Below are 109,265 nucleotides of genomic sequence, written 5' to 3' on the forward strand. Positions count from 1 at the left end.
CCTCGGCCTCCAGGCGCTCCCCGAGGGCATCACCACAGTCCTCGTCCACGACGCCGCCCGCCCGCTCGTCCCCGTCGACACCGTCGACGCGGTCATCGAGGCGGTCCGGGACGGGGCCGTCGCCGTCGTCCCCGCGCTGCCCGTCGCCGACACGGTCAAGGAGGTCGAGCCGGCCGAGAAGCCGGGCGACCCCGAGCAGGTCGTCGCCACCCCGGTCCGGGCCCGTCTCCGGGCCGTCCAGACCCCGCAGGGCTTCGACCACGACACCCTGGTCAACGCCCACGCCACCGTCGCCCTCACCGGTGAGGGCGCCACCGACTGCGCCGGCATGGTCGAGCGGCTCGGCGCGCCCGTCGTCGTCGTGCCCGGCCACGAAGAGGCGTTCAAGGTGACCCGTCCCCTCGACCTCGTCCTCGCCGAGGCCGTACTCGCCCGCAGGAGGGCCAACGATGGCTTCTGATCTCCCCCTCGTCCCGCTCGTCGGCATCGGTACCGACGTCCACGCCTTCGAGAAGGGCCGCGAACTCTGGTGCGCCGGTCTTCTCTGGGACGCCGACGAGAACGGCGGGTACGGCCTCGCCGGGCACTCCGACGGTGACGTCGCCGCCCACGCCGCCTGCGACGCGCTCTTCTCCGCCGCCGGCATCGGCGACCTCGGCGCCCACTTCGGCACCTCGCGTCCCGAGTACTCCGGTGCCTCCGGCGTCACCCTCCTCGCGGAGGCCGCCCGGATCGTCCGCGCCGAGGGCTTCGAGATCGGCAACATCGCGGTCCAGGTCGTCGGTGTCCGCCCCAAGGTCGGCAAGCGGCGCGACGAGGCCCAGAAGGCACTGGGCGAGGCGGCCGGCGCACCGGTCTCGGTCTCCGGCACGACCACGGACGGCCTCGGTCTGACAGGGCGCGCGGAGGGCCTCGCGGCGCTCGCGACGGCGCTCGTGTACCGGGTGGCACGCCCGTAACCGCGTTCCGGAGCGGCGGTCGTCATGTTCACCGGTACCGGCATCCACCGGTACCGGTGAAAAACGTCATCGGAGACGGGGAACAGGTATCGGGGCACTACCACACGCCCACTACCCTGGAGTGGTGACTATTCGCCTGTACGACACCAGCGCCCGGCAGATCCGTGACTTCACCCCGCTCACGCCGGGCTGCGTCTCGATCTACCTCTGTGGCGCCACCGTCCAGGCGGCCCCGCACATCGGACACATCCGGTCGGGGCTGAACTTCGACATCATGCGCCGCTGGTTCGCCTACCGCGGCTACGACGTCACGTTCATCCGCAACGTCACCGACATCGACGACAAGATCATCGCCAAGGGCGCGGACCAGGGCCGCCCCTGGTGGTCCATCGGCTACGAGAACGAGCGCGCGTTCAACGCGGGCTACGACGCCCTCGGTTGCCTGCCGCCGACGTACGAGCCCCGCGCCACCGGGCACGTCCCCGAGATGATCGAGATGATGCGCGGCCTCATCGAGCGCGGTCACGCGTACGAGGCCGACGGCAGCGTCTACTTCGACGTGCGGTCCTTCCCGGGCTACCTGCAGCTGTCCAACCAGGACATCGACGACCTGCGCCAGCCCACCGAGGACGGCATCACCGGCAAGCGCGACCCGCGCGACTTCGCCATGTGGAAGGCCACCAAGCCGGGCGAGCCCGACTGGGAGACCCCCTGGGGCCGCGGCCGTCCCGGCTGGCACCTGGAGTGCTCGGCGATGGCCCACAAGTACCTGGGCTCCGCCTTCGACATCCACGGCGGCGGTCTCGACCTGATCTTCCCGCACCACGAGAACGAGATCGCCCAGGCCAAGGCCTTCGGCGACGACTTCGCCTCGTACTGGGTGCACAACGCCTGGGTCACCATGGCCGGCGAGAAGATGTCGAAGTCGCTCGGCAACAGCGTGCTGGTGTCCGAGATGGTGAAGAACTGGCGCCCCATCGTCCTGCGCTACTACCTGGGCACCCCGCACTACCGCTCGATGATCGAGTACAGCGAGGAGTCCCTGCGCGAGGCCGAGTCGGCGTTCGCCCGCATCGAGGGCTTCGTCCAGCGCGCCACCGAGAAGGCCGGGAAGGACGTCGCCCCCGCCGCCGAGGTGCCGCCGGCCTTCGCCGAGGCCATGGACGACGATCTGGGCGTGCCGCACGCGCTCGCGATCATCCACACCACCGTCCGCCAGGGAAACAGCGCCCTCGCCGCGGACGACAAGGACGAGGCCATCGCCCGCCTCGCCGAGGTCCGTGCCATGCTCGGCGTCCTCGGCCTGGACCCGCTCGACCCGCACTGGGCCGAGGAGACCGGTGGCGGCGAAGAGCTTCACGGCGCCGTCGACACCCTCGTACGGCTCGTGCTGGAGCAGCGCGAATCGGCGCGTGAGCGCAAGGACTGGGCGACCGCGGACGCGATCCGCGACCAGCTCAACCAGTCCGGCCTCGCCATCGAGGACAGCCCCGACGGCCCCCGCTGGACGCTGGGCAACCGTTAGAAGACGTGCCGCTCGGGCCTCCGGGCGGCACACTTCAGTTACAGACCTTGTACGAGGGCCAGTGTGCCTCCGTACGCAACACCGAGGATTAGGTAGTCATGGCCGGGAACAGCCAGCGCAGGAACCGTCGTACGTCCAACAAGAAGGGTGCGACGGTCGGCAGCGGTGGCCAGCGGCGCAAGGGCCTCGAAGGCAAGGGCCCGACACCCAAGGCCGAGAACCGCAAGGGCCACAAGGCGTTCCGCGTCACCAACGCGATGACCCGGAACGCGGCCAAGCGCAAGCCGGTCGTCCGCCGCGGCGGCAAGGGCCAGTCCGAGATGGTCGTCGGCCGCAACCCGGTCTTCGAGGCCCTGCGCGACGGCGTGCCCGCCACGACCCTCTACGTGCAGCAGTTCATCGACAACGACGAGCGCGTGCGCGAGGCCCTGAACCTCGCCACCGGCCGCGGCAACATCAACATCATGGAGGCGCCGCGCCCCGAGCTCGACCGCATGACGAACGGCCTGAACCACCAGGGCCTCGTCCTCCAGGTGCCGCCGTACGAGTACGCGCACCCCGAGGACCTCGTCACGGCCGCGTTCGACGACCACGACGACCCGCTGATCGTGGCCCTCGACGGCATCACCGACCCGCGCAACCTCGGCGCCGTCGTCCGCTCCGTCTCCGCCTTCGGCGGCCACGGCGTCGTCGTCCCCGAGCGCCGCGCCGCCGGTATGACCGCCGGTGCCTGGAAGACCTCGGCCGGCACCGCCGCCCGTACCCCGGTCGCCCGCGCCACCAACCTGACGCGCTGCCTGGAGCAGTACCAGAAGGCCGGTGTCACGGTCGTCGGCCTCGCCGCCGACGGTGACCGCGACGTGCACGAGCTGGCGGAGCTGGGCGGTCCGGTCGTCATCGTCGTCGGCTCCGAGGGCAAGGGCCTGTCCCGCCTGGTCGGCGAGACCTGCGACTTCCTCGTCCGCATCCCGATGCCGGGCGGCGCCGAGTCGCTCAACGCCGGTGTCGCCGCCGGTGTCGTGCTCTACGAGGCGGCCCGCCGCCGGATGGCCCGCTGACACCGGCTCGGTAGCCCACCGGCCCGGAAAACTCACCGGCCCGGAAAGCCACCGCCCGGTGGCTCACCGGCAGGACACCCCTCGCCGTACCCGCGCCCGCCTCAGGCCGTCAGGCCCGCCAGGCGGGCGCGGGTCATCGTGGCGATGGTGAAGGCGTCCGTGATGCGGCCGTCGGCGATCATCCCCTCCGCCTCCGCGAAGGGGATCGTCAGCGATCTCCGGATGGCCTCCGCCTCCGCCAGTCGGCCGATCGCGTCGATCCGGGCCGCGAAGAGCAGGACGCGATCGCCCGTCATCCCGCTGTCCGGATGCAGCTCGCCCAGCGGGATCAGCTCCTCCACCCGCGCCCCGATCTCCTCGTCCACCTCCTTCGCCGCGTTCTCCGCGCTCGACAGGCCCCGGGTGCCGAAGCCCCGGGGCAGCTCCCACTGCCAGGACCGGGTGGCGTGCCGGTAGTGCTCGATGAGCACCATCCGGTCGCCGAGCAGCGGCAGCACGACACAGCCGGGCTCGGCCGCCGCGCTCAGGGCGCGGATGTACGTGCCCTCCCGGCCGTCCGGGAAGCGCACCGGGTCCCGGACGAGCAGGACGTACGGATCCTGGTAGAGCACCCCTCCGGCGGCCGCGACCGCGTCCGGGTCGGTGAGGATCTCGATGCCGCCCGGCTCGTTGCGGAACAGCTCCGGCCGCTCGGCGCGCAGCTGCTCGTAGCGGCGCGCGGGTTCCATGCTCATGCGCGGACCCTGTCTCTCCCGGCTCCTGGCCGTCTGGTCACTGGTCGGGCTGGCACTGCTGGTCGGCCTGGCGGGGTACGCCGGGCAGTCGTCCCGTCTCGACGATCGGCCCTCCGTACGCCCCCCGGATCGCCTCCCAGTCACGCTTCAGATTGCCCAGCCGCAGCGTCGGCAATGTCAGCGAGTGCCCGAGGCCTCCGCGCCGGCCCTTCGCGCCCTTGTCGCGGAACTCCAGCCGGATCGTCAGCGCCCCCGCGGCCGCGGTCAGCAGCTGGATCGACCCCGCGAGCAGCGACACCTCCTCGCCGCTCGTCACCTGGAGGGCGACCCCGCCCGCCTCGATGACCAGGACCGAGACGATGTCCCGGGCGAACCCGCTGCCGCTGCCGCTCGTCGCGCGCGCGGTCCGCAGCATCCGCGCGTGCCGACGCGCCACCTCGGAGGTGCCGGCCGAGAACTCCTCCGGAGAGGGGATCCGTCCGTCCTGGAAGCCGCCGCGGACGAAGGAGTCGAGCGAGTCCACGTACGCCCGCCACTCCTCCTCCCGCCGCAGCCGGTTGACGTCGGCCAGCGAGAGACCGGCGTACGAGTTCGGCCCGTCCACCGCCCGGTGCAGCGCGTCCGCGAACAGATCGCGCAGCAGTCGGCCGATCGCCTCCGGGTCGTCGTCGCGGGGCCGCAGGTCGCTGCGCAGCTCCTGGAGCGTCGAGCGGGGCGGGGAGTCCGGCGGGGTGACCGGGATCAGCCCGCCGGCCCGGGGCACGCCCAGGCTGTAGAGCAGGTCGACCAGCTGCTTGGTGGGCACGACGTGATCGCCGTCGCGCAGCAGGTTCTGGTACGGATCGGTGCCGGGCCGGGTGATGAACCGCTGGTAGAGCGCGTTACGGGTGATGTCCCGGTCGTTGTCCTGCTCGCCGGCCCAGAAGTAGATGTCCTTGAGGACGCCCTCGCGCATCGACCGGGCCAGCTCCTCCGGGATGCCGAGGTCCTGGGCGAGCTGGGGCGCCCGGAGCCGGCGGAGCGCGGAGACGTTGGTGGAGAAGAAGTTGCCGACCTGGCCGGCCTTCTCGCCGTTGGCCTCGTCGTCCCAGTCGAAGCGGACCAGCGCGGGTTCGGCCTCCTCCGTCACGAGCCGGCGCCAGGCGTGTCCGACGGCCCGGTCGTGGGCCCAGGTGAAGTCGGCGGCGGGTTCCCGCTCCGTGTACAGGTACGGCACCAGCACCCGGTCGTTGAGGAGCCGGATGAACGCGTCCCGCTCCCCGGGGTCGGCGGACGGCAGGTAGTTCGCGTACAGCGCCTCGTTGTTGAGGAGGAACGCGCGGTTGACCACCAGGGTGCCGCTGTTCACGAGCGAGCGGCGCAGCTCGGCGGAGGCGGCTTCGACCGCTTCCACGGGCGGGCGGGCCGGCGCGGAGGCGTGCTGGCGGGCGCCCGCGAGTCCGGCGGGCAGCCACTGGTTGTCGAGGGCCTGTGCCATCACGGGGTAGTCGTGAAGATCGCCGAAGACGAGCTGGTGGGACTCCCGTTCGGGACTGGCGGGAGCCGGGGACTCCTGTACGGGACGGCCCGGAGTCCTGGCCGCGGAGGGTGCGGAATCCCCGGGAGAGCGGGGCTCGGGCACCCTGTTCCGCGCGGTGTCCGGGCTCTGCTCGGTCCCCGGCTGCGGGACGGGATCGGTCATGACGGCGCTCCCCTGCATCGTCCGGGTCAACTAATGTGATTCTAGGGAAGATTGACGATCAATAACCGAACGCCGGTTCCTTCGGCACCGTTGATCTTGACGGGTCTCGGACATTTGCGAGCCGTCAAGGCAGTGTCCTAAACCCAGATCACTCGGTTAGATGAGTGTGGACACCAGAACGCCCCGGCCGGGGTTCGACGATCAGCCCGCGTTGAGCATGGTCAAGGTGGATTCCGATCCCGCCCAGGTGATCGTGAACCACGCCAGCTTCCGTGTGCGGCTCGCGCCCGCCCCGCAGCCGAAGATCGGCGCCGGCGCCCGCGCCGCGGCCCTGTCCGGGGCCGCGGCAGGAGCGGGCGGACCGCGCCGTCGTCCCGTCGTATGGAGCGGAAAGTCCTCACCGGGCGCGACGGGCCTCCTCCAGGCCGTCCGCGAGTCCTCCGTCTCCACGCTCGACCCGGCCGTCGGCCACGGTGGTCACCGGGGTCGGGACGCGGGCGCCACCCAGGCCATCCCGCGCTTCGACGAGACGATGCCCAACCCCGTGGTGACGGCCGACTCCGGCCCCCTGCTGCCGCCGATGCGCCGCGCCGAGGGTGCGTACGACGAGCTGTACGACCTCCGGACCGAGACCGGCGGCGGACCGGGAGCGTACGAGGACGAGACGGCCGACGGCCGGCCCGCGCAGCGCCACGGCCAGGACGCCGTCCGGCACGCCTACTACCCCGGCCGCCGGATGAACCTCGGCGTCGTCCTCCTCCCGCTCCGCGTCTTCCTCGGCTTCATCTCCATCTACGCGGGCATGGGCAAGCTCTGCGACCCCGTCTACTTCGACGGCGGCGAGCGCGGCTCCATGGTGAAGTGGCTCAACTCACTGCACCCCTGGGCCCTCGCCGAACCCCTCCGGGACTTCGCCCTCCAGCACCCGGTCGGCGCCGGACTCACCGTCGCCTTCCTCCAGGTCGTCGTCGGCGTCCTCACCGTCCTCGGACTCTGGCAGCGCGCCGCCGCCGTCGTCGGCGCCCTGCTCTCCGCCGCGCTGATCCTCACGGTCAGCTGGAAGACCGTCCCGGTCTACGACTCCGCCGACATCATCTACCTGGCCGCCTGGTCCCCGCTGATCATCGCCGGCGCCCCCGTCTACTCGCTCGACGGCCGCATCGCCGGAGAGGCCTGGCGCACCCTCGGCCCCCGCGCCGACCTCTGGGACCTGCGCCGGCGCGTCACGCGCCGCAGCACCCTCCTCGCCTCGGTGGTCGTCGGCCTCACCCTCCTCATCGGCTCCGTCCTCGGCGGCGCCGTCCGCTCCACCGAGATGGTCACCGTCCCCGGCCCCAACGACGACCCGATCAACCACCTCCCCGGGCAGCCGCTCCCCACCGAGCCGACGCGTCGCGCCCCCTCCAAGGCGGCGTCCACGGCGCCCGCCCCGGCCGCGACCAGCGAGGCCCCGGCGGAGCGCGAGGAGACGCAGGAGGCGAGCCGGCCCACCGAGACCACCCGCGAGGCCACCCGGACGCAGGAGCAGCGCCCGACGGCCACGCAGGGCACGGGCACCGGCACGGGCGGCGGCAGCAGCAGCCGTACGCCGACGCAGTCCAACCCGGAGCCCCCGCCGTCCACCAGTGACACCCCGAGCAGCACGGGCGGCAGCACGTCGAGCGGCGGCACCAGCGGCGGCTCGACCGGCTCCACGGGCACGCCGACCGAGAGCGGCTCGACGACGGGCGGCGCGAGGAACCCGATCGGCGGCCTGCTGGGCTGAACCGGCCGACGGGACAGCGAGAAGGGCGGCACCACGAGAACGTGGTGCCGCCCTGCTGCGTGCCTTCTCCGGTTCAGCCCCGCTGGGCGGCAAGCTCCTTGGCGGCCTCGGTGAGGTCCTTGGCGGTGTCGATGGCCCGCCAGTAGGCGCCCTGGGGCAGCGGGAAGCCCGCCAGGCGCCGCTCACGGGCGAGCCGGGGGAACGTGGTGCGCTCGTGGTCGCCCAGGTCCGGGAGGAGCTCCGTGAAGGCCGCGGAGAACACGTACACGCCCGCGTTGATGAGGAACGGCGACGGCGGCGACTCGATGAAGTCGGTGATGTGCCCGAAGGTGTCGGTCTCGACGGCGCCCCACGGGATCCGGGGACGGGCCAGGGCGAGGGTGGCGAGGGCGTCGCGCTCGGCGTGGAAGGCGGCCATCTCGCGCAGCGAGAACCGGGTCCAGATGTCGCCGTTGGTGGCGTACCAGGGCTGGTCCGGCGCGGGCAGGTGCGCGGCGGCGTACTTCAGGCCTCCGCCGCGGCCCAGGGGCTCGGTCTCGACGACCGTCGTCACCTTGAGGGGGAGGTCGGCGCCCTCCAGCCACTCCTGGAGGACCTCGGCGAGATGGCCGCAGGAGACGACGGCGTCGGTCACGCCCTCGGCGGCGAGCCAGGAAAGCTGATGGCCGATGATCGGGGTCCCGGTGCCCGGGATCTCGACCATCGGCTTGGGGCGGTCGTCGGTGTACGGGCGCAGCCGTGAGCCCTGGCCGCCCGCCAGGACCACGGCCTGCGTCGGAGAGGTGTGCATACGGGGAACGATAGGCGCCCCGCAGGCGAGAGGTCCGGACGCGCGGCGTCGCTCGGTGTGCGGCTGTTCAGCTCGCGCGCATCACGCCGGTCGCGTACGAGGTGTCGCAGACGGGCCGCGAGAAGCCCTGGGCGCGGGCGGGACCGTACTGCTCGACGGCGGCGCGGCCGAGGGAGCGGGCGATGGACATGCAGTGCTTGGCGAGCGAGGGCCGGTTCTCCACCTCGCGCTGGAGGTGGGTGAGGGCCGTGCCGGGGTCCTTCTCCTGGAGCTCGGCGAGGAGCTGGTCGCGCAGAATGTCCTGCGGTGCACGGGACTTGGCCCGGACGGAGACCTCGGAGGAGGACGCCGTGAGCTGGGTCCCGGAGTCCTGACCGGCCCACGGAACGGCGGACACCGCGAGCGTTCCCGAGAGCACCAGGACGATGGGCAGGACGAGGGCGAGAGAGCGGCCGATTCGGCGGGCAGTGTGCGTCACGCAGGCGAGCGTAGCGGCCGGTAGTGATATGGCGACATTTAGTCACTCTCGCGGGGGATGGTTCGAAGCGGCTTTTCGAATTCCGTGTTGACGCGGGGGGTGGGGGTGGGCCCGGAATGCCGGGGTTTTCGGCGGTAAACCCCCACTGGGTCCTCCACCAAGACGAACGACCCCGTATCTGCAAGAGATACGGGGCCGTTCGGCCAAGGGGTCAGTCGATCGAGAGTCAGTCGCTGAGGCGGGCGCCGGTGGACGTCGAGAAGACGTGCAGCTCGGCGGCGCGCGGCACGACGTGCAGCGTGGTGCCCTTGGCGGGGACGTCACGGCCGCCGACGCGGACGACCAGGTCCTTGTCCTCGCCGCCGACGCGGGTGGAGCCGTACACGAAGCCGTCGGAGCCGAGCTCCTCGACGACGTTGACGGTGACGGCCAGGCCGTCCTTGCCGGTGGGGCCCTGCACGTCGAAGTGCTCGGGGCGGACGCCGACGGTGACGGTGGTGTCGCCGTTGGCGGAGGCGGCGGCGATGGCGTCACGGGAGACCGGGACGACGCTGTTGCCGAACTTCACGCCGCCGTCGGTGATCGGGACCTCGACCAGGTTCATGGCGGGGGAGCCGATGAAGCCGGCGACGAAGAGGTTCGCGGGCTTGTCGTACATGTTGCGCGGCGAGTCGACCTGCTGGAGCAGACCGTCCTTGAGGACCGCGACGCGGTCACCCATGGTGAGGGCCTCGGTCTGGTCGTGGGTGACGTAGACCGTGGTGATGCCCAGACGGCGCTGGAGGCCGGCGATCTGCGTACGGGTCGAGACGCGGAGCTTGGCGTCGAGGTTCGACAGCGGCTCGTCCATGAGGAAGACCTGCGGCTCACGCACGATGGCACGACCCATGGCGACACGCTGACGCTGACCGCCGGAGAGCGCCTTCGGCTTGCGGTCGAGGTACTCGGTGAGGTCCAGGATCTTCGCGGCCTCTTCGACCTTGGCGCGGATCTCGGACTTGTTGACACCGGCGATCTTGAGCGCGAAGCCCATGTTGTCGGCGACGCTCATGTGCGGGTACAGCGCGTAGTTCTGGAACACCATCGCGATGTCCCGGTCCTTGGGCGGCAGGTGCGTGACGTCGCGGTCACCGATGCGGATGGAGCCGGCGTTGACGTCCTCGAGACCCGCGAGCATGCGCAGGGAGGTCGACTTGCCACAGCCGGAGGGCCCGACGAGGACGAGGAACTCGCCGTCGGCGATCTCGATGTCGAGCTGGTCGACGGAGGGCTTGGTGGCACCGGGGTACACCCGGGTCGCCTTGTCGAAAGTGACGGAAGCCATGGTGATGTGTCCCTTCACCGGCAGGAACGTGCCGGACGATCCGAGTAAAGGAAGGATTGAGGTCTAGTCCACCTGGATGAACTGCACGTGACGCTACCTGCCGCCGCGGGATCTGTCAGCACCCCGAGACCCGTGATATTTCCGACCGCCGGCAGGACGTCGTTGGTTACACTGCACTCGCTGCCTCCTTAGCTCAGCTGGCCAGAGCACCGCTCTTGTAAAGCGGGGGTCGTCGGTTCGAACCCGACAGGGGGCTCCAGGTAGGAACGTCGAAGACCCCCAACCGATCATGGTCGGGGGTCTTCGACATTCACGGGTGACATCAGCTGCGGCAGTCTGAAGCACCGGAGCGCGCGGGGTGGACGCCCCTCGGCAGGCACCTGCCGGCCGGGTTCAGGGCGGGCTCAATCGATACCGGCCCGAGCTGGACGGCCTTTAGCGTGGAGAGCCTGTTCTCGGCTTTCCGCCGCGGCGAGTCGGCCGGGTCAGAGCCAGGACCAGGCTGTTGGTCACCACGAAGTACCCCGGATGCACCCAGCCGTCCTCCTTCGACAGGAGGCCCGGCCCCTCTTCGCGGTGCAGGTGGCGCATGAAGCGTTCGTACGCCGGGCCGCCGGCTACGAGGAGCAAGGGGGCGGTGAGCACGGCACCGACCCAGATGCCGCACCGAAGGGCGAGTTGAGAGCGTCCGTCTATGCGCACGGGGTGAAGTATGGGCCCACGGCGCTCATCCGAGTCTGTTGGTGCTGACATCCACGGCTGGCATCGACGACGTCGGACCAACGTCGTCCCCGCCACCCTCTGCGAGATCGTCTACGAGGTCCCGATCGGCCCGCCGGGCGGACTGGAGCCCGACCAAGGACTGCCCGTACTCGCCCACGGGCCGGCTGGCATCGTCCTCGGACGACGGCTGGTCCCGGATCGTCGCCCCAGCAGCCGACCCCGTCATGCGGAACGTGGGCGCCTGCTCACCCGTGTGGGCTTCGAGGAGCCGTACCGCCATCGATGGCCCTGAGCAACGGGGTCCAGCCGCTGTGGCTGTCGTACTGATCAGGGTCATGGCCGACGTGCAGGAGCCGGGTCAGCTCTCCCAAGTCGTCCTGCTCCACCGCGAGATGGACGGGCGACATCTCGTACTGATCCGTGCCATCGGTCATGGCCCGATCCAACCAGGCCGCATACGTGCCCCTCGCGTGCCCGAACGGCCGGGGCTTCGGCATCTACGGGTGACATCAGCGGCGGCGGTCAGCCGCGGTCGGGGGTGGCGCTCTGGGTGTATTCGTTTGAGGGGTCGGTTCGGGTTTCAGGGTTTCGTGACCGCAGCAGGGCGGCGACGGCTGCTTCGATGGGGTCGATGTCCGGGGCGCCATCGCTTGAGGTGTCGACTTCGACGACGGCGTCGGCTTCCCCTGGCGGAGCGAAGATCGACGGCTTCATCTCGCCTCGCTGGAACTGAGCGGCGAGCTGCTGGTCGACCGCCCCGCCTTTGGCCGCACGGACGCGGAGGCGCTCGGCGATGACCGAGTCGCGGGCTACGACGTGAACCGCGAGCACCTGGGCGTCACTTGCGCGGAGTGTGTCCAGCAGCTTGCTCGACAGGACGGAGGACTCCACGACGAAGCTCATCCCCGAGGAGGCGAGGAGCCGGGCTGTGTCGACCATGACGGACTCGGCGCGGCGGCTCAGAGGGCCGCCGGCGATGTGGAAGTCCGGGGTGAGCTGAACGCCGCCGTCCTCGGCTACGGAAGCGGAGGACAGCCCGAGGCCGGTCTTGATCTCGTCCCGGGTCAGGAACGGCACACCGAGGTGGCGCGCCGTCGCTCCGGCAACGGTGGTCTTTCCGGCCCCCGGGGACCCGCATACGGCGACCACCAACGGCCGTTCACATCTCGACATCCACTGATCGTGTCGGGTCTTGACGCCGGTGTCCACTAGTCGATCATGGGCGGCCGGGCGGCCCTCGGCGTCCTCGATCAGCTCGGCTCGCTTGTAAGGGGGGCGTCGGTTCGCCACCCACAGGGAGCGAGGCCCCCTGTGGTGTCATCGGCCGCGGTACCAGCGCCAAGCCGCTCCCCGGCCGGGCTACGTCAGCCAGGCCAGCAAGGCTTGCTGCTCTTCTTCTTCGAGGGCCACGACGCTCTCGATCCGCTTGACGATGAATGTGGAGTAGATGCCCTTGATCTGATCCATCGTAAGTGGGCCGCGTAGATTCTTGGAGAAGAGAAGGGCCTTTGCGATGTAATCCAGATGGGGCCTCGAAACGGAAAGGAGCGTGGAGTCGAGCTGACGTGCTCGACGAGTCAGGTCGTTGACCCGGGAGAGTTCCGTCAGCGGCTCGTTCCAGTCGGCTTCCTCGGATGCGCGAGCCAGCCTCTCGTAGGCGGCGGCGAGCTGCTCTTGGCTGACGAGCGGGAAGTTCTTGTCGATCCCTTTGAGGGTGCGAGCCGCCCGTGGAATGTTCGAGGGTGCGATCGAACCCGCCGCCGCTGATGCCACGAAATCGGCGGGCATGACGTAGGCCGGCGGTCGATCCGTGATCGTGACTCCGCGCGACGATGCCCGGACGAGTGATTTGAACGAATGGAATCCGAACCAGCCCTGGCTGACCTCCTGTCCGAATTCGCGTTGGAGCTCCCAGGCCAAGCTCGCGAGATCGATCGGGCGATTCAGGTTGTCCAGGCGTTCCCGCAGGTACCGCATGGCGGCCTCTTGCGATCCCGCCTCGCTTCTGGCTGCTGAGGGGATTTCTTCCGGGACCAGCTGCAATGCTATGGATGCGGCTTCCGTGGGCTCGTCGATGGCTGCGACGGAAAGTCGATCCAGCTCTTCTCGCAAGTCCTGCGCAATGTCGTCCACCGCGGCGAGCAGGTCGGCCATCCGCCTGCTGAGCGTGCGCACCAGTACGGGCGGCTCGCTGCCCGGCTTGTAGGTGTCCTCGTGCGTCAGTTCTCCCCAGCCGTCCTGCAGGAGGGTTCTGACCTGCAATTCGCACGTCACGAGGTGCCAATCGACGCTCAGGGGGATCGCGGTCAGCAGGTTGACGTGGACCGCGCGATAGCCGCTGGGCTTGGGGGCGTCGGAGTAGTTCTTCCAGGAGTCGGCCTCTTGGGTGAGGACGGATTCGAAGGTGCCGTCGGCGATGGGAAGGGCCTCGACCAGCCTCATCACCCGGATGACGTCCGATTGGTTGTTGCACGTGATGCGGAGCCCGACGAGATCGTCGATGATCTGTGGAATCTCGTCCAGACGGTTGATTGAATCACGGTACTTCGACAGGTTGAGCTTTCGCCATGTCCGAGCCTTGCTCTTGACTCGCCTGCCGGTGATCCTGACGCGAGCGCCCTCCATCTCGCTGAGTTTGTCTTCCAGGTATTCGGACAACGCTCGTGCGGCAGCGTCCTTGGCGGTGTCGAGGTACTTCTTCTTGTGTGCGTCGTACCAGTCGCTGAATTCTTGATAGGAAAAAGGAAGCTCATTCGGCAATTTACGCCTCCTGGGTGGGGACATGGTCGGAATGGGGCGATCGCTCAGAACGATCGCGGACGTGAGGCCAGGGGTGATGCTTCGCCTCCAGGTCGCCGTGGAGGCGCTTCGCCGCGTGGCGGCCACGGCGTGCGGCACAGACCGCACCGCCGCCCTGGCGGTCGTCGTCGCTCCCGCCGGCGGTGAGCAGTTCAGCCGCTCCTTGCTCCATCGGGGCCCCCAGCTCGGTTGTCGTCTGCCGTCTGCCGTCTGCCGTCTGCCGTCTGCCGTCTGCTGCCTCTGACCTCGCGTGAGCTCAGGTGGACAGCGTCTTACACGCGCCGTGCGGCATCAACAGGGCCTTGGTCCGGCGTTCTTGTGTTCCGGGGCTTGTCGGTCCGCGACACTTGTTCGTCACGGGGGCTTGTCGGTTGCGTGGGGTGTTGTTGGGGAGGGGTGTGGCGGATGAGTCGGCGGGCCGGGGGGCCTATCGGGGTGTGGGCCGAGCAGCAGCGGGTGGCTCAGCGGCAGCGGGAGGGGCAGCATCAGGCCGTGCTGCGGCAGCAGCGGGATGCCGAGCGGGTGCAGCGGGCTCACGAGCGGGATGTCGCCCGGATGCAGCGGGAGCAGCGGGCCGCCTATCGGCAGCAGCGGGACGCCGATGCTCTGCGGCGTACCCAGGAGTTGGACGCTCGGGTGCGGGTGCTGGAGGGTTTGTTGGCCGCCGGGTGTCGGGCCCCTGCCTTCAGCGTCGAGGCCTTGCGGCGCGGGGAGGACGTCGAGCCGTTCTCGCCCGGGCCCTTGGGTGAGCCCGTACCCATGCCGGATCAGCGGTTCTATCAGCCCGAGGCCGCCTGGACGGCTTCCGGGCGTGCCCAGGCCGAGCGGGACGCGCGCGCCCGGTTCGAGCGGGACTGGTACACGGCTCAGGCCGCCGAGGCCCGGCGGGTCGAGCAGCTGGCCGCCTACCGGAGGGCGTACGACGAGTGGGCCGCGGGCCGGCTTGCCGAGATTCGTGCGCACAACAGTGGGGTTGCCGGAACCGAGGCCGCCCTCACCGGTGGGGATCCCGAGACCGTCGTCGAGTTCTTCTCCGCCGTGCTCTTCTCCTCCGCCGGGTGGCCCGAGGGCTTTCCCCGCGAGGTGTCCGCCGCCTACGACCGGGGCGGGCGCGGCTTCGTTCTCGACTGGGACCTGCCCGGGTACGACATCGTGCCCGAGGCCAAGGGCGCCAAATACCTGCCCAGTACCGATCAGGAGAAGGAAGTCCCTCGGCCCGTCACCCAGCGGCGGGCCCTCTACCGGGACGTGCTCGCGCAGAGCGTGCTTCTCGTCGTACGGGAGCTTTTCGCCGCCGATCGGTTCGGTGCCCTGGGGAGGGTCGCGCTCAACGGGTACGTGGGGGGTGTCGATCCCGCCACCGGGCTGGCCTCGCGGGTGTGCGTCGCCTCCGTGGTCGTGGAGCGGGGCGTCTTCGAGCGGCTGAACCTGGAGTTCGTCGGCGCTGTGGAGTGCCTGACCGGCGCGCTTTCCGGGAAGCTGTCCGCCAAGCCCGACGAGCGGGTCGCCGTCGCGCCCCTGCTGACCCCCGAGCAGGTGGGGGTCGACGTCGTCGTGCAGGGGGACGGGGAGGAGCCCGATCTGCTCGCCATGGATCCCATCGCTTTCGAGGGGCTCGTCGCCGAGCTCTTCCGTGCGCGTGGGCTTCAGGCCGTCACCACCCGTCGGTCCAACGACGGTGGTGTGGACGTCGAGGCCCTCGACCCCGATCCCATCAGCGGCGGATCCATCCTCGTCCAGGTCAAGCGGTACCGGAACACCGTCCCTCCCTCCGCCGTACGCGACCTCTTCGGGACCGTGCAGGGCGCCGGTGCCAACAAGGGTGTTCTCGTCACCACTTCAGGGTTCGGGCCTGGCTCCTACACCTTCGCCAACGGCAAGCCGCTGACCCTCATCTCCGGGACCGAGCTCGTCGATCTGCTGCATCAGCACGGGCTCCGGGGGCGGTTGGGGCCCGGGACGACATCCGCGCCCGCTCCCGTCGGACCCACTGCCGAGGCCGACGACGACTTCAACCTGCTCGGGATGGACTGGGCCGGGTCCGCCTCGCTCGACGTCTGCGCGCTCGTCTGCTCCGGTCAGCGGGTTCTCGGCGACGAATGGTTCGTCTTCTTCAACAACCCCTCCACGCCCGACGGTTCCGTCGCCATGGTCGCCACCCCGCCCGGCGACCGGGCCGCCGTCCGCGTCGGCTTCGACGCGCTGCCGGCGGCCGCCGACCGGCTCGTGCTCGTCGCCGCCGTCGACCCCGAGGTGAATCCGGACGCCGATCTCGGCGGGTTCACCGACGCCGGCATCCGGCTGCGCGACGACTCCGGCACCGAGCTCGACCGGCTCGTCGTCTCCGACGGGCGGCCCGGTGAGACCGCGCTCGTCCTCGGGTCCTTCCGGCGGCGCACCGGCGGCGACTGGGACTTCGTCCTGGGCGGGAAGGGGTACGAGGGCGGGCTGGAGGAGCTCGTCGGGGACTTCGGTATCGAAGTGGAGTGAGCCGGCAGGGGGAGGGGAGCGCCCTGTGCTCTGCTCCCCTCCCTCCCGTCAGCGGCCGTCGAAGTCCCTGCCGTGAGCGGCCGCCCCGGCCCTGCCGTCAGTGGCCCGTCCCGGCCCTGCCGTCAGCGGCCGCTGAGGCGGTTCGCGAGGACCGCCACCCTGTCCGTCGTCGCCGCGTGGCCCGTCGCCTCGCGGCGGTCCGCGCCCCGGAAGGCCGCGTACATCGTCTGGACTCCCAGCCAGCGCAGCGGCTCCGGTTCCCACTTGCGGACCTTGTGGTTCACCCAGGGGAGGGCCGTGAGGTCGGTCGGGCCCGACTGGCCCGAGTCCTGCTGGATGAGGTCGCGGAGCGTGCGGGCCGCGAGGTTGGCCGTGGCGACGCCCGAGCCCACGTAGCCGCCTGCCCAGCCCAGGCCCGTCGAGCGGTCCAGGGTGACCGTGGCGCACCAGTCGCGCGGGACGCCGAGGACGCCGGACCAGGCGTGGTCCACCCGTACCCCTGCCAGCTGGGGGAAGAAGCGGACCAGGATGTCGCGGAGCGCCTCGATCGTCTGCGGCTGGGTGCGGTCCGCGTCCATGGCGGTGGCGGCCTTCGAGCCGAAGCGGTACGGGACTCCCCGGCCGCCGAGCGCGATGCGGCCGTCGGCGGTGCGCTGGGCGTACATGTAGGCGTGCGCCATGTCGCCGAGGGTCTCGCGGCCGTCCCAGCCGATCGACTCCCACTGGGCGTCGGTGAGCGGCTCGGTGGCGATCATCGAGGAGTTCATCGGCAGCCAGGTGCGGCGCTGGCCCGCGAGGGAGGCGGTGAAGCCCTCCGTGCAGCGCAGGACGTACGGGGCGCGGACGATGCCGTACGGGGTGACCGCGTGCTTCGGTCTGATCTCGGTGACCGGGGTCGACTCGTGGATCGTGACGCCGAGTGCCTCGACGGCCGCCGCGAGGCCCTTCACCAGTTTCACCGGGTGGAGGCGGGCGCCGTGCGGGGTCCAGGAGGAGCCGACGGCGCCGGTGACGCGGATGCGGTCGGCGGTCTCGCGCGCGCCGTACAGGGCCCGGTCGGTCTCGCCGAAGGCGATCTCGGCGGCGTGGAACTCCTTGAGGCGGGCGAGCTGGGCGGGGGAGAGGGCGACTTCAAGGACGCCGCCGCGGTGCTGGTCGGCCTCGATCTTCTCGGTCTCGCAGACGTCGAGGACCTCGCCGACGGTGGCGTTCATCGCCTGCTGGAGGCGGACGGCGGCCTCGTGGCCGTGGAGCTTGGCGTAGCGGTCGCGGCCGGCGATGCCGTTGTAGAGCCAGCCGCCGTTGCGGCCGGAGGCGCCGTACCCGCAGAACTTCGCTTCGAGGACGGTGATGTTGAGGAAGGGGACGGCCTTCTTGAGGTAGTAGGCGGTCCACAGGCCCGTGTAGCCGCCGCCGACGATGCAGACGTCGGCGGTGGTGTCGCCGGGGAGCGGTTCGCGGGGATCGGGGGCGCCGTCCTGCGCGTACCAGAACGAGATGCCGCCGTTGACCGTACTCATGTGTATCCCTCTTCCGGGTGCGTGGGCGGGAGGTTACCGGGGGCCCCGGCCCTGTGGATACGGCTGCTCGGTGGCCGGGCGGGGACGCCCTGTACGACGCGGCTCCTATCTCGAAGGCGCCGCGCGCCGCCGCTGTCTAGGGTCGTGGGGTGATTCACGTACCCGAGGAACTCGCGGCGTCGCAGGCGAAGTACAACGGTGAGGCGGGGCGGGCGTTCATCGCCGCGCTGCCGGAGCGGGCCGAGGAGTTCCTCGACTGGTGGGGGCTGCGGGTCACGGGGCCCTCCATGTACGGGGTGGCCTCCCTGGTCCTGCCCGTCGAGCGGGTCGCGGACGGTACGCGGGCCGCGCTCAAGATGCAGATCGTCGACGACGAGACCGAGGGGGAGCCTGTCGGCCTGCGCACGTGGGGCGGGGACGGTGTGGTGCGGCTCCTCGACCACGATGCCGGTACGGGCACGATGCTCCTGGAGCGGCTCGACGAGGCCCGGCCGCTGACCTCCCACGCCGACACGCGGGAGGCGCTCGGCGTCGTGGCCGGACTGCTCGGCCGGCTGACGGCGGTCCCCGCGCCGGAGGGGCTGCGCCGGCTCGGCGACATCGCGGCCGGGATGCTCGCGGACGTGCCGGACGCGGTCGCACGCGTCGGCGCGGACGACGCGGCGGTGCTGCGGGACTGCGCGGCGGCCGTACGGGAGGTGGCGGGCGAACCGGGCGACCGGCTCCTCCACTGGGACCTGCACCTGGGCAACGTCCTCGCGGCCGGGCGCGAACCGTGGCTGGCGATCGACCCCAAGCCGCTCGCCGGCGACCCGGGCTTCGACCTGCTGCCGGCCCTGATGGACCGCTTCGATCCCGACGACTTCCTGTGGCGGTTCGACCTCCTTGCCGAGGTCGTCGGCGACCGGGGGAGGGCCGTGGCGTGGACGCTGGGGCGGGTGCTGCAGAACGGGCTGTGGGACGTGGAGGACGGGGAACCGGGGCTGGACGCGGAGCAGGTGGAGGTGGCGCGGATCCTGCGGGCGGCGCGGGGGTGAGGGGGCCGGCCCGGTGAAACCTCCTGGCCAGGACCGGTCCGCCCGGGGCAGGCTGGTCCCATGATCCGTACAGCCACGCCTGCCGACGTCCCCGTCATCCACTCCCTCGTCCGTGACCTCGCGGAGTACGAGAAGGCCCTAGACGAGGTCCGTACGACTCCCGAGCAGCTCCACGAGGCCCTCTTCGGCGCCCGCCCCGCCGCCTTCGCGCACGTCGCCGAGACCGAGACGGGCGAGGTCGTCGGCTTCGCGATCTGGTTCCTCAACTTCTCGACCTGGCGCGGAGTCCACGGCATCTACCTGGAGGACCTGTACGTCCGTCCGGAGGTGCGCGGCGGCGGCCACGGCAAGGCGCTGCTCACCGAGTTGGCCCGGATCTGCGTCGAGCGCGGGTACGAGCGCCTGGAGTGGTCCGTACTGAACTGGAACAAGCCGTCGATCGACTTCTACGAGTCCCTCGGCGCCCGCCCGCAGGACGAGTGGACCGTGTACCGGCTGACGGACGGGGCGCTGGCGGAGCTGGGTGGGGCGGGGGTGTAGGAAAGGGGTCATGGATACGGTTACGGACATCGAGCAGCGGTTTCAGCGGATCACGGCCTTCATCGAGGCGCGGTTGACGCCGCTCTTCGACCCGGCGAACGGCAGCGACCACGGCTTCGGCATGGACGACACCTCCCGGGCCCTGCGCGCCGCGCGCTACACCGTGCAGGCCGCCTCCGCCGTCAACGGGCTCGTGGAGAAGCGGGAGTCGGCGCCGGAGCTTCGGCAGGTGGTGGACCAGGCGCTGGAGCACAACTGGGACGTGCTGCGCTCCGTCGCCCGGATGTGGGAGGACCACCCCGACTTCCTGAAGGAGTTCAAGGCGCACTCCTGGGATGTGGTCGGGGCCGTCTGAGGTCCGCGTATTCCTGGGCCGTGTCCGGAGAGTCCCGCCTGGCCCGCGGGCAGACGGCGCTGCTTTCCGGACGCGACCCAGGGGGTGTTGTGCCGATCAGGTCGGCAAGACGCCCCCTAGGGGATCAGGACCACCTTGCCCGTCGTGCCCCTGGTCTCCAGGGCGCGGTGGGCGCCCGCCGCGTTCGCGAGCGGGAAGCGGTGGACCGCCGGGCGGAGGGTGCCGGTGGTCACCGCGTCGAGGGCGGCGAGTTCGAGGTTGCGGACGTCACCGCCCGCCTTCCGGATCATGACGGGGCCCAGGACGGACTCCGAGGTGATGCCGCGCGCGGCCAGTTCCTCCGGTGTGAAGGTGAGCGCCTCGCCGTCGTGCAGTCCGGCGCCCGACCAGCCGAACACGACGTGCTGTCCGCCCTTGCCGAGGAGGTCGACGGCGGCGCGGCCGGTGTCGCCGCCGACCGAGTCGAAGACGACGGTGGCGGTGTGCCCGCCGAGGAAGGCGCGGACCTTCTCCGGCCAGTCGGGCCGCTTGTAGTCGACGGCCAGGTCGGCGCCGTTCTCCTCGACGAGGGCGACCTTCGCGGAGCCGCCGGCGAGGCCGATGACGGTGGCGCCGGCGTTCTTGGCGTACTGGACGAGCAGGGTGCCGATGCCGCCGGCCGCCGCGGGGACGACGGCCACCGAGTCGGGGCCGAGGGCCGTGAACTGCAGGATGCCCAGTGTGGTGCGGCCGGTGCCGATCATGGCGACGGCCTCCGCCTCGCCGAGGTGGTCGGCCAGGGCGTGGAGGCGGGTCGCGTCGGTGACGGCGAGTTCGGCGTACCCGCCGGGCACCATGCCGAGGTGGGCGACGACCCGCTTGCCGAGCCAGGCCGGGTCGGTGCCCTCGCCGAGGGCGTCGACGGTGCCGGCGACCTCGCGGCCGGGGACGGTGGGCAGCTCGGCGGGCGCCGGGAACGGGCCCGTCATCCCCTCCCTGAGCGCGGTGTCGAGGAGGTGCACGCCGGCCGCCGCGACCTTGATGCGGACCTGGCCGGGGCCCGGTACGGGGTCGGGGGTCTCCTCGTACGCGAGGTTCTCGGCGGGGCCGAAGGCGTGGAGGCGGATGGCGTGCATGGTGTTCCCCGTTCGTCGCGTGGGTGGGCGTTGTCCGACGAGGAACAGCCTCCGACCTCAAGCGTGCTTGAGGTCAAGGCCCTTCCTCAGGACGCCCCGTTCCGAGCGCATGGCCAGCGACACCGCTTCCACCGCGCTGGTGAACGACACCTCCGCCAGCACCCCCGGCGCCGCCACCTGGTCGCCCACCAGGTAGACGCCGTCGCCCCGGTCGACGGCCGGCCGGTCGCGCCAGGTCGTGCCGGGCAGGTCGACCGCTCCCGTACGTCCCTGGGACACGGACTCCCGCCGCCACACCGTGCGCTCGCGCCAGCCGGCGAAGCCGAGGTCGAGGAGCCGTTCCGCGTGGGCGACGCCGTCCGCCTTCGACTCGCCCGGGCCGATCGGCAGCTGGGCCTGGATCAGCTGCTGTCCGGCCGGGGCCAGCGACGGGTCCTGGGCCGTGAACCGCTCGATCCAGCCCGGCGCGTCCAGGTCCGAGACCACGAACGGGTCGCCCTTGCGGGTGCTCAGCGCCAGGTCGAACAGGACCGTACGGCCGCTCTCCCAGGTCAGCGACGGGTCACCGAGGAGCCGGGAGGCGGCGGGCAGGGACGTGGCGACGACCACCGGGCCTTCGTCGAGCGGCAGGCTGTCGACGCGGGACGAGGTCTCGATCCGTACGCCCATCTCCCACGCGCGCGCGACCATCCGCTCGATCAGCTGACCCCAGCCGCCCCGGATGAAGTGCGCCTCGGGCGGCACGGAGGCGGCCCGGTGCAGCCGCTCCTGCACGAAGCGGGCGGAGAGCGAGCCGGGGTCGTGGTGGAAGGTCGCGACCGCCGCGTACGTGGCGGCGTCGTGTGCGGTCCGCTCGCCCGCGACGCCGGTGGCCCAGGTGCGGAAGTCGACGTCCACGGGGGCCTGTTCGGCGTGCCGGAGGGACTGGCGCAGCATGCCGAGCGGCGGGGTGCGGCGCAGGACGCCGGCGCGGTGGAAGCGGAAGCGGAAGGACTCGGCGGCCGGCAGCGGGGCCAGCGGGCCGAGGAGGTCACGTTGCTTGAGCCAGGTCCAGTGCGGGCCGCCGGAGTAGATCGCGTGCGGGCCTTCGTTGGTGCCGTACGGGCCCTCGGCGGTACGGGCACGGCCACCCGGGGTGCGGTGCGCCTCGTGCACGGTCACCTTGGCGCCGGCCTCGGCGGCGGTGATGGCCGCGGTGAGTCCGGCGAAGCCGCCGCCGATGATCGTGAGCTTGCGCATGTCCGTCTCCCTCGTGTCGACCGCGAACGGGTCTCGGAGGGGGGACGGTGGAGGGCTCCGCGTTTGTGACATCGGGGCGTTGTCAGTGGCGTACATCACCATGGGGTCATGGCGACGACTCGGAAGAAGAAGGCGGCCGTGGCGGGGGCGCGGCGGCCGGAGCTGCGGCTTCCTCCCCTGGAGGCGTACGAGGGAGGGCTCGAACCGGACGGGGACTACGACGGCCTCGAACTGACCGGGCTCGACCTCACGGGTCAGTCGGGGGAGGGCGCGCGGTTCCTGGACTGCGCGCTGCGGGAGTGCGGGCTCGACGAGGCGCGGCTGACGGGGGCCCGGTTCCTCGACTCGGTGCTGACCGGCGTACGGGGGGTGGGGACGGTCCTCGCCGGGGCGCAGCTGCGGGACGTGGAGGTCGTGGACGCGCGGCTCGGCGGGGTGCAGTTGCACGGGGCGGTGCTGGAGAGAGTGGTGGTGCGGGGAGGCAAGAGCGACTACCTGAACCTGCGGGCGGCGAAGCTGAAGGACGTCGTCTTCGAGGGGTGCGTGCTGAGCGAGACCGACTTCGGGGGCGCGGTGCTCGAACGGGTGGAGTTCGTGGACTGCGTCCTGACGGGGGCGGACTTCAGCGGGGCACGGCTCAAGGACGTGGACCTGAGGGGGGTCCAGCGCCTTGAGATCGCGCGCGGGGTGGAGTCCCTCGCGGGGGCCGTGATCTCGACGGCCCAGCTCTTCGACCTGGCGCCGGTGCTCGCGGCGCAGCTGGGGGTGCGGGTGGAGGGGTAGCGGGCCTGAAGCCCGTGGGCCATGAGCCGGAGGCCTGAGCCCGGGGGGTCAGGGCACGCGGGGGAAGCGGGCCTGGAGGGACCAGATGGCCGGGTTGTCGGCGAGGCCCTCGTGCATGTCCGTGAGGTCGGCGATCAGGTCGTGCAGGAAGTCACGGGCCTCGCGGCGGAGCACCTTGTGGTTGAAGGTGACCGGCGGTTCGTCGCCCGGCATCCAGTCGGCCTCGACGTCCACCCAGCCGAAGCGGCGCTCGAAGAGCATGCGGTCCGAGGACTCGGTGAAGTCGAGCTCGGCGTACTGCGGCTGGGAGGCGCGGTTGCCGCGCGGGTCCTGGTCGAGCTGCTCGACGATGTCGCACAGGGCCCAGGCGAAGTCGAGGACCGGCACCCATCCCCAGGCTGTGGACACCTCGCGGTCCGTCTTGGTGTCGGCGAGGTACACGTCCCCGCAGAACAGGTCGTGACGCAGGGCGTGGACGTCCGCGTGGCGGTAGTCGGTCTGCGGCGGGTCGGGGAAGCGACGCGAGAGGGAGTAGCCGATGTCGAGCACGTCACCGATGGTGTCACGGCGCCAGGCCCGCCTCGTACGCGAGGATCACCAGCTGCACCCGGTCGCGGGCGTCCAGCTTGGCGAAGAGGCGTGCCACGTGCGCCTTGGCGGTGGCCGCGCTGATGTGGAGCCGTTCCGCGATCTCGCCGTTGGACAGCCCCCGGCCGACGAGGGCGAGCACCTCGCGCTCCCGCGCGGTGACCCCGGCGAGGGGGGTACGGGGATCACGGTCGGGTGTCCGTCCCGGACCGGGCGCGTGAGCGGTACCGGACCCGGTACCGGACCCGGCAGCGGCGGCGGGCTCGGGGCGGGCCGCGAACTCCTCGATCAGACGGCGTGTGACGCCCGGCGCGATCAGGGCGTCCCCGGCGGCGACGACCCGGATCGCCGCGAGGATGTCGTCCAGGGCCATGTCCTTGACCAGGAAGCCGCTGGCCCCGGAGCGGAGCGCGCCGTACACGTACTCGTCGTCGTCGAAGGTGGTGAGGACGAGGACCCGGGGCGCGCCGGGGCCGGCCGTGACGATCCGGGTCGCCTCGATGCCGTCCATGCCGGGCATCCGGACGTCCATCACGATCACGTCGGGCCGCAGGTCGCGCGCGAGCCGGACGGCCTCGTCGCCCGTGCCCGCCTCGCCGACCACGAGCAGGTCGGGGCTGTCCGCCATCAGCACGCGCAGGCCGGCCCGTACCAGCGGCTGGTCGTCGACGAGGAGGACCTGGATCGGGGCGGCGGCGCTCATGGGGTGGGGGTTCCTTCTCGGGCCGGGAGGTGCGGGGGCGTGGGACGCGATTGCGGCAGGGGCAGCGGCAGGGGCAGGGGCAGCGCGGCCGTCACGTGGAAGCCGCCGTTGGGGCGCGGGCTCGCGGAGAAGCGGCCGCCGAGGAGCGCGGCCCGCTCGCTCATGCCGACGATGCCGTACCCGGGCCCGGCGGGTACGGCGGATGCGGCAGTCCCGGCGCGTGCTGCGGGGCGGGGCTTTCCCAGGCCGTCGCCGGCGCGGTCGCCGCCCCCGTCGCCGCCCCCGACCCCGTCGCCGGAGCCGTCCGCGCGGTCACCGTCGTCCGTGATCTCGATCAGCAGGGTGTCCTCGCCCCGGTCCACGGTCACCCGGCAGGTGGGCGTGCCCGCGTGGCGAACGACGTTGGTGAGCGACTCCTGGACGATCCGGTACGCGGCGAGGTCGACCTCCGGGGGGAGTGACCGTCCCGGGTCCCCGAGGTGCCGCACCTCGACCCGCACGCCCGCGTCCGCCGTCGACGCGACGAGCCGGTCCAGGTCGGCGAGGCCCGGCGCCGGATCGCGCGGCGCGGGCGCGGCCCCCGATCCGGGCCCTTCGGTGTCCTTCGCGGAGGCCCGCAGCGCGCCCAGGGTGCGGCGGAGACCGGCGAGGGTCTCCCGGCTGGTGGTCTCGATGGTGGCGAGCGCGTTACGGGCCTCGGCGGGCTGGGTGTCGATGACCCGGCGGCCGACCCCCGCCTGGATGGCGATGACGCCGATGCTGTGCGCGATCACGTCGTGCAGTTCTCGGGCGATGCGGAGCCGTTCGGCGGTGACGGCCTCGGCGGCCGTCCGGGCGCGCAGCTCGGCCGCGTGCGCGCGCCGCTCGCGGAACGAGTGACCGAGCAGGCCGGCGGTGAGCAGCGCGAGTGCCAGCGCGACGACGGTGGTGACGAAGACGTCCTGGCCGGAGGTCGTGTAGAGCGCCGAGAAGATCTGCACGGTGAGCGTCACCGCCGCGGCGGACAGTGCGGACCGGAGCGGACGGCGGGCCGCCAGCCGGCCGACGCAGGCGTCGGCGGCGAGGACCGGGAGGTACGTCAGCTCGGCGGACGGCCGGGTCGTCGACGCGGCGCACAGCCCGACGAGCAGCAGCCCGAGCGCCGCCTCGGGCCTGCGCCGTACGAGGGGCAGCAGGAGGCCCACGGCGACGGCGCTGAGGAAGAGCCGCAGTTCGGTCGAACGGAACGGCCCCGCTTGCACGCCGGAGAACAGGACGAAGGGGTGCGCGAGGGCGGCGCACCAGGCCAGGACCGTGACGGCGCGCCCGCCGGGCACGGGGGTGGCCGTGGGGGTGTTGGTGGAGCGGGTGGTGGCGGGCATGGGCCGATCGTAGGTGCGGCGGGGTGGCCGGGCATCGGCCCCCGGGCGTACGCCCACGGGTCACCGTCCCGGCCGGTTGTGGCCGGCGGGCCGATGCCGGCGGGGGCGTCGTGGCGGCAGCGTGGGCCGGGTGATCGAAGCCCACGAACTGACCAAACGTTACGGCCGCCGTCCGAGCGGCCGCGCCGCCGACGGGAACACTCCCTCCTCCGCCTCATCCCCTGCCGCCACTTCCTCCGGCCGCGGTCGCCTCGCCGTCGACCGGCTCGGTTTCACCGTGCGGTCCGGGCGGGTGACCGGGTTCCTCGGGCCCAACGGGGCCGGGAAGTCCACGACCCTGCGACTGATCCTCGGGCTCGACGAGCCGACGTTCGGGACCGCGACCGTCGGAGGCCGGCGGTTCAGGGAGCTGCCTCGGGGGCTGCGGCACGTCGGGGCGCTGCTCGACGCGCACGACGTGCACGGCGGCCGGACCGCCGACGGGCATCTCGCCGCGCTCGCCCGGACCAACGGCATCCCGCGCCGCCGGGTCGGCGAGGTCCTCGACGAGGTGGGTCTCGCCGAGGCGGCCCGGCGCCGGATCGGCGGCTACTCCCTCGGCATGAAGCAGCGGCTCGGGATCGCCGCCGCCCTCCTCGGCGACCCGCCCGTGCTGCTCTTCGACGAGCCGGTCAACGGCCTCGACCCGGAGGGCGTGCTGTGGGCGCGGGGGCTGTTCCGGCGGCTCGCCGCCGAGGGCCGCACGGTGTTCGTCTCCAGTCATCTGATGAGCGAGATGGAGCACACCGCCGACGACCTCGTCGTCATCGGCCGCGGCAGGCTGATCGCCGCCGAGAGCCTGGCGGCCTTCGCCGCGCGCGGCACCCGCCACCGTGTGACCGTGCGGACCGCCGACCCGGCCGCCGGACCGGACCTCGCCGGCGCGCTGGCTCGGGCCGGGGCGACCGTACTGCTCCCCGAGGAGGGGGAAGGGCCGTTCACCGTGTCCGGGATGGAGGCGGAGCGGATCGGGGTGCTCGCCTTCCGGCACGGCACCCCGCTCGCCGAACTGGCGGCGCGCGGCTCGTCGTTGGAGGACGCGTTCATGGAACTGACCGCCGACAGCGTCGAGTACCAGCAGCGGGGAGGAGCCCGGTGACGAACGTCCGCTTCCGTGATCTGCTCGCCGGCGAGTGGATGAAGCTGTGGTCCCTGCGCTCCACGCCCTGGGCGTTCGGCGTCGGCGCGCTCGCCGTCCTCGCCGTCAACCTCAACGCCACCTTCGCCGACTACCGGAACTACCCGCGCTACCCCCAGGGCATCCGTGAACTCTTCGTGCCCATCTGGGCGATGCGGGATGCCTTCACGCTCGGCGGGGCCATGGTGTTCATGCTCGCCACCGGCGCCATCGGCGCGCTGGTGATCGTCGGCGAGTACGGCACCGGGCAGATCCGTACGACGTTCGCGGCCGTTCCCGACCGGAGGGCCGTGGTGGCGGCGAAGTCGCTCGTCCTGGCGGGCGTCATGCTCGTGTACGGGGCTCTCGTCGCCGGGGTGTCCTTCGCCGCGACCCAGGCCGTGCTGTCCGGCCGGGACGTCGGCATGTCGATCGGCTACCCGGGGGCCGCGTCCGCCGTCACCGCGTCCGCGCTGCTCGCCCCCGTGTGCGCGCTCGTCGGCTTCGGCCTCGGGGCGCTGCTGCGGCACACGGCGGCCACGATCGTCACCCTGACCGGTGTCCTGCTCCTGCTGCCCGCGCTCGTCGGTGAGCAGAGCCGCTGGTCGGCGACGTTCCTGCACGCCCTGCCGCAAGGTGCGTGGAAGCGGCTGACGGAGGTGGGGGACTCGCCGGTGCCGGTGGAGTTCCCGTGGACGACGGGCGGGGCGTGGACGGTGTACGCGGTGTGGACGCTCGCCTCGGTGGCGGTGGCCCTGGTCGCGGTCCACCGCCGGGACGTGTGAGGCAGGCGCCCGGCCGGAGGGCTCAGCGGCGGCCGTGCACCGCGCGCGCCACCCTCGGGCCCAGCCAGCGTTTGAAGCGGCGCAGCGGCTCCAGCTGCTCGGCTGCCCGGTCGATCCGGTAGTAGAGCTGCGGCGGGATGTGGGGGAGCAGCGGCGAGTGACGCTGGCCGAGGAGCGCGAACATCTGGGCCGGCTCCAGGCGCATGTACCGCGGGAGGTTCTCGTACCACTGGGCGCTGTAGCGGGCCGCGCTCTGCGCGGAGACGAGTTCGGCGCGGCGCCGCTTCCCGTAGGTGGTGAGGGCCGTGTCCAGGTCGGCGTTCGAACGCAGGGCGTCCGCGAGGGCGAGCGCGTCCTCCAGGGCCAGGGTGGTGCCCGCGCCGATCGAGTAGTGCGTGGTGTGGGCGGCGTCGCCGAGGAGGACGAGGTTGCCGCGGTGCCAGACCCGGTTGGTGAGGGTGCGGAAGGTGAGCCACTGGGCGGGCTCGTCGGCCCGGTCGCGGCCGATCAGCTCGTGCCCGTCGAGGAGGTCGTGGAACAGCTTCTCCAGGAGGTGCAGGCTGTCCGCCTCGCCGAGCGTGTCGAGGCCGAGGCCCGTCCAGGTCTCCGCGGAGCACTCGACGACACAGGTGGAACGCTCGCCGCTGAAGCCGTAGGCGTAGCACCAGATCCAGCCGTGGTCGGTCTCCTTGAAGGCGAAGCTGAAGGAGTCGAAGACCTTGGTGGTGCCGAGCCAGACGTACTGGTTGCGGCCGCTGGTGACCGTGCTGCCGAAGTGCTCGGGGTGGGCCTCGCGGAGCACGCTGTTGACGCCGTCGGCGGCGACGACCAGATCCGCGTCGGCGAGTTCCGGCGCGTCCGGGCCGGTGATGTCGTGCTCGAACTCGACCCGTACGCCCAGCTCTTCGGCCCGGTCGGCGAGCAGCGCGAGCATCCGCCGCCGCCCGATGCCGAAGCCCGCGTCGCCCCGGTGGACGGTCCGCTCGTCGCGCACGATCGCGACCCCGTCGGTCCAGGTCACCGACGCCTCGGCGACGGCGGCCGCGGACTCGGGGTCGCCCGCGCGCAGCTTGTCGAGGAGCCCGGCCCAGTACGTCACGCCCCAGCCGTACGTGGAGCCCTCGGGATTCCGCTCGTAGACGGCGATCTCGTGGGCGGGGTCCTGCCGCTTCAGCAGGATCGAGAGGTAGAGGCCGGCGGGACCGCCGCCGACGATCGCGAGCTTCACGTGCGCTCCCACTGGACTGACCGGGCCTGAGGCATGACACCGTGCTGTCGAACGGCAACGCACAGTAGCAGTGGTGGGCCCCCGGGTGTGCACGAAGCGCGGCCTACGGCAGCAGGCGCCGTTCCTTCGCCACCGCGACCGCGCCCGCGCGGGTGTCGACGCCGAGCTTGGCGTAGATGCGGCCCAGGTGGGTCTTCACCGTCGCCTCGCTGATGAACAGGGCCCGCGCGATCTCGCGGTTGCCGAGGCCCCGGCCGAGCTGGCCCAGGATGTCCCGTTCCCGGTCCGTGAGGCTCGGGCCCGCCGCGCCCCGCATCCGGTCCATGACCCGGCTGGCGACCGGCGGGGAGAGGGCGGTGCGGCCCTGGGCCGCCGAGTGGATCGCGGCGAACAGTTCCTCGGGCCGCTCGGCCTTCAGGAGGTAGCCCGTCGCGCCCGCCTCGATCGCCCGTGTGATGTCGGCGTCCGTGTCGTACGTGGTGAGGACGAGGACGTGGACGCCCGTGGGGGCGATCAGACGGGTCGCCTCCACACCGTCGATGCCCGCGCCGAGCTGCAGGTCCATCAGGACGACGTCCGGCTTCAGCTTCGCCGCCATCGCGACGGCCTCCTCGCCGCTGCCGGCCTCGCCGACGACCTCGATGTCGGGGGTGCTGCCGAGCAGGGCCAGCAGGCCGGCGCGGACGACGACATGGTCGTCGCAGAGGAGGATCCGTACGGACATCAGGACTCCTGGGAGAACGGGTTCACGGGCGGGTTCGGGGCGAGTGCGGGTGCTGGTCCGGGTTCGAGTGCGGGCTCGGGAGCGGGATCGCGGCCGAGAGCACCGTGCCCTCGCCCGGGGTGGACTCGACTGTCAGGGTGCCGCCCAGCTGCCGCGCCCGCACGTGCATCGCGGGCAGCCCGTGCCCCCGTACCCCGCCCGGCTTCTCGACCGGGTCGAAGCCGCGGCCGTCGTCGGCGATGTCCAGGACCACCTGGTCGTCGAGGTACGTGAGGGTCAGGGCGGCGGAGTCGGCGCCGGCGTGCTCGCGGATGTTGGCGAGGGCGCCCTGCGCGATGCGGAGCAGCGCCGACTGCACCCGTTCGGGGAGCGGAACGGCCGTCCCGTCGACTCGGAACGCCGCCGACTCGCGGGCGGCCAGGCCGCGCAGGGCCTCTTCGAGGCCGCCGCCCTCGGCGAGATCGGCCGGAGCCAGGTCGTGCACGAAGCGGCGGGCCTCGGCGAGGTTGCGTTCGGCGATGGACTCGGCCGTACGGACATGGCGGCGGGCGGTCGCCGGGTCGCTGTCCCAGGTGCGGTCGGCCGCCTGGAGCAGCATCTGCTGGCTGGACAGGCCCTGCGCCAGGGTGTCGTGGATCTCCATCGACAACCGCTGGCGCTCGGCGAGGGTGCCCTCGCGGCGCTCGATCGCGGCGAGCTCGCGCCGGGTGCGGATCAGGTCGTCGATGAGCGCCCGCTGCCGGGCCGCCTGCCGGTCCGAGTACACGAACACTCCGGTGGCGATGGCGGCGACGGCCGGCGGGGCGACGATCAGGTTCGGGTCCCAGCCGCCGTGCGCGAGCTGCACCTGTGCGAACACCACGAACGCGGTGAGCAGCGTGACCAGGCCGAGCGCGGCCCGCGCCGGGAGGGTGCGCAGGCCCGTGTAGAAGAGCGGCACCGCGCACCACGCGAAGCTCGGCGCGAGGACGACGAGGAGGATCCAGACGGCGACGACCGTGCTCAGCCAGGCGATCCGGCGGGGCGCCGCGCGGGTGCCGACGACGGGGCCGAGGAGGTAGAGGGAGGCGAGGGCGCCGGAGAGGGCCACGATCCAGGGGCTGCGGTCCTCCCAGGGGTGCCGCAGCAGGAAGCGGGCGAGCGAGGCGCCGAGGAGGAGGAAGAAGGCGATGTGCATGACCCGCGCCAGCCAGGGGGCGTCCGGGTCTTGGTCCGTCTCCGTCGGCCGTGTCACGTTCTCACCTCCTTGACCTGGGGATATCTGTCCATCCTGGCCCGGAGGGACCACGAGGGCATCAGCCGATCGGCTGACCCGGTCGTCCTCCAGTGTGCGTGAGGAGGGCAGCCGGACCGTGGACCGTACGGCCCGGGTTCCGGCCACAGGATGGATTGCAGAGCGAAGGAACGGACCACTCACACGGTTCGCCTCGGCTCGGCTCACTTCGCCTCGCAGTTCCTCCCCTCCTCACCCTCACGGAGTTCCTCATGAAGAAGATCCTCTTCGGTGCCACCGCCGCCGCTGTCGTCGCCGCCGGTACCTTCGGCGCGGTCTCCGCGAACGCCTCCGCCCCGGCCGCCGCTCCCGCCGCCGTGGTCCGCGCCGACGCCGGGGACGACAACCTCCAGCAGTCGACGCACCTGACGATCGAGGCCGCCACCAAGGCCGCGCAGGCGACCCTCGACGCCGCCGAGAAGGAGAACCAGCGCGTCTCCGTCGCCGTCGTCGACCGCAACGGCAACACCATCGTCACCCTCCGCGGCGACGGTGCGGGCCCGCAGTCCTACGAGTCGGCCGAGAAGAAGGCGTACACCGCCGTCTCCTGGAACGCCCCGACCTCCGTCCTCGCCGGCCGCCTCGCCCAGGCCCCGAACCTGAAGGACATCCCCGGCACCCTCTTTCTCGCCGGTGGCGCCCCGGTGACCGCCAAGGGCGCGCCCATCGCGGGCATCGGTGTCGCCGGCGCCCCCTCGGGCGACCTCGACGAGAAGTTCGCCCAGGCCGGCGTCGCCGCCCTCGGCAAGTAACGCCACGGCTGTACCCCACAGCTGTCCCCAGCTGGTGATGGCGCCCGGATCCCCCGCCGGGCGCCATCACCTTTTCCGTATCCGCCCTGCTTAGGATCGATACGTGACACAGCGCAACCGGACTGACCGGCGCCACCGGACCGGAGCCGCCGCGGGCGGTCTCGCCGCCGCCCTCACCGCCCTCGCACTCCTCGCGGGCGGCTGTACCGAGGCGACCGGAGGCGTCCGTGGCACCCCCGGGGCCGCCGGGCTGCGTGACCCGTACTTCCCCAAGCTCGGCAACGGCGGCTACGACGTGAGCCACTACGCCCTCACCCTCGCCTACGACCCCCGGACCGGGCGGCTCGACGGCACCGCCGAGATCACCGCCCGCGCCACCCAGGACCTCAGCGCCTTCAACCTCGACCTCGCCGGACTCACCGTCGACCGGGCGTCCGTCGACGACGCCCCCGCCGCCGTCAACCGGGCCGGGAACGAGCTGACGCTCCGGCCGCTGGAGGAGATCCGCGAGGGCGCGGAGTTCCGGGCCGGTGTCACGTACGGGGGCGTGCCCGAGCCGATCACGGACGCGGACGGCTCCGAGGAGGGCTGGCTGCGCACCGACGACGGAGCCGTCGCGGTCGGCGAACCGGCCGGTTCAATGACCTGGTTCCCGGGCAACCACCACCCCTCCGACAAGGCCGCGTACACGCTCACGCTCACCGTCCCCGCCGGGCTCGAAGGCATCTCCAACGGCGTCAGGACCGCCCGCCGGACGACGGCCGACGGCCGCGTCACCACCGAGTGGCGCACGACCGAGCCGATGGCGAGCTATCTGGCGACGGTCGCGATCGGCCGGTACGAGACGGATGGGACGGGGTCGGCGACCGCCCCCGGTTCCCTGCCCGTCCTGACCGCCGCCGAGCGGTCGGTCGCGGCGGGAAGCGCCGCGCTCCGGGACGAGATCCCCGAGATCATCGACCGGCAGGCCCGACGCTTCGGCCCGTACCCCTTCTCCACCGCCGGTGCGATCGTCACCGAGGACGGGACGCTCGGGTACGCCCTGGAGACCCAGACGCGGCCCGTCTTCCCCGCCGCCGCCTTCGACCGGACGACGCTGGTCCACGAGCTGGCCCACCAGTGGTTCGGGAACTCGGTCACGCCCGCGACCTGGCGGGACCTGTGGCTGAACGAGGGCTTCGCGACATACGCCGAGTGGCTGTACACGGAGGAGTACGAGCACGTTCCCGCGCGGACGCACTTCGAGCGGGCCTTCGCCCAGGACGCGAACTGGGCCTTCCCGCCGGCCGCCCCGCCGACCGCCGAGAACCTCTTCGACCCGCCCGTGTACCAGCGGGGCGCGATGGTCCTGCACAAGCTGCGCGAGACCGTCGGGGACAGGACCTTCGACGAGATCCTGCGTGGCTGGCCCGTGAAGTACCGTCACGCCAACGCCTCCACGGCCGACTTCACCGCCTACGCCGAATCCGTCGCCGGACGCGATCTCGCCGGGCTGTGGGACGTCTGGCTCTTCGGCGACGGCAAGCCGGCGAGTCCCTAGGACACGACCTGGGTCGTGTCCGAAAGAGACACCCCCTAGGGGCCCAGCACGTCTTTGGCGGCCAGATGTGCTCGCGGGGCTCGGCGCCGGGCTCTCCAACGCGGAGATCGGTGCCCGGCTCCATCTGGTCGAGGGCACCGTGAAGGCGCACGTCAGCGCGGTCCTCGCCAAGCTCGGGGCCCGCAACCGGGTGGAGGCCGCCATCACCGCGCACGAGGCGGGACTGGTCCCGGCGATGAACCCGGAAGGGAACCGATGAACCCGGAGGGGAACCGATGAACACCCAGGTGCGGAATCGCGTCTCGGCCTACGGGATCGTCGTCGAGCACGAGCAGCTGCTCCTGACCCGTCTGTCGGAGGCCTCGCCGGTCTTCGAGCCCGGTCTCTGGCACCTCCCGGGCGGCGGGATCGACCCCGGCGAGCAGCCGGTGGAGGCGTTGGCGCGCGAGCTGTACGAGGAGACAGGCCGTGTGCTCGCCGGGGCCCGGCTGGTCGACGCCCGTACGTACACGGCCACTCGGAACGGAGTGACCTGGCACCTGGTGGCGGTCTTCTACGCGGTGGAGCTCCGGCCCGGTGGTCCCCTGGCCGTCACGGAGACGGACGGCAGTACGGAGGCCGTCGCGTGGCGGCCGCTGACCGGGCCGGTGGACGAGCTCTCCCCGGCGGCGGCCGACGGGCTCTCCCTGGTCGGGGTCAGGCCAGGGCCTTGCGCATGACCACGCACGGGCGGCCGTGGGCGAGGTCCGGGCGGCGCGCGGTCTCCTGGTAACCGAGGGAGGTCCAGAAGGCGAGGGCCTTCGGGTTGTTCTCCAGGACGGCGAGACGCAGGCCGGTGCGGCCCTCGGCGCGGAAGCGGTCCTCGACGTACGCGGCGAGGCGGCGGCCGTGGCCCGCGCGCCGCTCGTCCCCGTGGACCATCAGGAGCCCGAGCCACGGTTCCGGTTCCGCCGGGTCGGGGTGGCGGCCGAGGGTGATCGCGACGGCGACGAGCCGGCCCTCGGAGCGGGCCAGGAGGACCTCGGCGGTGGGCTGGGCGAACTCGTCGGCGAGGGCGGCCGCGACCTGTTCGGGGAGGATGTCGGACGGGTCCGGGAAGTCGCCGCTCAGCTGCTGGAACTCCTCGTTCGAGGCGTACAGCGCGGTGAGTTCGGTGAGCAGCGGGCCCGGGAGGGCCGCACCGTCCTCCAGGGCCTTGGGCGCGAGGGCTTCGACGATCACGCGGCAAGGGTAGAGCCCCGGCGGGGAAACCCGGCCGGGGCTCAAGGGTGCTGCGGGGCGTCGGTCAGAGGTTGACGCCGAAGTCGCGGGCGATGCCCTCAAGGCCCGAGGCGTAGCCCTGGCCGACCGCGCGGAACTTCCACTCGGCGCCGTTGCGGTACAGCTCGCCGAAGACCATGGCGGTCTCGACGGCGGCGTCCTCGGAGAGGTCGTAGCGGGCGAGCTCGGCGCCGCCGGCCTGGTTGACGATGCGGATGTACGCGTTGCGCACCTGGCCGAAGTTCTGCGAGCGGTTGACCGCGTCGTAGATGGAGACCGGGAAGACGATCTTGTCGACGTTCGGCGGGAGGGCCGCGAGGTTGACGTTGATCTGCTCGTCGTCGCCGCCGCCCTCGCCGGTGCGGTTGTCACCGGTGTGGACGATGGTCTGGTCCGGCGTCGACTTGTTGTTGAAGAAGACGAAGTGCGCGTCGGAGGCGACCTTGCCCGCCGGGTCCACGCCGATCGCCGAGGCGTCGAGGTCGAAGTCGGTGCCGGTGGTCGTACGGACGTCCCAGCCGAGGCCCACGGTGACAGCGGTGAGGCCCGGGGCCTCCTTGGTCAGAGAGACGTTGCCGCCCTTGGACAGGCTCACAGCCATGGAAAGTCCCTTTCATCGTGATGTCTTCGCCTGGAGAAACGCGTGTCGCCCTCCCACGGTTCCCGGCGCCTTCCCGGCGAAAACAGGATGACTCCGATGGCCCCCTGCGGGGAACATGGGGGGCATGTCCGGTCCGTATCCCATCCGCGGCTCCGTCTCGCTCCCCGAGGCCGAGCTCCAGTGGCGTTTCTCGCGTTCGTCGGGCCCGGGCGGACAGCATGTGAACACCAGCGACTCCCAGGTCGAGCTCCGCTTCGACCTCGCGGCCACCGAGTCCCTGCCCGAGGTGTGGAAGGCCCGCGCCCTTGAGCGTCTCGCCAGTCGTCTGGTGAACGGTGTCGTGACGGTCCGCGCCTCGGAGCACCGCTCCCAGTGGCGCAACCGTGAGACGGCCGCGGTCCGCCTCGCCGCGCTTCTCGCCGAGGCGACCGCTCCGCCGCCGAAGCCCCGCAGACCGACGAAGATCCCCCGCGGCATCAACGAGCGCCGACTGCGGGAGAAGAAGCAGCGCTCGGAGACCAAGCGGACGCGTCAGTCCCGCGGCGACTGGGGCTGAGCCTTTCGTAGCGGGCTCAGGACAGCTGCCGGTACTTCCCCTGGTAGTAGGTCAGCGGCCCGCCCGCGGGTGCGACGGCGCCGACCGTCAGGACCCGGCCCACCACGAGCGTGTGGTCGCCGGCCACGACGCGGCTCTCCGTGCGGCACTCCAGGGTCGCCAGCGCGCCGCCCATGAGCGGGGCGCCGCTCTCCTCACCTCGGGTGTACGGCAGGTCGGCGAAGAGCAGCCGGTCGCTGACCCGGTTCTTCATGGCGAAGCGCCCGGCGATGTGGCGCTGGTTCTCGCCGAGGATCGACACCGCCCAGACGGGTACGTCGGTGAGCAGGTCGTCCATGCGGGAGCCGTTGCGCAGGCTGACCAGGACCAGGGGCGGGTCGAGGGAGACCGACACGAAGGCCGTGGCGGTCATGCCGACGTCCTCGCCGCGCGGGCCGTCGTCGGGGTCGTGCGCGGTCACCAGGACCACGCCGGCCGCGAGGCGGGACATCGCCGCCCGGAACTCGTCGTTGCTCACCCCCTCAGCATGAGGGATGGCCAGATCGGACACGGGGGGCGAGGCGGGGGTCTGCTGCAGCACACCCGCACGCTAGCCCCGGCCCTCCGGGCGCCGCATCGGGCCGGGGGACCAGTCCGTGCCCCTCGCCGGTCCTAGGACCCGGGGGCGGCAGGGCGCCCCCGGGTCTCGTACGGCACCCCCCGGGGCGTCGCGTACGGCGACCTCGCGGGGCCTCGTCCAGCGTCCTCGCGGGGTCTCGTACGGCATCCCCCGGGCCTCGTCAGACAGCTCCCGGACGGCCGGAACCCGTGGGTGGCCGGATTCCTACGCGACCCGCCATGACCTGCTGTGACTTGAGTCACAGAGGCGAGTATTTGCTGACCCTGTGTACCGGGTGCGCAGCTCGCTGTGATTCAGTGGCGGTGACAGTGCAACACGAAGCCGATGAGAACCCTGGAGTTGCTGTCGAGGTCTCGGGGAGAGCGAGCGATGGAGACCGAGTCGGAGCCGTACGTCCGTCTCTCGACCCTGCGGCAGCTGCATCAGGTCGTGGCGGACCTCAACACTGCGCGCAGCCTGGCGGACACCCTGCAGACCGTCGCCGACGGTGTGGTCGCCGGTCTCAACTACGAGCTGGCCTGTGTCAACCTCGTACGCCCCGACGGTGACCTCGTCGTCGCCGCCTTCGCCGGAAGCTCCGCCGCCGAGGCCCTGATCACCGGCCGGGTCGGCTCCCGCGCCTCCTGGGAGCGGCGCCTGTCCATGGCGACCGCCTGGGGCGACCTGCGGTTCATCCCGCACACCGAGGGCTGGGTGCTGATGGAGGACGACGTCCCCCAGTGGCACACGGACGGCCCCGCGCCTCGTTTCGAGGACGAGTGGCACCCGCACGACCGCCTCTACGCCCCCATGTACGCGTCCGGATCCGGCCGTGAGCTGCTCGGCGTCATATCCGTCGACCGCCCGCGCAACGGCCGGCACCCCGGCCCCTGGGGCCAGGAGGCGCTCCAGATGTACGCCTCCCAGTCGGCGATCGCCATCAGCAACGCCCGGCTCCGTTCCAACATGCAGCGCGCCCTCGTCCGGCTGGAGCGGGAGCAGCAGGCGCTGCGCGCCAGCGAGGAGTCCTTCCGGCAGGCCTTCGAGTACGCGCCCTCCGGCATGGCCATCGCCGAGATGGGCGGCGACCAGCACGGCCGCCTCCTGCGCACCAACGACGCCCTGTGCCGTCTCCTGGGCCGTCCGGCCGCCGCCATGCGGCGCTACTCCTTCGCCGACCTCGTCCACCCCGAGGACATCGGGACCCTGCTGCGGACCTCCGCCGAGGGCGGCCGGGCCGAGCTGCGGCTCGGGCGGCGCGACGGCACGTATGTGTGGGTGTCCCTCCGCAACTCCGTCGTCGCCGACGCGGCCGACGGCCCCCGCTTCCTCCTCACCCACGTCGAGGACATCGAGGAGCGCAAGCGGCACGAGCTGCAGCTCGCCCACCGTGCCTCGCACGACGCGCTCACCGGTCTCCCCAACAGTGCCGAGCTGCGCTCCCGGCTCTCCGCCCGGCTGTGCGAGCGCCCGGCGGCGCACGCGGCGGCGGAGCAGGCCGCGGGGTACGGCGGGGGCTACGAGTCGGGGCGGGACGGCGGCTACGAGACGGGCCGTGACGGCGGTTACGACTCCGGCTACAACGCCGGTCACACCGGCCAGTCGGGCCACGCAGGTCATGCAGGTCACTCCGGTTACGAGTCGCCGTACGAGCACGAACACGAGCACGGCTTCGGTTTCGAGCCGGCGGGTGTCGGTCCGTACGACCACCACGTCCACATCGTCGCCCCCACGGGCGGTGACATCGACGACGGCACCAAGGGTCTCGCCGTCCTCTTCTGTGACCTCGACGGCTTCAAGTCGATCAACGACCGCTTCGGGCACCACACCGGTGACGCGGTCCTCATCGAGGTCGCCCGCCGTCTGACCACCGGGGTCCGCGACGGGGACACGGTCGCCCGGCTCGGCGGTGACGAGTTCGTCGTCCTGGCCGACGGCCTCGGCGCGGCCGACGCGGCCGACCTGGCCGTACGCCTGCGGAACGCGATCATTCCGCCGATCCGGGTGGACGGACGGGCGGTCCGGGTGGGTGCGAGTTTCGGCATCGGCTGGGCCGAATGCGGGATGACCGTGGAAGAGGTCCTGAACTCCGCCGACCAGCGGATGTACGTGGAGAAACGCTCCCGCGCCAAGGTGCACCGGCGCGCCGGCTGAGGCTCCTGACACGCCCGGGACCGCTTCGGGGGCTGGTCCGTTCGAGGTAGGCTCGGCCGGTCGGCGACGGCTGGCGAGCATGGAGAGGAACCCGGATGGCTGCCGGTAACGACGGCGCGAACAAGCCCGAGAACGACGACCCGTTCGGCTACCTGTACGAGGACGGTCAGGCCGCGGGCGCCCAGCCCCCGGGTGGGGGCGGCTACGGCTACCCCGGCCCCGCCGCGGCTCAGCCCGGTGTGCCCCGGACCTCGTACAACCAGGTCAGAACGGTCGGCGAGCGCCAGTACGGCGGTCAGGGCGGCCAGCAGCACGCGCAGCCCTACGTACCGCCGCAGCAGCAGGCCCCGTACGGCCAGCCGCAGGCGCAGTACGCCGCCCCCGAGACGTACGGCGGTCCGCCGACCCGGCAGGTCCCGCCGCAGCAGCACCACGGTGGCGGCTCCGGTCGCGGCCCGAACACCCGGGGCATCCTCATCGGCGCCGTCGCGGTCGTCGCGGTCGTCGTGGTCGGCATCGCGGCCGCCGTGATCACCAACTCGGGCAAGGACGACGACAAGGACAAGCAGGCCGGCACCGGCGGCACCGCCACGACCGCGCCCGTGCAGCCCTCGGGCGAGCCCAGCACCGAGCCGAGCGCCGACGAGACCCCGGCCGAACTCCCGAAGCAGGACGCGGCGACGCTGAAGCTGGGCGGCAGTGCGGGACTCGCCACGGACGTCAAGGGCGCGGAGGGCTCGAACGGCACGTACGTCGCGGGCTTCAACCAGGTCGGTTCCTCGGTGACCTGGAAGGCGAACATGCCGACGGAGGGCAAGTACCGCCTGACCGTGCGCTACGCCATCCCCGCCGTGGACGCCAACGCCACCCTGACGGTGAACGGCAAGGCGAACTCCTCGCCCCTCGGCCTGAAGAACTTCGTCCACTCCACGGACCCGAACCTGGAGAAGAACTGGCAGACCACCTGGGCGCCGGTCGATCTCCAGAAGGGCGAGAACGAGATCAAGATCTCGTGCGAGACGGGCAATCAGTGCGACGTGCTGCTCGACTGGCTGGAAGTGACCCCGCCCGAGTAGGACCGGCTGCTCCTGCCGTCACGGCCGGTCCGGCTCCTCGATGACCTTCACGCGGGGCAGCAGCTCCTCGTAGGCCGTCGGGTCGAATTCGCCGGCCACCGGGGAGAGGACCGTCGCCGCCGAGAGGGCGACCGCGCGGGCCAGGCGATCGGGCCACGGTGTGGCGTCGACCAGGCCCGAGAGCAGGCCGGCGACGGCCGAGTCGCCCGCGCCCGTGGGGTTGCCCTTCACGGCCGCGGGCGGGGCCGCGCGCCAGAGGCCTTCCGGGGTCGCGGCGAGCAGGCCCTCGGGGCCGAGCGAGGAGACGACCGTGCGGGCGCCCCGGCCGCGTGCCTCGCGGGTCGCGCGCAGCGGGTCGCGGGAGCCGGTGAGCTGGGCGAGTTCGTCGGCGTTGGGCTTGACGAGGTCCGGGCGGGCGGCGATGCCGCGTCGCAGTGGTTCGCCGCTGGTGTCGAGGAGGACGGGCACTCCGGCGGTGCGGGCGAGCCGGACGAGTTCCGCGTACGCGCCGACGTGGATGCCCGGCGGGAGGCTGCCGCAGAGGGCGACCGCCGCGGCGCCGTCCAGGAGCGCGGTGAAGCGGGTGCGGAAGACGGTCCACTCGGCGGCGGTGACGGTGGGGCCCGGTTCGTTGAGCTGGGTGGTGTCGCCGGTGGCGTTGTCGACGATCGCGACGGTACGGCGGGTGGGACCCGCGGTGTCGACGAGCTCGTCGCGGACCGGGGTCGTGGCGAGCTGCTCGCGGAGCACGGCACCCGTGGCGCCGCCCGCGAAGCCGGTCGCGACGGTCTCGTGGCCGAGTGCGGCGAGGACCCGGGCGACGTTGAGCCCCTTGCCGCCGGGGCGTTCGATGACCTGGGTGACCCGGTGCGAGGCGTGCGGGACGAGGGCGGGGACCCGGTAGGTCAGGTCCACCGCCGTGTTGAGGGTGACCGTGAGAATCACCTGTCCACCCTCCGTACTCCGTGTGAAGTCCTGTGGAACGCGCGCTCCGACGGGCACTGATCATGCCAAACGAAAGGCGGCAGGCCCAGACCCCCGGCCCACCGCGCTTCCGTGTGACTCCGGATCAGGAGCGTGCTCAGGCCGTCGGGTCGACGATCCACTCGCCCTTGCGCATGACGCCCTTGAGGTTGAACTCGGCGTCGAGGACGGCGATGTCGGCGTCCTTGCCGGGTTCGAGGGAGCCGACGCGGTCGTACACCCCGAGCAGGCGGGCGGGGTTGGCGGAGATGGCCTGGACGACCGACTCGACGGGGAGGCCGTCGATGGTGGCGGCGCGCTTGAACGCCCGGTCCAGGGTGAGGGTGGAGCCGGCGATGGAGCCGCCCTCGACGAGGCGGGCGACGCTGTCCTTCACCTCGACCTCCAGGGGGCCGAGCATGTAGCGGCCGTCGCCGAAGCCGGCGGCGTCCATGGCGTCGGTGATGAGGGCGACGCGGTCGGCGCCCGCGTGGTGGAAGGCGAGCTCCAGGGCGGCGGGGTGGAGGTGGGTGCCGTCGTTGATGAGCTCGACGGTGATCCGCTCGTCCTCCAGGAGGGCGGCGATCGGGCCGGGCGCGCGGTGGCCGAGGGCGGGCATCGCGTTGTAGAGGTGGGTGGCGACCGTGGCGCCCGCGTCGATGGCCTCGACGGTCTGCTCGTAGCTGGCGTCGGTGTGGCCGATGGCGGCGATGATGCCGTGCTCGGCGAGCAGGCGTACGGAGTCGAGGCCGCCGGGCAGCTCGGTGGCGAGGGTGACCATCTTGGCCTGGCCGCGGGCGGCGTCGATCAGTTTGCGGACGTCGGCCGGGTCGGGGTCGCGGAGCAGCGTCTCGTCGTGCGCGCCCTTGCGGCAGGGGGAGATGAACGGGCCCTCGAAGTGGAGGCCGGCGATCTCGCCCTGTTCGGCGAGCTCGGAGAGCAGTCCGGCCCGCTGGGTGAGGAAGTCCATCTCGCCGGTGACGAAGGAGGCGACGACGGTGGTGGTGCCGTGCAGCCGGTGGGTGTGGACGCCCTTGAGGACCTCGTCGACGGTGCCGGAGGTGAAGGACGCGCCGCCGCCGCCGTGGTTGTGCATGTCGACGAAGCCGGGGACGAGCCAGTGGCCGGTCAGGTCGACGGTGGGGGCGCCCTCGGGCGCACTGCCGGTGATGCGGCCGCCTTCGACGATCACGCGTCCGTTCTCGACGATTCCGGTGGGCAGCACGACGTGTGCGCCGGCGAGAACCTTGTGATCGGCCATCAGGCGGAAACCTCCGAGTCGGTGGGGCGCTGTTCGGCGAGCAGGTCCCAGGCGAGGAGGCCCGCGCCCAGGCATCCGGCGGTGTCCCCGAGGGCCGCCGGGACGATGGCGGGCAGCTTCTGGAACGTGACTCGCTCCTCCACCGCGGCCCGAAGTGGTGTGAACAAGGTTTCCCCTGCCTCGGCCAGCCCGCCACCGATGATGAGCGTGCGGGGGTCCAGCAGGGTGAGCGCGGTGACCAGGCCGTCGGCGAGGGCGTCGACGGCGTCCTGCCAGACCTGGACGGCCGTGGGATCGCCGGATTCGACGGCCTTGGCGCAGTCGGCGGCGTCGGCGTCCGGGTCGCCGCTCGCCTCGGCCCAGGCCTGGGAGACGGCGGAGGCGGAGGCGTACCGCTCCAGGCAGCCGCGCTGGCCGCAGCCGCAGGCGGTGCCGCCGGGGCGGACGACGATGTGGCCGATCTCGCCGGCGTAGCCGTGGGCGCCGGCCTCGATGCGGTCGCCGATGCCGATGGCTCCGGCGATGCCGGTGCCGAGGGGCACGAAGAGGAAGCGGTCGGCGCCGTTGCCCGCGCCGATACGGCCTTCGGCGAGGCCGCCGGTGCGGACGTCGTGGCCGAGGGCGACGGGGACGCCGTCGAGTCTTTCGCTGAGGAGTTCGCGCATGGGAACGTCGCGCCAGCCGAGGTTGGCTGCGTAGACGGCGATGCCGTTCTCCGCGTCGACGATGCCGGGGACGGCGACGCCGGCGGCCGCGGCGGGCTCGCCGTACCGCTCCTGGCCGAGGGCCCGGAGATCTTCGGCGAAGCCGAGGATGGTCTCCACGACGGCCTCGGGGCCGCGCTCGCGCCCGGTGGCGCGGCGCGCCTCGTGGAGCAGGGTGCCGTCCGCCCCGACGAGGGCGGCCTTCATACCGGTGCCGCCCACATCCAGGGCGATGACGTGTCTCACGAGTGACAGTTTGGCGCGCGGAGACCCAAAAGGTCTAGTCCACTGCCGAGGATTGTTGCGTACGGATACAAATTCGGGAGTCGCCATGGGTCCACCATGGGTCCACCCCGGGTCCGGCATGGGCTTTTCATCCCCCTGGCGTTGCGGAAGTGATACCCGAGTGGTGTAGACCTCATACCCGCGCGCGGGAGAGACTTACGGCCCTGCGCAGAGCAAACGTGCGGCTCGATGCAGCTCAACGACGAGCAAAAGGTGGATGAAGCCGTGGAGCGGCGACGATTCCTTGGACTGACCGCGGCCGTCGCCGCACTCGGACTGACCGCCACGGTCGCCGGCTGTGGCTCCCTCGGAGGCGACTCCGGTGACGTGACCCTCAGACTGGTCGCCGCCGACTACGACCTCAACGGTGGCGACAGCACCAAGAAGTACTGGACCGACCTCGTCGCCGCGTTCGAGGCCAAGCACCCCGGCGTCAAGGTCGAGGTGCAGGTCGTGTCCTGGGACGACGTCGACCGCAAGGTCGCCGAGATGGTCGAGGCCGACGAGGCCCCCGACATCGCGCAGATCGGCGCCTACGCCGACTACGCGGCCGCCGGCGACCTCTACGCCGCCGACGAGATGCTCTCCATACCCGTCCAGTCCAACTTCCTCCCGCCGCTCGTCGCGGCCGGTGAGCACAAGCGGACCCAGTACGGCCTGCCCTTCGTCGCCTCCACCCGGCCGCTGTTCTACAACAAGGCCCTCTTCGAGGACGCCGGCGTCAAGGCCCCCACCACCTGGGACGAGCTCGCCGCGGCCGCCGGGAAGCTGAAGGACAACGGTGTCCGCACCCCCTTCGCGCTGCCCCTCGGACCCGAGGAGGCCCAGGCCGAGGCCCTGATGTGGCTGCTCAGCGGCGGCGGTGGCTGGACCGACGGCACCGACCACTACTCGGTCGACTCCGACGCCAACGTCAAGACCTTCGAATGGCTCAAGACCAACCTCGTCGGCAAGGGCCTCACCGGACCCGTCGCCCCCGGCAAGCTCAACCGCAAGGCCGCGTTCGCCTCCTTCGCGAACGGCGAGGTCGGCATGCTCAACGGCCACCCCTCGCTCCTGAAGGAAGCCGCCAAGAAGGGCGTCGAGGTCGGCCAGGTCCCGCTCCCCGGCGCCGACGGCCAGGCCAAGGCCGCGATGGGCGTCGCCGACTGGATCATGGGCTTCAAGCAGAACGGTCACCGCAAGGAGATCGGCGACTTCCTCAACTTCATCTTCTCCGACGAGAACGTCCTGAAGTTCGCCGGCGACAACGACCTCCTGCCGGTCACCGTCACCGCCTCCACCCGCATGGAGACCGAGCCCGAGCACGCCAACCTGCGCGTCTTCCTCAAGACCCTCCCGGACAGCCAGCTCCCGCCGGTCGGCAAGACGTCCTGGGCCAAGGTCAGCGAGAACGTCAAGCAGAACATCGGCAAGGCCGTCACCCCGGCCGGCCGGCCCGCCGAGGTCCTCGGCGCGATCGGCCGTGCGGCGACGGCCGCGGAGAACGCCGAGTAGGTCGGGCGACGGCACCCCGGAGCACGGGGCGGGCCGGGCGGGCGACGGCGCCCGGTGTGCTGGGCGGGCCGGGCGGGCGACGGCACCGCGGAGCGCCGGGTAATAGGTTGTTCGTATGACCGAAGAGCGGGAAGCAGCGGACGGCGACGAGGGCGGGCTCGGTGAGCGCGAGCAGGCCCTCCTCGCCGTCGAGCGCCGCTCCTGGCCCGGACCCGGCGCCAAGGAACGCGCGGTCCGCGAGAGCCTCGGGCTCTCCCCGACCCGCTACTACCAGCTGCTCAACGCCCTCCTCGACGACCCGCGCGCCCTCGCCCACGACCCGGTGACGGTGAACCGGCTCCGCCGGGTCCGCGAGGAGAAGCAACGCAGACGCTGAGCGCCCGGCCCGTCTCGTTCGTGCCCCTGACGCGGGCGCCTCGCGTCGGTAGGGTCGTGAGCATGGTCAGCAGCCTCCCGCACCCGACCACATCCGCCGGCCGCGACGGTCTGGCCGCGCTCCTCGCGCGGCCCGCGAAGGCCGTCGTCGCCCTCGACTTCGACGGCACCCTCGCCGAGATCGTCCCCGACCCCGAACAGGCCCGCGCCCACCCCGGCGCCGTCGAGGCGCTCGCCGCACTCGCCCCCGAGGTCGCCTCCGTCGCCGTCGTGACCGGCCGCCCCGCCGGGGTCGCCGTCCGGTACGGCGGCTTCGCCGGCGTCCCCGGCCTGGACCACCTCGTCGTCCTCGGCCACTACGGCGCCGAACGCTGGGACGCCGTCACCGGCACCGTCAAGGCCGCCGCCCCGCACCCCGGAGTGGCCTCCGTCCGCGCCGAACTCCCCGGCTTCCTCGACCGGGCCGGCGCCTGGCCGGGCGTCTGGATCGAGGAGAAGGGCCGCGCGGTCGCCGTCCACACCCGCCGCGCCCTCGACCCCGAAGGCGCCTTCGAGGCCCTCAAGGGCCCCCTGGGCGACCTCGCCACCCATCACGGCCTCGTCCTGGAACCCGGCAGGATGGTCCTGGAGCTGCGCCCCCCGGGCATGGACAAGGGCGTCGCGCTCGCGGAGTACGTACGGGAGGTCGGCGCCGGGTCCGTGCTCTACGCGGGCGACGACCTGGGCGACCTGCCCGCCTTCGCCGCCGTCGAGAAACTCCGCTCCGACGGCACCCCGGGCCTCCTGGTCTGCAGCGGCTCCACGGAGGTCCCGGAACTGTCCGACCGCGCGGACCTCGCGGTCGCGGGCCCGCCGGGAGTGGTCGGCTTCCTCGCGGCGCTCGCGGAGGCCGTACGGGAGGGCTAGGGGGTGTCTTGTCGATCAGGCCGGGCTCGCGGCGGCTGGCACGGGTCCGGAGAGTCCCGGCCCGGCCCGTGGACGGGCACGGCCCGGGCCCTGCCCTCGGGCTCAGCGGTCCCCGAGTTCCCGGGCCAGCGCCTCCGCTTCGGCCTGCGTGTAGTCGCCGGTGACGTCCACCGTGCTGGAGGTGATGGCGCCGATGATGATGGGCGCGCTGATCAGCCGGTCGCCGAGGACGAAGGCGATCTGGTTCTGCGGAGCCGGGCGTTGCGCCGCTCTACCGGTGAGGCGCGTGAACCGCTGGGTGTCGGCGTCGTCGAACGTCATCTGGACCTTCCACCGTCCGGCGCTCTCGTCGTACGGGGCGTTCACCTGCCGCAGCTGCCCGACACTCATGCTTTCCGCCTCCCAGTCGGAGACGCGGTAGCAGCTCTTCAGTTCCTCGGAGTAGTAGGCGCGCGACGGCGGGTCCGCGCACTTCCCGGACTCCACGTGCTCCACCAGTGCCAGGCGGAGGCCCTGCCGTACCGGCCCGGGATCGTTGCCGTGCAGGAGCGGTGCCGCGTAGACGCCGCCGGCGGCGATCAGCCCGGCGAGGGCCACCCCGATCCACAGCCCCCGGCGGCGTCGGCGGGGGAGTGGAGGTGTCTGGCTCGCCGGGCCCAGGGTGTCGGTCGGCGCGTGGGGCATGAACTCCGCGGCCGCGTCGGGCGCGATGTGCCGCTGGGGCGGGCCGGGCTCGCTGTTCCGCTGGGTCGGGTCGTGCTCGACGGGCGGCCGGGGCTGGTCGGGTTCGGTGCGCGGCCGGGGCGGGTGGGGCTCGATGGGCGGTCGGGCGGTGTCGGGCTGCTCGGTGCGGCGGCCGCGGTGCTGTTCGATGGCGGCGGACCAGCCCCGCGGGAGCCAGTCGGTGGCGCCGCGCGCCCGGGGACGTGCGGCGAGATCGGGGCCGACCCGGGTCAGCAGGTCGTCCGCCGTGGGGCGCCGGGCCGGATCCGCGTCGAGGCAGGGAAGGATCAGGGCTTCCAGCTCGACGGGCAGATCTTTCAGGTCGAGGTCGGCCTCGGCCGCGCGGACCAGTTGTTCCATCGCGGTGCCCCGGCCCGCGTCCCGGTAGGGGCTGCGGCCCGTGGCCAGGTGGAAGAGGGTGGCACCCAGCGAGAAGACGTCGGACGCCGTGGTGGTCGGCTCGCCGCGGGCCTGCTCGGGCGCGACGAAGCCGAGGGTTCCGAGCGCGCTCCGGGTGCGGGTGAGGTCGGCCGACTGGGAGATGCCGAAGTCGATGACCCGGGGGCCGTCCTCGGGCAGCAGGATGTTCGAGGGCTTGATGTCGCGGTGGACGAGCCCGGCGGAGTGGATGCTGATCAGGGCCTCCACCGTTCCGGCCGCGATCCAGGGCAGCGCGGCCGGGGGTAACGGTCCCTGGGTGGCCACCAGTTCGCCGAGAGAGGGTGCCGGGATGTACTCGGTGGCCATCCAGGGGACGGGCGCGTCGGCGTCGGCGTCGACGACACCGGCGGTGAACGGACCGCGTACGCGCCGGGCGAGCGCCACTTCGCGGGTGAAGCGGCGGCGGTCCGCGTCGGCGACGGTGCCGCCGTAGGAGGCGGCCAGCAGGGTTTTGACGGCGACGGTACGGCCGCCGGGGGACCGGGCCACGTAGACGCGGCCCATGCCACCGCCGGCCAGCTCCGTGAGCACGGTGTACGGACCGATCCGGTCGCCGGGGCGCGCGGCCCCCGTCCCATCCGCCTGCACGAGCGTTTCCCCTCCGCCGTGGTCGTGCCGGGCGGTGGCCGCGTCACGCGGTGATCAGGGTAGGGCGCTCAGCCCTTCCGTACCAGCAGGTCCACGATGCCCGTCAGGTCCTCCTCGCCGCTGCCGATGTCGAGCCGTCGGCGCATCAACTCGAAGTAGGGGGCGATCAGTTCGGGGCTGACGCCCTGTCCTTCGGCGGTGTCCAGGAAGGTGGGGACGCCGGCCACCTGCATCGCCAGGTTCGACACGACGTCCGTGGTGCGGTCGCCGCTGCTCAGCCGCCGTGCCGTTCCGTGGACCGACGGGGCCATCGCGGTGAGCCAGCCGGCGAGCAGCGGGGCGAAGGCGACGGGGTCGATGTCCTCCTCGCGGATCAGGGCGAAGGCGTGTGCCGCCCCGGCGAACATCCCGTACATGGCGCTGAGCAGGGCCACGTCGTGGAGGGCCGCGAAGCCCGGGTCCTCGCCGACGTACGTGGCGCCCGCCGGGACGGCCAGGGCCTTCTCGTACTGCTCGAAGAGGGCTCGCGAGCCGCTGTAGAAGACGTAGCCGCCGGCTTCCGGGACCCCGATCATCGGCGGTACGGCCATGATGCCGCCGTCCAGGTAGCGGGCGCCCCGCGCCTCGGCCCACGCGGCGCGGGCGCGGGCCTGGGCGGGGGTGCCGGTGACCAGGTTCACCAGGTCCTTTCCGGCCAGGTCGGCGTCGGCGAGCGCCTCCTCGACCGAGGCGTCGTCCAGCAGGCAGACGATGATCAGATCGCTCGCCGTGACCGCCTCGGCAGCGGTGCCGGCCGTCCTCGCGCCCTCGGCGGCGAGCGGCGCGGCGCGGGCCGCGGTGCGGTTCCAGACGGTGAGCGGGTGGCCGGCGGCGAGCCAGGTGCGGGCGAGCGCGGTGCCCATCGCGCCGAGGCCGAGCAGGGTGACGGGGGTCTTCTCGATCGTGTTCGCTGTCATGACCACCAGGCTGCTTCAGGCCCCTGACCTGCTCAAGTACCCACTTGGAAGTGGGTGGTTACCCTGAGGTGAGCGAACAGGTCAGGAGGGGTGGCGCATGGCGACGCTGAATCGGCCCGGAGCCGGGGACGGGCACGTCTGCGGGATCGACGCCGCCATGGAGGTCATCGGCGGCAAGTGGAAGGTGCTCATCCTCTGGGCGCTCCACGAGCGGCCGCACCGCCGCTTCGGGGAGCTGCGCAGACTCGTCCCGGGCATCACGGAGAAGGTCCTCGCCTCGCACCTGCGGGAGCTGGAGGCGGACGGCATCGTGGACCGCGTCTCCCACGAGGAGGTCCCGCCCCGCGTCGAGTACGCCCTCACGAAGGACGGCATCCGCCTCAACGACGCCCTCGAACCACTGGCGGCGTGGGGGCGTGAGCGGAGGGACTCCCCGCGGGTGGGAACGCATACCTAGGGTGTGTCTTGCCGATCAGGCCGGGCTCGCGGCGTGATCGACAAGACACCCCCTAGCCCTCCCTCAGGGCCTCCAGCTGGTTCAGGAACCAGCGCTGCGGGGGCAGGGCCGTCGCCGCCGCCGCGAGGCGCTTCGAGCGGTCGGCGCGCTCGGCCGCCGGCATCGACAGGGCGGTGTGGAGGGCCTCCGCGGTCTCCGACACGTCGTAGGGGTTCACGGTGAGCGCGTCGCGCATCAGCTCCCGGTACGCGCCCGCGCCCGTCGACAGGACGAGCGCGCAGCCCGCCTCCGAGACCACCGGTATCTCCTTCGCGACCAGGTTCATGCCGTCGCGCACCGGGTTCACCAGGGCCACGTCGGCCAGGCGGTAGGCGGCCAGGGAGCGGGTGAAGTCGTCCTCCACGGAGACGACGACCGGCTGCCAGTCGGCCGTGCCGAACTCGGCGTTGATCTCCTCGGCCAGTTCCGTCACCGAGGCCGTGTACTCCCGGTACGAGGCCAGGTCCTGCCGGGAGGGGTACGCCGAGGCCAGGTGGACCACCCGGTCGCGCCACTCGGGGTGGACGGTGAGCAGCTCACGGTAGGCGAGCAGGCCGCGCAGGATGTTCTTCGACAGTTCCGTGCGGTCGACGCGGACGATGGTCTTCCGGCCGCCGACCTCTTCGCGGAGCCGGGCCAGCCGCTCGTCCACCTCCGGGCGGTACGCGAGGGCCCGCAGCTCGTCGCCGTCCACACCCAGGGGGTACGCCCGAACGCGGGTGCGACCCTTCCCGACGCCGTGGCGGCGCCACTCCACCCCGTGCCAGGGGTCACCGCTCGGCCATACCCCCTGGGCCATGCCGGTCGAGTCGTCCCGCTGGGAGCAGCAGCCGATGAAGAACGAGGCCCATCCCCAGGTGTGGAAGCCCAGCTCGTCCGCGCCGAGCATGCCCCACAGCAGCTCCTCGACGATGTCGTCCGGCACCATCCGCAGGTACTCGGAGGACACCCAGGGGGTGTGGGTGAAGTGCCCGATCCGCAGGTCGGGGCGGAGCTCCCGCAGCATCCCGGGGACGAGCGCCAGGTGGTAGTCCTGCACCAGGACCGCCGCGCCCCGGTCCGCCTCGGCGGCCAGGGCCTCGGCGAAGGCGCGGTTGTAGGCGCGGTAGGACGCCCAGCGGCGCCGGAACGCCGCGTCGAAGACCGGCTCGCGCGGGATGTCGTACAGGTGGTGGTGGAGGAACCACAGCACCGAGTTCGCGATGCCGTTGTACGCGTCGGCGTACACGTCCGGGTCGATGTCCAGCATCCGTACGCCCGGCTCGCCGATCCCGCGCCGGACGGCCTCCCGGTCGCCCTCGCCGAGCGCCGCGCACACCCACAGGCTGTCCTGCGAGGAGACGGCGCTCAGCCCGGAGACCAGGCCGCCGCCGCCCCTGCGGGCGTCGAGCTCACCGTCCTCGCCGAGCACGTACGAGACGGGGCCTCGATTGGATGCCACAAGAACAGAAGCCATGGGGCGAACCTAGCCCGTCCCGTAAACGCTCAAACGTACGTATACGAGACGGGTGGATCCGGCCACGGAGGGTGGCCGGACCTCCGGGCGGCCGTCAGTTCTCGCGTCGGCCGCGCATCGCCGCCTTCGCCACCACGCCCGTCGCCGCGAGGGCGAGCCCGAGCGCGCCGAGCAGCCACAGCCGCTCACCGTTGCCGCCGGTCTCGGCCATCGAGTCGCCGCCGTTCCCGTGCGGCCCGGGGGCCGGGGGAGCGGGGGAGGACTCGACGGGGGCCGGGGCCCAGGTGGGGTCCACCGGCGTCGGGGTCGGCGTGGGGTCCACCGGCGTCGGAGTGGGCGTGGGGGTGGGCGTGGGACCCACCGGGGTCGGCGTCGGGGTCGGGCTGGGTGTCGGCTTCGGCTTCTCGATCGCCGGGGTCACCGTGCACGCCGGGTCCTGGCTGCCGTCTCCGCAGTTGGAGCGGGGTGTCTCCACCTCCACGCTGTTGCGGAGCTTCCCGTCGCCCGTCGGCGGGTTCTTGATCTTCACCGAGTAGGTGACGGTCGCCGTCTTCCCGGCCGGGACGGTCCCCACGTACCCGATCTTCGACGCCGTGTACGTCGCCCTGCCCAGGGTCGTCTTCACGTCACCGTTGTAGTCGGCGTCGTCGAGGGTCCCGGTCAGATCGTCGCCGAACGTGGCGTTCGGGTAGTCGAGCGTGCCGATGTTCTTCGCGGTGATCGTGTACGTGAGGGTGTCGCCCGGCTTCACCGTGCGCGGGCTCGCCGTCTTGGTGATCTCCAGGTCGGGGACCGGTACGGAGAAGGCGAGCGCGGAGGGCACGTAGGTGTCGCCGCGGGTGGCGAAGGTCAGGTCGGCCGAGGTCGCGCCCTGGGGGATGGCGCCGTCGGGGATGTCGAAGGCCTTGGCGTCGATGCTCAGGTTGTTGATCAGCTTGGGGGTGACGGCGCCGTCGTCCTCGCTGACGAAGAAGTTGTCGGTGTTGCCCGTGTGGGCCTCGGTGACGTTCTTGCCGTCGACGAGGAAGGTGTCCCCCGGGGTGTTCCAGTCGCCCTCGTACGCGGTGATGCCGGCCCGCGCCTTGCCGCCGCTCCGGTGGAAGCCGTCCACGGTGATCGTGGTGGCGGGGGAGGTCGAACGCTGCAGGACATGGCCGCCGTAGACGTACACGTTGCGCCGCTCGGGGGCGCGGACCGGATCCGGGCCGGGGAACTTGTGGACGACGGTCAGCGACCAACCCGCCACGCAGCCCTTGCCGTCGGCCGCCCAGATGTTGCCGACGGTCACCTGCGCGTCCGTCCCCGAGACGCCCGCGAAGGCGGCGGTCACGTCCGACTCGCCCGTGTAGTAGTGCGGGCCGTTGGTGTCGGCCGGGTCGGCGACCATGCTGTCGATCGAGACCGGGGACGCCGCGGCCGCGCCGACCTTGATCAGCGGGGCGGTGGTCGTCGGGTCGCCGGGCGAGGGCTCGACATCCGTGCCGGAGATGTCGCAGCGCTTCAGCCGCGCCCCGCTCGGACCCTTGTACGTGCCGTCGTTGCCGCCCCAGAAGAGCCGGGCGTACGCGACCTCGGCGCCCGCCGGGATCCGCACGTGGCCGGTGCTCGAACCGTGACCGCCGCCGGTGCCGCCCGCGTCGATCCGCCGCATCACGAAGGTGTTGTTGTTGTCCGAGCCCTGGCCGCTCGCCGCGGTCGCACAGCGGGCGGCCAGGTCGGCGGGGGCGGCCGGGCAGCCCATGACCGTGTTGCCGATCGTGGTGAAGTCGCCGTACAGCGACTCGGCGTACCGCTTGCCGAAGGGCTCGACCACATCCGCCGCGGCCGGCCCCGCCGCGGTGAAGGCGAGCGAGCCCGCCGCCAGTCCTACGGCCGCGACGGCCGCGAGCACCCTGCCCAGGTGTTGTTGTCTGAAGCACATAAAAGGGCAATGTAGGCAAAGCGGATCATCATGGGGCGTTACGCCACGCGGTCAGGCCACGCGGTCAGGCCACGCGGCGGTGCGCGTACTCCGCGATGTCGGCCATCGGCGGCCGCTCCTCCGTGTCCACGTCGTACGTCCGCGGCTCGAAGCCCTTCTCGCCCCGCTCGAACTGGGTCAGCCGCGGCCGCACCAGATGGCCCCGCGAGAGCCGCAGTTGCGCCGTCCGGTAGATCGCCGCCGCCATCCGGCCCAGCGCGAGACCGTCCTGGTGCCGGTGCTTGCGCACCCCCACGTCCACCTGTGCGAGCGCGTCCAGACCCACCGTGTGCAGGGCGTCCACGAGCAGCCCCAGCTCCACCCCGTAACCGACCGGGAAGGGCAGCTGTTCGAGCAGCGAGCGGCGGGCCGCGTACTCACCGCCGAGCGGCTGCACGAAACCGGCCAGCTGCGGCCAGTGCAGATTCAGCAGCGGGCGCGCCACCAGCTCCGTCACCCGACCGCCCTGACCAGCGGTCTTGCCGGAGGCGAGCCCGTTGAACTCGGGGCCGAAGGGACGGTCGTACATCGCCTTCACGAAGTCGACGTCCGGATCGGTGAGCAGCGGGCCCACGATCCCCGTCACGAAGTCCGCGGAGAAGTCCCGCAGGTCGGCGTCCACGAAGCACACGACGTCCCCGGTGGTCACCATCAGTGACCGCCACAGCACCTCGCCCTTGCCCGGCACGGCCGGTATCCGCGGGAGTATCGCGTCCCGCGCGACCACCCGCGCCCCGGCCGCCGCCGCCACCTCCGCCGTACGGTCCGTGGAGCCCGAGTCGATCACCACGAGCTCGTCGACGAGCGGCACCGCCTCCGACATCAGCTCGCGCCGGATCACGGCGACGATGTCACCGACCGTCGCCTCCTCGTTCAGCGCCGGCAGGACGACGCTGACCTTCGTGTTTCGCTTGGCGGCGAGGATTCGCTCCAGCGGCCGGTCCTCCACGGACCAGGACCGCCGGTCCAGCCAGCGCTCCACCTCTTCCAGCACGTGATCTCCATCTCGCGGTTCGGACGGCCGGTCCAAGCGTCCGGGCCTTCGGTTACAGTCTTGAACAACGCGGATGCCCGATGCACGTCGGGGTGCCGCCCGCGCCGGAGCGCAGGAACGAAAGTTCACCGCGCTTCACAATCGAATACCGCTCATCCAGAGGGGCAGAGGGAAACGGCCCGTTGAAGCCCCGGCAACCCTCCAGTCGGTTACTCGTCCTCCAGCGAGGCTCCCGGCTAGGGAAGGTGCCAAATCCGTCGCATGGCGAAAAATTCGTCATGCGAAAGATGAGGAGAAAGGGCCTCGCCTCCATGGCTGTACAGACTGTTACCCCCGCCACTTCGGTCGACCTCGGTCCCGCGTCCGGGCTCTCCTGTCGCGAATGCGGTGAAAAGTTCGCACTCGGCCCGATCTTCGCCTGTGAACTCTGTTTCGGACCGCTCGAAGTCGCGTACGACCTCCCCACCGGTGACCCCGAGGCACTGCGCAAGCAGATCGAGGCCGGCCCCGCCAACATCTGGCGCTACGCCCCCCTGCTGCCCGTCCCCGCCGACGTCGCCGACAAGCCGAACCTGAACCCGGGCTGGACCAAGCTCGTCCAGGCCGACAACCTCGCCCGCGAGATCGGCGTCGCCCCCGGCAAGCTCTTCGTCAAGGACGACTCCGGCAACCCGACCCACTCCTTCAAGGACCGGGTCGTCGCCCAGGCCATCGAGGCCGCCCGCGCCTTCGGCTTCACCACCCTCTCCTGCTCCTCCACCGGCAACCTGGCCGGCGCCGTCGGCGCCGCCGCCGCCCGCGCCGGGTTCCGCTCCTGCGTGTTCATCCCGCACGACCTGGAGCAGGGCAAGGTCGTCATGGCCGGTGTCTACGGCGGTGACCTCGTCGCCATCGAGGGCAACTACGACGACGTCAACCGCTTCTGCTCCGAGCTCATCGGCGACCCGCTGGGCGAGGGCTGGGGCTTCGTCAACGTCAACCTCCGCCCGTACTACGGCGAGGGCTCCAAGACGCTGGCGTACGAGATCTGCGAGCAGCTCGGCTGGGTCATCCCCGACCAGCTCGTCATCCCGATCGCCTCCGGCTCCCAGCTCACCAAGATCGACAAGGGTCTCCAGGAGCTCATCAAGCTCGGCCTCGTCGAGGACAAGCCGTACAAGATCTTCGGCGCCCAGGCCGAGGGCTGCTCCCCGGTGTCGGTGGCCTTCAAGGCCGGGCACGACGTCGTACGGCCCCAGAAGCCGAACACGATCGCCAAGTCGCTCGCGATCGGCAACCCGGCCGACGGCCCGTACGTCCTCGACATCGCCCGCCGCACCGGCGGCGCCGTGGAGGACGTCAACGACGAGCAGGTCGTGGACGCGATCAAGCTCCTCGCCGAGACCGAGGGCATCTTCGCCGAGACCGCGGGCGGCGTGACGGTCGGCGTCGCGAAGAAGCTCGTCGAGAACGGGCTGATCGACCCGAACCTCACCACCGTCGTCCTCAACACCGGCGACGGACTCAAGACCCTGGACGCGGTGGCCGACACCTCTCAGGCGACCGCCACCATCCGCCCGAGCCTCGACGCGTTCCGCGACGCCGGCCTGGCCCTCTGAAAGGTTACGAAGACATGGCCGTGAACGTCCGCATCCCCACCATCCTCCGCACCTACACGGGCGGCCAGTCCGAGGTCCAGGCCGAGGGCGCGACCCTCGCCGAGGTCATCGCGGACCTGGAGAAGAACCACACGGGCATCTCCGCCCGCGTCCTGGACGACCAGGGCAAGCTGCGCCGCTTCGTCAACGTCTACGTGAACGACGACGACGTCCGCTTCGAGCAGGGCCTGGAGACGGCCACCCCGGCCGGCGCCGGCGTCTCGATCATCCCGGCCGTCGCCGGAGGCTGACCATCGTGCGCGGTGCCGACGGCTGCTGAGCCGTCATCTGTCCCGTCTTTCTTGAATTGCCCCTTCCGCGCCATAAAGCGGAAGGGGCAATTCTGCAGGGTTGAGCGCGGTAGAGTTGGGGAAGTCCCCTCCGCTGCTCATGCCGGGCGCATATGAGAATGCGTCCCCGCACGACAAGAAGCAGCCAAAGTGCGTGTGCGATGTGTACCCTCTGCACGCTTTGCCGGGCCCGACTTGCCCCGTAACTCAAGGGATTCTCCCCAATTCGCCTTTCCGTGACGCCCAGAATTCTCGCTCGATTGACCTGTTGCAGAGGGCAGTTGGGCAGATACATTCAGCGGCGGTCGACGCGTTCCGGCGCAGGGTCTGACCCGGGTCCGCGAAGTGCGGTCCCGCGCAAGGGCCACAGTAATAGGGGAGTTAGGCATGGCTCAGGGCACCGTCAAGTGGTTCAACGCGGAGAAGGGCTACGGCTTCATCGCGGTCGACGGTGGTGCGGATGTTTTCGTCCACTACAGCGCGATCCAGATGGATGGCTACCGCAGCCTCGAAGAGGGACAGCGAGTCGAGTTCGAGATCTCGCAGGGCCAGAAGGGTCCGCAGGCGGACATGGTCAAGCTCGCCGTCTGAGCGCGGCGCGATCGGCCACCGACGCAACGCCGTCGAGGGGTCCGCATCCCTGAGGGGATGCGGACCCCTCGTGCGTTCCCGGACCCTTCTCGCGCCCCTCTCGCGCCCCTTCCGTCACCCCCTGCCCTGCATCCCGATCATCGAGAGTCGCTTGCACTCTCCTAGGGCGAGTGCTAATCATTGGCGTTAGCACTCGGAAGGTGAGAGTGCTACGAGGATCGGGCAGACGAGGCCGCCGGCCGGGTGGGGCAAGGAACCACGCGGAGTTGCGGAGGCCGTCCGTCGCGGGCGTCGGCGCGGTCCTGGAGCGTTATCCACCCCATGTCCGGGAGGACCACTTCACATGGCCAAGATCATCGCGTTCGACGAGGAGGCCCGGCGCGGTCTCGAGCGCGGCATGAACCAGCTCGCTGACGCCGTCAAGGTCACCCTCGGCCCCAAGGGTCGCAACGTCGTCCTCGAGAAGAAGTGGGGCGCCCCCACGATCACCAACGATGGTGTTTCCATCGCCAAGGAGATCGAGCTCGAGGACCCGTACGAGAAGATCGGCGCCGAGCTGGTCAAGGAAGTCGCCAAGAAGACGGACGACGTCGCCGGCGACGGTACGACCACGGCCACCGTTCTCGCCCAGGCGCTCGTCCGCGAGGGCCTGCGCAACGTGGCGGCCGGTGCCAACCCGATGGCCCTCAAGCGCGGTATCGAGAAGGCCGTCGAGGCCGTCTCCGGCGCCCTGCTCGAGCAGGCGAAGGATGTCGAGACCAAGGAGCAGATCGCTTCCACGGCCTCCATCTCCGCCGCCGACACCCAGATCGGCGAGCTCATCGCCGAGGCGATGGACAAGGTCGGCAAGGAAGGCGTCATCACCGTCGAGGAGTCCCAGACCTTCGGTCTGGAGCTGGAGCTCACCGAGGGTATGCGCTTCGACAAGGGCTACATCTCGGCGTACTTCGCCACCGACATGGAGCGCATGGAGTCGTCGCTCGACGACCCGTACCTCCTCATCGTCAACTCCAAGATCTCCTCGGTGAAGGACCTGCTCCCGCTCCTGGAGAAGGTCATGCAGTCGGGCAAGCCCCTGCTGATCATCGCCGAGGACGTCGAGGGCGAGGCCCTGTCGACCCTGGTCGTCAACAAGATCCGCGGCACCTTCAAGTCCGTCGCGGTCAAGGCCCCGGGCTTCGGCGACCGTCGTAAGGCCATGCTGAACGACATCGCCATCCTCACCGGCGGCACGGTCATCTCCGAGGAGGTCGGCCTGAAGCTGGAGAACGCGGGCCTCGACCTGCTGGGCCGCGCCCGCAAGGTCGTCATCACCAAGGACGAGACCACCATCGTCGACGGTGCCGGTGACAGCGAGCAGGTCGCCGGTCGCGTGAACCAGATCCGCGCCGAGATCGAGAACTCGGACAGCGACTACGACCGCGAGAAGCTGCAGGAGCGCCTGGCGAAGCTCGCCGGCGGTGTTGCGGTCATCAAGGCCGGTGCCGCGACCGAGGTCGAGCTCAAGGAGCGCAAGCACCGCATCGAGGACGCCGTTCGCAACGCGAAGGCGGCCGTCGAGGAGGGCATCGTCGCCGGCGGTGGCGTGGCCCTGCTCCAGGCTTCCTCGGTCTTCGAGAAGCTTGAGGCCGACCTCTCGGGCGACGAGGCCACGGGCGCGAACATCGTGAAGCTGGCCCTTGAGGCCCCGCTGAAGCAGATCGCGGTCAACGCCGGCCTTGAGGGCGGCGTCGTGGCGGAGAAGGTCCGCAACCTGCCCGTCGGCCACGGCCTGAACGCCGCGACCAACGAGTACGTCGACCTCATCGCCGAGGGCATCATCGACCCGGCGAAGGTCACGCGCTCCGCGCTGCAGAACGCCGCGTCGATCGCCGCGCTGTTCCTCACCACCGAGGCCGTCATCGCCGACAAGCCGGAGAAGGCGTCCGCGCCGGCCGGCGGCGGCATGCCGGGCGGTGACATGGACTTCTGATCCCCCGGGATCGGTTGTTCATCGCTGAACGCGAACGAGGGCGGCACCCCCACCAGGGGGTGCCGCCCTCGGGCGTTTCACGAGAGTCGATCAGCGCGTGTCGATCAGTGCACGTCGACTCGGCCCACGTCGATCAGCGCACGTCGACGTAGTCGGCCCACGAGAACGGCGACGTGAAGTGCGTGGCGTCCCCGTAGTACCGGAGGCGCCACGTACCGTCGACGTTCGCCTTCGCCCTGAGCGAGATCTTCCCGTTGGCGGCCGGACGGCCGGTGGCGACCTGACGCCAGGTCGTCGAGCCCTTCGCCTGGAACTGCAGGGCCACGGACCCGCTGCCGAACGTCCGCCACGCCCCGCTCGTGTAGTGCTGGAGCGTGCCCGTCGCGGTCACATAGGCGCCCTTGCGGACCGGCTCGGGGCCGGCGTTCATGCCGACGATCCGGGTGGAGGTCCGCACGAGGCGGAAGACGTTGCTGCTCGACTCGGCGTACGCGTCGCTGGTCAGGTGACGAACGCGGTAGTAGCCGCCGGTGCCCTTCCCGGCGACGGAGAACGACGTCCAGTAGCCGTCGCTCGTCTGCGCACCGGCGAGCTTCCGCCAGCCGGTCTTCCCGTCCGCCGACTGCTCCAGCTGGACGTACTGGGCCGCTGCGACGGAGCGGGTGCCCAGCGTGTACCGGGCCCGGAAGATGCCGGCCACCGAGACCCGGCCGTCGGCGGACAGGCTGCGGGAGAGCAGGTCGATCCGGGACTCCCACGGAACGGCGATCCGGCCGCTGACCGCGGTGTACTTCAGGAACGGGTCGGCGGTCCGGACCTGCCAGTACTCCTCGTAGTCCGAGAGCCCGGAGGCGGCGATCAGACGGACGGAGAAGCGCCCGTTCGCGTCGGTGAGGACGGTCGTGCCGTACGGGGTGTTGCTCGTGTACTCCCCGAGGGAGACCTGGAGGGCCTGGCCCGCGAGCGGGGCCTGCCCGGCGGCCGTGTCGGTGACCCGGCCGCTGATGGTCACGGCCTCACCGCTGAGCGCCCGCTTCTTGTCGGCGGTGGCGGTGATCTTCACCGCGCGCCCCGTCACCTCGTACACCCGGCGCGCCTCGGCGGCCGAGCCGTGCACCTCGGTGCTGTCCTCGGAGAAGGTGGCCTCGAAGGTGGCGTAGGCGTCGTTCACGGGCATCGGGCTGCCGAGGAACGCGCCGGTGGCGTCGGTGACCACGGTCGTGGCGGAGCCCGGCGTCGTGTAGGTGGGCGCGACGGTGATCGTGCGGCCGGACAGCGGCACCGCGTCCCCGGAGCCGGGCTGGATGCCGAGCAGCGTGCCCTTCGGGCGCGCGTTCCGGTCGTCCCAGGCGGGGGTGCCGATGCCGAAGGTGTCGAACTGCGGGCGCAGCCGGAAGTCCAGCCTGCCGGCGTCGGTGCGGGTGAGCTTGTTGCCCAGCGAGTCGGTGGCCGTGACGTCGATGGCGTACGTGCCGAGGGCCGGGATGGTGCCGCCGTCCTCGGTCAGCCGCAGTGCGGCCTCGGCGGGCAGCACGAACCGGCCCGCGGTCAGCGGGTCCCAGGCATTGCCGGGTGCCAGGGCCGGGATCTCGGCGAGGACGGTGTCGCCCTGCCGGATCCGGGCCGACACCTTGGCGACCGTGGCCCGCGGGGCGTCGGTCCAGGCCGCCACCTTGAACGTGCCGCGCTGGGCGTCGTCGGTGAGGGCCGGGCCGATGCCGATCGGGCCCGGGGCGGCCGCAGCCGCCTCGGCGCTGCCGATCGGGGCGGTGCCGGTCAGGGCGGCGGCGGGCAGGGCGGTGACGGTCAGGGTCGCGGCGGTGAGCACCGCCGCGAGGGAGAGGCGTCGGCGGAGGTCAGCGCGCATCGATGTACTTCGCCTTCGTCTCGCTGTAGAAGTAGCCGGCCGGCGGCTGCAGGACCATGGCCCAGGAGCCGTCCTCGTAGGCGGTGGCCCGGTAGCTGAACTTGCCGCTGCTGTTGGTGGAGATGCTCTTGGTCACCCAGTACCAGCTGTTCTCGCCCTTGGGCTTGAACAGGAGCGTCAGCTTCACGCCGGGGAGCGGCTTCCAGACCCCGTTGACCTTGCGCTGGACCGTTCCGGAGACCGTCATCTTGCCGTTCACCGTGGGCCGGGTGGGGCTGATGGTGAAGGCGGAGAAGCGGGTCTCGGAGCGGGCGAGGCGGACGGCCGACCCGGTCTTGGCGACGAACTGGTCCGTCTCCGTGTGGTGGACCCGGTAGAGGGCGGTGGTGTAGCCCCAGGCGGAGAGGGTGTACGCGCAGTAGTTGTCGGTGGTGCCGGAGCGCAGGGTGCCCCAGGTGCGTCCGCCGTCGCGGGAGACCTGGAGGGCGACCGGCTGCGTCCTGTCGCAGTACGTGCTGCCACTGCCGAGCCTGCCGGTCGCGGTGACCTTGCCGTACGCGTCCAGGGACATCTTGTAGGCGCCGTACGAGAACTGCTGCGGGACGACGATGTCGCTCTTGTCGTACGGGCGGGGCGTGCCCGCGAAGTACGGCGAGGGCCGCAGCGAGGTGAAAACGTCCGCGGTGGCGTAGGTCGGGCGGGCGTTGAAGGAGAAGGTGCCGTTCGCCGCCGTGTTGTTGCCGCCGATCACGTTCGACGCGGTGTTCTCGTACTGGGGCTCGCGGCTGGTGGCGACGACGGGAACGCCCGCGAACGGCTTCCAGCCGGCCGGGGTGAGCCGCTCCACCCGTCCGCTCACGCGCACGTCGGTCCCGGCGAGGACACGGTACTTGCTGATGTTCGTGGTGATCCGGTACTTGAGGGTCGCGTCGGCGGGGAGCCACGGCAGGGAGGCGGCGTCGTCCGGGTCGAGACCCGGTGTCGCCCCCACGACCTTGGCCGTGCCGCCGGTGACGGTGCCGTTGGGCGTGACGGGGAGCGAGAACGTCCCGTCGGCGCCCACGGTGGCGAACGCGGTGACGGTCCGCAGCGTGATGTTCTCGATGGGCAGGCTGACCTGCACCTTGGTGCCCTCGGGGGCGGTGGTGCGCTCGCCGGTGGCGGGGTTCCACAGGGTGGTGGTGCCGGTGAGCACCGCCTTGCGGTGGTCCCAGTCCGTCGAGGAGCGGTCGTAGGACAGGTTCCCGACGCCGATGTGCGGGAGATGGTCGTAGGTGCCGGCGGTCCACTGCTTGGTGGTCTCGCCGGGCAGGCGGTAGTCCACCCTGATCGGGTAGCTGCCGAGTGCGGTGCCCTCGGGCAGGGTGAGCGGCGCCTTGGTCGTCAGCCAGCTGCCCTTGGGTTCCACCTCCTCCGTGGAGGCGAGGACCGCGGCGTCGGCGGCGGTCGAGGCCAGGACGCTGACCTTCACCCAGAGCGCGGTGCTGGGCAGGGTGACGGTGTAGCGCCCGTCGTCCTCGGTGGTGCCCTGGACGGCGGTCCAGTCCGCGTGTGCGGCCGGGGCGTGGACGACGGCGGGCACGATGACGCCCGCCGAGAGAGCGAATACGGCTGCGGCACGCACGAGGGCGTGCGGAAGCCTGCGCGTAGAGCGCGGCAAAGGGGACCCCCCACAGGTCTGAAGACGGCGGCTGCGCCATGGTCGAGGCGGCCGCGTGGGCAGAACTTTAGCGCTCACCTGTTGAACATGTTCACTTGGTTGACGAAAGTGCTCGGCGGAGGCGGCGGGGTGATCCTGGAAGTGCCCCTTCGTGAAGGGAACGGACCATGGTCACCCTCCTGACGACGCCTGCCGACCGTGAGCTGGTCATCACCCGCACCTTCGATGCCCCGCCGGCCCGTGTCTGGGAGGCGTGGACGGTCCCCGCGCACGTGCGGGAGTGGTACGGGGCGTCCGGGCTGACCACGACGGTCCTCGACATCGACCTGCGGGTGGGCGGTGCCTGGCGCTGGGGCCAGACCGCCCCCGACGGCCAGCAGATCGTCTTCTCCGGCAGGTACGAGGACGTCGTCCCGGTCGAACGGCTCGACTACACAGAGGTCTTCGAGCAGATGACGGACACCGAAGCGGTCCGCGTCACCCTCACCTTCGACGCCACCCCGGACGGCGGTACGGCCCTGACCAGCACGTCCTTCTGGCCGTCGAACGAGATCAGGGACCAGGCGCTCGCGGCGGGCATGGAGGCGGGGGTGCGGGAGCAGTACGACCGGCTCGCGGAGCACCTGACGTCGATGTGAGGGCCGGCGCGGCGGATCAGGGCCCCGCCACCCCCTGATCCACGCTGAGGAGGGCCTTCGCGATCGGCTCTCCGGTGCGCTGGGCGCGCACCAGGCCCGCCTTGACCTCGGAGAGGGTGCGGGGGCGGTAACCGGGCCCGCCGAAGCAGCAGTTCTTGTGGAACCGGATGCCGGCATGGAGGACGACGGACAGCGCCCGCCAGGCCGAGACGTCCCGGCGGCGGGGCGGCGCGAAGGCGGATCCCACGTGGATGAGGGCGCGCGCACAGCGCGGACACCGCCGCTCGCGCGCCCTGTCGTACGGCGCCGGGTACGACTGCTTGTACGAGGCGCGGCACGGCAAGCAGACGTATGAAGTCTTCGCGTGACCCATGGAGTTCAGGGTAGGGGGGGCCGGGTGCCGGCCCCCACCGGATTACGGGCGCCGGAAGAGGGCGGTCCAGAGGAAGGGTTCGCCGAAGAAGGGGGAGTCGGCGGGCTCGTCGCGCATGCGACGGATCTCGACCTCGGTCAGCCCGGACTGTGTCAGGTCCGGGGTTGTGGGGCCGGGCTCTGTCGGGTCCGGCTCTGCCGGGCCGGACTCCGCCGGCTCGGCGAAGAGGGTGCGCAACGACGTGTCCGTATAGGCGAGTCCACCGTCGAGCCTGCCCTGCCGGTAGAAGTCGGCGTCCGGCAGTTCGGAGCCCATGCCGCCCTCCCCGGCGGCGAACGCGGTGAGCGCGAAGTGCCCGCCGGGCGCGAGGACGCGGTCCAGGAGCGCGAGGTAGCCGACGCGGCGGTGCGGCGGCAGGTGGTGGAAGCAGCCGGAGTCGTAGACGAGGTCGTACGGTCCGTCGAGGCCGGTGCCGGGTGCGAAGGCGTCGCCGCGGACGAACCGGATCCCGGTGGTTCCGGCGTCCTGGGCGCGTTCCTCCGCCCACCGGATGGCGGTGGGGGAGAGGTCGACGGCGTCCACCCGGTAGCCGAGCGAGGCGAGGTGCAGGCTGTTCCGCCCGGGCCCGCACCCGAGGTCGAGGGCCCGGCCGCCACCGGCCGGAAGCAGCCCCCGCTCGCCGTACGACACGAGGTTCTCGTCCGGCTTGGCGACGAAGAACGGCACCGGTCTGTCCCGGTCGGCGTAGAACCCGTCCCACCAGTCGGCCCCACCGTCGGACCACCGGTCGGCCTCGGGTGCGAACAGCCCGTCGAGCAGGGTGAGTACGTCCTCGATCGTACGGATGCCACGGTTGTTCAGGTCCATCTGGATCCCCCTCCGAGTGTTCCCTCAGGGTAGGGGGTGGAGGGGTAAAAGCCCAGGTCAGAGCTAATGTGTGGAGGCGTTCTGCGGGTGCTGGGCGGGCTGCGGCCCGGGGCGGAACCCCGAGGGGCGGCGCCCGGGTGCGGGCTTCCGGAAGGCGGCCTCCAGGGCCGGGAAGAGGGCTTTCCGGCCCGCGCGCAGGTGGGTTTCTGGCGCGTTCGATTCGGACCTGCCGGACCGTTCGGGCCTGTCGTGTCGCCCCCCTGTGCCGCTTCCGTCTGCATGCTTCACACCCGCACACGAGGGGACACACGTACTTGTCCGTCCGAAGAGCCGTCGCGCGGGCCCGGCCGCCACGGCCGGGCCCTCGGTGCGTTCCGGCGCTGTCCGGCGGGTTCCGACGCGGTCCGTCATCGCCGTCCCCGCCGGAGGAAAGGCGCCAATCTGGCAGACGTCCCGCCCGTACGCCCCCGTGCACCCCGGCCGAAAGCCCCCGGGTGTGAACCCGGTCGTATCGGCCCGGACCGGCCGTCGGCGCCGAGCGCCGCTGTCCGGTACGTGTCACGGACGATTGGCCGGAGTCCCGGGTTGCCCCCGATCCGGCCCACCGCTAGGGCTCTTGGCGTCAGCGGCAACACTCCCCATCATCGCCCTGGGATGGGCCGCCGCACCGGCCCCCAGTGAGCCCTTCGGGGAGGCGACGACCGTGCAGCCGACCGACGTTCCCGCGAGGGCGAGGGGGGACGGGTGACCGTCCACACCGGTCACCGCCTCGGCCGACTCATCGCCGACCGCACCGGGCAACCCGCCCTCGCCCACGACGCCGACGTCGTCGGCCGGGTCCTGCCCTTCAGGATCGGCTCCCACGCCGCCGACGAACTCGTCGACTGGTCGCGCGCCCCCGACGACCCCCTCTACCGGCTCCTCATGCCCCACCGCGACCTGCTCGCCCCCGCGGACTTCGCCGCCGTCGAGCAGACCCTCCGGGACGGCGACCGGGACCGGCTACGGCTCGTCGTCGACGGCCTGCGCGAACGGCTCGACCCCCACCCGGCCGGCCGGGACGGCGGGGAACTCCGGCACCCGTACCCGGAGACGCTGCTCGTCCTTCCCCACCAGGGCCCCCGCCAGGGCCGGACCTGCCCCAGCCACTGCGCGTCCTGCTTCCGCTGGCCCCACTTCACCGGCGACCCGGCGCGCGGGCGGGCGCTCGGCGGACCCGGCGCGATGACCGCCCAGCTGGCCCGGCATCCGGAGATCACCGAGGTCGTCCTCGACGGCGGGGACCCGCTGCTGATGCGGACCGAGCTCCTCGATCCGTACGTCACTCCGCTCCTCGACCGGCCGCACATACGGACGATCCAGATCCGCACCCAGGCGGTGTCCCTCTCCCCGCAGCGCTTCCTCGACGCCCCCGACGCCGACGACCTCCTCCGCCTCCTCGAACGCGTCGTCGCCTCCGGCCGCCACCTCACCCTGCTGCTGCACGTCTCCCACCCCCGGGAACTCCACCCGGAACCGACCCGCCGAGCCGTCGGCCGCCTCCTCGCGACGGGAGCGGTGCTGCGCACCCAAGGCGCCGTCCTCCGCCACGTCAACGACGACGCCGGAGTCTGGGCGCGCATGTGGCAGGAGCAGGCCAAGCTGGGCCTCGTCCCGCACCGCATGCTCGTCGAGCGCGGCACGGGCGCGCGCCGCTGCTTCGGCCTGCCGCTGGCCACGGTCGTGGATGTCCACGGGGAGGCGGTACGGCGGGCTCTGGGACCGGCGGGCCGGGGGAATGGCCGAGGGCCTGGGGGTACGGCGGACGGACCGGCGGGCGACTCCGTGGGAAGCCCGGTGGGCGGCTCCACGGGAAGCCCCGTGGGTGGCCCGGTGATGTGCACGGAGCGCGGCCCGCTCGCCGTCGACGGGATCGTCCAGCTCCGGGACGGCCCCGCCTTCGCCCTCCACGCGCTCCGGACCCGCGGCCCCGCCCCGGCCGGCACGGCGGCGTACGCCCGCTTCGACCCGACGGCGAGATGGTGGGACGAGCTCATCCCGTACGGGCCCCGCGACCGGATCCTGATCCCGGGGGAGCCGCTGACACCGGAGGATGTGGTGGGCTGAGGTCTTCCGGAACGTCAGGCGGGCGGGGCGAGCAGGGCCTCGTCCTGGCCGGCCCGGCGCAGGGAGTCCGCGACGAAGCCGTTCGCCTTCAGCTCCTCGACGGTGGCGCGGAGGAAGGCGACGGTCTCCGGGGCGCGGGTGACCGTCGTCCCGACCGCCTGCCGGATCTCCATGAACCGGCCCTCGATCAGCCGGACTTCGGGATTCCCGGCGACGTACGAGGTCATCGGCTGCCGGATGCCCGCACCCGCTTCCAGCCCCTCCTCCCGGAACGTGTCGACGCCCTCCTCCCCGCGTACGACCGTCGCGTGCGCGAGGGACCGGGAGAGGAACAGGTCGTACGCGGAACCCTGCTTGACGCCGATCCGGACGCCGGGCGCGTCCACGTCCTCGACGGTGGTGAGGCCGGAGTCGCGCGGGACGGCGTACACCCCCTCGATGACGACGTACGGAGCGGTGAACGCCACCTCCGTCTCCCGCGCGGGATCCACGGCGAGGAAACAGAGGTCCGCCCGGCCGTCGGCCATCGCCTCGAACGACTTCCGCGCCGCGTCGAAGCAGAGCAGCTCGACCGGCAGACCGAGCCGCGCCCCGATCTCCCGCGCCAGATCCACGGTGATCCCGGACGGAGCCTCGGGGGTGCCCTGCGCGAGCACCGGGTTCCCGAGATTGACGGAGGCCCGGAGGACGCCGGTGGGGGCGAGGTCGGCGGCGAGCGCGGGGGTGGGGGCGGCGGCGGGAGCGGGGCTCGGCGTGGTCGTCATGAGGACGGAGTCTAAGGAGCTTCGGGAACGGGCTCGCGGTGCAGCTTGTCGAGGAGGGCCAGGTCCTCGGCGGTGAGCTTGAGCGCGCCGGCGGCGACATTGGCGGCGAGGTGGGCCGGGTCGCCGGTGCCGGGGATGGCGAGGAGGTGGGGGCCCTGGTGGAGGGTCCAGGCGATCCGGACCTGGGCGGGGCTCGCACCGTGCGCCTCGGCGACGGCGAGGACCTCGGGGCTCTCGGGGGCGGTGGCCCCGCCCTGACGGCCGGCGGCGGCGATGGCGTAGAAGGGCACGAAGGCGATGCCCTGCTCACCGCAGAGCCGCACGAAGTCCTCGTACTCGGGGCGGACCCCGATCCCGTACATGTTCTGCACGCAGACGACGGGGGCGATGGACTGCGCCTCGGCGAGCTGCTCGGGGGTGATGTTGGAGACGCCGAGGTGCCGGATGAGGCCGGCCTCGCGGAGCTCGGCGAGGGCGCCGAAGCGCTCGGCGATCGAATCGGTGCCGACGATACGGAGGTTGACGACGTCGAGGTGGTCGCGGCCGAGCTGGCGCAGGTTCTCCTCGACCTGGCCGCGGAGTGCGGCGGGGGTGCGCGCGTGCTCACTCCAGGAACCGGAGGCGTCACGGCAGGGGCCGACCTTGGTGGCGATGACGAGGTCGTCGGGGTAGGGGCCGCCGAGGGCGCTGCTGATCAGCTCGTTGGCGGAGCGGAGCGGGGAGAAGTAGAAGGCGGCGGTGTCGATGTGGTTCACGCCGAGCTCAACGGCCTTGCGCAGAACGGCTATCGCCTCGTCTCGGTCGCGGGGCACGGCATGCTCGACGAGCGCCTCACCACGCTGCGGCAGCCGCATGGCCCCGAAGCCGACGCGACGGACGGTGAGGTCACCGAGGGTCCAGGTACCGGAGGCGGAAGCGGGGGTGGAGGTGGGGGTGGTGGTCATGCGGGGGATGATCCCCCAGGGGCGGGGCGGCTGCCATCGGATAAGGCGTTCCGCTTGAGAGCACCGCTGGGCGCGCCGGACGCGCGCCTGCCTTATTGGTTTGCCGTCGGCGGGGGCGTCGGATAGGAAGCTTGCATGCTGAGGGGTAGCAAGGTCGGGCTCAGGGCTCGGCACGAGGAAGACATCCCGGTCCTGCGGACCGAGCTCTACGACGACGTGGTCAACGGCTCGCGTGCCGAAAGTCGGCCTTGGCGGCCGATGACGCCCGGCTCCGAGGACGCGCGGCTCGTGGTGGACGACAAGGTGGAGGGGCACGTCCCGTTCTCCGTGGTCGAGCTCGACGGCGGCACCCTGGTCGGGACGGCCACGTTGTGGGGCATCGACAACCACAGCCGGTCCGCGCACATCGGCCTCGGGCTGCTGCCGACCTGTCGCGGCAAGGGATACGGCACCGACGTCGTCGCGGTGTTGTGTCACTACGGGTTCGTCGTGCGGGGCCTGCACCGGCTGCAGATCGAGACGCTGGCGGACAACGCCGCGATGCTGCGCTCCGCCGAGCGCAACGGCTTCGTCCGCGAAGGCGTGCTGCGTTCCTCGGCCTGGGTGATGGGTGAGTTCCTCGACGAGGTGCTGCTCGGGCTTCTCGTGCGGGAATGGAAGCCTGACCCTAAGGGGTAGGGGTTGTTTCGAGGGTGCTGAACACCCCTGATGCGTCCGGGGGTTGGCCCTACCTCCGGGCCGCGTGCCTGCCGGATGGGATCGGCGGTCGCGTTTCGCGAGGCTGTGTGCATGACAGCGAATCGTGGACGTAGCGCCCTTCTCATCGCCCTTTCCGTCGCCGCCGTCGGCGGCCTCTCCCTCGCCGGGGGTGGTGTCGCGCCCGCCTCCGCCGCCGGGCTCGACTGGGGCGTGTGCGATCCCGCCGTGAAGCCGCTGCCCGGGCAGCAGTGCGCCAAGCTCTCCGTACCGCTTGATTACGCCGATCCCGACGGCGAGCAGATTCAGCTCGCCGTTTCCCGGATCGCCAGCACGCGGCCCGACGTTCGTCGCGGGACGCTCATGGTGATCCCCGGTGGGCCCGGTAGTTCCGGGGTGCAGCGGCTCGGGCAGAAGGGGGCCGCTCTTGCCGGGGAGATGGGCGGGGCCTATGACCTCGTCTCCTTCGATCCTCGTGGGGTCGGTGGGTCCGCCAAGGCCCACTGCGGGCTTGCCGAGGCCGATCGGTGGATGGTGACGCTGCGGTCCTGGCCCGGTGCCGACGGGTCGATCGACGACAACGTGGCCCGGTCCAAGCGGACGGCCGAGGCCTGTGCCCGCACGGGGGGCGCCATGCTGCGCGGGCTGACCACCGCCAATCAGGTGCGGGATCTGGAGCGGCTGCGGCAGGCGCTCGGGGAGCGGAAGCTGTCGGCCTGGGCCGTTTCGTACGGGACCTATGTCGCTGCCTCGTACGCCGAGAAGTTTCCCGGGCGGACCGATCGCTGGGTTCTCGACAGCAGCAACGACCCCGACCCGAAGCGGGTCGCCCGGGGGTGGTTGGAGGGGACGTCGCGGGGTGTCGAGGACCGCTTCCCCGACTTCGCCGAGTGGGCTTCCCACCCGGACAGGGGTGAGGGGCGCCTTGCCCAGCGCCCCGAGGACGTGCGGCCCCTCGTGCTCGATCTTGCCGCCCGGCTCGACCGGGAGCCGCGTCCCGGCACCACCGGTGTGGCGCTCACCGGGACCATGCTGCTGCAGGCTCTTCAGCAGGCGCTCTACTCCGACGACTTCTTCCCCGCCTTCGGCCGGCTCGTCACCGACGCGCTCGACCCCGATGGTTCGCCCGTGCTGCCGCGTGAGCTCGCCGGCGCCATGCCCGACGAGGCCGCCGCCATCACCGTCGGCGTGATCTGCAATGACGTCGACTGGCCGCGGGAGTCCGTACGCGGCTACCGGAAGGCCGTCGCCGCCGACCGCGCCGCGCATCCGCTGACCGCCGGCCTGTCCGTGAACGTCACCCCCTGCGCGTACTGGAAGGGCGGGGCCGTCGAGAAGCCCGTGCGCATCACCGACCGGGGGCCGTCCAACATCCTGATGATCCAGAACCTGCGGGATCCCTCCACCCCGTACTCCAAGGGGATGGGCATGCGGCGCGCCCTCGGCGACCGCGCGCGGCTCGTCTCCGTCGACCACGGCGGGCACGGGGTCTATCTCGGGAACGGGAACGCTTGTGGGGATCTGGCCGTGACCCGGTTCCTCAAGGAGGGTGTGCGCCCGGCCGAGGACGTTCTGTGCCGGTAGACCCGGACGCGCGAGGGCCCGGTCGGACGCCTTCCGACCGGGCCCTCCCGTAGGGGTGTGCTCAGACCTTCGCCGGCTCCGGCTCCCGCTCCGGGAGCGCCGTCGCGACCACTGTCTCCGTCTGCTCCGTGTCCACGTTGAACTCCTCCAGGAGTTCCTTGCTGAAGCCCCAGAAGTACGTCGCCACGAATCCGGCCAGGTAGCCGACGATCAGGCCGCCCGCGTAGACGGCGATCGTCTCGCCCAGGCCCTTGTTGCCGTCGAGGAGGGGGAACAGTGCCCAGCCGGACGGGCCGATCGCGGTCGAGCCGACCGTGTCGCCCAGCATGCTGAACAGTCCGATGAAGCCGCCGCCGAACGCTCCGCCGACGCAGGCCGTGATGAAGGGGCGGCCCAGCGGGAGCGAGACGCCGTAGATCAGGGGCTCGCCGACGCCCAGGAAACCGGCCGGGAGGGCGGACTTGATGGTGCGGCGGATCGAGCCGTTGCGCGGGAGCTTCAGGTAGACGGCCATGGCCGCGCCGACCTGGCCCGCGCCCGCCATCGCGAGGATGGGGAGGAGGGCCGTGTAGCCCTGCTGCTCGATGAGGGTGGTGTGGATGGGGATGAGCGCCTGGTGCAGGCCCAGCATGACGAGCGGGAGGAAGAGGCCGCCGAGGACGAAGCCCGCTCCGGCGCCCGCGTTCGCGAGGAGCCAGTTGGCGAAGTCGCCGATGGCGGTGGAGATCTCACCGGCCACGAACATCAGGCCGAAGATCGTGACGAGGCCCGAGATCAGGACCGTGAGGGTCGGGGTGACCAGGACGTCCAGGGCCTCCGGCACCCAGCGGCGGCACCACTTCTCGACGTACACCGCGAGGATCGCCGCGCCGAGCGCGCCGAGCACACCGCCCTGGCCGGGGGAGAGCGTCTGGCCGAAGGCGTCGATCTTGGCGACGCCGGGGAAGACGATGATCGCCGCCACCGCGCCGCCGAGGATCGCCGTACCGCCGAACTCCTTCGCCGTGTTGTAGCCGACGAAGACCGCGATGAGCGCCATGAAGCCGCTCGCCATCGCCGCGAGGGCAGGGGTGACGCCGGGCAGCCAGCCGAGGTTGATCAGCAGTCCGTTGAGGCCGGCGATGATGCCGCAGCCGATGAGCGCGGGGATCAGCGGTCGTGCAGTCCCAGCCGGAGGCGGGTCATGCAGTGGGCCACGGAGCTGATGTTCTCGGCGCCGCCGACGAGGGGGAGGATCGCGGCGGCGGTGGCGCGGTTCTTGTCGTCTGTGCTCATGGTGCGGTGGTGCCTTGCTGTGAGGGGAGGGGGCTCAGCTGGTCTTCGCGTGCAGCGCCGCACGCAGGTGACCCTGGGAGGTGGTCAGCCGCTCGGCGGCCGTGGGGGCGTCGATGTCGGCGAGGATCATGAGGATGGCGTTCTTCACCTCTCCGTCGGCGGCGGTGAGGGCGGTCTCGATCTGCTCGTCCGGGGCGCCGGTGGCCAGGGCGACGATCCGCCGCGAGCGGGCCTGGAGCTTCTCGTTGGAGGCGCGGACGTCGACCATCAGGTTTCCGTACGTCTTGCCGAGCCGGATCATCGTGATCGTCGAGATCATGTTGAGGACGAGCTTCTGGGCGGTGCCCGCCTTGAGCCGGGTCGAGCCGGTGAGCAGCTCCGGGCCGGGGACGACCTCGATGCCGTGTTCGGCGGCGGCGGCGAGCGCGCTGTCCTCGTTGCAGGAGAGGCCGATGGTGAGCGCGCCGCACGCGCGGGCGTGTTCGACGGCGCCGATGGCGTACGGGGTGCGGCCGGAGGCGGAGATGCCGACGACGGTGTCGTTCGCGGTGACGCCGAGTGCGGTGAGGTCCTCGGCGGCGAGTTCCTTGGAGTCCTCGGCGCCTTCGACGGCCTTGACCATGGCGGACGAGCCGCCCGCGATGAGGCCGACGACCTGGGTCGGGTCGGTGTTGAAGGTGGGCGGGCACTCGCTGGCGTCGAGGACGCCGAGGCGGCCCGCGGTGCCGGCGCCCATGTAGACGAGGCGTCCGCCGCGGGCCATGCGCTCGGCGGTGGCGTCGATCGCGGCGGCGATGGCGGGGAGCTGCCGGGCGACGGCGGCGGGGACGGTGGCGTCCTCGCCGTTCATGAGCGCGGCGATCTCGGCGGTGGGGAGCTGGTCGATCTCGGCCAGTTCCGGACGGAACGCTTCGGTGGTGAGGGTGGCCAGCTGGGCGCGGAGTTCGGAGTATGTAGCAGACACGAGCGGCTCTTTCGGTGCTGTGGTCGTCAGCGGGTGCGGTGGTCGTCGGCGCGCGTGGTGGTCGCCGGGTGGTGCGGGTGGTTCAGCGGGTGCGGGGTGAGTGGCGGTGGGCGAGGGCTTCGTACGAGGCGGCGAGGGCAGGGGCTGCCGTCTCGTACGTACGCTGCGTGACGCAGGTGAACAGGCAGTCCACGACCAGGAGTTGGCTGGTGCGGGACGACATGGCCGCGGGGCGCAGCTCGCTCTCGCGGGCGGTGGAGGTGGTGAGGATGTGGTCGGCGTACTGCGTGACCGGTCCGTCCGGGCGGCCGGTGATCGCGACCGTGGTGGCCCCGTGGTCGAAGGCCACCCGGAGCGGTTCTATGACGTCGCCGGTGGAGCCGGAGTGGGTGATGGCGATGGCGACGTCGCCGGAGCGGAGCTGTACGGCGTTGGTGACGGCGAGGTGCGGGTCGCTGTGGGCGTGCGCGATGAGGCCGATGCGGAGCAGTTTCTGGCCGAGGTCCTGGGCGACGAGGCCGGAGGCGCCGATGCCGTAGATGTCGATGCGGCGGGCGCCGGCGAGGGCGGCGACGGCGGCGCCGAGCTGGACGGTGTCGAGTGCGGCGGCGGTGTCGGCGAGGGTCTGCTGCTCGTCGTAGGCGAGCTTGGCGACGACGTCGGCGATCGGGTCGTCGACGGCGATGTCGGCGGTGACGGCGGGTGCGCGGCCGGACTGCTGCTGGGCGGCGAGTCCGGCGAGGGCGAGTCGTAGGTCGCGGTAGCCGGGGTAGCCGAGGAGGCGGGCGGTGCGGACGACGGTCGCCTCGCTGGTGCCGGTGAGCTCGGCGAGGCCGGTGACCGTGAGCGCGGCGCAGCCGGCCGGGTCGCCGGCGACGGCTTCGGCGACCCGCTGCATGGAGCGGGTCATGGACGGCGCGAGGGTCCGTACCTTGGCCGCGAGGGCGGCGGGGGCGGGGGGCGCGTCGCCCGTGAAACTTTCCTTCACTTCATTGGTCACATTTGAAAGATACTTTCGGAGGGGTGGGTGGACAAGACCCCATCGGTCCCGGATCCGGGTGGGACCTTCGCCCTTTTCGCGTGCGGGGCGCGCCCCGGGTGACAATGAGTGGATGGACGACATAGACCCCGTGGAGCAGGCGCTGCACGCCGCCCGCGCGCTGGTACTGGCCGACCTGGTGGCCCGCAGGGTCGCGGCCGCCGAGGTCGTGTCGATGGTGGAGGACGCGGTGACCCACCGGCGCTGGTGGGTCGAGCAGTGGCCCGAGGGACTGACGTACGTCGCCGGTCTCGTCGCCCAGGACGTCCAGGACGCCCTGCTCGAACGGTACGGCCGCTGGCCGCTCTGCCCGGTCTGCTCGACGGGCGACCCACACGCCCTGGACGTGGAGCCCGAGCTGGGGCCGGACCCGCACTGGGTCTGCGGCAAGCAGGGGGTCGTGGTCGCGCCGGTGGGTGGGCTGACGTGAACGGGGACGCCGCGTGACCCTGTACATCGATCCGCCGACGTGGCCGGGGCACGGCCGTATGTGGTCGCACCTGGTCAGCGATGTCTCCTTCGAGGAGCTGCACACCTTCGCCGCCTCGATCGGCGCCCCGCCGCGCGCCTTCGAGCGGGACCACTACGACATCCCCTCCGACCGGTACACGGACGCCGTGACGGGCGGTGCGGTCGAGGTCGGCTCCAAGGAGCTGCTCCGGCGCCTCACGGAGGCGGGACTGCGGCGGCCGAAGGGCCGGCCCGTTTCCTGATCCGCCTGATCCGCCTGATCCGCCTGATCCGCGCGATCCGCCAGGGCCTCAGGGCAGCCTGGTGACGCCGATCTGCATGTGGAAGTGGTCCTGGTGGGCGGCGCGGAGGGTGGCGTTGTCGGTGCCGGGGGCGGCGTCGGCGGCGTAGTCCGGGTAGATCACGAACCCGGTGCCGCCGAGTTCGGGCATGGGCCACTTGTTGGCCGCGCCGATCGTCGTCGCCTCGCACTCGAACGTGGCGAACCGGAAGGCGGTCGTGAAGAGGCCGAACCCGAGCGGGTCCACGGCGGGGTCGATGCGGACCCTGACGCCGGCCGGGCGCGGCAGGTTGCCCCAGTCCTTCTTCACCGACCGGGCGAACGCGGACCCGTCCGACTGCCCGGAGATGCCCGAGAGATCGAGCGCGCGGCCCTGGTTGTGACAGTCCTTCAGGTTCGGACCGCCGTGGCCGATGCCCAGGTGGAGGAGTTCGGCGACGTCCGGCGCCGAGGAGTTGATCCAGCGGGTGAGGCGGTACAGCGCGATCAGCATGCGCTGGTCGAGGTTGTCGATGACCGCGGAGGCCGGCGCGATCTGGTTCGTGTAGCGGACTCCGCCGAACGTCGGCGGGCTCACCACGACCCGCTGGTCGGGCGTCGGTGACACGATCCCGGCCGGTCCGTCGACGAACGCCGGGCTCTTCAGGGTCAGTTTGCCGCGCCGGATCAGGTCGGCCATGAGCTTGTTCGCCTGGGCCGGAGTCAGCATGCGGGCCGGGGCCACGGCCCCGGACGGGGTGGGCGCGAGACGGAAGGAGGCGTCCAATGGACCGCTCGCGTCCACCCGGTCGGCATCCACGTCGAAGCGCTGGAACTCCTCGCCGCGGAAGAAGTAGGCGAACTGGCCGCCCGGGTACACGGCGGCGTCCACGCCGCCGGGGAAGAGCCCCGTCCAGTTGCCCGCGATGGGGCGGGGGTAGTCGGGGTCGACGCGGTCCGCGGTCATGTCGTACCGGGCGTAGGAGTCGTCCTTGAAGAGGTACACCTTCCCGTTTCCCCAGTTCACGGCCGCGTCGATGCCGGTACGCCAGTCGGGGCCGCCGCCGGCTCCGGTGGGCAGGCCAGGCCAGCCCTGCTCAAGGGTGAAGTGGGGCGGCAGGTACTCGGCCTCCACGGTGTCCGCGCTGTTGTCGGTCGGGTTGTCGTAGCGGACGTAGGTGCTCCCGAGGAAGGCGTACGCCTTGCCCGCACCCCACCAGACGAAGGCGTCGGGGGATCGGGGGAGGCCGGGCCAGTTGGAGAGGGGCAGTCCGGAGTCCTCGCGGACACCGGTGACCGAGTCGTACCGGTCGTAGGTGTCGTCGGCGTGGAAGAGGTACGTCTTGTCGTTCGGCCAGGAGATGGCCGACCTCACTGTGGCCATGGCGGTCTCGGTTCCTTCCTGCGGTCGGGCCGTCGGTCGGGTGACCCGCCCCTGCGGGGACGGGCCGCGGATCGGGTGACCCGCCCCCCCCGCGGGGACGGGCCGCCGGTGGGGCGGACCATCCCCTTCCCTTTCCCTCACTCCCTCACAGGACGCCGGTCCATTGGCAACCTGAGGGGGCGCTTTGCCAACCGCGGCCGTAGCTGTGCACGAGCGGTCCAGGGGCCCCGGGCATGTTCCCGAAATTGCCCCGCGGCGGGACGTGCATCCGCTGCTCCACCCCGTTGACGTCCACGAAAGTGATGACGAAGCGATACGGCGAGTAGAGCTCCCGCCGGTCCACCGCCTGTGCCAGCTTCGGCAGGTCGAGTCGCATGATGCTTCCTCGGATCGGGTGGGACCGGTGCCGGGTGCATGCCCCGGCACCGGTCCCGCAGGTGACTCAGGACTCAGAACGGCAGGACGTCGCTGAGGAGGCTGCCCAGGAATCCGCTGGCCGCCGCGCCGCCGGAGGCGTCGCCGCTCTCGGCGTGCTTGTCGCGCTGGACGGGTGCGGACTGCTGGGGGAGCTGGAGCCGGAGCTGTCCGGCGGGGGACCGGCGGGGCTTGTCGCCTCCGGTCTCGGGGGTGGTGTGGGTCTCGTCGAACATGGTGGTCTCCTTCTCTTTCGTCTCCCGCTACGGGCAAGAGGCCGTCAGATCGGCAGGATGTCGCCGAGCAGGCTGCCCAGGAATCCGCTGGCCGCCGCGCCGCCGGAGGCGTCGCCGCTCTCGGCGTGCTTGTCGCGCTGGACGGGTGCGGACTGCTGGGGGAGCTGGAGCCGGAGCTGTCCGGCGGAGGACCGGCGGGGCGTCTCGCCGCAGGTCTCGGGCGTGGTGTGGGTCTCGTCGAACATGGTGGTCTCCTTCTCTTTCGTCTCCCGCTACGGGCAAGAGGCCGTCAGAACGGGATGATGTCGCCGAGCAGGCTGCCGAAGATGCCGCTGGCCGCCGCGCCGCCGGAGGCGTCGCCGCTCTCGGCGTGCTTGTCGCGCTGGACGGGTGCGGACTGCTGGGGGAGCTGGAGCCGGAGCTGTCCGGCGGAGGACCGGCGGGGCGTCTCGCCGCAGGTCTCGGGGGTGGTGTGGGTCTCGTCGAACATGACGGTTCCTTTCCTCGAAGGCTCCGGTCAGCCGGCTACGCCGTACTGGGCGTAGCACATCTGTCTGGCCGGGCCGGCCTTGGTGGCACAGGAGGACATGGCGGCCACGGCGCCGGTACGGGCGTCGCGGGCTCCGGCCTCGGGGCCGTCGCGGTGGACGGGACGGGCCTGGAGCGGCATGGCTCCCGGGCGGTCGCGTTGGGTGTCCATGGCGGTGTCTCCTCTCGGTGGTCGGCGGGAGTGTCAGAAGGAGCCGAGGAACGTGTGGACCGGGGCGAGGGTGACCGGCAGCTCGTCGCTCACGTCGATGGTGAACAGGTACGAGAGCCGGGACCTGCGTTCGTCCTCGGGGTCGTAGAAGGTCACGGTCACGTCCTGGCAGTCCGAACCGACCCTGCAGTACGGGCTCTTGGTGACGGTGATGGTGTCGAGCGCGTACAGGTTCTTGGAGGAACCCGGCACCTTGCTCGCGGACAGCAGGCCTTCCGCGACCTTGTCGCCGAACAGGAAGGCGTTGGTGCCCATGTAGTTGAGTGCGCGGTCGGCGGAGGTCTGGCCGAGGTTGCGGAACTGGTAGTAGATCTTGTCGAGGAGGGAGCGGATCGTCAGCTTCAGGTCGTCCTCGTCGCGGAGCTGGACCTTGCCCTGCTTCTTGTCGGCGGACGTCGGCGGAGGGACGTCGGTGTCCTTCTTGACCTGGTCGAAGACGAGGTCGACGAGCGCTGCCTCGTTCCACGTGTACAGACCGCGGCTCTTCACCTCGACGACCGGCACGATCTGACCGGAGTAGAGGCGAGTGGTGCGGTTGGTGAGGACCCCGGGTACGGAGACGCGGGAGATGTATCCGTCGCGTTCGGCGGGGTCGTCCGGGTTGAGGGCCTGGCCCGCGATGGCGTCACGGAACACCCGGTAGACCGTCGAGACCGGGGGATTGGCGAAGAGGCGGAACAGGTCGGCGTCGGTCTTGCCCTGCTCGGTGGCGATCCGGTCCGGTGCCTTGCGGGCGCGCTGGCTCTCGACCGGAGGGACCAACGGCTCGCTCCAGTCCATGCCCGCGGACGGCTCGGCCTCCAGGGCGTACACCGTGGCGCCGTCCATGGTGAGGGTCCAGGTGACCTTGTCGGAGACCCAGGGGGAGGTCGCGAGGTAGTCGCGGAGCTGGCGGGGGCTGTACGGGTCCGGCGACTGTTCGACCGCCTTGCCGTCGACCTGCACCTCGACGTACGGCATCTGCTGCCGGAAGCTGTCCCGGCGCGCCTCGGTCGGGTAGTCGAAGCCGATCGCGCCGATGGCGTAGATCAACTGACGGGGGGAACCGCCTCCGGTGCCGCCGCAGCTGCAGGCGGCCGGGTCGCCGCCGCAGCCGCACGAGGGGCGCACACCGGCGCTTGTTGAGGCGTAGGGGGCGTGAACAGGGGGCGCAGTTGCAGGCTGTGAGGAGACCGGGGCGGCCTGGATCGGAGCGGCTTGGACCGGGGCAGCCTGGATCGGAGCAGCCTGGACCGGGGCAGCCTGGACCGGAGCTTGGGCGGCCGGGGCCGGGGCTGTCGGCGGTGCCTGGACCGGGGCGGCGACCGGGGGCGGTGTCGGCGGGGCGGGCGGCAACGGAGGCGGCGCGCCGCCGTCGGCGGTGATGCCTGCCGGTACGGGCGGGGCCGCCGGCGCGGGGGCCATGGGCTGCGCGGGTGCGGGGGCCGCCGGTGTCCCGTACGGCGCGGGAGTCTCGTACGCGGCCGGGGCGACCTGCGGCGCCGGCGCCTCGGACGGGGTGGGGGCGGCTGCGGGAGTGGTCACGGCTGTCTCCTCTTTCCTGGTGGTGAGGGCGAGGGCCTGGACGGCGTCCAGGCTGCCGCCGAGCCCGCGGCGGCAGGACGGGGCGTCCGGGTCGGCACAGTCGGGGGCTGTGGCGGTCGCGAGCAGTACGTGCCCCGCGGCCTTCGGGTCCGCCGCCCCGCCGCCGGCCAGCTGCGCCGCGACGAGGAGCGCCGCGGTGCCGGCGACGAGCGGGGTGGCGAAGCTGCTGCCGGTGAGGGCGGTGAGCCCGCCGCCGGGTGCGGCTCCTTCGATGTCCTGCCCGGGGGCGAGGACGCCGTGGCTGCGGTAGGCGGTACCCCAGTTGCTGATGTCGAGCGGGGTGCCGTCGGCCGCGGCGGCGCCGACGGCGAGGACGGTGGGGACGGCGGCCGGGACCTGGAGGGCGTCGGCGCCGTCGTTGCCGACGGCGGAGACGACGAGGACTCCTCGGTCCTCGCAGAGCCGCAGGGCCCGTTCGAGGAGGGCGTCGGCCTGGTCGGCGTCGGTGCGTTCGCCACCGCTGATGTTGATGACGTGGGCGCCTTCCTCGACCGCTCGCTCGATGGCGCGGGCGAGGTCCATCTGCGGCACCCGACCGTTGCCGCCGTCGCGGAAGACGGGAAGGATCAGGCCGCGGCAGCGCGGGGCGAGCCCGGTGACCGGGCTGCCGGGCATGCCGAACAGCAGGCTGGCGACATGGGTGCCGTGCAGGGACATGGGGCCGGAGCCCGCGGGCTCCTGCACCAGCGTGTCCAGGCGCGTAAGATCCGCGCCGGCGAAGCAGGGGTGGGAGAGGTCGACGGGACCGTCGAGCACGGCCACGCATACCCGCGGGTCGCCGAACGGCTCGTCCGGCCGAGAGCGGAGTTCTCCCAGGACTGCCCGAGGCTTCATCTCGGACCTGCTTTCCGTGCCCGTGGGCACCGCGTGCGGAAAGGCTTGTCGGTCCGACCTTCGGGTGCCGTTGTCGGTGCTTCGTCACCCGGAATGTGCAAGCGGCGTCGCCGGAGCGTTTCCGGTCCGTTGCCGGGGTGTCCTCCGGGCCGTTTGGCCGCCGGTCAGGCCAGGGGCGCGGCGGGCCCCGCGACGTTCCGATCTGCCGCGGGGACGGTCGGGGCGGTGCGGTGGACGCCTGCGCGGCGGGCCGGTGCGGGCGGATGCGCGGATGCGTGATCCACCGGCCGGTTGCACAGTGAGGGATGTGTCATCGAACGGCGTATACCTCGAACTGCTCGGTGCTTTCGAGCTCTCATACGCCGGATGCCGTATCCCTCTCCCTTCAGGGGCGCAGCGCCTGTTGGCGCTTCTCGCCGTGCACTCGGCCGGCGGTGTGCACCGGGGTGCGGCAGCCGAGCGACTCTGGCCCGACTGCACTCCCAGCAGAGCTTCAGCGAACCTCAGGACCGCGCTGTGCCACGGCCGGCGGGCGGGTCCCGTGACCGTGGTGGAGTGTGTCGACCACCGGCTGCGGCTGGCCCCGGTGGTCGAGGTCGACCTGCACACCGTGCGGGGCCTGGCGCAGGGCGCCGTGGCGGACGCCCCGCCGCCCGCCGACCCGGAGTCTCTGGTGGCGAAGCTCGGTGAGGAGCTGCTGCCCTCCTGGTCGGACGAGTGGCTGGTCCTGGAGCGGGAGCGCTGGGACCAGGTGCGGTTGCACGCGCTGGAGAGCCTGGCGCAGCGGCTGCGGCGGGACGGCGAGTATCTGGCGGCGGTCCAGACGGCGCTGACCGCCACGGAGATCGACCCGATCCGTGAGACGGCGCACCGCATCCTCATTGAGATCCACATCGCCGAGGGCAACACGGCGTGCGCGGTGAAGCGCTACAAGGAGTATCAGCGGCTGTTGCGGCGGGAGTTGGAGGTCGAGCCGTCGCCGCTGATGACGCGCCTGGTGCAGGATCTGACCTCGGCCTAGGCGGAGTTCGCGACGTGGGCGGCGATCGTCCGCGCGCATTCCAGTGACTCGGTGTGGGTGGTGTCGACCTCCACGTCGTAGACGACGCCCCGGTGCACGCTGTCCGCCTGCTTCGCGGCCATTCCGGCGACCCGGTCGCCGCGTGCGACCTCGCGGCCCTCGGCGACGGCGCCGTCGCAGCGGACGCCGACCCAGAGCACGTCGAGGTCGCCGGTGAGGTTCCGCCAGCGTTCCTGGGCGACGGCTCCGCTCAGGAAGACGTCGTCGATGATGACGCGGGCGCCGGCGCGGGCCATGGTGACGACGCCCTGGGCCCAGGCGCCTTCCAGGGTGCGGAAGTCTGCCCCGACGTTCACTCCGCCGTCGGCGTCGAACTCGATTCCGTCGTCGGAGCTCTGCATCTTCAGGGGCATAGCGTCGATGAGCGAGTCGACTCCGAACGCCAGCCACGGGTCGGGCAGTACGGCCTGGAGGCACCGTACGATGCCGGACTTCCCGGCGCTGGAGCCGCCGTTGAGGATGATCATCTGTGTCGTCACGGCGTCACAGTACGGCGGTGACGGCACCGTACGAAGCGGATTTCAGCCGGCGCGGACCAGCACGGTCTCCTGCGGGGGCCCGCTGAGCAGTGCGGGCCCGGCGGCCATCGCGGCGGCCAGGTGCGGGCTCTTGAGGTGGGCTTCGAAGGCGTCCCGGTCGGTCCACTCCTCGACGACGATCCAGGATCCGGGCTCCAGCGGGTCTTCGTACGGCCGGTAGGAGAGGCAACCGGGCTCGTCGAGGGTCGGCCCGACGAGCGCCAGCGCCTGCTTCCGTACGGCTTCCTCCTGCCCGGGTGCGGCCTGGAGCCGTGCGATGACGGTGACGGCGGTGCCGGTGCTGTCTGCGGTCGTGGTCATGGTTTCCCCCCGTGGGCAACTGGTGAACTGATGAAGTGGTGAGCCGGTGAAGCGGTGAAGCGGTGAATCAGCGAACCGGCGAACCGGTGGACGTCAGCGGGACGATACGGCCTTCTCGGCCTGCGGGACGCCGGACGTCACCACGCGGGACGGGGACTTGTGGAGCCTCAGGGCCACCGCCGCCGTCGCGAGGCCCAGTGCGGTCATCGCCGCGCCCGCCCAGGCGGTCGAGGCGAAGCCGAGGCCGGCGTCGATGACCGTGCCGCCGAGCCAGGGGCCGCCCGTGTTGCCGAGGTTGAAGGCGGCGGTGGTGGTGGCGCCCGCCAGGGTGGGGGCGGCTCCGGCGACGTTGAACATGCGGGCGTTGAGCGCCGGGGCCGTGTAGAAGGCGGAGACGCCCAGGAGGAAGGTGAGCGCGATGGTGGCGACCGGGCTGGAGGCGAAGAGGGCCAGGGCGACCAGGAAGACGGTGGAGGCGGCGATGCCGGTGAGCAGGACGCCGAAGAGGTGGGCGTCGGCGACCCGGCCGCCGATCGCCGTACCGATGACGGCGCCGATGCCGAAGAGCCCGAGGACGCCGGAGACCCAGCTCTCGTCGAGGCCGGACACGTCGGTGAGCAGGGGGGCGAGGTAGGAGAAGGCGCAGAAGACGCCGCCCGCCGCGAGGGCGGTCACGGTGACGGCGAGGAGGACCTGGCGGTCGCGGTAGATGGCGAGTTCGCGCTTGAGTCGGGGCTTGGTCTCGGGGAGCGGGATGCGGGGGATGCGGGTGACCACGCCGACGAGTGCGATCGCGGAGGCGAGGCCGACGGCCCAGAACGCGGAGCGCCAGCCGAGGTGCTCGCCGAGGAAGGCGCCGGCCGGGACGCCGAGGACGTTGGCGATGGACAGTCCGCCGATCATGACCGCCATGGCCCGGGCGCGGGAGCCGACGGGGACCATGGCGATGGCGACGGCCGCGCCGACCGCCCAGAAGCCGGCGCAGGCGAGGGCGCTGACGATGCGGGAGGCGAAGAGGACGGCGTAGTCGGGGGCGAGTGCGCCGGCTATCTGACCGAGGCCGAAGACGGTGATGAGGGCGATGAGGGTGGTCTTGCGGGGGAGCCGGAGGGTGGCCACCGCGAGGAGTGGTGCGCCGACGACCATGCCGATCGCGAAGGCCGAGATGAGCAGGCCCGCGCGGGGGATGGAGACGTTCATGTCCTCCGCGATGGGCGGGAGCAGCCCGGAGAGCATGAATTCGCTCGTGCCGAGCGCGAAGACGGACAGGCCGAGGATGTAGACGGCCAGCGGCATGCGGGTGCCGGGGGCGGGTGATCCTGAGGCCTCCGCGGAGGGCTCGGCGGCGGGTGTCGTGGGCTCGGCGGAGGAAGGCGGCATGACATGCGTCAACCTGGCTTTTGTGCCTGTCATTCCCGGATCGCGACGGATCTCGGCATGCAAGACAGCGCCTGGTCAGGGCCTTGCCGAGCGGCAGATGTCACTCTCCGTCGCGTGTGGGCGTCAGTTCGTGTGTGCGCTCATCCGGTTCCGGACGTGTCCGTCAGTTCCGCGAGTTCGCGTTCCAGGTTCTCCCGCGCCCTCTCCTCCCAGACCGCCGCCCCGTAGGGGGTGCGGAAGAGGCGGGGCAGTCCGAGGAGCTGGCGGAGTACGGCGGCGCGGCCTTCGCGGAAGGCGTCGGCGGGGACGAAGCCGTACTCCTCGCGGACGGCCGCCGCATATCCCCGGTAGGTGTCGGGGTCGCTCGCCAGGATCGCGAGGTCCGCGTCGCAGAGGGTCTCGCCGTTCAGGTCGCCCGGGGACGGGTCGTGGGTGATCGTCAGGCGGACCAGGCGGGCGACCTCTGCCACCTCGTGCGGGGTGAGTCCGGCCTCGGTGAGTGCCTTCTCGGCGAGGACCGCCGAGCGTTCCTCGTTCTCGGAGCGGTCGGGCCGGTAGACCGCGTCGTGGAACCAGGCGGCGAGCCGTACGAGCTCCAACTCCCCGCCCTCGCCGCCTTGGTCGGCGAGTTCGTCGATGCGGGCGAGGACCGCCCGGAGGTGGTCGACCGTGTGGTAGCGGCGCTGCGGCTCGGCCCAGCGGGCCAGCAGATTGCGGCCGTACGGGGTGGGGTCGGCGCCCTCGCGGCCGGCGCGGGCGGCGCGCAGGGTGGCGTTCCAGCGCCGGAGGAGCTCGGGGTCCGGGACGGCGGTGTCACCGTGCCTCGGCTCGACGGTGCCGTCGTTCCCCTGCTTGGTGGTCTTCTCGTGCTCTTCCTCGGCGGTCATGGGGGCATTCTGCCCGGCCAGGGGTGCGGAAGCAGTGCTTCCCACGCACCCCCGGTGCCGCCCTCACCTCACTCTTACATACCCCCTATGGGTATGCTACGGTGCTCCGCAAAGGTACCCCCTAGGGGTATGCCCCGGCTCCTGGTCGGGGGTCGTCGCGAGCGAAGGGTCAGGGCAATGTCAACCGTCAATCCCCGGCGCTGGTGGGCACTTGTCGTGCTCGCCGCCGCCCAGTTCATGGTCATCATGGACACGTCGATCATCGGGGTCGCGCTCCCCGAGATGCAGAAGGACCTGGGCTTCTCGCAGAGCGAGCTCCAGTGGATCTTCAACGCCTACGTGATCGTCTTCGGCGGCCTCCTGCTCCTCGGCGGACGCCTCTCCGACCTCGTCGGAGCCCGCAAGATCTTCGTCGCCGGCTGGGCGGTCATGATCGTCGGCTCGGTCCTGGCCGCCGCCGCGCAGACCGCCTGGGTCGAGATCGCGGGCCGCGCCGTCCAGGGTGTCGGCGGTGCCCTCATCGCGCCGTCCGCCATGACCCTGCTGATGATGCTCTTCATGCACGACCCGAAGGAGCTCGGCAAGGCGATGGCGCTCTACGGCGCCGCCGCCCCGGCCGGTGGCACCGCGGGCGTCTTCCTCGGCGGTGTCTTCACCGAGTGGATGAGCTGGCAGTGGGTCTTCATCATCTACATCCCGATCGGTCTCGCGACCCTCGCCGCCACCAAGCTCCTCCCGAACGTCGAGTCCCGCCGCGGCTCCGTCGACATCCTCGGCGCCGTCGCCGTCACCGCCGGTCTCGCGCTCGCCGTCTTCGCCGTGGTCCGCGCCCCCGAGGTCGGCTGGGGCTCCACCGGCACGATCCTCCAGCTGGCCGGCGCCGCCGCCCTCCTCGTCCTCTTCTTTGTGATCCAGAAGAGCATCAGCGAGCCGCTCATGCCGCTCAGCGTCTGGCGGGTCCCGCGCCTCGGCTCCGCCAACCTGGCGATGACGCTGCTCGGTGCCGCCTGGATCCCGATGTGGTACTTCCTCAACCTGTACCTCCAGCAGGTCCTCGGCTTCGGAGCCTTCGAGTCCGGTGCCGCGCTGCTCCCGATGACCGTGCTCCTCATGATCTTCATGACGGCCATCACCGCCCGGCTCATGCAGAAGTTCGGCGCCAAGCCGCTCATCGGCATCGGCCTCCTCGTCCTCGCCGCCGGCCTGGTCTGGCTCGCCGCCGTCCCGCCCACCGGCACCTTCGTCGTCGACGTCCTGCCCGCCTCGCTCGTCGCCGCGCTCGGCATGTCCCTCGCCTACATCCCGGCGATGATCGCCGCCATGTCCGGCGCCCCGCAGGAGCAGGCCGGTCTCGCCTCCGGCATCGTCAACACCACCTACAACGTGGGCTCCGCGCTCGGCCTCGCCGCGCTGACCGCCGTCGCCATGTCCCAGGGCGCCGACCAGCTCGGCAACCTGCCGAAGCTGACGGACGGCTTCTCGTCCGCCTTCATCGGCGCCGCGATCATCGCCGCCGTCGGCGGTGTCGTCACCCTCCTCGTCATGAAGGGCGACAAGGCGGCCGCCGGAGCCCCCGCTCCCGCCTCCGAGGGCGAGAAGGTCTCGGCCTGAACCGCCCCTACCCACCCCCGAAGGGGCCGTTCGATGTCCGTCTCCGGACTTCGGGCGGCCCCTTTTCCGTACCCACACCCATGCAAGGGGTAAGCGATGGAACTGAACACCCGTGCCGTGCACGTCGTCAACGAGCCATTCCCGAGCGGCAGTCGGCCGCTCTCCGTGCCCCTCGTGCAGTCCTCCGCCTTCGCCTTCGAGTCCGCCGCCGAGCTCGCCGACGCCATGGCGGGACCCGACGGGCAGTACGTCTACAGCCGCCGCGGCAACCCGACCGTACGGGCCCTGGAGCAGACCCTCGCCGGGCTTGAGGGTGGCGCCGGGGCCCTCGCCTTCGCCTCCGGCATGGGCGCCATCAGCGGGATCCTGTTCGCCCTCCTGCGGCCCGGCGACCGGGTGGTGGCCCAGCGCTGTCTGTACGGCGGCACCCATGCCGTCCTGGCTGACCTGGCCGAGCGGTACGGGATCGAGGTCGTACGGATATCCGGCGACGATCCCGCCGAGTTCGAGGCCGCCGCCGTGCACCCGGCCACCCGGCTGCTCGTCCTGGAGACCATCGCCAACCCCACCGGCCAGGTCCCCGACCTCCCGGGCCTGCTCGCCGCCGCCCGCACGCTCGGGGTGACGAGCGTCGTCGACAACTCGCTCGCCTCGCCCGTACTGTGCCGCCCCCTGGAGCACGGGGCCGACATCGTCGTCCACTCGACCACCAAGTATCTCTCCGGGCACTCGGACGTCCTCGGCGGCGCCGCCGTGTTCGCCGACGACGGGCTGCGCCGCAGGATCTGGCCCCGGACCGTCGAACTCGGGGCCTGTGCCGACCCGTTCGCCGCCTGGCTGACCCTGCGCGGGATCCCCACCCTGCCGCTGCGGATGCGCGAGCACTGCGCCAACGCCGTCGCCCTCGCCGAGCGGCTCGCCGCCCACCCGGGCGTCGCGGCCGTCCACTACCCGTGGCTCCCGGGCCACCCCTCGTACGAGCGCGCCCGCAAGGCGCTCAGCGGCGGCGGGGGGCTGCTGTCGTTCGAGCTCACGGGGGGCCGGGAGGCCGGCCGGGCCTTCATCGAGCGCGTACGGGTGGCCACGCTCGCGCTCTCCCTCGGCGGGGTGGAGACCCTCGTGACGCACCCCGCGTCCACGTCCCACCGGGAGCTGGACGAGGCCGCTCTGGGGGCGGCCGGGATAGCTCCGGGGCTCGTACGGATGTCGGTCGGCATCGAGGACGTCGAGGACCTGTGGGCCGATGTCGAACAGGCTCTCGGGTGGGCCTCCGAACAGACCTGCGAATAGCACCCTTCCGAGGCTTCTTTTGGGTTGACAAAATAAATGACTGATTCGTAGATTGGTGTGTGCCAGGGAAAGACCACTCCTAGGTCAAGGGGGGCGCGCGATGCGCTACTTCGAGGACTTCCGGCCCGGCGACGTCCACGAGCTGGGCGCCGTCACTGTCACGGCGGAGGAGGTGCTGGAGTTCGGCAGGCGCTTCGACCCGCAGCCCTTCCACACGGATCCCGCGCGCGCGGAGCAGTCGCAGTTCCGCGGCCTGATCGCGAGCGGGTTCCACACCCAGGCGATGTTCATGCGCCGCTATGTCGACGGACTGCTCGCCTACAGCGCCTGTATGGGCTCGCCCGGCATCGACGAGGTCCGCTACCTGCGGCCCGTCCGCCCGGGCGACGTCCTCACCGCGCGCGTCGAGATCCTCGGCTCCACCCCGTCGCCGTTCAATCCCGCCACCGGCACCGTCAAACCGCGGTGCACCCTGGTGGCCTCCGACGGGACGGCCGTGTTCAGCATGATCCTGCACAGCATCTTCCGCCGGCGCCCCGCCGGCTCCGAGGCCGACCATCTGTCGTCGATGCCCGCGGCCGAGGATCCCGTCGCCTGTGCGCGACCGGCCAAGACCTGTGTCCCGGTCATGAGCGCCTGACGAACCGTCCTTCGCCAGGCCCCTGAACACGGCCGTCCGTGCATCCGGACCCATCCGTATCCCCGGACCCGTCCGAAGCCCCGTACATCCACCGAAGTGAAGGGGGACCTCCTGTGGAGGCCGTATCCCGCACCGCCCAGTGGACCGCCGCCGCGCGCGCCCTGGAGACCGAGCGCGAGGACCGGCTGTTCGCCGATCCCTACGCGCGCACCGTCGCCGATCGGATCGGCTTCGAACTGCTAGAGCGCTACGCCGGGGGCGGCACCGTGCCGTTCCTCGCCATCCGCACCACCTATCTCGACCGCGCCGTCGTCCAGGCGGTGGAGGAGCGGGGCATCCGCCAGGTCGTCTTCCTCGCCGCCGGCATGGACACCCGTTTCTTCCGGCTGCCCTGGCCCGACGGCGTCACCGTCTACGAGCTCGACCGCCCGGCCCTCCTGGAGGCCAAGGCCGAGATGCTCAAGGACGAGCCGCAGCCGGCCGGCCGCACCCGGATCACCGTCCCGGTCGACCTGACCCAGGACTGGACCGGCCCCCTCAAGGAGGCGGGCTGGAAGAGCGAGGAGCCCGTCCTGTGGGTGGTCGAGGGGCTGCTGTTCTTCCTCCCCGAGCAGGCCGTACGGACCCTCATCTCGACGCTCTCCGCGCACGCCGCGCCCGGCTCCGTGCTGCTCGGCGACGTCATCTCCAGGGCCGCCCTGGAGAACCCGCTCGCCCGCGGCTTCATGAAGGCCCTGGACGAGGACGGCAACCCGTGGCTCTTCGGCACGGAGGAGCCCGAGGCGCTGCTCGACGACTGCGGCTGGGCCGTACGGGAGGTCAGGCAGCCCGGTGAGGAGGGCGCCGACTTCGGGCGCTGGCCGTACCCGGTCCCGGCGCGTTCGGTCCCGCGCGTGCCCCGGTCCTTCCTGTTCGCCTGCGACCTGCCGGGCACGAACGGCTTCGAGGAGGCGGCGGCATGAGCGCCCACGACTTCCACCAGAGGGTCATCACCGACGCCGGTGCGGCCGTCCGCGGTCTGACCGTCTCCCTCGGTCAGCGCCTCGGCCTTTACCAGGCCCTGGCCGAGCAGGGCCCGCTCACCTCGGCCGCGCTCGCGGAGGCGACCGGCACGAACGAGCGGTACATCGAGGAGTGGCTGCACGCCCAGCTCTCCGCCGGGTACGTGGAGCGGCACCCCAGCTCCCTCACGTACACGCTGCCCGCCGACCACGTCGAGGTCCTCGCGGACCCGAAGGCCGTCACGTACGCCGCCGGGTTCTTCACCGCCCTGAAGGCGCTGTACGCCACCGAGGACCTGCTGGTGGAGGCGTACCGCACCGGTGACGGCGTCGGCTGGGCCGAGCACGACGCGGCCCTCGACACCGGCATGGGCTCCTTCTTCCAGCCGACGTACGAGCACAAGCTCGTCGCCGACTGGCTGCCCGCCCTCCACGAGGTCACCGACAAGCTCGCCGCCGGCGGCACCGTCGCCGACGTGGGCTGCGGGGTCGGCCACACCACGCTGCTCATCGCGAAGGCCTTCCCGAACGCCACCGTCCACGGCTTCGACTACTCGGAGGAGGCCATCTCGATCGCGCGGGAGCTCGCCGAGGAGGCCGGTCTCTCCGACCGGGTCGTCTTCGAGGTCGCGTCCGCCGACGACTACCCGGGCTCCGGCTACGACCTGGTGTGCTTCTTCAACGCCCTGCACGACATGGGCGACCCGGTCGCCGCCGCCCAGCACGTCCACAAGTCCCTGGACGCGGACGGCACCTGGATGCTCGTCGAGTCGAACGTGTCCCCGCAGGACATCGACGTCCAGACGCCCGCCGCCCGCATGTTCATGGCCCTGTCCGCCGTCATGTGCCTGCCCGTCGCCGTCGCCCAGCGCGGCCCGCACGCCCTCGGCAACCACTCCGGCGAGAAGGCCTTCCGGGGCATCGCGGAGGAGGCCGGCTTCACCCGCTGGCGCCGCGCCACCGAGACCCCGGTGAACGCGGTCTACGAAGTCCGGCCGTAACCCCCCATCGTCAGAGGAGCACGATCATGGGCGCCACCGCCCCCCTGCCCGTCACCGACCGGTTCATGGAGGTCCTGGAGCGGCTCAGCGAGCGCTCCGTCGAGGACTACTACAACCCGTACCAGACGTTCCAGTGGCCCGAGACGCTGGAGGAGAACCGCTTCTGGATGACCCCGGAGCTGCTCACCGTCTACGGCACCGAGCACTACGACGCCCTCGGTGAGGAAACGCTTCAGCGCCTGTCGAAGTGGGAGTCCATCAACTTCTACAGCCTGAACGTCCACGGCATCCGCGAGCTGCTCATCGAGGTCGTCGGCCGCATCCACATGCCCGGCTTCGAGGTGCCCTCGGACTTCTTCCACCACTTCATCGGTGAGGAGAACGAACACATGTGGTTCTTCTCCGAGTTCTGCCGCCGCTACGGCCACAAGATCTACGGCTCCACCGCCATGCGTGCCGACGCCGCCTGGGAGCCCGAGGTCGAGAACTTCCTCGTCTTCACCCGCATCCTCTTCTTCGAGGAGCTCGTCGACCACTACAACTCCCGGATGGCGAAGGACACTTCGCTCTGTCACACCATCCGCGAGGTCAACCGCATCCACCACCAGGACGAGTCCCGGCACATCGCCTTCGGGCGCGAGCTGGTCTCCCTCCTCTACGGCCGGATGTGCCAGGCCGTCAGCGCCGAGCGGGTCCGCGAGGTGGAGGCGTACCTCAAGCGGTACGTCGTCTACAGCGTGAACTCCCTCTACAACCCCCACGTGTACCGCGACGCCGGCATCCCCGACCCGCTCGCCCTGCGCAACGCGCTGGTCGCCGACGAGAGCCGCCGCCCCCACGAGCGCAAGGCGATCCGCAAGCCGCTCGCCTTCTTCCTGAAGACCGGGATCTTCTCCGACGACACCCTGCCCGTCGTCTGAGCGGCCGGGGTCTGGACCTCCCACCCGAGAGGTGAAGCGATCATGACCGTGACGACCCCCGCGACCGGCGGGGAGATCAAGGGGTCGACGAGGGGCCTTCCCTCGCTCGGCCCCGAGGGGACCCGCCTGCTGCGGCTCCTCGACGACACCTTCGAGAGCTGGGGCGTGACCGCGGGCGCCCGCCCGATGACCATGCCCCCGCTCCTGCCGGCCGCCGACCTGGCGAAGCTGGACTACTACGACAACTTCCCGCACCAGGCCGTTCTCGCCGCCCCGCTCGACCTGGAGGGGCGCCTCACCACCCCCTTCGACGGCGAGCGCGGGGAGTGGCCCGTGGCGGCCCTCGCACCGGCCGGCCTCGGACTGCCCTCGGCGTCCTGCTACGCCGTCTACCTCGACCACCAGGGCACCGCGGTCGCCGACGACACCCTCGTCACGATCTGCTCCTGGTGCTTCCGCAAGGAGACCCACTACGAGGGCATGCGGCGCCAACTCGGCTTCCGCATGCGGGAGATCGTCGCGATCGGCGCGCGCGAGCACGCCGAGACGCACCTCGCGGACTTCACCGCCCGCATCCAGTCCTTCGCCGCGGCGCTCGACCTGCCGCTGCGCAGGGAGGCCGCCTGCGACCCCTTCTTCGACAAGGGCGGCTCGAAGGCGCTCCTGCAGCGGCTGACCCCGGTGAAGTACGAGTTCCTGTACGAGGACCTGGCGATCGCCTCGGTCAACACGCACCGTAACTTCTTCGGCGACCGCTGCGACATCACCCTCGCCTCGACCGGCGGTCCGGCCTTCACCAGCTGTGTCGCCTTCGGCCTGGAGCGGTGGCTGTCCGCACTGACCCGGCGCCACGGCGGCTGGGAGGCCGCCACGGGGGCGGTGCTCGACGCGAACGCCCGCATGCGGGCCGATGCGAGCAACGCGGCCGGGCCGGTGATCTGACGTGCCGGCCCGTCCCGCCGCCCCGCCGGCGGGCGGCCTGGGGTGGGCGAACCTCGGCATGGACATCGTGTCCGTCAACCGTGTCCGCAGGCTCCTCGCCCAGTACGGGGAGCGGTTCTTCGAGCGGATGCTCACCCCCGGCGAGCTCGCCGACTGCCGTACCTCCTCCGGGCTCGACGTACTGAGCCTGTGCGGGCGGATCGCGGCCAAGGAAGCGGCTTTCAAGACCTTACGGGTCAGAGGCAGGTTCCTGCCCTGGCCGGACATCGTCGTGCGGCGTTCCGAGGGCGGCTGGCCGCTCGTGGAGCTGCACCGTTCGGCCGCCGAGATGGCCGCGGAGTCCGGCATCACCGAGATCACCGTGTCCATCAGCCACGACGTGGACTACGCGGTGGCGGTGGCCGCTCCGATCATCGCGCCCGCCACACCCATCCATTAGCAGCTAAAGGAGAGCAACCATGGCCGACGGCCTGCAGACGGTGAAGAACTGGATCCTTGAGCGTCACCCGGAGCGCGACGACATCCCGGCCGACCTCGACCTGATCGAGAACCGGCTCATCGACTCGCTGTCCTTCGTCGAGTTCGTCTTCCTCCTGGAGCAGGAGAGCGGTACCGCGATCCAGATGGAGACCCTTGAGGTCGAGTCCATCCGCACTCTCGGTGCCATCGAGCAGCACTTCTTCAAGACCCCGGTGGAGGCTCAGGCATGAGCCGCCGCCTCTTCACCTCGGAGTCGGTGACCGAGGGACATCCCGACAAGATCGCCGACCGGATCAGCGACACGATCCTCGACGCGCTGCTCGCCGAGGACCCGTCCTCGCGGGTGGCGGTGGAGACCCTGATCACCACGGGTCTCGTGCACATCGCCGGCGAGGTCACCACCTCGGCGTACGCGCCGATAGCGAAGCTGGTGCGCGAGGCCGTCCTCGACATCGGCTACGACTCCTCCGCGAAGGGCTTCGACGGCGCCTCCTGCGGCGTCTCGGTGTCCATCGGCGCGCAGTCCCCGGACATCGCGCAGGGTGTGGACACGGCGTACGAGTCCCGGGTCGAGGGCGCGGGCGACGAGCTCGACGCGCAGGGCGCCGGTGACCAGGGCCTGATGTTCGGTTACGCCTGCGACGACACGGCCGAGCTGATGCCGCTGCCGATCGCGCTCGCCCACCGGCTGTCGCGCCGCCTGACCGAGGTCCGCAAGAACGGCACCGTGCCGTACCTGCGGCCCGACGGGAAGACGCAGGTCACCATCGAGTACGACGGGGACCGCCCGGTCCGCCTCGACACGGTGGTCGTCTCCTCGCAGCACGCGGCGGACATCTCCGTCGAGGGCCTGCTCACCCCGGACGTCCGGGAGTACGTCGTCGAGCACGTCCTCAAGGAGCTGGTCGAGGAGGGTGTGAGCCTGGAGTCCGACGGCTACCGGCTCCTGGTGAACCCGACCGGGCGCTTCGAGGTCGGCGGCCCGATGGGCGACGCCGGACTCACCGGCCGGAAGATCATCATCGACACCTACGGCGGGATGGCACGGCACGGCGGCGGCGCCTTCTCCGGCAAGGACCCGTCGAAGGTGGACCGGTCGGCGGCGTACGCGATGCGCTGGGTCGCGAAGAACGTCGTCGCGGCCGGCCTCGCCCGCCGCTGCGAGGTGCAGGTGGCGTACGCCATCGGCAAGGCCGAACCGGTCGGTCTGTTCGTGGAGACCTTCGGCACGGGCACCCTGCCGGACGAGCGGATCCAGGAGGCCGTCAGCGCGGTCTTCGACCTGCGGCCGGCGGCGATCATCCGCGACCTGGACCTCAAGCGGCCGATCTACGCGAAGACGGCGGCGTACGGCCACTTCGGCCGTGAGCTCCCCGAGTTCACATGGGAGCGCACGGACCGTGTGGAGGCCCTGAAGAAGGCGGCTCATCCGGGACAGGAGGGCTGAGGGCCGTGCGTATCGCTGTCACGGGATCCATCGCGACCGACCATCTGATGACCTTCCCCGGCTGGTTCAGCGAGCAGCTGCTCGCCGACCGGCTCGACCGGGTCTCCCTGTCGTTCCTCGCCGACAACCTGGAGGTCAGGCGTGGCGGAGTGGCAGCGAACATCGCCTTCGGACTCGGTGTCCTCGGTCTCCGGCCCGCCCTCGTGGGCGCGGTCGGCGCCGACTTCGAGCCGTACCGGGTCTGGCTGAAGGACCACGGTGTGGACACCGACTCGGTGCGCGTCAGCGAGTCGCTCCACACCGCCCGGTTCGTCTGTACGACCGACCGGGCCCAGAACCAGATCGCCACCTTCTATGCGGGGGCGATGGCCGAGGCGCGCGAGATCGACCTTCGCGAGGTCGTGGCGCGCACCGGCCGGCTGGAGCTGGTCCTGGTCTCCCCGGACGACCCCGAGGCCATGCTGCGGCACACCCGCACCTGCCGTGACCTGGGGATTCCCTTCGCCGCTGATCCGTCGCAGCAGTTGGCGCGGCTCGACGGGGAGCAGGTGCGGGAGCTGGTGGACGGGGCACGGTTCCTGTTCACCAACGAGTACGAGACGGCGCTGCTCCTGGAGAAGGCGGGCTGGGCGGAGGAGGACGTGCTGCGCCGGGTCGGCACGTGGGTGACCACCCACGGTGAGGCGGGCGTCCGCATCCGGGGCGAGGGCCGCGAGCCGCTGGCCGTGCCGGCGGTGGAGGTCGCGGCGGTCGTCGACCCGACCGGGGTCGGGGACGCCTTCCGGTCCGGGTTCCTCGCGGGCTGGCTGTGGGGTGTGCCGGAGCGGTGCGCGGCGCAGCTGGGCTGTGCGGTGGCGGCGACGGTCCTCGACTACGTGGGGACGCAGGAGTACCGGCTGCACCGGGAGCCGCTCCTGGACCGGATCAGGACGACGTACGGGACGGTCTGCACGGCGACCCTGGTCACCCATCTCAGGGGGCTCTCATGAGCGTCGTACGGAGGTCCCTGCGGGAGGAGTTCGCGAAGCGGGTCGTGGTGGCCGACGGGGCGATGGGCACGATGCTCCAGGCCGCCGACCCGACGATGGACGACTTCCAGAACCTTGAGGGCTGCAACGAGATCCTCAACCTCACGCGCCCCGACATCGTCGCCTCCGTCCACGACGCCTACTTCTCGGTGGGCGTGGACTGCGTCGAGACCAACACCTTCGGGGCGAACCTGGCCGCGCTCGCCGAGTACGGCATCGAGAACCAGGTGTACGAGCTGTCCGAGGCCGGCGCCCGGATCGCCCGCGCCGCGGCGGACGCGCACACGGCCGCCGACGGCCGCCCCCGCTGGGTCCTCGGCTCCATGGGTCCCGGCACGAAGCTGCCGACCCTGGGCCACGTCACGTACGAGCCGCTGCGCGAGGCCTTCCAGCAGAACGCGGAGGGCCTGATCCGGGGCGGCGCGGACGCCCTGCTCATCGAGACCTCGCAGGACCTGCTCCAGACGAAGGCGGCCGTCATCGGCGCCCGCCGGGCCCTGGACTGGGTCGGTGTGGACCTGCCGGTGATCGTGCAGGTCACGGTGGAGACGACGGGCACGATGCTGCTCGGCTCGGAGATCGGGGCGGCGCTCACCGCCCTGGAGCCGCTGGGCATCGACATGATCGGCCTGAACTGCGCCACGGGCCCGGCGGAGATGGCCGAGCACCTGCGACACCTGTCCCGCCATGCCCGTGTCCCGATCTCGGTCATGCCGAACGCGGGCCTGCCCGTCCTCACCTCCGACGGCGCCCACTACCCCCTGTCGCCGTCCGAACTGGCCGACGCCCAGGAGGCGTTCGTCCGCGAGTACGGCCCCGCGCTGGTCGGCGGCTGCTGCGGTACGACCCCGGAGCACCTGCGGGAGATCGTGGACCGGGTGCGGGGCGCGGCCGTCCTCGATCGGCGCCCCGAGCCGGAGCCGGGCGCGTCCTCGCTCTACAGCCATGTGCCGTTCCGGCAGGACACCGCGTACATGGCGATCGGCGAGCGCACCAACGCCAACGGCTCGAAGAAGTTCCGCGAGGCGATGCTCGACGGCCGCTGGGACGACTGCGTCGAGATGGCGCGGGACCAGATCCGCGAGGGCGCGCACATGCTCGACCTGTGCGTGGACTACGTGGGCCGGGACGGCACCGCGGACATGGCGGAGCTGGCCGGCCGCTTCGCGACGGCCTCGACGCTGCCGATCGTCCTCGACTCGACGGAGATCGGGGTGCTGCGGGCGGGTCTGGAGAAGCTCGGCGGCCGGGCGGTCGTCAACTCGGTGAACTACGAGGACGGCGACGGCCCCGAGTCGCGGTTCGCGCAGGTCACGGCCCTGGCGAAGGAGCACGGCGCCGCGTTGATGGCGCTGACGATCGACGAGCAGGGCCAGGCGCGCAGCGTCGCGCACAAGGTGGCGATCGCGGAGCGCCTCATCGAGGACCTGACCGGGAACTGGGGGATCAGGGAGTCGGACATCCTGATCGACACCCTCACGTTCACGATCTGCACCGGTCAGGAGGAGTCCCGCAGGGACGGCATCCACACGATCGAGGCGATCAGGGAGCTGAAGCGGCTCCACCCGGACGTCCAGACGACCCTGGGCCTCTCCAACATCTCGTTCGGCCTGAACCCGGCCGCGCGGATCGTCCTCAACTCGGTCTTCCTCGACGAGTGCGTGAAGGCGGGCCTGGACTCGGCCATCGTGCACGCCTCGAAGATCCTGCCGATCGCGCGCCTGGAGCCGGAGCAGGTGGAGGTCGCGCTCGACCTGATCCACGACCGGCGCCGGGAGGGCTACGACCCGCTGCAGCGCTTCCTGGAGATGTTCGAGGGCGCGACGGCGAAGTCCCTGAAGGCCGGCAAGACCGAGGAGCTCCTCGCCCTGCCGCTGGACGAGCGTCTGAAGCGGCGGATCATCGACGGCGAGAAGAACGGCCTGGAGGCCGACCTCGACGAGGCCCTCGCCGGGCGTCCCGCTCTGGAGATCGTCAACGAGATCCTGCTCGACGGCATGAAGACGGTCGGCGAGCTGTTCGGCTCCGGTCAGATGCAGCTGCCGTTCGTGCTCCAGTCCGCCGAGGTCATGAAGACGGCGGTCGCGTACCTCGAACCGCACATGGAGAAGACGGACGCCGACGGCAAGGGCACGATCGTCCTCGCCACCGTCCGCGGTGACGTCCACGACATCGGCAAGAACCTCGTCGACATCATCCTCTCCAACAACGGCTACAACGTCGTCAACATCGGCATCAAGCAGCCGGTCTCCGCGATCCTGGAGGCGGCGGAAGAACACCGGGCGGACATCATCGGCATGTCCGGCCTCCTCGTGAAGTCCACCGTGATCATGAAGGAGAACCTCCAGGAACTGAACGGCCGCGGCCTGGCCGGGCGCTTCCCCGTGATCCTCGGCGGCGCCGCCCTCACCAGGGCGTACGTCGAGCAGGACCTCCACGAGCTCTACCAGGGCGAGGTCCGCTACGCCCGCGACGCCTTCGAGGGCCTGCGCCTCATGGACGCGCTCATGGGCGTCAAGCGCGGCGTCCCCGGAGCCGTACTCCCGCCGCTCAAGCAGCGGCGCGTGCCGAAACGCGAGACCCCGCTGCTCGCGTCGGAAGTCCGGGAGCCGGAGCCGGCCGGCCGCTCCGACGTCGCCGCCGACAACCCCGTACCCGAGCCCCCCTTCCTCGGGACCAGGGTCGTCAAGGGCATCCAGCTCGCCGAGTACGCCTCCTGGCTCGACGAGACCGCCCTCTTCAAGGGCCAGTGGGGCCTCAAGGACACCGAGACCATCGAGACGGAGGGCCGGCCGCGCCTGCGCGCCTGGCTCGACCGCCTCCAGAGGGACCACCTCCTCGAAGCAGCCGTCGTCTACGGCTGGTTCCCCTGTGTGTCCAAGGGCGACGACCTGATCGTCCTGGACGAGGACGGAGGCGAGCGGACCCGCTTCTCCTTCCCCCGCCAGCAGCGGGGCCGCCGCCTCTGCCTGGCCGACTTCCACCGCTCCGAGGACTCCGGCGAGATCGACGCCGTCGCGATGCAGGTGGTCACCGTCGGCTCCCGGATCGGCGAGGAGACGGCGAAGCTCTTCGCCGCCGACGCCTACCGGGACTACCTCGAACTCCACGGCCTCTCCGTCCAGTTGGCGGAGGCGCTGGCCGAGTACTGGCACGCGAGGGTGCGCGCCGAATGGGGCATCGCGGGCCCCTCGGAGCCGGCGTCCCTGGACGGCATGCTCCGGACCGAGTACCAGGGCTGCCGCTACTCCCTCGGCTACCCGGCCTGCCCCGACCTGGAGGACCGGGCGAAGATCGCCGCGCTCCTGCGCCCGGAGCGGATCGGGGTGGAGCTGTCGGAGGAGTACCAGCTGCACCCCGAGCAGTCGACGGACGCGATCGTCGTCCACCACCCGGAGGCGAGCTACTTCAACGCGGGAGGCCGCAGGTGAGCCCCACGTACTCGTTCGAGTTCTTCCCGCCGAAGACGGACAAGGGCGAGCGGACCCTGTGGGAGGCGATCCGCCGGGTGGAAGCCCTCTCCCCGGACTTCGTCTCGGTGACGTACGGCGCGGGCGGCTCGTCCCGCGACCGGACGATCGAGGTGACGAAGCGGATCGCGACCGAGACGACCCTGCGACCGGTCGCGCACCTGACGGCGGTCGGCCACTCGGTCGCGGAGCTACGGGCGATCATCGGCGCGTACGCGGACGCCGGGGTACGGGACGTCCTGGTCCTGCGCGGAGACCCGCCGGGCGACCCGCGCGGCCCGTGGACACCGCACCCGCGGGGATTCACGTACGCCCACGAACTGGTCGCACTGGTCCGCTCGTTGGGCGACTTCCGGATCGGGGTGGCGGCCTTCCCGGAGGGCCACCCGAGGTCGGCGGGTCCGGCCGACGACCTGGCGCACTTCGTCGCCAAGTGCCGGGCGGGCGCCGACTACGCCATCACGCAGATGTTCTTCGACCCGGAGGACTATCTGAGGCTGCGGGACCGGGTGGCGGCCGCCGGCTGCGACACCCCGATCATCCCGGAGATCATGCCGGCGACGGACGTACGCCAGATCCGGCGTTTCGCGGAGCTGAGCGACGCCGCGTTCCCCGAGGACCTGGCGCACCGCCTGGAGGCGGCCAAGGACGACCCGGCGGCGGCGTACCGCATCGGCGTGGAGCACGCGACGCGGACGGGCCTGCGGTTGCTCGACGAGGGCGCGCCCGGTCTGCACTACATCACCTTGAACAAGTCGACGGCGGCCCTGGAAATCCACCGAACCATCATGAGCGCAAGGAGCGTTGTCCATGTCTGACGCATTCACGGACTACAAAGTCGCCGACATCTCCCTCGCCGCATTCGGCCGCAAGGAGATCACCCTGGCGGAGCACGAGATGCCGGGCCTGATGTCCATCCGCCGCGAGTACGCCGCGTCGCGGCCCCTGGCGGGGGCGCGGATCACGGGCTCCCTCCACATGACCATCCAGACGGCCGTCCTCATCGAGACGCTGGTCGCGCTCGGCGCCGAGGTCCGCTGGGTGTCCTGCAACATCTACTCGACGCAGGACCACGCCGCCGCCGCGATCGCCGCCGCCGGCATCCCGGTCTTCGCCTGGAAGGGCGAGACCCTTGAGGAGTACTGGTGGTGTACGGAGCAGGCGCTGACCTGGCCGAACGCCGACGGCCCCAACATGATCCTGGACGACGGCGGCGACGCGACGGTCCTCGTCCACCTGGGCGTCGAGTACCAGAAGACGGGCAAGCTGCCGGAGGCCGCCAACGAGGAACTGGCGGTGATGCGGGCCCTGCTGGAGAACAGCGGACTCGACTGGTCGACCATCGCCACCGGCATCCGCGGCGTGACGGAGGAGACCACCACGGGCGTCCACCGCCTGTACGAGATGCACCGCGAGGGCGCGCTGCTCTTCCCGGCGATCAACGTGAACGACGCCGTGACGAAGTCCAAGTTCGACAACAAGTACGGCTGTCGGCACTCGCTCATCGACGGCATCAACCGCGCCACGGACGTCCTCATCGGCGGCAAGACGGCCGTCGTCTGCGGCTACGGGGACGTCGGCAAGGGCTCGGCGGAGTCGCTGCGCGGCCAGGGTGCGCGGGTCGTCGTCACCGAGATCGACCCGATCTGCGCGCTCCAGGCGGCGATGGACGGCTACCAGGTCGCCACCCTGGAGGACGTGGTGGAGACGGCGGACATCTTCATCACGACCACGGGCAACAAGGACATCATCATGGCGTCCGACATCGCCCGCATGAAGCACCAGGCGATCGTCGGCAACATCGGCCACTTCGACAACGAGATCGACATGGCCGGCCTGGCGCAGCTCCCCGGGATCGTGAAGGACGAGGTCAAGCCGCAGGTCCACACGTGGACGTTCGAGGACGGCAAGGTCGTCATCGTCCTGTCGGAAGGCCGCCTGCTGAACCTCGGCAACGCGACCGGCCACCCGTCCTTCGTGATGTCGAACTCCTTCGCCGACCAGACGCTCGCGCAGATCGAACTCTTCACGAAGACGTCCGACTACCCCGTCGGCGTCTACACCCTCCCCAAGCACCTGGACGAGAAGGTCGCCCGCCTGCACCTGGACGCCCTGGGCGTACGCCTCACGACCCTCCGCCCCGAGCAGGCGTCGTACATCGGGGTCCCCGTGGAGGGCCCGTACAAGCCGGACCACTACCGCTACTGATGATGTGTACGAACGATGACGGGCGCGACCCGTGGCTCCCCGACCGTCTCCTGAAGACGGAACGGGACCTGCTGATGCCCTTGCTGCGCCGGACACCCGAGGAGGCGTACGAGCTCCGCACCGCGTGCCCCGGGTGGACGGCGCGGCAGGTCCTCGCCCACTGTGGTGCGGCCCTGGTCAGGATCGTCGAGGACCGCCTGGAGGAGGGCGTGTTCCTGCCCGAGGCGAACGCCTGCGACGTCGCCGAACGCGAGGACTGGCCGCTGGGTCGCATCCTCGACGAACTGGAACGCGGCCTGACCGAAGCGGGCCCGGTCATCGCCCGGCGTGAGGACGGCCGGCTCGACGCGGTGGCGCTCGGCGAATGGGTCCACGCGGGAGACGTGAGGGAGGCCTTCGGCGAACCGGGCGCGTACTGCGGCAAGGCGCTGGAGCTGGCGCTCCCCCTCCTGTCGGTGACGAGCCGCAAACGGGAGACCCCGAGGCTGGTCGGCGTCCTGGAGGTGGAGGGCCGGGAGGTCACCCCGGTGGCACTGGGCAACGAAATAGAAGGCCGCCCGGCGGCAACCTTCAAGGGCGACGCCTCCACCCTGATCCGCATCTACGCGGGCCGCCCACTGGTGAGAACCCGCTACGAACTGACAGGAGCCACAGAACACGAACTCCTGATCTACCGCTGACCCCCCCAGCACGGTGCACAGTTGGTCAGGAAGATCCGATACCGGTTGGGGCAGTAGGGGACCCGGGATCCGGCCACCGGTCCGGAAGCGTCCGTTCCCTGTCCGTGCTCGGTAACGATCCCCTTGTGGGTCGTGATTTCGACGACGGCGCGCCTCATCCTGAGCCACGCAGTGTGCGTACACGCAGGCCAAGAGTCACGGGGGATCGTGAAATGAGCACCGTCCGTAGGAACACCCGACGCACATGGAAGGTCGGCGCCCTGGGGCTGACCGCCGCCGCGCTTCTTTCGGCCACGGCCTGCGGGCCGAGCGACGACGAGGCGGGCGGGACCCCGCCGTCGCCGACCAGGTCGACGGCCCCCGCGAGCGAACCGACGGCGCCCACGACCGGCCCCGCGTCGCCGTCGACGCAGCCGGGCGACTCGGGCAGCACCGACGGCTCGCCGTCCGCGAGCGAGCCGCCGGGCACGACGGGCGAGACGGACTGGGAGCCGAAGGACGGCATCTGCTCGGACCTGAACACGGAGGTGAAGGCGGACTGGGCGCTGCCGCCCGTGAAGGACGACTCGAAGCTCGAACTCGTCATCACCAACACCAGCGACAAGCCGTGCAAGCTCTACCACTACCCGATGGTCAAGTTCGGCAACGAGCTGCCGTACCTGTCGGTCGTGAAGAGCTCCAAGCCGCAGTCCGTGATCGTCCTCGGTCCGGGCAAGGAGGCCTACGCGGGCGTGCTGGCCCGCTCGGGCAGCAAGGAGGTCGCCTCTTTCGAGAAGATGCTGATCAAGGCCCCCCAGGGCAAGGAACTGCCGCCCGCCGACACCAAGGACGGCATGCTCCTCGAACTGCCCGCGAAGGGCGTGTACGTGGACAAGGGCGCCCGCGTGTCGTACTGGCGGGCCGACTCGGAGAGCGCCATCTCGGCCCTGTACCCGCAGTAGGGGGCGTCCGGTTCACGTCTGCCCGGCGTCGAGCCATCGGGCGGCGAGCAGGCCCAACTCGTCGCGCATGCCGGGCGGAACGCGCCGGAGGTGCGGGGAGAGGATCGGGAAGCCGGCGACGAGAGCGCGGGCGGCCACGCACGCGCTGTGCCGGGCGCCTGCGGACCGGGCGTGCCCGTCACGGAGGCACTCACACGTCGCGGTGCCGCACGACGACCACGGCGAGTGCGACCGCGATCAGCGGCCAGAGCGCGTACACGGCCCACGAGCCGGGGACGGTGGCGCTGTAGGCGAGCGAATGGGGATCCGGTGCCCAGTTCTGGGCCAGGCGCTTCCACGCCGTGACCGGCATCGCGTGGCTGATGGCGGCGGACCAGCGTGCGCTCTGCGAGAAGATCGGCGGCAGCATCACCAAGGTGAAGGCGCTGGTGACCATGGTGGTGGCGCTGTGCCTGATCAGAGCGCCGAAGCCGAGGCCGATCAGTGCGCAGACCGGGGCCAGCAGGGCGGACGCCACCAGTGCCCGGAGCACTCCGGGATGGGTGAGCGGAACCCCGGCCTGCTGTCCGTTCAGGATGGTCTGGGAGACCAGGAAGCCGCTGGTGGAGACGACCGTGCCGACCGCGGTCCAGAGCACGGCGGTGACGACCGCTTTGGCCAGCACCACCGCACCACGGGCGGGTACGGCCACGGTGGTGGTGCGCATCAGGCCGCTGCTGTACTCGCTCACGACGGTGAGGGCGCCGACGCTTCCGGCGACGAGCATCAGCGTCATGTAACCGGCCGCGGGGAACGCGTCGAACACGAGGAATCCCTGGTCGGCCTTCGCGGTCGGGCTCATCGTCCGGAGGTTGTTGATCTCCGCCAGCGCCGCCACGGCGGCGGACCCTATGACGAACAGGGCGGTGAGCCCGAGCGTCCACGGGATCGAGCGCAGGGACCATGTCTTGATCCACTCGGAGGCGAGCAGGTCGCGGAAGCGGGCGGGCGGCTCGGCGACGGCCGCGGACGAGGCGGCTGCGGGGACGGCGGTGGCTGTGGTCATCGGGGCTGCCCTGCCTGGTATTCGACGCTGTCGGCGGTGAGTTCCATGAATGCCTCCTCCAGTGAGGCGGTCCGGGTGGTCAGTTCGTGGATCGGGATCCGGTTCTCGAAGGCGAGTGCGCCGATCCGGTCCGCCGGCAGCCCGGTCACGGCGAGTTTCTCGGTGCCTGGTGAGCCCTCCGGCTCGACCGAGGCGCCTGCGGTGGTCAGTACCGCTGTCAGCTCGGCGACCTGCGGGGTGCACACGACGACGCTGAGACGGGTGCTGCGGGCCGCGAAGTCCCCTACCGATTCGGCGGCGATGAGCCGGCCCCGGCCGATGACGACGAGCTGGTCGGCGGTGTTCTCCATCTCCGACATGAGGTGGCTGGAGAGGAAGACCGTACGGCCCTCGGCCGCGAGGCGCCGGAAGAGGCGGCGCATCCAGAGCACGCCCTCCGGGTCCATGCCGTTGACCGGCTCGTCGAACATCAGCACCGGTGGGTCGCCGAGCAGTGCGGTGGCGATCCCGAGCCGCTGCTTCATGCCGAGCGAGAAGCCGCCGACGCGGCGGTGCGCGGCCTCGACCAGGCCCACCTCGTGCAGCACGTCGTCCACCCGGCGCGAGGAGATCCCGTTGCTGCGGGCCAGGGCGGACAGATGGGCCGCGGCGGTGCGTCCCCCGTGGACCTGGCCCGCGTCGAGGAGTGCGCCGACGTGCCGCAGACCGCGCGGGTGGCTGCGGAAGGGGACGCCGCTGACGGTGGCGGCGCCGCCGGTGGGCGCGTCCAGGCCGAGGATCATCCGCAGGGTGGTGGTCTTGCCGGCTCCGTTGGGGCCGAGGAAACCGGTGACCTGGCCCGGTCGCACGGTGAAGGACAGCTGGTCCACGGCGGTCTTGCCGCCGAAGTGCTTGGTGAGTTCGTTGACTTCGATCACAGCGACAACCCTGCCGGGAGGGCCTCGCCCGGTCATGGGGCCGTGGGTGGCAATGGTGCGGTCGCCTTCGCCCGTGGTCGTACGTCCGCGGGCTGATTCCGCGGGGGCGGCGGCTGGATAGTCTCGCGGGATGGATGCCATACCGACCGCCTCGCTCCTCGTGTGCGTCGCACAGCGCGGTCTTCCTCCCGAGAGGCCGCACCAGAGATGACGAGCACGAAGACCACGGCCTGGGTGGGAGGTGCGCTGTATCTCCTCGCGGTGGGTCTGCTCGTGGGGGGTGCACCGCGGGTTTCGGGCACGGTCCACGGTCTCGGGGCACTGCTTGCGGCGAGCCTGCTCGTCGGTGTGCTGCGCCGCGCGCCGCTCCTGGCCCTGTCCATGGCGCTCTTCGGGTCCACCGCGGTGGTGGTGGGCCCCCCGGGCTCCCGTGCGAGTCTGTCGGCCTCGTATCAGGGCCAGTTCCTGTCGTATCTGGCGGCGGACCTCGTCCTGGGCGTCATCGTCGCCACCTGCGCGCGGCGAACCTCGATGGTCGCCGTGGCCGGATCTCTCGTCGTCCAACTCCTGGTCATCGGCGGCTTCTCGCACGGGGACGATCTGACCGTCAACGTCGTGATCGCCCTCCTGGCGATGGCCACGGCCTGCACGGGTGGACGGTTGAGCCGCGAGCGTCGCGAGCACGCGGTGGCGCTGCGCTCGAAGGAGACGGCCGAGGCCGTGATCGCCGAAAGGCTGCGGATCGCACGGGAGTTGCACGACATGGTCGCGCACAGCATCGGCATCATCGCCATCCAGGCCGGGGCGGCGAGCCAGGTCATCCGGACCCGGCCCGCGGAGGCCGGTGAGGCATTGCGGGCCATCGAGGTCACCAGCAGGGAGACCCTGTCGGGCCTTCGCCGCACCTTGGTGGCACTCCGTCAGGCGGACCCGGACGCGACGGCCTCGGGGAACCCGGCTGCCCTCGCGCCCTCGCCGGGTCTGGCGGACCTCGACCGGCTGGCGGCGGCCACGGCCGACGCGGGAGTACGGGTGGAGGTGCGCCGCGGCGGGGAGGAGCGCCCCCTGCCGGCCGACATCGACCTGTCGGCCTTCCGTATCGTTCAGGAGGCGCTGACCAACGTGGTCCGCCACGCGGGCACCGGACGCTGTCGGGTGCTCATCGACTACGGGAACGAGGAGCTGTCCGTGGAGGTCGTCGACGACGGGCACGGTGCCACCGAGAACGGCCCGGCCCACGGCTTCGGACTCGTGGGCATGCGGGAGCGGGTAGCCCTGTTGCACGGAGAATTCAGTGCCGGGACGCGCCCCGAGGGGGGTTTCCGGGTGACGGCCCGGCTGCCGCTGCCCGCCTCCGTCGGCGTCTCGGTGGAGGCCCGATGACGGCCGGTCCTGTACGCGTCGTACTCGCCGACGACCAGCCACTGGTGCGGTCCGGCCTGCGCCTGGTCATGGCCGATCACCCCGACCTGGAGGTCGTCGGTGAAGCCGCGACGGGCGCCGAGGCGGTCCGACTGGTCAGGGACACCGACCCCGACGTCGTGGTGATGGACATCCGGATGCCCGGCATGGACGGGATCGAGGCCACCCGCCTGATCACCGCCGGCCCGACCGCGACGCGTGTCCTCGTCCTGACCACGTTCGACGAGGACGACTACGTCTACGGCGCGCTGCGGGCCGGAGCGAGCGGCTTCGTGGTCAAGGACATGGCGCTGAACGACATCCTCGCGGCGATCCGTGTGGTCGCCGTCGGCGACGCGCTGATCGCACCGGCGGTCACGCGCCGGCTGATCGCCGACTTCGCCGGGCGCCCCACGCGGCGCTCCCCACGTCAGGTCGAGGGCATCACCGAGCGGGAACGGGAGGTCCTGACCCTCATCGGGCGCGGCCGGACGAACACCGAGATCGCGGAGGACCTCTTCATCACGGTGGCCACCGCCAAGTCGCACGTGTCACGCCTGCTCACCAAGTTGGGCGCCCGGGACCGGGTCCAGCTCGTGATCACCGCCTACGAGGCGGGGCTCGTCACGCTGCCCGGCTGAGCAGGCACCACGGCTTCGGCCGGGAGCCGTGGCACTTGCCGCCTCCCCCTGGGGTGCGTCGGCGTGCGGCGGACCCGGTCATGGGGCCCCGCACGGCGAGAACGATCAGTTCGTGAGGGTGCGTTCGAGGAGGGGCAGCAGGCGGTCCCAGTGGCGCTGCGTCCCGTCCGGGCTGAAGGCGCTGGTGTCGGCCATGGTGAAGCCGTGGACGGTGCCGGGGTAGATCTCGTTGGTGTGGCGAACCCCGGCGGCTTCGAGGCTCTCGTTGAGCCCGCCGAACTCCTCGGGCGTCATGTCGCCCTCGGCGACGCCGAAATGGACCTCGGCAGTGACCTTCGGGGCGAGGAGGTGCGGGCTGTCGGGCGCCTCCGTGGTCAGCGCGCCGGGGTGGAATCCGGCGACGGCGGCCACCCGGTCCGAGTGGGCCGCGGCGGTACGCATCGCCAGGACGGCGCCCATGCAGTAGCCGATGGCGGCGACGGGCCCGGCGGCGACCTCGGGCCGGCCGGTGAGGAACGTGAGGTAGGCGTCGGCGTCGCGCAGGGCGCGTTCGGTGGTGTGCGCGACGTAGAAGGGCATGAGCTGTTCGAAGAGCGCGGGCCGGTCCTCGTCCCCGATGAGCTCGGGAAGGTCGATGAGGGGCGCCTGCCCGTCCCGGTAGTAGACGTGGGGGACGAGCACGAAGTACCCGTGCCCCGCCAGTTCGCGCGCCATCTCCTCCAGGCGGGGCCGCAGCCCGAAGACGTCCATGTAGAGGAGCACGCCCGGGTGCTGCGCGCCGTCGTCGGGGAAGGCGGCGAAGGCGTCGGCCTGGCCGTCTTGGGTGGGGATCTGCAGTGTCTTGGTGGCCATGGGGACGACCGTAACAGCGAAGATCAACCCAGCGGCCCGTAGGGCGAGTTACGAGCGACGACGGGCGACGTACGTCGACGGTCGTCGTGGGCGGGGGGCTGACTGGGGGTTCATGGCCTTCGCGCAGAAGGAGCCGGACTGCGAAGCGCCTCCCGCGTGGCGAGGTCCTTGGTCATGAAGACGCGGCTGGTGCCCGGCGGATCGCAGGGGACCTCTCCGAGGAGCTTCCATCCCTGCTTCCGGTAGAAGCCGGGGGCCTGGAAGGAGACCGTGTAGAGCACGGCCGAGCGGCAGCCGCGGGCACGAGCCTCGTCCTCGGCCTGCCGGAGGATTTCCGTGCCCAGCCCGCCGCCGCGCAGCTCGGCCGGCAGGAAGAAGAGATCGACGAAGAACAGCCCGAGCGAGGTGCGCCCGGTCAGCCCGCCGATCACCTGCCGCGTCTCGGGGTCGCGGACGAGAACGGCGAGGGGTCTGCGGTCGTCGACTCCCGAGGTCTCGATGTTGAACCGGTCGAGGGCGTCGGAGATCACCGCGGTGTCGGCGGGGGTCGGCGAGTCGGTGACGAGCGGCGCGTGGGATGTGGGCACGGTTCCTCCGGTTACTGGTGGGGCCCGCGGGGGTGCGGGGCCGGATCCGGCGAAGTTAAGGCGCGGACACTTCGACGCACGTCGAACCGACGACGGCGACAATCGAAGGCATGGGCGGCACGGACGGCATGGACATCGAGCGCGCAGGTCAGGACGTGGGCGTGGACCTGGCGGCGGTGGCGAGGCTGCTGGCCGACGGGACCCGGGCGGCGTTCTGCCTGGCGCTGCTCGACGGGCGGGCGTGGACGGCGAACGAGCTGGCCCGGTACGCCGGGGTGGCGCCCTCGACGGCGACGTCGCACCTGAACCGGCTGGTCGGCGGCGGACTCCTTGTCGAGGAGCGGCACGGTCGCCACCGGTACCTGCGCGTGGCGGACCGCCGGGTGATCGAGCTGATCGAGAGCATGGCCGTACTGGCGCCGCGGCGCACCACCCGGCCCGGCTCGCTGTCGGCGTCGGGCCGCCGGCAGGCACTGGCTCGTGCGCGCCTCTGTTACGACCACCTCGCCGGCACGGTCGCGCTGGCGATCACGGACGCGATGGTGGGGCGCGGCCTGCTGGAATGGGGGCCCGAGCCGAGTCTGACGGGAGAGGGCGCGGCCTGGCTGGCGGACGCCGGCATCACGCTGCCGGGCGGCTCGCGCCGCCCACCGGTCCGCGCGTGCCTGGACTGGACCGAACGCCGCCCGCACCTGGCGGGGGCGGTGGGAGCGGCCCTGTGCGGCCACGCGCTCGGCGAGGGCTGGATGAAACGAATCGGCACGACCCGCGCGCTGGCGCTCACGGACACGGGCCGCCGGGCCTGGCACGACCACTTGGGCCTGTCGCCGACCGATCTCTGACGCAGGGGGCGGACGGGGGCGGGACGGGGGCCTGGTTCGTACGATGACGCCCATGACACCCATGACGTTCACGGCGCACAGGGAGGGTCTCCCGCACCCGTTCTGGGACATCAGCAGTGAACACGGAGTGCAGCCGCCCCTCACCGATGAGGCGATTCTGGAGGCAGAGCGGCTGCTGAACGTCACGCTCCCCGTCTCCCTGCTCGACCTCCTCCGTGAACGGAACGGAGGCCTGGTCGCCGCGGACAGGGACGCGTTTCCCACCAGCCGCCCGACCTCATGGGCGCCGGACCACGTCCCCTTCGGCCTGGTGATGGGCATCGGCGACAGGGAGGAGCGGACACACACGCTGTCCCTGCTGGACAGCCCGTACCTGGTCGAGGAATGGGGCCTGCCCGAGGACGTCGTACTGCTCTCGGGCGACGGCCACTACTGGATCGGGCTGGACTACCGAACCGGCGGCCGACACGAGGAGCCGTCCGTGACCTGGTTCGATGTGGACGACGGCGAGGAACTGCCCCTCGCCCGGGACTTCCTCGCCTTCACGGAAGGCCTCACCTCCGCTCTCGCGTTCGCCGACGAACGACGCGAAGGCGCATCCGCCTCCGCATGAAGCCCGTCAGTCGAGGCTCCATCCGTAGGTGGTCAGGATCGGGTCACAGAGGGAGCGAAGGCTCTGGAGCTGGGCCGCGTACTGGTCGGGGGTCGCGTCCTTGTTCCCGTCGAGCCACGCGCCGTGCGCGTAGAAGGTGTCGCGAAACGCCTTGAGGTCGGACTCGGCGATCCTCTTGGGGGACTCCGGATGCTTGAGCAGGAAGTGGAGTTGCCGGAGGTAGAGCGCCAGTCGCGCGAGCTCGGGGCTGTCGGCGGTGATCTTCTCGCCGGGCTCGATGAAGTCCGCGTCGATGACCATGCCAGAGGTGAATTCAGGCGTGGGCATGGAGCGGAGGGCGGTGTCGAGATCGTCGTTCGTCACGTTGTGGGTCCTTTCGGCATCGGGAGGCTTGGGTGACCCGGGTGATTCGTATGACTCGGGTGACTCGGTTGCGTCGAGTAGAGCCGATGGGGAACAGAACGTGTGTGCATTGGTCCCCTCCTGGGCGAGTCAGGAAGAGCCCTGGCAGGCTGCGCCCGCCCAGGTGCCTCCCCGCTTCCTGCTCGTGGTCGGCCGAGGCCCGGGATCCGCGTGCCCCCCCCGCGATACTCGGTGGAGCCGGGCGGGAGGGCGCCGCAGGATGGGGTGCATGAGTCCGCCGACCGTTCCGCACCGGGTGGAGTTCCTGCGCCACCCCCACCCCGGCTACCCGCACCTCACCGCCTGGGGCATCCGGATCGACGGCACCGACCTGCGCTTCCTCGTGGCGGAGGCCACGCGCGCCCTCTGGAGTCGGGAGCTCGACGAGGACGACGACACCCCGCAGGAACGCGAACAGTTCCTGCTGCGTCAGCATGCCCCGCTGCACCTGGACGCCGGCGGCGCCGGCGATGCAGGGGACGCCGACGGCACCCGGGCCCGGGCCCACTTCCTCGGCCACGCGTCACGGGACCTCAGCGACCGCGACACCGGAGCCGTGTACCTCCTGGGCTGCTCCTGCGGGATCGACGCGTGCTGGCCCCTGCTCGCCCAGGTCCGCGCCACCGCGACGGAGGTCACCTGGTCCGGCTTCTCTCAGCCGCACCGGCCGGAGTGGGGAGAGCTGCCCCTGGGCCCGTACGTCTTCCCTCGCCCTGCGTACGACGAGGCCCTGGCCACGCCGGTCCGTCTCACCCAGGACCCCCTCGCCCCGCTCCTCGGGGAGGAGTAGCACCAGGAGGGCGGCACACAACGCGCCGACGGCCACCGCGCTCAGGAAGAGGGCCGCGCCGGCGACGTACTGATGACGCGCAGCGCTCCACGCGGGGTCAGGCTCTCCCGCTCCTCGGGGCTCGCCGTCCAGCACTGTTCGACCGCCGCTTCCCATAGGTAACCGCTGGGCCGGACGAGGGTGAGCAGATTCCCGTGCACGCCCCGTACTCGACCGGTCAGTGCCCGCTGTCCGTCCGTGACGACATCGCCGATGCGGTACCTCACGGGGTGGAGGCGGGGGCGGGCACGGTGGTGCGGGTGGAGTTGAGGAGGAAGGTGAGGCGCTTGGCCCCGCCGAGACTGACGAGCCCGAGCCCGTAGCGGTGGATGTCGCCGCCGGGGGAGTGGGTGACGTCCCGGTAGAGCCCGTTGGTGGGGAGCCCGGCCGCGTCCATGGCGGCCTTGAGGTCCCGGTAGACGCGGATGGCCTCCGGCTCGGACACGGGGCGGATGGGGGGCGTGTTCGTGGGGGTACGCATGGAGGGCTCTCTTTCTGGTGGATCTCCTCCGGAACACCTTCACGATGACGTGGACAGTCCTACGCTCGCTAGGAGTTGGGTTCCCAGGCACAGGTGAGGAACGGGGCATATGCCAGGAGCGAAGGAACTGGACCCGGGGGACAGCATCGAGCAGTACCTCGGAAGCATGGTCCGTGAGGCGCGCCTGGCGCTCGGGCGTGAGTGGACGCAGACGTACGTGGCGGCCAAGGTATTCAGCAGCGGTAGCCGGATCTCCGAGATCGAGCGCGGCGAGGACCCGCCTGATCGGGACTTGGCGAGAAAGCTGGAAAGGGCGCTTCAGCTACCGCGCGACTCCTTGGTGAACCTTGTTCAGATCCTCAACCAGTTGAGTGTTCGAAGCTACGCGAAGGTGCTCAGTCGGCAGAACGTTCGCAACTATGCGAAGACCTACATGCGGCGGCAGCTCGAAGCGACTGCCATCCACGAGTTCTCCATCGTCGTGCCGGGCCTGCTCCAGACCGGCGCCTATGCGCGTGGAGCGATGGAAGCGGGCCTTGCGGGTGACGCTGCCCAGATCGATGGATACGTGCGAACCCGTCTGGACCGGCAGGTCGTCCTCGACAGGGCCGACCCGCCGTGGATGGTGATCGTGCTGGATGAAGCCTGTCTGCGCCGCGAGATCGGTGGCAGGCAGGTGATGCGGGAGCAGGTCGAGCATCTTCTTGCCATGTCTGAACGCCCCC

The 109,265-nt window shown here is 71.5% G+C and carries 110 protein-coding genes, 1 tRNA gene, 2 pseudogenes and 1 riboswitch (2 of these 114 cut by a window edge); of the genes and pseudogenes, 57 read left to right on the top strand and 56 right to left on the bottom strand.

All coding sequences use genetic code 11. The features are described 5' to 3' along the window. From ispD to rlmB, 4 genes are all read left to right on the top strand, one after another. Positions 1 to 460: the 3' portion of a 2-C-methyl-D-erythritol 4-phosphate cytidylyltransferase gene (ispD, locus tag OG514_RS14710; RefSeq protein ID WP_266894687.1), read on the top strand. It extends 290 nt beyond the left edge of the window; only the last 460 of its 750 coding nucleotides appear in the window; its start codon lies beyond the left edge, outside the window; its stop codon occupies positions 458 to 460. Further along, on the top strand, positions 450 to 959 hold the full coding sequence (ispF, locus tag OG514_RS14715) for a 2-C-methyl-D-erythritol 2,4-cyclodiphosphate synthase (protein ID WP_266894689.1): 510 nt from the start codon (positions 450 to 452) through the stop codon (positions 957 to 959). The genes ispD and ispF overlap by 11 nt, the downstream gene beginning before the upstream one ends. 124 nt (positions 960 to 1,083) lie before the next feature. Continuing rightward, positions 1,084 to 2,484, top strand: a complete 1,401-nt coding sequence (gene cysS, locus OG514_RS14720) for a cysteine--tRNA ligase (RefSeq protein ID WP_266894691.1) — start codon at positions 1,084 to 1,086, stop codon at positions 2,482 to 2,484. Between the two features lie 98 nt (positions 2,485 to 2,582). After that, positions 2,583 to 3,542, top strand: a complete 960-nt coding sequence (gene rlmB / locus OG514_RS14725; RefSeq protein WP_266894693.1) for a 23S rRNA (guanosine(2251)-2'-O)-methyltransferase RlmB — start codon at positions 2,583 to 2,585, stop codon at positions 3,540 to 3,542. Positions 3,543 to 3,643: 101 nt separating this feature from the next. Here the strand turns inward: rlmB and OG514_RS14730 are convergent, their stop codons facing one another. Beyond that, positions 3,644 to 4,276 carry an NUDIX hydrolase gene (locus OG514_RS14730; RefSeq protein ID WP_266894695.1) on the bottom strand — a complete coding sequence of 211 codons (633 nt, stop codon included), beginning with the start codon at positions 4,274 to 4,276 and terminating at the stop codon, positions 3,644 to 3,646. Between the two features lie 37 nt (positions 4,277 to 4,313). Next, the gene (locus OG514_RS14735; RefSeq protein WP_266894697.1) at positions 4,314 to 5,957 is read right to left on the bottom strand and encodes a hypothetical protein; all 1,644 of its coding nucleotides are present in this window, start codon (positions 5,955 to 5,957) and stop codon (positions 4,314 to 4,316) included. A gap of 160 nt (positions 5,958 to 6,117) precedes the next feature. Here OG514_RS14735 and OG514_RS14740 point away from each other — a divergent pair, with 160 nt between their 5' ends. Beyond that, a complete protein-coding gene (locus tag OG514_RS14740) occupies positions 6,118 to 7,722 on the top strand; it encodes a DoxX family membrane protein (RefSeq protein ID WP_266894699.1) in 1,605 nt (534 codons plus the stop codon). A gap of 73 nt (positions 7,723 to 7,795) precedes the next feature. Here the strand turns inward: OG514_RS14740 and OG514_RS14745 are convergent, their stop codons facing one another. From OG514_RS14745 to OG514_RS14755, 3 genes are all read right to left on the bottom strand, one after another. After that, positions 7,796 to 8,512 (bottom strand): nucleotidyltransferase family protein, encoded by a 717-nt coding sequence (locus OG514_RS14745; protein ID WP_266894701.1) that lies wholly within the window; start codon positions 8,510 to 8,512, stop codon positions 7,796 to 7,798. 67 nt (positions 8,513 to 8,579) lie between these two features. Further along, a complete protein-coding gene (locus OG514_RS14750; RefSeq protein ID WP_266894702.1) occupies positions 8,580 to 8,990 on the bottom strand; it encodes a hypothetical protein in 411 nt (136 codons plus the stop codon). Between the two features lie 226 nt (positions 8,991 to 9,216). Then, positions 9,217 to 10,314: an ABC transporter ATP-binding protein gene (locus tag OG514_RS14755; protein WP_266894704.1), complete on the bottom strand. Its 1,098-nt coding sequence runs from the start codon at positions 10,312 to 10,314 to the stop codon at positions 9,217 to 9,219. A 182-nt stretch (positions 10,315 to 10,496) separates the two neighbouring features. On the opposite strand from OG514_RS14755, the gene OG514_RS14760 reads away from it, so the two are divergent. Further along, positions 10,497 to 10,573: transfer RNA gene (locus tag OG514_RS14760), tRNA-Thr, on the top strand. Between the two features lie 176 nt (positions 10,574 to 10,749). On the opposite strand, the gene OG514_RS14765 is transcribed toward OG514_RS14760, so the two are convergent. From OG514_RS14765 to OG514_RS14780, 4 genes are all read right to left on the bottom strand, one after another. Beyond that, complete coding sequence (locus OG514_RS14765; protein ID WP_266894706.1) at positions 10,750 to 11,016, bottom strand: hypothetical protein; 267 nt, start codon at positions 11,014 to 11,016, stop codon at positions 10,750 to 10,752. Between the two features lie 266 nt (positions 11,017 to 11,282). Then, on the bottom strand, positions 11,283 to 11,471 hold the full coding sequence (locus tag OG514_RS14770; protein WP_266894708.1) for a hypothetical protein: 189 nt from the start codon (positions 11,469 to 11,471) through the stop codon (positions 11,283 to 11,285). Between the two features lie 88 nt (positions 11,472 to 11,559). Beyond that, on the bottom strand, positions 11,560 to 12,210 hold the full coding sequence (locus OG514_RS14775; protein ID WP_266894709.1) for an AAA family ATPase: 651 nt from the start codon (positions 12,208 to 12,210) through the stop codon (positions 11,560 to 11,562). Positions 12,211 to 12,396: 186 nt separating this feature from the next. Next, on the bottom strand, positions 12,397 to 13,797 hold the full coding sequence (locus tag OG514_RS14780) for a hypothetical protein (RefSeq protein ID WP_266894711.1): 1,401 nt from the start codon (positions 13,795 to 13,797) through the stop codon (positions 12,397 to 12,399). 444 nt (positions 13,798 to 14,241) lie between these two features. On the opposite strand from OG514_RS14780, the gene OG514_RS14785 reads away from it, so the two are divergent. Continuing rightward, positions 14,242 to 16,326 carry a restriction endonuclease gene (locus tag OG514_RS14785; protein ID WP_266894713.1) on the top strand — a complete coding sequence of 695 codons (2,085 nt, stop codon included), beginning with the start codon at positions 14,242 to 14,244 and terminating at the stop codon, positions 16,324 to 16,326. Between the two features lie 122 nt (positions 16,327 to 16,448). Here OG514_RS14785 and OG514_RS14790 read toward each other — a convergent pair whose 3' ends face one another. Beyond that, a complete protein-coding gene (locus OG514_RS14790) occupies positions 16,449 to 17,846 on the bottom strand; it encodes an FAD-binding oxidoreductase (protein WP_266894714.1) in 1,398 nt (465 codons plus the stop codon). A 149-nt stretch (positions 17,847 to 17,995) separates the two neighbouring features. Here OG514_RS14790 and OG514_RS14795 point away from each other — a divergent pair, with 149 nt between their 5' ends. The 3 genes from OG514_RS14795 to OG514_RS14805 are packed head-to-tail and all read left to right on the top strand — an operon-like array spanning position 17,996 to position 19,778. Continuing rightward, positions 17,996 to 18,883 (top strand): aminoglycoside phosphotransferase family protein, encoded by an 888-nt coding sequence (locus OG514_RS14795; RefSeq protein ID WP_266894716.1) that lies wholly within the window; start codon positions 17,996 to 17,998, stop codon positions 18,881 to 18,883. Positions 18,884 to 18,943: 60 nt separating this feature from the next. Continuing rightward, positions 18,944 to 19,423 carry a GNAT family N-acetyltransferase gene (locus tag OG514_RS14800; RefSeq protein WP_266894718.1) on the top strand — a complete coding sequence of 160 codons (480 nt, stop codon included), beginning with the start codon at positions 18,944 to 18,946 and terminating at the stop codon, positions 19,421 to 19,423. 10 nt (positions 19,424 to 19,433) lie between these two features. Then, on the top strand, positions 19,434 to 19,778 hold the full coding sequence (locus OG514_RS14805) for a hypothetical protein (RefSeq protein ID WP_266894719.1): 345 nt from the start codon (positions 19,434 to 19,436) through the stop codon (positions 19,776 to 19,778). 116 nt (positions 19,779 to 19,894) lie between these two features. On the opposite strand, the gene OG514_RS14810 is transcribed toward OG514_RS14805, so the two are convergent. Both OG514_RS14810 and OG514_RS14815 read right to left on the bottom strand, forming a co-directional pair. Beyond that, positions 19,895 to 20,893, bottom strand: a complete 999-nt coding sequence (locus OG514_RS14810; protein ID WP_266894721.1) for a zinc-binding dehydrogenase — start codon at positions 20,891 to 20,893, stop codon at positions 19,895 to 19,897. A 57-nt stretch (positions 20,894 to 20,950) separates the two neighbouring features. Further along, entirely contained in the window at positions 20,951 to 22,132 is a 1,182-nt protein-coding gene (locus tag OG514_RS14815; protein WP_266894723.1) for an NAD(P)-binding protein, read from the bottom strand. Positions 22,133 to 22,240: 108 nt separating this feature from the next. On the opposite strand from OG514_RS14815, the gene OG514_RS14820 reads away from it, so the two are divergent. After that, complete coding sequence (locus OG514_RS14820) at positions 22,241 to 22,915, top strand: pentapeptide repeat-containing protein (RefSeq protein ID WP_266894725.1); 675 nt, start codon at positions 22,241 to 22,243, stop codon at positions 22,913 to 22,915. A gap of 48 nt (positions 22,916 to 22,963) precedes the next feature. Here the strand turns inward: OG514_RS14820 and OG514_RS14825 are convergent, their stop codons facing one another. From OG514_RS14825 to OG514_RS14835, 3 genes are read right to left on the bottom strand one after another with little or no spacing between them, the layout of a single operon-like run. After that, a complete protein-coding gene (locus OG514_RS14825; protein ID WP_266894727.1) occupies positions 22,964 to 23,464 on the bottom strand; it encodes a hypothetical protein in 501 nt (166 codons plus the stop codon). A 13-nt stretch (positions 23,465 to 23,477) separates the two neighbouring features. Next, positions 23,478 to 24,206 carry a response regulator transcription factor gene (locus OG514_RS14830; RefSeq protein WP_266894729.1) on the bottom strand — a complete coding sequence of 243 codons (729 nt, stop codon included), beginning with the start codon at positions 24,204 to 24,206 and terminating at the stop codon, positions 23,478 to 23,480. Beyond that, positions 24,203 to 25,567, bottom strand: a complete 1,365-nt coding sequence (locus OG514_RS14835) for a sensor histidine kinase (RefSeq protein ID WP_266894731.1) — start codon at positions 25,565 to 25,567, stop codon at positions 24,203 to 24,205. Before OG514_RS14835 ends, OG514_RS14830 begins: the two co-directional genes overlap by 4 nt. A 130-nt stretch (positions 25,568 to 25,697) precedes the next feature. On the opposite strand from OG514_RS14835, the gene OG514_RS14840 reads away from it, so the two are divergent. Together OG514_RS14840 and OG514_RS14845 are read left to right on the top strand one after the other, a co-directional pair. Beyond that, positions 25,698 to 26,705 carry an ATP-binding cassette domain-containing protein gene (locus tag OG514_RS14840; protein ID WP_266894733.1) on the top strand — a complete coding sequence of 336 codons (1,008 nt, stop codon included), beginning with the start codon at positions 25,698 to 25,700 and terminating at the stop codon, positions 26,703 to 26,705. After that, a complete protein-coding gene (locus OG514_RS14845) occupies positions 26,702 to 27,508 on the top strand; it encodes an ABC transporter permease (protein ID WP_266894735.1) in 807 nt (268 codons plus the stop codon). The genes OG514_RS14840 and OG514_RS14845 overlap by 4 nt, the downstream gene beginning before the upstream one ends. Before the next feature lie 22 nt (positions 27,509 to 27,530). On the opposite strand, the gene OG514_RS14850 is transcribed toward OG514_RS14845, so the two are convergent. The 3 genes from OG514_RS14850 to OG514_RS14860 form a co-directional block, all read right to left on the bottom strand. Continuing rightward, positions 27,531 to 28,736 (bottom strand): FAD-dependent monooxygenase, encoded by a 1,206-nt coding sequence (locus tag OG514_RS14850; RefSeq protein ID WP_266894737.1) that lies wholly within the window; start codon positions 28,734 to 28,736, stop codon positions 27,531 to 27,533. Positions 28,737 to 28,839: 103 nt separating this feature from the next. Next, positions 28,840 to 29,460, bottom strand: coding sequence for a response regulator transcription factor (locus tag OG514_RS14855; protein ID WP_030223700.1), 621 nt, complete (start codon positions 29,458 to 29,460; stop codon positions 28,840 to 28,842). Positions 29,461 to 29,482: 22 nt separating this feature from the next. Then, on the bottom strand, positions 29,483 to 30,637 hold the full coding sequence (locus tag OG514_RS14860; RefSeq protein ID WP_266900852.1) for a sensor histidine kinase: 1,155 nt from the start codon (positions 30,635 to 30,637) through the stop codon (positions 29,483 to 29,485). Between the two features lie 308 nt (positions 30,638 to 30,945). On the opposite strand from OG514_RS14860, the gene OG514_RS14865 reads away from it, so the two are divergent. From OG514_RS14865 to OG514_RS14880, 4 genes and pseudogenes are all read left to right on the top strand, one after another. Next, on the top strand, positions 30,946 to 31,485 hold the full coding sequence (locus OG514_RS14865) for a heme-binding protein (protein ID WP_266894742.1): 540 nt from the start codon (positions 30,946 to 30,948) through the stop codon (positions 31,483 to 31,485). Between the two features lie 103 nt (positions 31,486 to 31,588). Then, positions 31,589 to 33,025: a M1 family metallopeptidase gene (locus OG514_RS14870; RefSeq protein WP_266894744.1), complete on the top strand. Its 1,437-nt coding sequence runs from the start codon at positions 31,589 to 31,591 to the stop codon at positions 33,023 to 33,025. A 64-nt stretch (positions 33,026 to 33,089) separates the two neighbouring features. Then, positions 33,090 to 33,284 (top strand): annotated as a pseudogene (locus OG514_RS14875) (response regulator transcription factor); the annotation flags it as partial. Between the two features lie 16 nt (positions 33,285 to 33,300). After that, positions 33,301 to 33,744 carry an NUDIX hydrolase gene (locus tag OG514_RS14880; protein ID WP_266894746.1) on the top strand — a complete coding sequence of 148 codons (444 nt, stop codon included), beginning with the start codon at positions 33,301 to 33,303 and terminating at the stop codon, positions 33,742 to 33,744. Here OG514_RS14880 and OG514_RS14885 read toward each other — a convergent pair. Further along, positions 33,722 to 34,246, bottom strand: coding sequence for an N-acetyltransferase (locus OG514_RS14885; RefSeq protein WP_266894748.1), 525 nt, complete (start codon positions 34,244 to 34,246; stop codon positions 33,722 to 33,724). The genes OG514_RS14880 and OG514_RS14885 overlap by 23 nt on opposite strands. A 64-nt stretch (positions 34,247 to 34,310) precedes the next feature. Further along, on the bottom strand, positions 34,311 to 34,886 hold the full coding sequence (locus tag OG514_RS14890; RefSeq protein WP_266894750.1) for a TerD family protein: 576 nt from the start codon (positions 34,884 to 34,886) through the stop codon (positions 34,311 to 34,313). A gap of 115 nt (positions 34,887 to 35,001) precedes the next feature. On the opposite strand from OG514_RS14890, the gene arfB reads away from it, so the two are divergent. Continuing rightward, positions 35,002 to 35,442: an alternative ribosome rescue aminoacyl-tRNA hydrolase ArfB gene (gene arfB, locus OG514_RS14895; protein WP_266894752.1), complete on the top strand. Its 441-nt coding sequence runs from the start codon at positions 35,002 to 35,004 to the stop codon at positions 35,440 to 35,442. A gap of 16 nt (positions 35,443 to 35,458) precedes the next feature. Here the strand turns inward: arfB and OG514_RS14900 are convergent, their stop codons facing one another. Then, positions 35,459 to 36,022: a flavin reductase family protein gene (locus tag OG514_RS14900; RefSeq protein ID WP_266894754.1), complete on the bottom strand. Its 564-nt coding sequence runs from the start codon at positions 36,020 to 36,022 to the stop codon at positions 35,459 to 35,461. Positions 36,023 to 36,430: 408 nt separating this feature from the next. Here OG514_RS14900 and cdgB point away from each other — a divergent pair, with 408 nt between their 5' ends. Together cdgB and OG514_RS14910 are read left to right on the top strand one after the other, a co-directional pair. Beyond that, positions 36,431 to 38,194, top strand: a complete 1,764-nt coding sequence (gene cdgB / locus OG514_RS14905) for a diguanylate cyclase CdgB (protein ID WP_266894756.1) — start codon at positions 36,431 to 36,433, stop codon at positions 38,192 to 38,194. A 95-nt stretch (positions 38,195 to 38,289) separates the two neighbouring features. Next, entirely contained in the window at positions 38,290 to 39,270 is a 981-nt protein-coding gene (locus OG514_RS14910) for a CBM35 domain-containing protein (RefSeq protein WP_266894758.1), read from the top strand. An 18-nt stretch (positions 39,271 to 39,288) separates the two neighbouring features. Here the strand turns inward: OG514_RS14910 and OG514_RS14915 are convergent, their stop codons facing one another. From OG514_RS14915 to OG514_RS14925, 3 genes are all read right to left on the bottom strand, one after another. Further along, positions 39,289 to 40,215, bottom strand: a complete 927-nt coding sequence (locus OG514_RS14915) for a 1-phosphofructokinase family hexose kinase (protein WP_266894760.1) — start codon at positions 40,213 to 40,215, stop codon at positions 39,289 to 39,291. A gap of 136 nt (positions 40,216 to 40,351) precedes the next feature. Continuing rightward, positions 40,352 to 41,494 carry an N-acetylglucosamine-6-phosphate deacetylase gene (nagA, locus tag OG514_RS14920; protein ID WP_266894762.1) on the bottom strand — a complete coding sequence of 381 codons (1,143 nt, stop codon included), beginning with the start codon at positions 41,492 to 41,494 and terminating at the stop codon, positions 40,352 to 40,354. Then, entirely contained in the window at positions 41,494 to 42,444 is a 951-nt protein-coding gene (locus OG514_RS14925) for an ROK family protein (protein WP_266894764.1), read from the bottom strand. The genes nagA and OG514_RS14925 overlap by 1 nt, the downstream gene beginning before the upstream one ends. A gap of 228 nt (positions 42,445 to 42,672) precedes the next feature. Between OG514_RS14925 and OG514_RS14930 the strand changes: the two genes are divergently transcribed. The 3 genes from OG514_RS14930 to otsB all read left to right on the top strand — a co-directional run bounded on the left by OG514_RS14930 (position 42,673) and on the right by otsB (position 45,261). Next, on the top strand, positions 42,673 to 43,980 hold the full coding sequence (locus OG514_RS14930; RefSeq protein ID WP_266894766.1) for an ABC transporter substrate-binding protein: 1,308 nt from the start codon (positions 42,673 to 42,675) through the stop codon (positions 43,978 to 43,980). A 115-nt stretch (positions 43,981 to 44,095) separates the two neighbouring features. Beyond that, on the top strand, positions 44,096 to 44,356 hold the full coding sequence (locus tag OG514_RS14935; protein WP_266894768.1) for a DUF3263 domain-containing protein: 261 nt from the start codon (positions 44,096 to 44,098) through the stop codon (positions 44,354 to 44,356). 62 nt (positions 44,357 to 44,418) lie between these two features. Beyond that, the gene (gene otsB, locus OG514_RS14940) at positions 44,419 to 45,261 is read left to right on the top strand and encodes a trehalose-phosphatase (protein WP_266894770.1); all 843 of its coding nucleotides are present in this window, start codon (positions 44,419 to 44,421) and stop codon (positions 45,259 to 45,261) included. A 102-nt stretch (positions 45,262 to 45,363) separates the two neighbouring features. Here otsB and OG514_RS14945 read toward each other — a convergent pair whose 3' ends face one another. Beyond that, entirely contained in the window at positions 45,364 to 47,013 is a 1,650-nt protein-coding gene (locus tag OG514_RS14945; protein ID WP_266894771.1) for a protein kinase, read from the bottom strand. Between the two features lie 68 nt (positions 47,014 to 47,081). Further along, on the bottom strand, positions 47,082 to 47,969 hold the full coding sequence (locus OG514_RS14950) for an NAD(P)-dependent oxidoreductase (RefSeq protein WP_266894773.1): 888 nt from the start codon (positions 47,967 to 47,969) through the stop codon (positions 47,082 to 47,084). 97 nt (positions 47,970 to 48,066) lie between these two features. Between OG514_RS14950 and OG514_RS14955 the strand changes: the two genes are divergently transcribed. Further along, the gene (locus OG514_RS14955) at positions 48,067 to 48,426 is read left to right on the top strand and encodes a helix-turn-helix domain-containing protein (protein ID WP_266894775.1); all 360 of its coding nucleotides are present in this window, start codon (positions 48,067 to 48,069) and stop codon (positions 48,424 to 48,426) included. 52 nt (positions 48,427 to 48,478) lie between these two features. Here OG514_RS14955 and OG514_RS14960 read toward each other — a convergent pair whose 3' ends face one another. The 3 genes from OG514_RS14960 to OG514_RS14970 form a co-directional block, all read right to left on the bottom strand. Next, on the bottom strand, positions 48,479 to 49,921 hold the full coding sequence (locus tag OG514_RS14960) for a trehalose-6-phosphate synthase (protein ID WP_266894777.1): 1,443 nt from the start codon (positions 49,919 to 49,921) through the stop codon (positions 48,479 to 48,481). Between the two features lie 94 nt (positions 49,922 to 50,015). After that, positions 50,016 to 51,842, bottom strand: coding sequence for a hypothetical protein (locus tag OG514_RS14965; protein WP_266894779.1), 1,827 nt, complete (start codon positions 51,840 to 51,842; stop codon positions 50,016 to 50,018). A gap of 64 nt (positions 51,843 to 51,906) precedes the next feature. Continuing rightward, positions 51,907 to 52,875 carry a glucosyl-3-phosphoglycerate synthase gene (locus tag OG514_RS14970; RefSeq protein WP_266894780.1) on the bottom strand — a complete coding sequence of 323 codons (969 nt, stop codon included), beginning with the start codon at positions 52,873 to 52,875 and terminating at the stop codon, positions 51,907 to 51,909. A gap of 149 nt (positions 52,876 to 53,024) precedes the next feature. Beyond that, a riboswitch (SAM riboswitch) is annotated at positions 53,025 to 53,169 on the top strand. On the opposite strand from OG514_RS14970, the gene thrC reads away from it, so the two are divergent. The 4 genes from thrC (at position 53,163) to groL (ending at position 57,365) form a co-directional block, all read left to right on the top strand. After that, positions 53,163 to 54,473 (top strand): threonine synthase, encoded by a 1,311-nt coding sequence (gene thrC / locus OG514_RS14975; RefSeq protein WP_266900853.1) that lies wholly within the window; start codon positions 53,163 to 53,165, stop codon positions 54,471 to 54,473. It overlaps the preceding riboswitch by 7 nt. Positions 54,474 to 54,487: 14 nt before the next feature. Then, complete coding sequence (locus OG514_RS14980) at positions 54,488 to 54,763, top strand: MoaD/ThiS family protein (protein WP_266894782.1); 276 nt, start codon at positions 54,488 to 54,490, stop codon at positions 54,761 to 54,763. 426 nt (positions 54,764 to 55,189) lie between these two features. Next, positions 55,190 to 55,393 carry a cold-shock protein gene (locus OG514_RS14985; RefSeq protein WP_015035246.1) on the top strand — a complete coding sequence of 68 codons (204 nt, stop codon included), beginning with the start codon at positions 55,190 to 55,192 and terminating at the stop codon, positions 55,391 to 55,393. A gap of 343 nt (positions 55,394 to 55,736) precedes the next feature. Further along, positions 55,737 to 57,365 carry a chaperonin GroEL gene (groL, locus tag OG514_RS14990; protein ID WP_017238234.1) on the top strand — a complete coding sequence of 543 codons (1,629 nt, stop codon included), beginning with the start codon at positions 55,737 to 55,739 and terminating at the stop codon, positions 57,363 to 57,365. A 133-nt stretch (positions 57,366 to 57,498) separates the two neighbouring features. On the opposite strand, the gene OG514_RS14995 is transcribed toward groL, so the two are convergent. Then, complete coding sequence (locus OG514_RS14995; protein ID WP_266894791.1) at positions 57,499 to 59,232, bottom strand: hypothetical protein; 1,734 nt, start codon at positions 59,230 to 59,232, stop codon at positions 57,499 to 57,501. Then, positions 59,222 to 60,856 carry a hypothetical protein gene (locus OG514_RS15000; protein ID WP_266894792.1) on the bottom strand — a complete coding sequence of 545 codons (1,635 nt, stop codon included), beginning with the start codon at positions 60,854 to 60,856 and terminating at the stop codon, positions 59,222 to 59,224. Before OG514_RS15000 ends, OG514_RS14995 begins: the two co-directional genes overlap by 11 nt. A 203-nt stretch (positions 60,857 to 61,059) precedes the next feature. Here OG514_RS15000 and OG514_RS15005 point away from each other — a divergent pair, with 203 nt between their 5' ends. Further along, positions 61,060 to 61,530 (top strand): SRPBCC domain-containing protein, encoded by a 471-nt coding sequence (locus OG514_RS15005; protein ID WP_266894793.1) that lies wholly within the window; start codon positions 61,060 to 61,062, stop codon positions 61,528 to 61,530. Between the two features lie 16 nt (positions 61,531 to 61,546). On the opposite strand, the gene OG514_RS15010 is transcribed toward OG514_RS15005, so the two are convergent. Both OG514_RS15010 and OG514_RS15015 read right to left on the bottom strand, forming a co-directional pair. After that, positions 61,547 to 61,903, bottom strand: coding sequence for a deoxyxylulose-5-phosphate synthase (locus tag OG514_RS15010; protein ID WP_266894795.1), 357 nt, complete (start codon positions 61,901 to 61,903; stop codon positions 61,547 to 61,549). A gap of 42 nt (positions 61,904 to 61,945) precedes the next feature. Next, positions 61,946 to 62,770, bottom strand: coding sequence for a class I SAM-dependent methyltransferase (locus OG514_RS15015; protein ID WP_266894797.1), 825 nt, complete (start codon positions 62,768 to 62,770; stop codon positions 61,946 to 61,948). A 744-nt stretch (positions 62,771 to 63,514) separates the two neighbouring features. Here OG514_RS15015 and OG514_RS15020 point away from each other — a divergent pair. Then, positions 63,515 to 64,876 carry a lysine 2,3-aminomutase gene (locus OG514_RS15020; RefSeq protein WP_266894799.1) on the top strand — a complete coding sequence of 454 codons (1,362 nt, stop codon included), beginning with the start codon at positions 63,515 to 63,517 and terminating at the stop codon, positions 64,874 to 64,876. Positions 64,877 to 64,890: 14 nt separating this feature from the next. Here the strand turns inward: OG514_RS15020 and OG514_RS15025 are convergent, their stop codons facing one another. Together OG514_RS15025 and OG514_RS15030 are read right to left on the bottom strand one after the other, a co-directional pair. Then, on the bottom strand, positions 64,891 to 65,640 hold the full coding sequence (locus tag OG514_RS15025; protein ID WP_266894801.1) for a transporter substrate-binding domain-containing protein: 750 nt from the start codon (positions 65,638 to 65,640) through the stop codon (positions 64,891 to 64,893). 11 nt (positions 65,641 to 65,651) lie between these two features. Next, positions 65,652 to 66,584, bottom strand: coding sequence for an oxidoreductase (locus tag OG514_RS15030; protein WP_266894803.1), 933 nt, complete (start codon positions 66,582 to 66,584; stop codon positions 65,652 to 65,654). A 135-nt stretch (positions 66,585 to 66,719) separates the two neighbouring features. On the opposite strand from OG514_RS15030, the gene OG514_RS15035 reads away from it, so the two are divergent. Then, positions 66,720 to 67,262 (top strand): GNAT family N-acetyltransferase, encoded by a 543-nt coding sequence (locus tag OG514_RS15035; protein WP_266894805.1) that lies wholly within the window; start codon positions 66,720 to 66,722, stop codon positions 67,260 to 67,262. A gap of 111 nt (positions 67,263 to 67,373) precedes the next feature. After that, on the top strand, positions 67,374 to 68,864 hold the full coding sequence (locus OG514_RS15040) for an alpha/beta hydrolase (protein WP_266894807.1): 1,491 nt from the start codon (positions 67,374 to 67,376) through the stop codon (positions 68,862 to 68,864). Between the two features lie 133 nt (positions 68,865 to 68,997). Here the strand turns inward: OG514_RS15040 and OG514_RS15045 are convergent. The 3 genes and pseudogenes from OG514_RS15045 to OG514_RS15055 all read right to left on the bottom strand — a co-directional run. After that, positions 68,998 to 70,139, bottom strand: a pseudogene (locus OG514_RS15045) (PTS transporter subunit EIIC); the annotation flags it as partial. Positions 70,140 to 70,173: 34 nt separating this feature from the next. Then, entirely contained in the window at positions 70,174 to 71,103 is a 930-nt protein-coding gene (murQ, locus tag OG514_RS15050; protein ID WP_266894809.1) for an N-acetylmuramic acid 6-phosphate etherase, read from the bottom strand. A gap of 82 nt (positions 71,104 to 71,185) precedes the next feature. Beyond that, positions 71,186 to 72,103, bottom strand: coding sequence for a MurR/RpiR family transcriptional regulator (locus tag OG514_RS15055; protein WP_266894811.1), 918 nt, complete (start codon positions 72,101 to 72,103; stop codon positions 71,186 to 71,188). 112 nt (positions 72,104 to 72,215) lie between these two features. Here OG514_RS15055 and OG514_RS15060 point away from each other — a divergent pair, with 112 nt between their 5' ends. Together OG514_RS15060 and OG514_RS15065 are read left to right on the top strand one after the other, a co-directional pair. Further along, positions 72,216 to 72,572 (top strand): hypothetical protein, encoded by a 357-nt coding sequence (locus tag OG514_RS15060; protein WP_266894813.1) that lies wholly within the window; start codon positions 72,216 to 72,218, stop codon positions 72,570 to 72,572. 13 nt (positions 72,573 to 72,585) lie between these two features. Then, positions 72,586 to 72,855 (top strand): DUF4031 domain-containing protein, encoded by a 270-nt coding sequence (locus OG514_RS15065; RefSeq protein ID WP_266894815.1) that lies wholly within the window; start codon positions 72,586 to 72,588, stop codon positions 72,853 to 72,855. A gap of 48 nt (positions 72,856 to 72,903) precedes the next feature. On the opposite strand, the gene OG514_RS15070 is transcribed toward OG514_RS15065, so the two are convergent. The 7 genes from OG514_RS15070 to OG514_RS15100 form a co-directional block, all read right to left on the bottom strand. Further along, complete coding sequence (locus OG514_RS15070; protein ID WP_266894817.1) at positions 72,904 to 74,256, bottom strand: hemopexin repeat-containing protein; 1,353 nt, start codon at positions 74,254 to 74,256, stop codon at positions 72,904 to 72,906. A 145-nt stretch (positions 74,257 to 74,401) separates the two neighbouring features. Further along, positions 74,402 to 74,632: a hypothetical protein gene (locus OG514_RS15075; RefSeq protein ID WP_266894819.1), complete on the bottom strand. Its 231-nt coding sequence runs from the start codon at positions 74,630 to 74,632 to the stop codon at positions 74,402 to 74,404. 73 nt (positions 74,633 to 74,705) lie between these two features. Beyond that, positions 74,706 to 74,906 carry a hypothetical protein gene (locus tag OG514_RS15080; protein WP_266894821.1) on the bottom strand — a complete coding sequence of 67 codons (201 nt, stop codon included), beginning with the start codon at positions 74,904 to 74,906 and terminating at the stop codon, positions 74,706 to 74,708. Positions 74,907 to 74,950: 44 nt separating this feature from the next. Beyond that, a complete protein-coding gene (locus tag OG514_RS15085) occupies positions 74,951 to 75,151 on the bottom strand; it encodes a hypothetical protein (RefSeq protein WP_266894823.1) in 201 nt (66 codons plus the stop codon). A gap of 44 nt (positions 75,152 to 75,195) precedes the next feature. After that, positions 75,196 to 75,396, bottom strand: coding sequence for a hypothetical protein (locus OG514_RS15090; RefSeq protein WP_266894824.1), 201 nt, complete (start codon positions 75,394 to 75,396; stop codon positions 75,196 to 75,198). A 27-nt stretch (positions 75,397 to 75,423) separates the two neighbouring features. Next, positions 75,424 to 75,606 carry a hypothetical protein gene (locus OG514_RS15095; RefSeq protein WP_266894825.1) on the bottom strand — a complete coding sequence of 61 codons (183 nt, stop codon included), beginning with the start codon at positions 75,604 to 75,606 and terminating at the stop codon, positions 75,424 to 75,426. A gap of 33 nt (positions 75,607 to 75,639) precedes the next feature. Further along, on the bottom strand, positions 75,640 to 78,084 hold the full coding sequence (locus tag OG514_RS15100) for a S8 family serine peptidase (protein WP_266894826.1): 2,445 nt from the start codon (positions 78,082 to 78,084) through the stop codon (positions 75,640 to 75,642). Positions 78,085 to 78,625: 541 nt separating this feature from the next. On the opposite strand from OG514_RS15100, the gene OG514_RS15105 reads away from it, so the two are divergent. Further along, positions 78,626 to 79,105 (top strand): bacterial transcriptional activator domain-containing protein, encoded by a 480-nt coding sequence (locus OG514_RS15105; RefSeq protein ID WP_266894827.1) that lies wholly within the window; start codon positions 78,626 to 78,628, stop codon positions 79,103 to 79,105. Here the strand turns inward: OG514_RS15105 and cpt are convergent. The 4 genes from cpt to OG514_RS15125 form a co-directional block, all read right to left on the bottom strand. Next, entirely contained in the window at positions 79,102 to 79,644 is a 543-nt protein-coding gene (cpt, locus tag OG514_RS15110; RefSeq protein ID WP_266894828.1) for a chloramphenicol phosphotransferase CPT, read from the bottom strand. The genes OG514_RS15105 and cpt overlap by 4 nt on opposite strands. A gap of 42 nt (positions 79,645 to 79,686) precedes the next feature. Next, positions 79,687 to 80,004 carry a putative quinol monooxygenase gene (locus OG514_RS15115; RefSeq protein WP_266894829.1) on the bottom strand — a complete coding sequence of 106 codons (318 nt, stop codon included), beginning with the start codon at positions 80,002 to 80,004 and terminating at the stop codon, positions 79,687 to 79,689. A gap of 93 nt (positions 80,005 to 80,097) precedes the next feature. Continuing rightward, entirely contained in the window at positions 80,098 to 81,300 is a 1,203-nt protein-coding gene (locus OG514_RS15120) for a Cmx/CmrA family chloramphenicol efflux MFS transporter (protein ID WP_266900854.1), read from the bottom strand. 224 nt (positions 81,301 to 81,524) lie between these two features. Then, positions 81,525 to 82,271, bottom strand: coding sequence for a hypothetical protein (locus OG514_RS15125; RefSeq protein ID WP_266894830.1), 747 nt, complete (start codon positions 82,269 to 82,271; stop codon positions 81,525 to 81,527). Positions 82,272 to 82,448: 177 nt separating this feature from the next. Here OG514_RS15125 and OG514_RS15130 point away from each other — a divergent pair, with 177 nt between their 5' ends. The 16 genes from OG514_RS15130 to OG514_RS15205 all read left to right on the top strand — a co-directional run bounded on the left by OG514_RS15130 (position 82,449) and on the right by OG514_RS15205 (position 99,930). Continuing rightward, positions 82,449 to 83,882 (top strand): MFS transporter, encoded by a 1,434-nt coding sequence (locus OG514_RS15130; RefSeq protein ID WP_266894831.1) that lies wholly within the window; start codon positions 82,449 to 82,451, stop codon positions 83,880 to 83,882. Between the two features lie 96 nt (positions 83,883 to 83,978). After that, the gene (locus OG514_RS15135) at positions 83,979 to 85,172 is read left to right on the top strand and encodes a PLP-dependent aspartate aminotransferase family protein (RefSeq protein WP_266894832.1); all 1,194 of its coding nucleotides are present in this window, start codon (positions 83,979 to 83,981) and stop codon (positions 85,170 to 85,172) included. Positions 85,173 to 85,272: 100 nt separating this feature from the next. Further along, the gene (locus tag OG514_RS15140; protein ID WP_266894833.1) at positions 85,273 to 85,812 is read left to right on the top strand and encodes a MaoC family dehydratase; all 540 of its coding nucleotides are present in this window, start codon (positions 85,273 to 85,275) and stop codon (positions 85,810 to 85,812) included. A gap of 113 nt (positions 85,813 to 85,925) precedes the next feature. Then, a complete protein-coding gene (locus tag OG514_RS15145) occupies positions 85,926 to 86,774 on the top strand; it encodes an SAM-dependent methyltransferase (RefSeq protein WP_266894834.1) in 849 nt (282 codons plus the stop codon). After that, positions 86,771 to 87,814: a class I SAM-dependent methyltransferase gene (locus OG514_RS15150; RefSeq protein WP_266894835.1), complete on the top strand. Its 1,044-nt coding sequence runs from the start codon at positions 86,771 to 86,773 to the stop codon at positions 87,812 to 87,814. Before OG514_RS15145 ends, OG514_RS15150 begins: the two co-directional genes overlap by 4 nt. A gap of 26 nt (positions 87,815 to 87,840) precedes the next feature. Then, positions 87,841 to 88,734 (top strand): diiron oxygenase, encoded by an 894-nt coding sequence (locus tag OG514_RS15155; protein WP_266894836.1) that lies wholly within the window; start codon positions 87,841 to 87,843, stop codon positions 88,732 to 88,734. Between the two features lie 42 nt (positions 88,735 to 88,776). After that, entirely contained in the window at positions 88,777 to 89,676 is a 900-nt protein-coding gene (locus tag OG514_RS15160) for a hypothetical protein (RefSeq protein ID WP_266894837.1), read from the top strand. Position 89,677: 1 nt separating this feature from the next. After that, a complete protein-coding gene (acpS, locus tag OG514_RS15165) occupies positions 89,678 to 90,115 on the top strand; it encodes a holo-ACP synthase (RefSeq protein WP_266894838.1) in 438 nt (145 codons plus the stop codon). Positions 90,116 to 90,134: 19 nt separating this feature from the next. Continuing rightward, complete coding sequence (locus OG514_RS15170) at positions 90,135 to 90,386, top strand: acyl carrier protein (RefSeq protein WP_266894839.1); 252 nt, start codon at positions 90,135 to 90,137, stop codon at positions 90,384 to 90,386. After that, positions 90,383 to 91,603 (top strand): methionine adenosyltransferase, encoded by a 1,221-nt coding sequence (gene metK, locus OG514_RS15175; RefSeq protein ID WP_266894840.1) that lies wholly within the window; start codon positions 90,383 to 90,385, stop codon positions 91,601 to 91,603. The genes OG514_RS15170 and metK overlap by 4 nt, the downstream gene beginning before the upstream one ends. A 5-nt stretch (positions 91,604 to 91,608) precedes the next feature. Further along, positions 91,609 to 92,592, top strand: coding sequence for a carbohydrate kinase family protein (locus tag OG514_RS15180; RefSeq protein WP_266894841.1), 984 nt, complete (start codon positions 91,609 to 91,611; stop codon positions 92,590 to 92,592). Further along, the gene (gene metH, locus OG514_RS15185; protein ID WP_266894842.1) at positions 92,589 to 96,062 is read left to right on the top strand and encodes a methionine synthase; all 3,474 of its coding nucleotides are present in this window, start codon (positions 92,589 to 92,591) and stop codon (positions 96,060 to 96,062) included. Before OG514_RS15180 ends, metH begins: the two co-directional genes overlap by 4 nt. Then, positions 96,059 to 96,919, top strand: coding sequence for a methylenetetrahydrofolate reductase [NAD(P)H] (gene metF, locus OG514_RS15190; protein ID WP_266894843.1), 861 nt, complete (start codon positions 96,059 to 96,061; stop codon positions 96,917 to 96,919). Before metH ends, metF begins: the two co-directional genes overlap by 4 nt. Next, positions 96,912 to 98,309: an adenosylhomocysteinase gene (gene ahcY / locus OG514_RS15195; RefSeq protein ID WP_266894844.1), complete on the top strand. Its 1,398-nt coding sequence runs from the start codon at positions 96,912 to 96,914 to the stop codon at positions 98,307 to 98,309. The genes metF and ahcY overlap by 8 nt, the downstream gene beginning before the upstream one ends. 2 nt (positions 98,310 to 98,311) lie before the next feature. Beyond that, complete coding sequence (locus OG514_RS15200; RefSeq protein ID WP_266894845.1) at positions 98,312 to 98,989, top strand: maleylpyruvate isomerase family mycothiol-dependent enzyme; 678 nt, start codon at positions 98,312 to 98,314, stop codon at positions 98,987 to 98,989. A 212-nt stretch (positions 98,990 to 99,201) separates the two neighbouring features. Continuing rightward, positions 99,202 to 99,930 (top strand): DUF4232 domain-containing protein, encoded by a 729-nt coding sequence (locus OG514_RS15205; RefSeq protein ID WP_266894846.1) that lies wholly within the window; start codon positions 99,202 to 99,204, stop codon positions 99,928 to 99,930. Between the two features lie 12 nt (positions 99,931 to 99,942). Here OG514_RS15205 and OG514_RS15210 read toward each other — a convergent pair whose 3' ends face one another. From OG514_RS15210 to OG514_RS15220, 3 genes are read right to left on the bottom strand one after another with little or no spacing between them, the layout of a single operon-like run. Further along, positions 99,943 to 100,068 (bottom strand): hypothetical protein, encoded by a 126-nt coding sequence (locus OG514_RS15210; RefSeq protein WP_266894847.1) that lies wholly within the window; start codon positions 100,066 to 100,068, stop codon positions 99,943 to 99,945. A 52-nt stretch (positions 100,069 to 100,120) separates the two neighbouring features. Continuing rightward, complete coding sequence (locus tag OG514_RS15215) at positions 100,121 to 100,975, bottom strand: ABC transporter permease (protein ID WP_266894848.1); 855 nt, start codon at positions 100,973 to 100,975, stop codon at positions 100,121 to 100,123. Continuing rightward, entirely contained in the window at positions 100,972 to 101,892 is a 921-nt protein-coding gene (locus OG514_RS15220; protein WP_266894849.1) for an ABC transporter ATP-binding protein, read from the bottom strand. Before OG514_RS15220 ends, OG514_RS15215 begins: the two co-directional genes overlap by 4 nt. Positions 101,893 to 102,099: 207 nt before the next feature. On the opposite strand from OG514_RS15220, the gene OG514_RS15225 reads away from it, so the two are divergent. Together OG514_RS15225 and OG514_RS15230 are read left to right on the top strand one after the other, a co-directional pair. After that, on the top strand, positions 102,100 to 103,275 hold the full coding sequence (locus OG514_RS15225; protein WP_266894850.1) for a sensor histidine kinase: 1,176 nt from the start codon (positions 102,100 to 102,102) through the stop codon (positions 103,273 to 103,275). Further along, entirely contained in the window at positions 103,272 to 103,934 is a 663-nt protein-coding gene (locus tag OG514_RS15230) for a response regulator transcription factor (RefSeq protein ID WP_266894851.1), read from the top strand. Before OG514_RS15225 ends, OG514_RS15230 begins: the two co-directional genes overlap by 4 nt. 105 nt (positions 103,935 to 104,039) lie before the next feature. Here OG514_RS15230 and OG514_RS15235 read toward each other — a convergent pair whose 3' ends face one another. Together OG514_RS15235 and OG514_RS15240 are read right to left on the bottom strand one after the other, a co-directional pair. Beyond that, positions 104,040 to 104,786, bottom strand: a complete 747-nt coding sequence (locus tag OG514_RS15235) for a dienelactone hydrolase family protein (RefSeq protein ID WP_266894852.1) — start codon at positions 104,784 to 104,786, stop codon at positions 104,040 to 104,042. A gap of 110 nt (positions 104,787 to 104,896) precedes the next feature. Further along, positions 104,897 to 105,373, bottom strand: coding sequence for a GNAT family N-acetyltransferase (locus OG514_RS15240; protein ID WP_266894853.1), 477 nt, complete (start codon positions 105,371 to 105,373; stop codon positions 104,897 to 104,899). A gap of 110 nt (positions 105,374 to 105,483) precedes the next feature. Between OG514_RS15240 and OG514_RS15245 the strand changes: the two genes are divergently transcribed. Beyond that, entirely contained in the window at positions 105,484 to 106,215 is a 732-nt protein-coding gene (locus tag OG514_RS15245) for a helix-turn-helix transcriptional regulator (RefSeq protein ID WP_266894855.1), read from the top strand. A gap of 52 nt (positions 106,216 to 106,267) precedes the next feature. Continuing rightward, positions 106,268 to 106,828 carry an SMI1/KNR4 family protein gene (locus OG514_RS15250; protein WP_266894857.1) on the top strand — a complete coding sequence of 187 codons (561 nt, stop codon included), beginning with the start codon at positions 106,268 to 106,270 and terminating at the stop codon, positions 106,826 to 106,828. Between the two features lie 6 nt (positions 106,829 to 106,834). Here the strand turns inward: OG514_RS15250 and OG514_RS15255 are convergent, their stop codons facing one another. Beyond that, positions 106,835 to 107,191 carry a hypothetical protein gene (locus tag OG514_RS15255; protein ID WP_266894859.1) on the bottom strand — a complete coding sequence of 119 codons (357 nt, stop codon included), beginning with the start codon at positions 107,189 to 107,191 and terminating at the stop codon, positions 106,835 to 106,837. A 268-nt stretch (positions 107,192 to 107,459) separates the two neighbouring features. Between OG514_RS15255 and OG514_RS15260 the strand changes: the two genes are divergently transcribed. Then, on the top strand, positions 107,460 to 108,020 hold the full coding sequence (locus OG514_RS15260) for a hypothetical protein (RefSeq protein WP_266894861.1): 561 nt from the start codon (positions 107,460 to 107,462) through the stop codon (positions 108,018 to 108,020). 262 nt (positions 108,021 to 108,282) lie between these two features. Here OG514_RS15260 and OG514_RS15265 read toward each other — a convergent pair whose 3' ends face one another. Continuing rightward, positions 108,283 to 108,540 carry a hypothetical protein gene (locus tag OG514_RS15265; protein WP_266894863.1) on the bottom strand — a complete coding sequence of 86 codons (258 nt, stop codon included), beginning with the start codon at positions 108,538 to 108,540 and terminating at the stop codon, positions 108,283 to 108,285. 109 nt (positions 108,541 to 108,649) lie between these two features. Here OG514_RS15265 and OG514_RS15270 point away from each other — a divergent pair, with 109 nt between their 5' ends. Then, positions 108,650 to 109,265, top strand: partial view of a helix-turn-helix transcriptional regulator gene (locus OG514_RS15270; protein WP_266894865.1) — the 5' portion only. Its footprint extends 242 nt past the window's final position; only the first 616 of its 858 coding nucleotides appear in the window; the start codon lies at positions 108,650 to 108,652; its stop codon lies off the right edge, out of view.

This window comes from Streptomyces sp. NBC_00572 (assembly GCF_026341815.1).
Taxonomy (GTDB): domain Bacteria; phylum Actinomycetota; class Actinomycetes; order Streptomycetales; family Streptomycetaceae; genus Streptomyces.

What these genes read in the sequence shown, in the direction of transcription:
- OG514_RS15200 (WP_266894845.1), top strand. Translation starts at nt 98,312, where the DNA reads ATGTGTACGAACGATGACGGGCGCGACCCGTGGCTCCCCGACCGTCTC.
- OG514_RS14775 (WP_266894709.1), bottom strand. Translation starts at nt 12,210, where the DNA reads ATGTCGAGATGTGAACGGCCGTTGGTGGTCGCCGTATGCGGGTCCCCG.
- OG514_RS14910 (WP_266894758.1), top strand. Translation starts at nt 38,290, where the DNA reads ATGGCTGCCGGTAACGACGGCGCGAACAAGCCCGAGAACGACGACCCG.
- OG514_RS14860 (WP_266900852.1), bottom strand. Translation starts at nt 30,637, where the DNA reads ATGCACATCGCCTTCTTCCTCCTCCTCGGCGCCTCGCTCGCCCGCTTC.
- OG514_RS14950 (WP_266894773.1), bottom strand. Translation starts at nt 47,969, where the DNA reads ATGACAGCGAACACGATCGAGAAGACCCCCGTCACCCTGCTCGGCCTC.
- OG514_RS15215 (WP_266894848.1), bottom strand. Translation starts at nt 100,975, where the DNA reads ATGACCACAGCCACCGCCGTCCCCGCAGCCGCCTCGTCCGCGGCCGTC.
- OG514_RS14965 (WP_266894779.1), bottom strand. Translation starts at nt 51,842, where the DNA reads ATGTGCTTCAGACAACAACACCTGGGCAGGGTGCTCGCGGCCGTCGCG.
- OG514_RS15035 (WP_266894805.1), top strand. Translation starts at nt 66,720, where the DNA reads ATGCTGAGGGGTAGCAAGGTCGGGCTCAGGGCTCGGCACGAGGAAGAC.
- thrC (WP_266900853.1), top strand. Translation starts at nt 53,163, where the DNA reads ATGAGGAGAAAGGGCCTCGCCTCCATGGCTGTACAGACTGTTACCCCC.
- OG514_RS14755 (WP_266894704.1), bottom strand. Translation starts at nt 10,314, where the DNA reads ATGGCTTCCGTCACTTTCGACAAGGCGACCCGGGTGTACCCCGGTGCC.
- arfB (WP_266894752.1), top strand. Translation starts at nt 35,002, where the DNA reads ATGGGGGGCATGTCCGGTCCGTATCCCATCCGCGGCTCCGTCTCGCTC.
- OG514_RS15135 (WP_266894832.1), top strand. Translation starts at nt 83,979, where the DNA reads ATGGAACTGAACACCCGTGCCGTGCACGTCGTCAACGAGCCATTCCCG.
- OG514_RS14985 (WP_015035246.1), top strand. Translation starts at nt 55,190, where the DNA reads ATGGCTCAGGGCACCGTCAAGTGGTTCAACGCGGAGAAGGGCTACGGC.
- OG514_RS15265 (WP_266894863.1), bottom strand. Translation starts at nt 108,540, where the DNA reads ATGCGTACCCCCACGAACACGCCCCCCATCCGCCCCGTGTCCGAGCCG.
- OG514_RS14745 (WP_266894701.1), bottom strand. Translation starts at nt 8,512, where the DNA reads ATGCACACCTCTCCGACGCAGGCCGTGGTCCTGGCGGGCGGCCAGGGC.
- OG514_RS15150 (WP_266894835.1), top strand. Translation starts at nt 86,771, where the DNA reads ATGAGCGCCCACGACTTCCACCAGAGGGTCATCACCGACGCCGGTGCG.
- OG514_RS14835 (WP_266894731.1), bottom strand. Translation starts at nt 25,567, where the DNA reads ATGCCCGCCACCACCCGCTCCACCAACACCCCCACGGCCACCCCCGTG.
- OG514_RS14930 (WP_266894766.1), top strand. Translation starts at nt 42,673, where the DNA reads ATGCAGCTCAACGACGAGCAAAAGGTGGATGAAGCCGTGGAGCGGCGA.
- OG514_RS15120 (WP_266900854.1), bottom strand. Translation starts at nt 81,300, where the DNA reads ATGCCGCTGGCCGTCTACATCCTCGGCCTGTCCGTCTTCGCGCTCGGC.
- OG514_RS15250 (WP_266894857.1), top strand. Translation starts at nt 106,268, where the DNA reads ATGACACCCATGACGTTCACGGCGCACAGGGAGGGTCTCCCGCACCCG.
- OG514_RS14740 (WP_266894699.1), top strand. Translation starts at nt 6,118, where the DNA reads ATGAGTGTGGACACCAGAACGCCCCGGCCGGGGTTCGACGATCAGCCC.
- OG514_RS14960 (WP_266894777.1), bottom strand. Translation starts at nt 49,921, where the DNA reads ATGGCTTCTGTTCTTGTGGCATCCAATCGAGGCCCCGTCTCGTACGTG.
- OG514_RS14805 (WP_266894719.1), top strand. Translation starts at nt 19,434, where the DNA reads ATGGATACGGTTACGGACATCGAGCAGCGGTTTCAGCGGATCACGGCC.
- OG514_RS15025 (WP_266894801.1), bottom strand. Translation starts at nt 65,640, where the DNA reads ATGACGACCACGCCGAGCCCCGCTCCCGCCGCCGCCCCCACCCCCGCG.
- OG514_RS14830 (WP_266894729.1), bottom strand. Translation starts at nt 24,206, where the DNA reads ATGAGCGCCGCCGCCCCGATCCAGGTCCTCCTCGTCGACGACCAGCCG.
- OG514_RS15140 (WP_266894833.1), top strand. Translation starts at nt 85,273, where the DNA reads ATGCGCTACTTCGAGGACTTCCGGCCCGGCGACGTCCACGAGCTGGGC.
- OG514_RS14785 (WP_266894713.1), top strand. Translation starts at nt 14,242, where the DNA reads ATGAGTCGGCGGGCCGGGGGGCCTATCGGGGTGTGGGCCGAGCAGCAG.
- OG514_RS15235 (WP_266894852.1), bottom strand. Translation starts at nt 104,786, where the DNA reads ATGGCCACCAAGACACTGCAGATCCCCACCCAAGACGGCCAGGCCGAC.
- OG514_RS15005 (WP_266894793.1), top strand. Translation starts at nt 61,060, where the DNA reads ATGGTCACCCTCCTGACGACGCCTGCCGACCGTGAGCTGGTCATCACC.
- OG514_RS14955 (WP_266894775.1), top strand. Translation starts at nt 48,067, where the DNA reads ATGGCGACGCTGAATCGGCCCGGAGCCGGGGACGGGCACGTCTGCGGG.
- OG514_RS15100 (WP_266894826.1), bottom strand. Translation starts at nt 78,084, where the DNA reads ATGAAGCCTCGGGCAGTCCTGGGAGAACTCCGCTCTCGGCCGGACGAG.
- OG514_RS14855 (WP_030223700.1), bottom strand. Translation starts at nt 29,460, where the DNA reads ATGTCCGTACGGATCCTCCTCTGCGACGACCATGTCGTCGTCCGCGCC.
- OG514_RS15230 (WP_266894851.1), top strand. Translation starts at nt 103,272, where the DNA reads ATGACGGCCGGTCCTGTACGCGTCGTACTCGCCGACGACCAGCCACTG.
- OG514_RS14810 (WP_266894721.1), bottom strand. Translation starts at nt 20,893, where the DNA reads ATGCACGCCATCCGCCTCCACGCCTTCGGCCCCGCCGAGAACCTCGCG.
- OG514_RS15155 (WP_266894836.1), top strand. Translation starts at nt 87,841, where the DNA reads ATGGGCGCCACCGCCCCCCTGCCCGTCACCGACCGGTTCATGGAGGTC.
- OG514_RS14890 (WP_266894750.1), bottom strand. Translation starts at nt 34,886, where the DNA reads ATGGCTGTGAGCCTGTCCAAGGGCGGCAACGTCTCTCTGACCAAGGAG.
- OG514_RS15075 (WP_266894819.1), bottom strand. Translation starts at nt 74,632, where the DNA reads ATGCGACTCGACCTGCCGAAGCTGGCACAGGCGGTGGACCGGCGGGAG.
- OG514_RS15115 (WP_266894829.1), bottom strand. Translation starts at nt 80,004, where the DNA reads ATGACCACGACCGCAGACAGCACCGGCACCGCCGTCACCGTCATCGCA.
- OG514_RS15160 (WP_266894837.1), top strand. Translation starts at nt 88,777, where the DNA reads ATGACCGTGACGACCCCCGCGACCGGCGGGGAGATCAAGGGGTCGACG.
- OG514_RS15130 (WP_266894831.1), top strand. Translation starts at nt 82,449, where the DNA reads ATGTCAACCGTCAATCCCCGGCGCTGGTGGGCACTTGTCGTGCTCGCC.
- cdgB (WP_266894756.1), top strand. Translation starts at nt 36,431, where the DNA reads ATGGAGACCGAGTCGGAGCCGTACGTCCGTCTCTCGACCCTGCGGCAG.
- OG514_RS15205 (WP_266894846.1), top strand. Translation starts at nt 99,202, where the DNA reads ATGAGCACCGTCCGTAGGAACACCCGACGCACATGGAAGGTCGGCGCC.
- OG514_RS15095 (WP_266894825.1), bottom strand. Translation starts at nt 75,606, where the DNA reads ATGGACACCCAACGCGACCGCCCGGGAGCCATGCCGCTCCAGGCCCGT.
- metK (WP_266894840.1), top strand. Translation starts at nt 90,383, where the DNA reads ATGAGCCGCCGCCTCTTCACCTCGGAGTCGGTGACCGAGGGACATCCC.
- OG514_RS15015 (WP_266894797.1), bottom strand. Translation starts at nt 62,770, where the DNA reads ATGGACCTGAACAACCGTGGCATCCGTACGATCGAGGACGTACTCACC.
- OG514_RS15010 (WP_266894795.1), bottom strand. Translation starts at nt 61,903, where the DNA reads ATGGGTCACGCGAAGACTTCATACGTCTGCTTGCCGTGCCGCGCCTCG.
- ispF (WP_266894689.1), top strand. Translation starts at nt 450, where the DNA reads ATGGCTTCTGATCTCCCCCTCGTCCCGCTCGTCGGCATCGGTACCGAC.
- OG514_RS15070 (WP_266894817.1), bottom strand. Translation starts at nt 74,256, where the DNA reads ATGGCCACAGTGAGGTCGGCCATCTCCTGGCCGAACGACAAGACGTAC.
- OG514_RS14735 (WP_266894697.1), bottom strand. Translation starts at nt 5,957, where the DNA reads ATGACCGATCCCGTCCCGCAGCCGGGGACCGAGCAGAGCCCGGACACC.
- OG514_RS15090 (WP_266894824.1), bottom strand. Translation starts at nt 75,396, where the DNA reads ATGTTCGACGAGACCCACACCACCCCCGAGACCTGCGGCGAGACGCCC.
- nagA (WP_266894762.1), bottom strand. Translation starts at nt 41,494, where the DNA reads ATGGCCGATCACAAGGTTCTCGCCGGCGCACACGTCGTGCTGCCCACC.
- OG514_RS15260 (WP_266894861.1), top strand. Translation starts at nt 107,460, where the DNA reads ATGAGTCCGCCGACCGTTCCGCACCGGGTGGAGTTCCTGCGCCACCCC.
- OG514_RS14995 (WP_266894791.1), bottom strand. Translation starts at nt 59,232, where the DNA reads ATGCGCGCTGACCTCCGCCGACGCCTCTCCCTCGCGGCGGTGCTCACC.
- metH (WP_266894842.1), top strand. Translation starts at nt 92,589, where the DNA reads ATGAGCGTCGTACGGAGGTCCCTGCGGGAGGAGTTCGCGAAGCGGGTC.
- OG514_RS14980 (WP_266894782.1), top strand. Translation starts at nt 54,488, where the DNA reads ATGGCCGTGAACGTCCGCATCCCCACCATCCTCCGCACCTACACGGGC.
- OG514_RS15085 (WP_266894823.1), bottom strand. Translation starts at nt 75,151, where the DNA reads ATGTTCGACGAGACCCACACCACGCCCGAGACCTGCGGCGAGACGCCC.
- OG514_RS15125 (WP_266894830.1), bottom strand. Translation starts at nt 82,271, where the DNA reads ATGACCGCCGAGGAAGAGCACGAGAAGACCACCAAGCAGGGGAACGAC.
- OG514_RS15245 (WP_266894855.1), top strand. Translation starts at nt 105,484, where the DNA reads ATGGGCGGCACGGACGGCATGGACATCGAGCGCGCAGGTCAGGACGTG.
- OG514_RS14865 (WP_266894742.1), top strand. Translation starts at nt 30,946, where the DNA reads ATGAAGAAGATCCTCTTCGGTGCCACCGCCGCCGCTGTCGTCGCCGCC.
- OG514_RS14820 (WP_266894725.1), top strand. Translation starts at nt 22,241, where the DNA reads ATGGCGACGACTCGGAAGAAGAAGGCGGCCGTGGCGGGGGCGCGGCGG.
- groL (WP_017238234.1), top strand. Translation starts at nt 55,737, where the DNA reads ATGGCCAAGATCATCGCGTTCGACGAGGAGGCCCGGCGCGGTCTCGAG.
- OG514_RS14800 (WP_266894718.1), top strand. Translation starts at nt 18,944, where the DNA reads ATGATCCGTACAGCCACGCCTGCCGACGTCCCCGTCATCCACTCCCTC.
- OG514_RS14730 (WP_266894695.1), bottom strand. Translation starts at nt 4,276, where the DNA reads ATGAGCATGGAACCCGCGCGCCGCTACGAGCAGCTGCGCGCCGAGCGG.
- OG514_RS15080 (WP_266894821.1), bottom strand. Translation starts at nt 74,906, where the DNA reads ATGTTCGACGAGACCCACACCACCCCCGAGACCGGAGGCGACAAGCCC.
- OG514_RS14790 (WP_266894714.1), bottom strand. Translation starts at nt 17,846, where the DNA reads ATGAGTACGGTCAACGGCGGCATCTCGTTCTGGTACGCGCAGGACGGC.
- OG514_RS15040 (WP_266894807.1), top strand. Translation starts at nt 67,374, where the DNA reads ATGACAGCGAATCGTGGACGTAGCGCCCTTCTCATCGCCCTTTCCGTC.
- OG514_RS15060 (WP_266894813.1), top strand. Translation starts at nt 72,216, where the DNA reads ATGGACGACATAGACCCCGTGGAGCAGGCGCTGCACGCCGCCCGCGCG.
- OG514_RS14935 (WP_266894768.1), top strand. Translation starts at nt 44,096, where the DNA reads ATGACCGAAGAGCGGGAAGCAGCGGACGGCGACGAGGGCGGGCTCGGT.
- OG514_RS15225 (WP_266894850.1), top strand. Translation starts at nt 102,100, where the DNA reads ATGACGAGCACGAAGACCACGGCCTGGGTGGGAGGTGCGCTGTATCTC.
- OG514_RS14880 (WP_266894746.1), top strand. Translation starts at nt 33,301, where the DNA reads ATGAACACCCAGGTGCGGAATCGCGTCTCGGCCTACGGGATCGTCGTC.
- ahcY (WP_266894844.1), top strand. Translation starts at nt 96,912, where the DNA reads ATGTCTGACGCATTCACGGACTACAAAGTCGCCGACATCTCCCTCGCC.
- OG514_RS15170 (WP_266894839.1), top strand. Translation starts at nt 90,135, where the DNA reads ATGGCCGACGGCCTGCAGACGGTGAAGAACTGGATCCTTGAGCGTCAC.
- otsB (WP_266894770.1), top strand. Translation starts at nt 44,419, where the DNA reads ATGGTCAGCAGCCTCCCGCACCCGACCACATCCGCCGGCCGCGACGGT.
- OG514_RS14770 (WP_266894708.1), bottom strand. Translation starts at nt 11,471, where the DNA reads ATGACCGATGGCACGGATCAGTACGAGATGTCGCCCGTCCATCTCGCG.
- OG514_RS15030 (WP_266894803.1), bottom strand. Translation starts at nt 66,584, where the DNA reads ATGACCACCACCCCCACCTCCACCCCCGCTTCCGCCTCCGGTACCTGG.
- OG514_RS14815 (WP_266894723.1), bottom strand. Translation starts at nt 22,132, where the DNA reads ATGCGCAAGCTCACGATCATCGGCGGCGGCTTCGCCGGACTCACCGCG.
- rlmB (WP_266894693.1), top strand. Translation starts at nt 2,583, where the DNA reads ATGGCCGGGAACAGCCAGCGCAGGAACCGTCGTACGTCCAACAAGAAG.